The following is a 115,343-nucleotide window of genomic DNA, read 5'->3' on the forward strand; positions in this document are numbered from 1 at the left end:
TAACAAAACCGTTTAATCTTGAGTTATTAAAAGTTAAATTAAACAACACCATTGCCAGAAGAGATGTTCTTCGCAAAAGATTTAATAGAAATATTAAAATACAACCAAAAGAAATAACTGTTACCTCTGTAGATGAAAATTTCCTTAATCAAGCAATAGAAATTGTAGAGAAACACATGATGAATAGCGATTTTAATGTAGAGATGCTAGTTAAAGAAATGGGCTTAAGCAGAAGTAATTTATACTTAAAATTTAAAGAATTAACTGGATTATCGTCAAGTGAATTCATAAGAAACATTAGACTAAAAAGAGCTGTACAACTTTTTGAAAAAAGTGATTTATCCGTAAAAGAGATAATGTATATGACCGGATTTAATACTGCTTCCTATTTCTCTAAATGCTTCAAAAAACAGTTTGGAGTAATACCAAGTGAATATGTAAATAGTATCAAAAACAATAAAGCATCTAGCTCATAAAATATGAAAATATTGAACAAATTAAATCTATTTATAGTTTTTTTGATATTTACAGGAAGTTGTAAAGAATCTTCAAAAAAAGAACCAACACCCGAAAAGAGTCCAAACATTATTGTTATTGTAACCGATGACCAAGGTTATGGAGATATTGGTTGTCATGGAAACGCTGTAATAAAAACTCCTAATCTAGATAATTTTGCCTCTCAATCTTTAGAACTTACTAATTTTCATGTAGGTACTACCTGCGCTCCAACTAGAGCTGGGTTAATGACAGGAAGAAATGCTAATAGAAATAATGCATGGCATACTATTTCTGGTTGTTCCATTTTATTAGAAGACGAAGAAACTATTGCTGAAGTTTTTAAAAAAAATCAGTATGAAACTGCCATGTTTGGCAAATGGCATTTGGGGGATAATTACCCTTTTAGACCAGAAGACAGAGGTTTTAAAACTACTTTTAATTTAATGGGAGGTGGCATAAACCAAACTCCAGACTATTGGAACAACACTTATTTTGAAGACACATATTATAGAAATAGTAAACCCGAAAAAGTAAAAGGTTACTGTACCGATGTTTGGTTTAACGAAGCCATAGAATATATTGACAAGTCTAAAGAAAAACCATTCTTTATGTACTTAGCTTTAAATGCTGCCCATAGCCCTTTTAATGTTCCAGAAAAATACGCAGAAATGTATTCCGATGCTCCATTATCGGATATTCAAAAGCGTTTTTATGGCATGATAACGAACATTGACGAAAATTTTGGGAAATTAGTGGCGCACTTAAAAAAAGAAGGGGTTTACGATAATACAATATTAGTATTTACAACAGATAACGGAACCGCTGCAGGAATAACAAAAGGAAAGAACAAGGAACCAAATACTGGCTATAATGCCGGATTAAAAGGAACCAAAGCGAGTCATTACGATGGTGGACACAGAGTCCCATTTTTTATTAGCTGGCCTAATGGAAATATTTTACAGGGAGAAAAAATAAATGACTTAGCAGCACATGTTGATATGCTACCTACATTAACCGAAATGGCGGGAATTTCTTTTAATGAAAAGAAACCTTTAGACGGTACTAGTATTGCTGGGTTATTAACAGGTAAAGAAAAAGCTATAGATAGAATGCTGGTGGTGGATACGCAAAGAAATCAGTTACCCGAAAAAGGCAGAAACAGTTGTGTTATGTCCACAGAATGGAGGTTAGTAAACGGAAAAGAATTATACAACACCATAAAAGACCCTGGACAAAAGGAAGATATTTCTAACGCTCATCCCGAAAAAGTAAAAGAAATGCAAGCATTTTATGACAAATGGTGGAAAACTATAGTCCCAGATGTTCGCTATGCCGAAATACCTTTAGGAGATAAAGCTGCAAACCCTGTTTTAATTACAGTGCATGACATGCATACAAAAGACCCTATTCCTTGGAACCAAGTGCAAATTCGTGAAGCCAAATTCTTTCCAAAAGGATACTACAGCGTAAACATTAAAGCATCGGGCAAATACAGAATAAAAATGTTTCGATATCCACCTGAGTCCGGTTTAGCTCTAAATGCTACAACACCGGCTATTGATGGAGGAACCTATACAACCACTTTGCCTAAAGGAACCATTATAAATCCTATAAAAGCAAGAATTAGTATAGGAAAAACCACCTTAAATAAAGATGTGGACCCTACACAACCTTCTGTTGTTTTAGAAGGTAAATTCACCATAGGAAGCAATAAGCTAGAAAGCTATTTTATAGACGAAAAAGGAAAGGAAATTTCCGCATACTATACACTTATTGAAAAAATATAACCCAAGACTAAGAGCTCATTAATTATGAAAAAAGTACTATTATTCTTAACTATCGCCATTTTATTTAGTTGTAAAAAAGAGCAAAAAAAAATAGAGAAAACAAAACCAAACGTCGTTTTTATTTTTGCGGATGACATGACATATTCGGCCCTAAATTCTCTAGGGAATACCGAAATAAAAACTCCAAATTTAGATCGTTTAGTTACCCAAGGAACCACATTTACACATGCTTATAACATGGGTGCATGGAATGGTGCTGTATGTGCGGCATCCAGAGCTATGTTAATTTCTGGTCGTAGTGTATGGAACGTAAATGATTTTAGACAAGGCTGGCTAAAAAACAAAGATATAGACAAGACTTGGGGAAAACTTATGGAACGTAATGGATACGACACCTACATGACAGGGAAATGGCACGTAGACGCAAAAGCTGATAGTGTTTTTCAAAATGTAGTACACATAAGACCGGGAATGCCTGGAGACGCATGGGATCACGACAAAATGGTACAGAAGTTCAAAAACATAAAAGGGAAAAATATAAATCCAGATAGTTTTATGCCTACAGGTTACAACCGACCTTTAAGTAAAAAAGATTCTTCCTGGTCACCAACAGATAAAAAATATGGAGGCTTCTGGGAAGGTGGTAAACATTGGAGCGAGGTTTTAAAAGACGATGCAATCTCTTTTATTAATCAGGCAGAGAAAAAAGACAAGCCTTTTTTTATGTATTTAGCATTTAATGCGCCACATGACCCAAGACAGGCTCCTCAAGAATTTATAGACATGTATCCATTAGAGAATATAAGTCTACCTAAAAGCTGGGTGCCAGAATATCCTTTTAAGGATAGTATTGGTTGCGGAAGAAGCCTTAGAGATGAGGCACTAGCTCCTTTCCCAAGAACGGAATATGCTACGAAAAAACACATTCAAGAATATTATGCCCTTATTACACATTTAGATGTACAAATTGGCCAAATCTTAGACCGCCTAAAAGCTACAGAAAAAATGGATAATACCTATATTATTTTCACTGCAGATCACGGTTTGGCAGCTGGCAGACATGGTTTAATAGGAAAACAATCGCAGTTCGACCATAGTATTAGAGCACCTTTCATGATAGTTGGCCCGGATATCCCAGAAGGAAAGAAGGTAGATGCAGACATATACCTTCAAGATGCAATGGCTACTAGTCTAGAAATAGCTGGTGTTAAAAAACCGGAATACGTATATTTTAAAAGTATTATGGACTTAGCAACTGGCAAAGAAACCAAAAGCAACTATAAAGCTATTTACAATGGGTATGTAGATTTACAACGTATGATTCGTAAGGATGGCTATAAACTTCTTCTCTACCCGAAATTAAAAAAAGTGCTTCTTTTTGATTTAAACAAAGATCCTGAAGAAATGAATGACTTGGCCTCTAAAGAAGAATACCAACCAAAAATTGCCTCCCTATACAAAGACCTTGTAGCCATGCAAAAAGAACTTAATGATCCATTAGATTTAAGCGAATTCTACTCTATAGAATAAAATGATTCTCCTAATAAAAAGAGTTGCCTTATTTTTAAGTATTGCTGCTCTAAGTTGTAATTCCGAAATAAAACCTTCTAAGAAAAAAACTTTTGAGGAAGATTTAGCTTTTATTAATACGTACGCAACTCCTATAGTGCTAACCAAGGGCAATGCCAAAATAATGGTTATCCCTGAATATGAAGCCAGAGTATTAACTAGCACAACTAATGGAGATAAAGGATATAGCAATGGATACCTGAATTATAAAAAAATACAGGAAAACAAAATTGAACAAGGAGGAAATGCTTATGGAGGGGAAGACCGTTTATGGCTAGCCCCTTTAGGAAGTAAATACACACTATTTTATGGTCAAAAAAAAATGGAAGAGGAAAACTGGTATGTCCCTAAGGCTTTTGACTCGGAACTTTATACCCTTAAAACTAAAACAAAATCCAGTGTACATTTTTATAAAAAAACAACGGTAACAAACAATATAGGAAGTCAATTTAAAATTAATATTGACAGAAGTATTTTTATTTACTCCAAAAAAGAAATAGAATCCGAATTAAATTTAAAAATACACAAAGACCTTCATTATGTAGGTTTTGGTTCGATAAATAAAATCACAAATATTGGAGAAAACTGGAGCGAAAAAAATGGAATTATTACACCGTGGATTCTGGGGATGTTTAACGGATGTCAAGAATCTACAAGTATTTTTCCGTACAAAGAATCTAACACTACTCCTTTACAACTTTCCACATATTTAAACCCACTTAATAAAGACAGATTAATTAAGAAAAAGTACGCTCTATTATATAGAACAGACGGCGCTTATCGAAGTAAAATTGGCATTAAACCGGAAAATACCATTCCTATAATTGGCAATTATAATTCAAAAAGTAAAATTTTAACCGTTATCACTTTTTCTTTTAATAAAGATGGAAAATTTTTAAGTTCGGATGACCGAGATAAAAAAAATGAATTATGGAGAGGAGATGTTGTGAATTCATATAATAACGGTCTAAATACAGAAGGAGCACCTTCTTTTTTTGAATTAGAAAGCGCATCAGAAGCTAAGATTCTTAAAAAAAACGAATCTATAGTTCACCGCCATAAGACCTTTCATTTTTCAGGAGATGAAAAAGCGTTAAATAATCTTTGTATAAAACTATTTCATTACAATCTAAAAGAATGCTCATTTTAATTCATTCCCAATTGTTCATTTCTAAATTCCGTTGGAGTCCTATTTACATTTTTTTTAAAAATTCTTGAAAAATACGCGGCATTTTCAAATCCCACTTTTTGTCCAATTTCTCGTAAAGAATAATTGGTTGTTAATAAAAGTAATTGAGCTCTTTCTAATCGTTTTAACTCTATATACTTACTCGGTCGCATATTAAACTTCTCCATAAATCTTTTAGAAAAGTAATCCTTGCTTAAATTAGAGAAAGTAGCAAGACTTTTTACCGTAAGTTCTTTATGCAGATTTTTAGATATATAAATCACCACATTATTCATACCTTTTTCATTAACTAATAATTTATCCCCTAAAATAAATTTAGAAAACAAAATTTTAAGAAGCCCCTGAGTTTCTACGTAAAAATTTGAAATTAATGCCTCGTTTTTTTCATTATAGTATAACAAAGAAGACTCATTATCGTACGTCTCGGGATTATTATTTATTAATGTTCTATCCGGATTAATCTCTAACAACCGTCTAAAACAATAGCTATCTAACTTCGTTGTCTTAACGGCATACCTAAAGTTCATTAAATTGTAAATAGATAAACCAATACCTACTTCTTCTAAAAAACTAATATAATATTGCTCGTGTTTTAAGTTACAAGTATACCTACTATACGTATTACTGGGTATTAAATACATAAACCCAGGTTTTAAGGTAAATTTTTGATTATTATGGTACACGTAAGCACTTCCAGAGGTAATTAAATACATTCTTGCAAATGGGCTAATAACATTATCGTAATCCCAATCCGTATCTAATTTTGCGTGGCCTATATTTAACAAGCTAAATTTTAACGATTTTAAATATTCCTGCATGTCTACTATTTACTAAATGAGTTTTATTTACTTAACTGTTGCTTTCTAAAGTTAGCAGGAGTGTTACCCGTTATTTTTTTAAAAGTTCTAGAAAAATAAGACATATTACCAAGACCAACTTTTTCAGATATTTCCTTTAAAGAATCTTGCGTCGTTAGTAATAGAAACTGGGCTCTTTCTACCCTTCGTAATTGAATATAACTATTAGGTCTAACTCCAAATTTTTCCTTAAATATTCTTGAAAAATAATCTACATTAAGATTACAATATTTTGCCAATTCTGTAATACTAATTTTTTCTTGCAAATTATCCGCAATATAAGACAGTACTTTTTCTATAGAAACAGAGCCGGTATCTTCGGATAAAACCAAAGAACCGTGCTCCATAAACTTAGAAAAAAGAATTGTTAAAATACCCGTAGTTTCTAAAAGTAAATCCGCAGATAATTGGTTATTCTCTATATTAAAGCCCAGCATGGTAGCTTCATTGTGAATATAAGCATCTGGATCGCTATTTAAAACTTCCCTATTAGGATTAATTACCAATAAGCGTTTAAACAATTCTATATCTGCCTCCGAAGCCTTAATTTCATATTTAAAACGTTTTAAATTATAAACAGATAAACCATGTTGCACTTCTTCAAAAAAGCCAACATAGTACTGTTCATGATAGTTGTCGCATTTATATCTATTATAAACATAACTTGGTATAAGATATATATAACCTGGTTTCAAATAAAATTTTATGTTCGAATGATAAACATCCGCAGTCCCTTTTGTCACATAAAACATTCTAGTAAAAGGGCTAATAACCCGATCATAATCCCACTTATTATCCAATTTAGCATAGCCAGCATGTAATAAATTCAGCTTAAGTGTTTGTAATAATTCAATCATAAAAACCTTATTTTGAATACTTATAAACTATAATATAGCTTCAAAAATAACCATCTAAGTCGGAAATGTACATAATTAAGACTGATTTAAGCATGAATTATCATTTATTTAAAAATAATTTTGCTTTAATGTATGATAAATGTCATTTTATGGTAAATTTTAAAAGAGTCTTTTTTATAATCGCTGTAATTTTCGCATCGTGTGGTGGGCCCGAATTACCAGAATCTGTAGCTATTGCTTATGATTCTCTGCCTAAAGAAGTAGATTTTAATCAACATGTAAAACCTATATTATCTGATAAATGCTATTTATGCCATGGGCCAGATAAAGCAAATATAAAAGCAGGTTTACAATTACATTCTGCCGAAACTGCATATAAAGAGCTGCCAGAATCTCCTGGAAAATTTGCTATTACCCCTGGAAATTTAAACAAAAGTGAATTTTTTCATCGGATAATGACTGATGATCCTAAAATAATCATGCCCGAGCCTGGGTCCCATTTAACCCTTACAGATTATGAAAAAGCAGTATTAGTTAAATGGATTGAAGATGGGGCGGAATACAAAGATCACTGGGCCTTTTTAAAACCAAAAAAACATTCAGCTCCCATTGTTAAGGAAGACCAACACACAAACAATCCAATAGACAATTTTGTAGTAGCGCAACTAGAACAAAAGAATTTATCTCCTTCTAAAAAAGCAAATAAAGAAATTTTACTACGTCGTGCTTCTTTCGACTTAACAGGTTTACCTCCAACAATTGAGGAAATAGATGCCTTTTTAAAAGACAACTCTCCTAATGCTTTTGAAAAACAAATAGACCGTCTTTTAGCCTCTCCCCATTATGGAGAACAAATGACATTAGATTGGATGGATGTTTCCCGCTATGCAGATACACATGGGTATAGTAATGATAGGTACCGAGATACTTCTCCTTGGAGAGATTGGGTAATTAAAGCTTTTAATGAAAACATGTCTTACGACCAATTTATTACTTGGCAATTGGCTGGCGACATGTTTAAAAACCCAACCAAAGAACAAAAATTAGCAACTACATTCAATAGACTACATCCGCAAAATTTAGAAGGCGGAATTATCGACGAAGAATTTAGGTCTGAATACGTGGCAGACAGGACTGCTACTGTTAGCCAAGGAATGTTAGGTTTATCTTATGCCTGTGCTAAATGCCATGATCATAAATACGACCCTATCTCTCAAAAAAATTATTACGAAATGTATAGTTTTTTTAATAACGTGGATGAGACTGGTTTAATTCCTTGGGATCTAGCTACTCCCGTACCCGCAATGTTATTACCTACAGAGGAACAGGAAAAAGTTGTTGCTTATTTAGAGAAAATCGTAGAGGATACGGAAGAAAGGTTAAACACAACAACCAAGAGTGAAAGTAAGAAGGCACACCAATGGTTAGCAAATAACGCTCACCAAAAAATCGCTCTAAAAACAAAGCCAAAAGGCCTAATAGCTGCATTTAATTTTGACAACGAAAAACTTGTTAACGCCGTTGGAGGGAATGGAAAAAACAATATTAGAATGCGTCAGGAATTTGTCGATAATGAGAAAGCTATATACAAAAAGGGAGCTAACGGAAAAGGTCTTTTCATGAATGGCGATACTTGGTTAGAATTAGATAAAATAGGAATTTACAAGCGTAACGAACCATTTAGTATTTCTATAAAAGTTTTTATTCCGGAGGACTTAGAAGAAGGTGTTATTTTTCATAAAATGAATAGCCCAGAGTTACATAGTTTTAGAGGATACCACTTAAAAATAAAAAACAACAAATTAGAAGCTTTATTGGCCCATGTGTACCCCGATAATGCAATTGTAGTACAATCTTTAAATGAAATCCCTAAAGAAAAATGGGTACAAGTAACCATGACTTATAATGGTTCTAGTAAAGCAAAAGGCGTTTCCATATACGTAGATGACGAAAAACAAGAAACTAAAACAGTTTTTGATAATTTATATAAAGACATCATTTTTAATGGTCTTAGATTATATGGTCCTTCCAGTCCTCGTCTTGAACCAGGTTTACGAATAGGAGCCGTTTGGCGTGGCAAAGGGATTGGGAATTCTATCGTAGATGACTTGTTAGTATTCGATAAAGAAATAAGCGCTATTGAAGTAATGCAAATAAGTGATTCAGAAACACTTAAGAAAATTATTTCCACGCCTTTTAACACTTTAACAAAAAAAGAAAAACAACTTTTAACTGAATACTATTTAAGTAACAACTCTTCCTCCTATAAAACAGTACTGAAAGAATTAGAGGCTAAAAGAAAAGTGCTAGTAGACAGTATTGAGCCCATAAAGCAAATTATGGTTATGAAGGAGGCTAAAACCCCTAGACAAGCTTATATTTTAGATAGAGGAAATTACGATTCTCCTACTGATTCTGTATTCTCTAATGTACCTGAAAAAATATTTCCAATGCCTGACGGAGCTCCAAAAAACAGACTCGGCCTTGCTAAATGGATAACACACAAAGACAACCCACTAACGGCAAGAGTTACGGTAAATAGGTATTGGCAAAATTTATTTGGCCGAGGATTAGTAAAAACATCAGAAGATTTTGGCAACCAAGGAGAGTTACCTAGCCATCCCAAACTATTAGATTGGTTAGCTGTAACCTTTATAGAATCTGGATGGGATGTAAAGGCTCTACATAAAACAATAATGATGTCTAACACATACCAGCAAAGTTCTATAATTAGTGAAGAACTATTAGCCGTAGATGCTGAAAACAAATGGTTAGCAAGAGGGCCTTCTAACAGATTAACTGGAGAAATGCTAAGAGATAATGCTTTGTTTGCATCTGGTTTATTAAACAAAGAAATCGGAGGGGAAAGTGTAAAACCATACCAACCAGAAGGTTTATGGAAAGTAAATGGAGACACTTATGTACAAGACGGAGAAGAAGGTTTGTATAGGAGAAGCATATACACTATTTGGAAACGTACGGTACCTAATCCTACTATTTCTATTTTTGATACTCCCACACGAGATTTATGCTCTAGTCGTAGACAAAAAACCAACACTCCTTTACAAGCCTTAGTTATTTTAAATGACCCAACGTATATAGAGGCTTCTAGGGTACTGGGAAAACAAATTTCAGAAGCCGATAATTTAAAAAATGGTATCACTAGTGCTTTTAAAAAACTAACTGGTAGAAGTATTTCTGATCAAGAATTAAAAGTCTTAACAGAATTACAAAAGAAGGAATACGAAAAATTCAACAGTAATAAAGAGAAAGCCATAGGCTGGTTACAAACAGGAGCTTTTAAGTTATCTAAAACGGACAATAAAGCATTAATAGCGGCAAATGCTGTAGTAGCAAGTACAATCATGAATGCAGATGCTAGCATCACTAAAAGATAAATTGTAATCTTCTAAATTCAAAAAATTATGTGTAACGATCATCACCATAAAAAGTTAACATCTAACAATAGAGATTTACAAAATATTGAAAAACAACTCGATAGAAGGCATTTTTTAAAAAAGACATCTTTAGGCTTAGGAGCAATCGCTTTAAGTAGTCTATTAGGCTCTGAAAAATTACTTGCCAATATAGGACAGGAAAGTGCCCAAAAAGAAATATTAAAAAACTATAACAAAAATAGGTTAGGCTTACCTCATCACCTACCTAAAGCAAAAAGAATTATATATCTGTTCCAAAGTGGAGGACCATCCCAACTCGATTTGTTTGACTATAAACCTAAACTAACAGATATGTTTGGCAAAGAATTACCCGAATCTATTATTGGCGGTCAAAGACTTACAGGGATGAGTGGTAGCCAAAGCACCTTACCTGTTGCCCCTTCTTCTTTTACCTTTAAGCAATACGGAGAATCTAGAGCATGGGTTAGTGATGCCATGCCATATTTATCTGAAGTCGTAGATGATTTGTGTTTTGTAAAAGGAATGCAAACTGACCAAATAAACCATACACCTGCAATTACCTTTATGCAAACAGGGAACCAATTACCAGGAAGACCGTCTATAGGTTCTTGGTTAAGTTATGGCTTAGGTTCTGATAATGAAAACTTACCAACCTTTATTACTTTGGTTTCTAAAAACGGGAAAGGACAACCTTTAAAGGCAAGTTTGTGGGGTAATGGTTTTTTACCAACAGAACATCAAGGCGTACAATTTAGATCCGGTAAAGACCCTGTTTTATATTTAAGTGATCCTGAAAATTATGATGGCCAAGACAGAAGGCATATGCTAGATTATTTAAGTCATTTAAATGATTTACAAAAAGATGCATATGGCGACCCAGAGATTCAGGCTCGTATGCGTCAGTATGAAATGGCCTTTAAAATGCAAACGTCAGTTCCCGAGGTTACCGATTTATCAGATGAACCGGAACATATTTTTGAAATGTATGGAAAAGATAGTAAAGACCCTGGAACATATGCTGCCAATTGCTTAATGGCAAGAAAACTTCTAGAAAAAGGTGTAAAATTTGTGCAACTATATCACCAAGGTTGGGACCAACATAATTATTGTCCCGGAGGTGTAAAAAATCAATCTCAAAAAACGGATCAAGGAACCGCTGCTTTAATTAAAGATTTAAAACAGCGCGGCATGCTAGACGATACGTTAGTTATTTGGGGAGGAGAGTTTGGTCGTACAGTATATTCTCAAGGACAATTAACTAAGGCAAACTATGGTAGAGACCACCACCCGAAAGCATTTACTATGTGGATGGCAGGAGCTGGTGTTAAACCAGGTTTTTCTTATGGCGAAACAGATGATTTTAGTTATAATGTTGTAAAAGACCCTGTTCATGTACATGATTTTCATGCTACTTTATTACATTTAACAGGTATTGACCATGAACGCCTTACGTTTAAACACCAAGGAAGACGCTATAGACTAACCGATGTTCATGGTAACGTTGTAAAAGATTTATTAACCTAAGTATTAAACTAGATTAGAACTATGTCTACAAGAAGAAATTTTATTAAAAAAACAAGTTTAGCAAGTGCAGCTTTAGCCACATCTTCTTCAGCTTTTGGAGCCACCATTATTACAAAAAAAGATAGTGTAAACCATTTGCTAAATGAAACAAATACTATTCTTGGGCATGGTGATTATAAATATAAACTAACCAAAAATTGGGCACAAATAAGCTCCACAAGAATTCCATTGCTTAATTGCCATGAAATGGTGATGGATAGTAAAGGACGCTTAATCATGATTGGAGACCATCCACAAAATAATATCTTGATTTTTGATAAATCTGGTAAGCTATTAGACTATTGGGGAACTGCCTACCAAGGTGGGCACGGGTTAACAATTCATGATGAAGGAGGAGAAGATATGCTGTATATCGCAGATTCTGGCTGGGCATTAGGAAAAAATAACAAAATGGTGAAGCACAACGGTCGTATTGCTAAAACTACGGTTGACGGAAAAGTTATTTTTGATATTGGCCACCCACAAACCATTGGAGTGTACAAACCAGGAGAAGATTTTTGCCCAACCGAAACCGCTATTGGACCCAATGGAGATATTTATGTGGCCGACGGTTATGGGCAAAGCAGAATAATACAATACGATTTAAATGGGAGGTATATTCGTCATTGGGGAGGTAGCGATAATCCAGACCCAAATTATAGATTAATGAGTGCGCATGGTGTAGCAATAGATTATAGAGAAAAAGGTAACCCAATGGTAGTTTGCACATCACGTTCGGAGCAATGTTTCAAATATTTCACTTTAGATGGCAAGTATATTAAGACAATAAAAATGCCCAACATGCAAGTATGTAGAGCGGTGTTTGATGATAAAAACTTATATGCCGGAGTTTGTTGGTCGCAACCAAAAGTTGGAAAAACAAATTGGAGGGATCATACCGGTTTTGTAACCATTTTAGAAGGAGATAAAGTTGTATCTAATCCTGGAGGCACAGAACCTATTTATAAAGACGGAGAGCTTCAAAAGTCTTTTCAAATAGACGAAAAACCCATATTACATGGTCATGATGTATGCATTGATGAAGACAAAAATATATATGTATGTCAGTGGAATGCTAGTCATTCTGCTCCATACAAATTAGAGCGCGTTTAGAAATTATTTACAGTTTATTTTATGAATCAAGCACCAGATTTTGTTTTATTTCTAGGAAGGTTTCACCCATTAGTGGTTCACTTACCTATTGGCTTTCTATTTTTCGCTTTCCTTCTGGAGTTATTTAGCAAATGGAAGAAAAATAATGCTCTACTAGCCGGCATACCATTGGCTCTTTTAATGGGCACAATTACTGCTGCAATATCCTGTATTTTAGGTTATATGCTATCCCTAAGTGGAGATTATGAAGAAAGCGCTGTGGATAGTCACTTCTGGTTTGGAATAGCGACTACAATTGTAGCTAGTATAGCTTGGCTTATAAGAATCGATAAAATTAAACTTCCAAAAGCAAAAAGCTTTAGAGCTAACATTGCTACTCTTACACTGCTAGTAATATTACTAAGCGTTACTGGTCATTACGGTGGAAATTTAACACACGGAAGTGATTATCTTATTAAATACCTACCTTTTGGAAAATCAGAAAAAAAAGAACTTGTTCCTGTTTCTAAAGTAGAAGATGCCGTTGTTTACGATTATCTAGTAGAACCCATTCTAGAAAATAAGTGTACCAGTTGCCACAACTCTAGCAAGAAAAAAGGTGGATTATCCTTAACAGATAGCATATCTATTGTCAAAGGAGGAAAAAATGGGGATGCTTTAATACCTGGCAATTCAGTAAAATCAGAGATGATTAAAAGAGTACTTCTTGACCCTCACAATGAGGACTTTATGCCTCCAGAAGGCAAAACACCATTAACAGAAGAGGAAATAGCAATTTTAATCTATTGGATAGATAATGCTAATGCAGATTATTCATCTAAAATATCTTCCGTAGAAACACCTGAAAACATTTCTCACTTAGCATCTAATTTTCTAGGATTACCCATCGAAGGTCAAAAAGGGACAGTCCAATTACCAGAAGTAGGTGCCATTAAAGAAGAGGTAATCAACTTTATCCTCTCAGAAGGTTTTACAATAAGAGAATTAGTGTTCGAATCTAATTTATTTGAGGTTGTTCTTCCGTCTAAAACATTAAAAAACAATACTCCAGAAGAAATAAATAAGAAGCTAGCAGCTCTGGCCAAAATAAAAGATAATATTCTGTGGTTTTATGCTGAAGATAACGGAATAACAGACACTCATTTAAATACTATATCTGAATTTAAAAACTTGCAAAAGCTAAATTTAAACAACAACGATATCACGGACCAAGGTATTACTTCTTTAGAAAAACTTACTAGTTTAAACAGTCTTAATATTTATGGCACCAAAGTTTCCAAAAATTCTTTAAATTCTTTCTTAAAAATGCAAAATTTAGAAAAAGTTTATGCGTGGAAGACGGCCATAAAAACAGAAGATTTAGCAATGTACATGGGTAAAGAAAATGTTCCGCATGTTAGTTTAGGTAATTAATATGTAACACAAGTTTAGTTTTTACCAGGTTCAAAATAAAAGGATGGTTTTCTCTTTTAACCATATGTGGTATCTAAAAGAACAAAATCTTCGAATTTAAATTAAGATATTAAGTAATTTTACTTTACTTATTAATTTTATATAACACTAAAACTCTTCCTATGTTAGTTCTTTGTAAAAGACTGCTTGTATTAGCTATTTACGCCCTTCTTTTAGTATTATTTTCTTGTTCAGAAAGAGAAGAAAAAATTACCAAAAAACCAAATATCATTTACATAATGGCAGATGACCATACCACACAAGGTTTTGGCATTTACGGAAGTCGTTTAGCTAATTTAAACCCTACTCCTACTTTAGACAAAATTGCTAATGAAGGTATTATTTTTGAAAATTGTTATGTAAACAACGCTATATGTGTACCTAGTAGAGCTGCGATTCTTTCTGGCCAACGCGCTCAAACCAATGGCGTTTTAGATTTAGAAGGTATTCTCCCAATAGCAAAACAATATTTACCACAAGAAATGAAAAAGCTTGGTTACCAAACCGCTATTGTTGGTAAATGGCATTTACATGAAGAACCTGCTTCTTTTGACTACTATCAAGTATTACCTGTACAAGGCAAATACTTTAATCCAGAATTTAGAATTCAAGGAGACAAACCATGGCCAAATAATGTTATTAAAACAGAAGGACATTCTTCTGATATGGTTACAGACATAAGTTTAGATTGGCTAAAAAACAAAAGAGACCCTAACAAACCTTTCTTCTTAATGCATCATTTTAAAGCGCCGCATGATGATTTTGAATATGCTCCAAGATATGAAGATTACTTAGCAGATACTTTTATTCCAGAACCAGAAAGTTTGTATGATAATAAAAACAATGGCTCTATTGCTACAAGAGGAAAAAACGATTCTTTAACACGTATTATTGGATCTTCTGTTTCCCATAGAAATTTAATACGTAACCAAGCTCATAATATTTATTGGAATGATACTACTTTACATAGAAAGTACGGAAACGCAAGAGATATAAAGCCAGAACAGCATGTAAAATTTGAGCTCACCCCTGATGAAAAAACATATACTAGCAAAGTATACCAAGATTATCTTAAAAAATATCTTCGTTGTGTAAAAGGTGTAGATGATAATGTAAAAAGATTAATAGATTACCTAGAAAAAGAAAACCTTTTAGAGGAAACAATTATTGTTTATACTGGTGATCAAGGGTTTATGCTTGGTGAACATGATTATATTGATAAAAGATGGATGTATGATGAAGCCATGCGCATGCCATTCTTTGTTCGTTACCCAAAAACCATTGCTAGTGGAACAAGAACTGATGCTATTATAAATAATACAGACTTTGCCCCTACAATGATAGAACTAGCTGGCGGTAAGACTCCAGATTATATGCAAGGAAAAAGCTTTAAATCTATTTTAGAAACAGGAAAAGAACCTGCAGATTGGCAAAAATCTACATACTACAGGTATTGGATGCACTTAGCTCACAGACATCAAAACCCTGCGCATTTTGGTGTAAGAACTAAAGATTATAAACTTATTTTCTTTTATGGAAAATATTGGGTAGATACAGACAATCCAGATGCAGAATACAACAAAAAAAGTTGGGGTAATGATTATGCAAATCATACTCCTGCTGCATGGGAATTTTATGATTTAAAGAAAGATCCTAAAGAAATGAATAATGCATATAACGATCCTGCCAATAAAGAAATCATTGCAGAATTAAAAAAAGAACTACTAAAGCTACGTAAGGATTTAAATGAAACAGATGCTAACTACCCTCACATACAAAAAGTCATAGATGCGCATTGGAATGATTAAGTAATAATTTGATATCCTAAAAATGAAAAACAACCTATTTGCCCTAACTCTAATTTTTAGCACATTATGTAATTATGCGCAACAAAAAAATGATTGGGAAAACCCAACGGTTAATCAAATAAATAAATTACCTGCAAGAGCTACTTTTTATACGTACAACAATGCCGCTAACGCTATCGCAAATGTTCGTGAAAAATCTAGCAATTATAAGTCATTAAATGGGGATTGGAAATTTCATTGGGTGGCAAAACCTGCTGAAGCATCAACCTCTTTCCAAAAAAAGGATTTTAATTCTAGTGAATGGAAAACTATTACCGTTCCTTCTAATTGGGAAATGAAAGGATACGGAACTCCAATTTACACAAACTCTACTTATCCCTTTTTTAGTGATTTTCCCAATATTAACCATAATGACAATCCTGTAGGGCATTATATAAAATCATTTACCATACATGATGCTTGGAAAGAAAAAGATGTGATTCTCCATTTTGGAGGTGTTTCTTCTGCTTTTTATGTTTGGGTTAATGGTACTTTCATTGGTTATAGTGAAGATACTCGTTTACCTTCAGAATTTAATATTAGTAAGCATCTAATATCAGGAGAAAACAAAATTGCGGTCAAAGTATTTAGATGGTCAGACGGGAGTTATTTAGAAGCGCAAGACCATTGGAGAATGAGCGGAATTGAAAGAGAAGTATATTTAGAAGCTCTCCCAAAAGTAAGGCTATCAGACTTTACAGTTCGTACAGACCTAGATGAGGAATACAATAATGCCTTATTACAAATAAGACCAGAATTTATAGCAAACATAGAAGATAAGTATTTAAAAAAAGTAGGCCATTTTGGAACCGCTCCTTTAAAAACAAAAGTGGATAATTGGACATTAACAACGCAATTATTAGATGCTAATGAAAATGCTATTGGGGAAAGTAATACCATAAAACTTGGCGACTATTTTGGAGAAGTTTATCCGCAAAGAGATAATGTTTACTTTGGATTAATAGAAACCGAAATTAAGTCTCCAAGAAAATGGTCATCAGATGATCCATATTTATATATACTTTTATTTTCATTAAAAGATGAAGAGGGGAACAATGTACAATACACTAGTACCAAAGTAGGATTTAGAGAAACTGAATTTGACGAACGCGGAAGGTTTTTAGTAAACGGAAACCCTGTTAAAATGATTGGTGTTAATCGTCATGATCATAATCAAAAAAACGGGAAAGTAGTTTCTAGAGAAGATATGGAAACTGATGTTAAATTAATGAAGCAATTTAATTTCAATGCCGTAAGAACATCACACTACCCTAATGATCCATATTTCTACGATTTATGTGATACATATGGTCTATATGTTATGGATGAAGCTAACCTTGAAACCCATGGCGTTCGTGGGCAACTTTCTAATGTTCCAGAATGGGGAAGCGCTTACTTAGAAAGAGCTATTAGAATGGTAGAACGTGATAAAAACCACCCTAGTATCATAATGTGGTCCTTAGGAAATGAATCTGGAACAGGGCCTAACCATGCCGCAATGGCAGGATGGATTAAAGATTTTGACCCAACGCGTTACATACATTATGAAGGAGCACAAGGAGATCCAACGGATAGTAGATATAAGAAAAAATATTTTTCTCATTCTAAAGGAAACCCTACCGATCCAAAATGGGTAGACATGTTAAGTCGTATGTATCCGCAACCAAAAGAATTACAAACTTTAATTGATGATACTAGTTTTGATAACAGACCAGTAATTATGTGCGAGTATGCTCATGCAATGGGTAATTCTGTTGGAAACATGAAAGAATACTGGGATGTTATTTATAAAAATGACCGAGCATTAGGTGGCTATATTTGGGATTGGATAGATCAAGGAATTTTAAAGAAAGATGAAAATGGCAAAGAATATATTGCCTATGGCGGCGATTTTGGAGATACACCAAACGATGGCTCTTTTTGTTTAAACGGAATTATAGCATCAGATAGAACACCTAAACCTGGTATTTTTGAGTGCAAAAAAGTAAATCAACCAGTGGTAATCCAAACTTCTAATGCCATAAATGGGAAATTTACTATACGTAATAGACATCATGTTACAGACCTTTCCAAGTATAATATGTTTTGGAATATTACAGAAGATGGTACTGTTATTAAAAGTGGAAAAATCGAAGCTTTAAACACTAAACCCACAAAAACAGATGACTTTACTATTGATTTTAAGAAACCTAAACTTAAAGCAGGAAAAGAATATTTTATAAATATTACCGGTAAACTAAAAGAAAACGCCTTATGGGAAAACAAAGGCTATATTGTTTTTGAAGAACAATTTAAATTAGACTATCCAGTTGCTAAAGTTAAAGAAAAAGCTAATAAAGCTATTCTTCTGGTTAATGATAATACAAATGAAATTGTTGTTTCTAACAAATCCGTAAACATAACTTTAGATAAAAAGTCTGGGTATATTACTTCCTATATTTCTAAGGGTGTTACTATTCTTAACTCTCCTTTAAAATTAAATTTCTGGAGAGCAGAAACTGAAAATGATAAAGCTTATAGACGAGCTAAAAAACTTTCTAAAGAATTAGAATGGATGCAAGCAGGAGATAATTTTAAAGTTTCTAATGTTACTATTAACTCCAATGAGAAGAGCAAAGTAAATATTACTGTGAAAGGGAATATTACGAATCCAAAAACAGAAGCTACTTTAAACTATACAATTCTTGGTGATGGCACATTAAACGTAGAATATATGGTTGCAATTGACCAAAGCGCACCAAATTTACCTAGATTAGGGATGCAATTTGCCATTGCAAACCAATACAACAAATTAAGTTATTTTGGAAAAGGGCCACAACCAAATTATCAAGATAGAAACTATGGTGCTAAAATTGGTTTATTTTCTGGTAACGCTAAGACCATGAGCAATGCTTATGCTTTTCCAGAAGAATACGGTAACCACACAGAAACACGCTGGTTTACACTACAAAATAATAATAAAAAAGGAGTTACCATTAAAGGAGCTAAACCGTTAAGTTTTAGTGTACTTCCTAATAGTACTTCTGACCTTCAAAAAGCTAATCACACCAACGAACTTCCAAATAGAGAGGAATTAACTGTAAGTATAGATTTAAAGCAAATGGGAGTTGGTGGTGATGACACTTGGTCTCTAAGAGCAGAACCACATGAAGAATACCGTATAAAACCTGGAACCTATTTCTACTCATTTTACTTTATTCCATTTACATCTAATGCAAAATTCTGAAAAAAATTAGATGGTAAAATTTTAATCTTTGAATCGTCCTAAAACAAGTTTAATTTGTGTCAACTTATTTTAGGACAGGACAGTTTTACAAATATAAAGGCTAGCAAAATTTGCTAGCCTTTATTCCTATACCTTATGTATTCAAAAGAATTTTTCTACAACTGAAATACCTTTTCCATTTCAATCCATTTTTCGCCTTTTTTTGCCCACGGTAACTCTTGTTGGTAATTCCACATTAGTTGCTCCCATTCTTGCACCTTTGGATTATTAGCATCCATCTCTGCTTTTTTATTAGGATCAAAGGTTTCATCAACTTCCATAATCATAAACATACGATTACCTGTTAAGTAAATTTGCATATCTACTATACCAGCATCCTTTATACTTTTAGTAATTTCTGGCCAAGCGTTTCCTGCTGCATGGTATTCTTTATACTCTGCAATTAATTTAGGATCGTCTTTTAAATCACACGAAAGGCAAAATCTTTTTGTATTCATACTATATATTATAAAATATTAAGCTTTATCTTGTTTTGCAGCATATAATCCATATAAGCCTACTACTGCAATACATATCATAGGCATTATGAATGAAAATTTAACTTCTGGAACACCTAGAATTAAGGTGTCCGCTAAATTATCGCCTCCTATATCAATAATAGCGCCTTGCATTAAAGGAAAAATTGCTCCCCCAACAATTGCCATTACCAAAAATGCGGAACCAACTTTAGCCTCATCCCCCATATCTTTTAAAGCAATTCCATATATTGTTGGGAACATAATAGACATAAATAAAGAGATACAAACTAAAGAAATTAATCCAGGCATACCAGGTATTGTAATTGCACCTGCACAGCAAACGATTGCTAAAGCTGCAAATAATGATAGTAATTTTGGCGCTGAAAAAACACTTAATAATGCTGTTCCTAAAAATCTACCTCCTAAGAAAATACCCATTGCAATCATATTCATATACGTTGCATTAATATCACTATTAGTAGACTCATTTAAGTATTGTACATACTGAAAAATTGCTGTCCAGCACATAATCTGAGCGCCAACATAAAACATTTGTGCCAAAACACCGGGAAAGAAAGTTTTCTTAGCAAATATTTTCTTTACAGATTCCTTAAATGTTAAGCTTGTATGCTCCTGCACAGTTGGTATTTTGGTAAAGGCTATTAAAATTAAAATAACCAATACAACAACCCCTATTCCTAAATAAGGATAACTTATTATACTTAAATCTTCCGTTTTAATTGCAGCTTTTTCTGCCACATCTAAAGCTGCGTAGGTTTCATCATTATATGTTGCCGATTTAATTTGACTTAATACAACAAACTGGGCAATCATCATTCCAGAAATAGAACCTATAGGGTTAAACGATTGCGCTAAGTTTAATCGTTGCGTTGCTGTCTCTTTTGCTCCTAAGGACAAAATTAAAGGGTTAGATGTAGTTTCTAATAGTGCTAAGCCACAGGTAATAACGTATAAAGAGATTAAGAAAAATGAGTATTCTTCATAAGCTGCCGCTGGATAAAATAAAAATGCTCCTATTGCATACAATGATAATCCTAAAAGAATACCTTTTTTATAAGTATACTTTTTAATAAATAATGCAGCTGGTATTGCCATACAACCATAACCAAAATAAAAAGCAAATTGAACTAAATAGGCCTGTGTCCAACTTAATTCTGGCATTACCTTTTTAAATGCTGTAACCATAGGATTAGTAACATCATTTGCAAAACCCCACAAAGCGAAAAGAGAGGTAATGATTATAAATGGAATTAATAATTCTTTACTTACTATTGGAGTTTTCTTTGTACTCATATCCCTGATTATTTTGGTTGGTTTTTAAAAATATTGGCAATTAAATTACATACTAAAAAATTACTCGGTTAACAAAGACCTATCTAAATGCACATATCCACCATCTACGGTAATAAACTGTCCCGTGGTATGTGAAGATTTTTCGGATATGGTAAACAAACAAGTATCTGCAATTTCTTGCGGAGTTGTCATTCTGTTTTCTAAAGGAATTTTCTTAACTATAGATTTTAATTTTTCTTCGCCATTTTCTAAAGTCTTTATCCAACTGTCATAGGCTGGTGTCCAACTTTCCGATATTATAATTGCATTAGACCTAATGCCCTCTTTAATTAAATCTACGGCCCATTCTCTTGTTAAACCAAGCACGCCACCTTTAGACGCTGCATAACCAGAAGTTCCTCCTTGCCCGGTTAAACCTACTTTAGACCCTATATTTAAAATATTCCCTTTTGATTTTTTTAGGAAAGGCAATGCATGCTTCACTACTAAAAAATAACTCACCATATTTAGTTTTAGCGAATTCATGAATTCATCATAGGAAGCATCTAAACCCACTCCATCATTTACCCCTACATTATTAATTACTACGTCAATGCGATTATATTTTTCAGTAATAGTAGTTACCGCTCTTTTTATCTCATCTGGGTTAGTTACATCTGTCTGACAAAAAATTGCGTCTACTCCTTTTTCTTGAAGTTCTTTAACATATTCAAAACCTCTTGCATTTCTATCTATAACAGCAGGGATTGCTCCTTCTTTTGCAAGGTTTTGTAAAATAGTCTCTCCTATACTTCCTTTAGAGCCTGCAGCACCTGTAATAACAACTACTTTGTCTTTCAGATTTAAATCCATCTTATTTATATTTTAATGTTCATCTTGTTAGTCTTAAAAAAGAAAAAGAACGCACCGAGCAGGTGCGTTCGAAAACTAAAAAACTAACTCAAATCAACTACTATTATTTCATTGTAATTTCTAAAGTATGCGCAAATTCTCCAGATTTCTCCCCTAAATTCATAACAGATAACCCTTTTTCATTTTGCTCAAAACTTAATTTACTTTCACTTCCTAATAAGTTAACATTTTTTATTTGTAAATCCTTAGCATACTCACTTCCTTTTCCTAGAGATGCTATATTTACTTTTCCATTTTTTGGCCAGGCCATCATAATAGCATAAAGCTTATCTCCTTTTTGAGTAAATCGTATATCTTGTCCTGTAAATTCTTTATTTTGTCCTTCTGAGTGGTGTCCTTTCTTAACTTCAGTTGGCCCTTCTCCAAAAGTATTCCAATATTTTGTTCCGTAAATAGCGTCTCCATTTACTTTTAACCAATCTCCTATTTGCAATAAAATTTTTGTTTGATCCTCCGGAATAGTACCATCTGCTTTAGGCCCAACATTTAAAAGTAAGTTGCCATTTTTAGAAACGATATCTACTAAATCATCAATTAATTGGTTTGCTGTTTTAGATTCCCAATTGGTTACATGACTCCATGAGTTTTTTCCTATAGAAGTATCTGTTTGCCATGGCAATTTTCTTATCCCTGGTAATTTACCTCTTTCTAAATCATAAATAACAGTACCTTGAGGAAAAGCATCATGATCAAAATTCTTGTCTTGTAGAACTACTTCTTTCCCCCATTCTATCCCCTTATTATAGTAGTAAGCAGCAATTTTAGGTCTTACGGAAGCATAATCAGGAATATCCACATAAAAATCGAACCATAAAATATCTGGTTGGTAATTATCAATTAAATCTACTGTGCGATCCCACCATTTCTTTTTAAACTCTTCCGAAACTGGTTCGTTTAAATCTTTCCCCTTTGGAGAATATAAATCTGCATATTGAGGATCCGTAGTATCAAAATGATCCTTCTTATTATAAAAAGACCAGTTAAAGGCATAATGAGATGATGCTCCCATTATTAAGCCTTGTGCTCTACCCTCCTTAAATAGTTCTCCCAAAACATCTCTTTTAGGCCCCATATCCACAGAATTCCACCTAGTGGTATTGGACTTATACATTGCAAAACCATCATGATGGTCTGCTACTGGAACCACATATTTTGCCCCAGACTTTTTAAATAAATCTATCCAATTTTTAGCATTAAACTTCTCTGCTTTAAACATTGGAATAAAATCTTTATATCCAAAGTTTTTTTGATCACCCCATTTTTTCTTGTGGTGTAAATAAGTCTCATTTGGTCCTTTTTTTTGCAAATTTAATTGGGCAGTAAAAGTTGCGGTATCCATATACATCTGTCTTGGGTACCACTCAGAACCAAAAGCAGGAACAGAATAAGCTCCCCAATGAATAAAAATTCCAAATTTTTGCTCACTAAACCATGTAGGATCTTTGTAATTCTTTTTTATAGATTCCCAATTTGCCTCATATTTAGGAATAGTATCACTAACCGCCATAACATCCTTGTTAGTGTTTTTATTTTTTGATTTACATGCCCCCAAAAGAAGTACTAGGGTTAGTAAGATTAAAAATGACTCTTTTTTACTCATATGTATTACCTGATTTATTTAATGCTAAATTCATATAATAAAATAATAACGCAAACGACTTATGTTCCAATAACTATAACAAATGGTTTAAACTCCTATAAATGGCACTTTTGAAACATATACATAAACTCAACTAACAAAGGCTCTAGCATATTTTTGCTGATATACTAATGGAGTACATTTAATAAACTTATTAAATTGACGATAAAAAAAAGGCAAACTTTCATAGCCAGAAAGAAAGGCAATTTCCGCTACTTGTTTATTAGAATCAATTAACAACTTACACGCCAATTTAATTTTATACTCATTAAGAAACGTAAAAAAAGACTTGTTAAATGTTTTCTTAAAAAACCTGCAAAAAGATTCTTCGCTCATAGAAACCAAACCAGCAATTTCTGTAAGTGTTATTTGCCTATGATAGTTCTTATTTACAAAATCGTGAATTACATTAATACGAACATTTACTTTATCATTAAGCCTAGGAGAAAAATTATCCCCAGACAAAACCGTTTTATTTTTGGAATGTGCTAAAAGATTTAATATTTGTAATAAAGAAATTATGTTCTCAAAAGGGGAATGAGAAATCATACCACGTAAAAGAGGGTCTATTTTTTTTGTAACTGCTTTACCAAATTTAACTCCTCTGGAAGCCAAAATAAGCAATTTTTTAATATCCATAAATTCCGTTCTAGACAACCACCCCTCCCCTATAACATCCTCTTTCCATTGCAAAACAATAGATTCTGATGTAGTTTTATGCTCCGTTGTATTTTTCCAACAATGAGGTAAATTTGCTCCCAGCAGAATTAAATCTCCTTCTTCAAACTCTAACACGCTATCCCCTACATATCGCATTCCGCTACTTTTAGTAATATAGGTTAACTCAAATTCAGGATGAAAATGCCATGGAGCATCAAACTCTGTATTGGAATACAAAAACACCTTAAATGAACTTCTTGGAGAACTTACTATTTTTTCTAATTGTGCTTTCATTTTTTCATTTCAAAATAAAATAACCTAAATTATACCCTAAAAATATAAATTACCTCTAAAAAGCTAAAATAGGGTAATAATTTATTTTATTTAGTTAATTTTTATATTTCATAAATCTGTTAGATTTAGCGATTAAAACATTCTTTTAAAACTAAGTTAAATATGTCTCTAAAATGTAAAGCTGCCATTGCTAAAGGTGATGGTTCTTTTTCTATTGAAGAAATTAAAGTACAAAACCCAAAAGGTGATGAAGTTCTTGTACAAATTAAAGCTGCCGGACTCTGCCATACAGACCATGATTCTCTACAATGGGGTAAACCAATCGTAATGGGACATGAAGGTGCCGGAATTGTAACTGCAATTGGCAGTGCTGTTAAAAGTGTTAGCGTAGGAGATTCTGTTATTTTAAATTGGGCAACTCCATGCGGAACTTGTTTTCAATGTAAAAATGAAAACGAACATATTTGCGAGAATAATTCTCCTGTTGTCGCTGGAGGTAATGGATACACTGAAGGGCATGCTCATATAGAAGGAACCACTTGGAACAACGCCCCTATAGAGCGTTCTTTTAATATTGGAACCATTGCAGAATATACCTTAGTAAAAGAATCTGCTGTAGTAAAAAACACAACCCCCAACATGTCTTATAGTGCTGCCAGCATTGTAAGTTGTGGCGTAATGACTGGTTTTGGCTCCGCTGTAAACACTGCTAAAGTAAAGCCAAATTCATCAGCCGTTGTTCTAGGTACAGGAGGCGTAGGATTAAATGTAATTCAAGGTATAAAAGTTTGTAATGCCGATAAAATTATAGCGGTAGATATAAACCAAAACCGATTAGACATGGCTGTAGAATTTGGTGCAACGCATACTATTTTGGCCGATAAAAATGATAAAGGTCTTCTTAAAGCTGCTGAAAAAGTAAAAGAAATGACTGATGGTAGAGGCGCCGATTATGCATTTGAATGCACCGCAATACCAGAACTTGGAGCCGCTCCTCTTGCCATGGTAAGAAACGCAGGAACAGCAGTGCAAGTAAGTGGTATTGAACAAGAAGTATTAATAGATATGTCTTTGTTTGAATGGGATAAAAAATATATTAATCCATTATATGGAAAATGTAATCCACAAACCGATTTTCCGAAAATTTTAAATCATTATAAAAATAATGAGATTAAGTTAGATGAAATGATTACAAGAACATACCCTATTAACGATTTACAGCAAGCTTTTGATGATATGCTTTCTGGCAAAAATGCTAAAGGAGTAATTATCTTTTAATATTTGCTATAAAATGTTTAGAACTACTGAAATATCTAATCCGGAATTTGAGAGTAACAACCTTAGATTCATTACTGTAAAAACCAAAAATTTAAAAGGAAGAGGAGATATTTGCCTTTTTGTTCCTCCTATAAAAGATTTAAAAAATGTTCCTATTGTAATTTTATTACATGGTGTATATGGTAGTGCCTGGATATGGTCTCAAAAAACAGGAATACATATTACAGCATGGGAAATGATGCATAAAGAAGAGTTACAACCTATGATTATAGCAATGCCATCAGACGGATTATGGGGCGATGGCTCTGCGTACTTACCACACAACCAAAGAAATTTTGAAAAATGGATTGTAGATGATGTACCTAATGCTATAATTGAAAATATAGAAAGTGCAACTAAAAAATCTAACCTTTTTATTGGCGGTTTATCTATGGGTGGGTATGGAGCTTTAAACCTTGGCATAAAATACGCTTCAAAATTTAAAGGGGTTTCTGGGCACTCTTCTATTACCTCTTTTGAACAAATGGCACTTTTTGTAGAAGAACCTTTACAAGAATATGATACTTTAGAAAAAGAAATTCCATCTGTCTTTAAAACTATTATAGAATCTAAAAACAAACTTCCAAAATTTAGGTTCGATTGCGGAAAAGAAGATTTACTTATAGATCACAATAGAAAGCTACACCAACAATTAACCGAAGAAAAAATTCCTCATATTTATGAAGAATTTGAAGGAAAACATGAATGGCCTTATTGGCAAGAACATGTAATAGATACGTTGCTATTCTTTAATTCTAAAGAAAACTTAAAAAAATAAATACTACCTTTTACAAAAGGTAAACTTCATCCCTTTTTTCTTCTTTTTAAGCTTTAAACACAACAAATGTTTTTAATTATAGCTCCTTTGGTTTTATAGCTATCTACTTTCCTCTCTATCTTATATATTTATTAGGAACAATGATAAATACTCAAGATATGCTACTAAAAAAAAGTGTTCCCATAGTAAATAAAATAGTTTTTCCTCTAGCATTCTTGAGCACAACAGCACCTAATACATTTGCTCAACACAGTATTAATCCTTTTCCAAAAGGAGAAATAAATACAACATATACTACTTCAGAAAAACCAAACCCTGAGAACAACAAAATAGAAGTTTTATATACTTAGAAAAAAAGCTCTTTCGGGATAATTACTACTAAAGAATACAGTCATAATAATTTATAATTACAACCCTAAAAAATAAGAACATATATATTATGAAAAAAATACTCAGATTCATCCTTCCAATTATCCTATACAGCTTCTCTATTTTTACTATACAAGCACAAGATCGTCCAAATATTATCTTTATACTTACAGATGATCAACCATATGGGTATATGGGAGTAACCGGAAATACTATTGTAAAAACGCCTAACCTAGACAAATTAACTAATGAAGGTGTTCTTTTTACAAATGCACATATTACAAGCGCTATTTGCACACCCAGTAGAGTATCTATTTTACTAGGACAATATGAAAGAAAACATGGTGTTAATTTTAACTCTGGAACAAGTGTATCTAAGGAAGCATGGGAGCAAGCTTATCCTATTCAATTTAAAAAAGCAGGATATTATACAGGTTGGATAGGTAAAAACCATGCTCCAGTTGGTAAAGGTGGTTACCAAAGCGGATTAATGGAGAAAAGTTTTGATTTTTGGTATGCTGGTCACGGCCATCTAACATTTTACCCAAAAAAACACCATCCAATTTTTAAAAATGCAGAGTTTGATACGCAAGTAGAAATAATAGATGAAGGTGTTACTAATTTCTTAGATATAAATGAGCAAAAGTTTGAAGGAGCAGTACAATTTCTTGAAAAAAGACCAAGAGACAAGCCTTTTATGTTATCTATAAACTTTAATTTACCACATAGCGCAAGTACACGCACTATGCAACAAAAAGAGTCTGATGATGATATATACAAGTCTTTATATAGAGACTTAGACATACCACTCCCAGACAATTATATTGCTAAAGCTGATATTAAAACTCCTAAATTACCTGCTAGTATACACAGAGTAGAAGAAAGACAAGTTGGTTATAGTTTTGTTGATACACCTGAAGAAACAAAAGAAAGATATATAAGACAAATGCAAGCTATGACTGGCATAGATAGGCTAGTTGGCAACTTAAGAAAAAACTTAAAAGCTCTTAATATTGATAAGAATACTATTATTGTTTTTACTTCAGACCATGGACTTTATATGGGGCAACAAGGTTTAGGTGGTAAAGCATTGTGCTATGAAATTACAACTCATGTACCTTTTGTTGTTTATAACCCAAAACTTAAAAAGAAAAAAAGAGGGGTTAAAAATGATGCCTTAGTACAAAGTATTGACGTTGCACCAACCATCCTAAGTCTTGCAGGAGTACCTATACCGGAGGCTATGCAAGGTAAAGATGTATCAAAAATAATATCCGGAGAAAAAATAGCAGTTAGAGATTATGTATACACTGAGAATTTATGGTCTACACAATTTGGAAATCCAAGATGTGAAGCCGTGCAGAATAAAGAATGGAAATACATTAGGTACTATAAGAACAATACTTTCCCTGCATCAAAAAAAATAAAAACTGCAAAAGATTTAGGCATTAAAGAAAAGAACATGTTATATGCTGTTCACGATTCGGACATTGCTATTTATAGAAATTATATTGAATCTCCGTTACAAGGAGAAGAACCTGTTTACGAAGAACTTTATAATTTAAAAAATGACCCTTCAGAATTGCATAATGTAATAAGCAAAAAAGAACACAACGCCATCTTAGAACAGCTTAGAAAAGAATGGAAAAACCAAATAACAATTGCACGAGGTACCGAAAATCCAAAAGTATATAGATATACTATTGACAGCCAATTAGAAACATCTGATAAAGTACAATTAGAATAAATAACTAAACAACTAAATGAATTTTTTAAAACTAACTATTCTTTTGCTTTGCCTTTTAAAAATTAGCTATAGCAATGCACAAGAAGAAAACAAAAAGCCAAATATTATTGTAATACTTACAGATGACCAAGGCTGGGCCGATGTTGGTTTTAATGGATGTACAGACATACCCACACCAAACTTAGATAAATTAGCAGAAAGTGGGGTAATTTTCTCTAACGGGTATGTATCTCACCCCTACTGTAGTCCTTCCAGAGCAGGTTTACTTACCGGAAGATACCAAGCAAGATTTGGGCATGATTGTAACATGACGTACGACACAGATAATGATAACACTGTAGGCACACCACTATCTGAGGTAATGATATCTGAAGCATTAAAAGAAGTAGGATATAGAACTTGCGCAATAGGAAAATGGCATGTTGGAGACCATCCAGATTTACACCCCACCAATCAAGGTTTTGACAATTGGTTTGGATTTTCTGGTGGCGGCATGAATTATTGGGGAATTCCAGATGGCCCTTTAAAAACTATAGTTAGAAACGGTAAACCAGTTCCCGAAAAAGAATTAAGCTACATAACAGATGATTTTACTGAAGAAGCTATAAAGTACATTAATAAAAAAGATGACAAACCCTTTTTTATATACCTTGCGTATAATGCTCCACATTCCCCTGATCATGCTACAGAAAAATATTTAAAACAAACAAAACATATAGAATATAGTGACAGGAGTGTGTATGGTGCAATGGTAAATGCAGTGGACAATGGTATTGGGAGAATAGATGCGGCACTTACAGCTAATGGCATAAAAGACAACACTATAGTTGTTTTTCTTAGTGACAATGGCGGAAGAAAAGAACATGCAGATAATAGACCTAATAGAGGACATAAAGGAATGTTATTTGAAGGCGGTATTAAAGTACCTTTTGTTATATCGTGGCCTAAAGAAATAAAGGCAAAGCAAACCTATAATCAAAATGTTATTTCTTTAGACTTATACCCTACCTTTTTAGAAGCCGCAGGAGTTAATGTAGAAACTAAAAAACAATTAGATGGTAAAAGTTTATTACCTTACTTAAATGGAAACGTATCTACCGTACCTCACAAAACTCTTTTTTGGCGTTCTGTTGGCGGATTTGAGTATGCAGTAAGAAAAGGAGATTATAAACTTTACAAAAGCTCTTATAAAAACAAAACAATGCTTTTTAATTTAAAGAGTGATGCATATGAACGCAATGATATTGCCAAAAATTATCCAGCTATTATGGCCGAATTAGAACAAGATTATAAAACTTGGGATAGCAAAAACATTGCACCTGGTTGGTTAGACCCTCATCCTTAAAATGTAATAAAAGAAGAGAAAAAGCTTCAAGATGCTAGAAAAAAATCTACTAGAAAAATAAAATAATTAAAACCATCATAAATAATTATGAAAAACATATTTGCAAAAAGAATACTTCTTTTTTTTCTGAGTATAGCTACTTTTTTTTCCTGTAAAACGGTTGAAAAAACTCCAGAGAAACAACCAAATATTGTTTGGATTGTTTCTGAAGATAATTCTAAACACTATCTAAAGTTATTTGATGAAAATGGAATCGAAACTCCGAATATTGCTTCCTTATCAGAACAGGGTATTATGTTCACTAGAGCATTTTCTAATGCTCCAGTTTGTAGCGTTGCTAGATCCACAATAATTTCTGGTACTTATGCTCCAAGAACTGGGGTACAGTTTCATCGAAAAAGTGAATTAGCACCATTACCAGATGGTTTACATATGTTCCCTGCATATTTAAAACAAGCTGGATATTATACAACTAATAACAGTAAAGAAGATTATAATTTTGTAAAAAGTGATACCGTTTGGGATGATTCGTCAAAAAAGGCTAGTTATAGAAATAGGAATGAAAATCAACCATTTTTTCATGTATTTAATATAGGTACTAGTCACGAATCTAGAATTCATTTTACCAAGGAAGAAATGGATGCCGCTTTGGCAAAAGAAAAAAAAGAAAGCTTTATTCAACCAAATCATCCACAAACAGAATTGTTTCAATACACTAATGTCCATTACCGAAATAAAATTCAGGAAATGGATAAGGAAGTTGGAGCAGTAATTAAAGAACTAGAAGAAGACGGATTACTAGAAGATACCTTCATTTTCTATTATGGAGACCACGGAGGGGTCTTACCAGGAAGCAAAGGTTATTTATATGAGACCGGTCTTCATGTTCCTATGATTGTTCGCGTTCCCGAAAATTATAAACACTTAACATATTTAGAAGTTGGTAGCACCACGGAAAATTTCGTCAGCTTTATCGATTTAGCTCCTACGGTATTAAAATTAGCCAATGTCTCTATTCCCGAACAAATAGACGGAAAACCTTTTCTTACTCCAGAAAAAACAGAACAGGACAATACCACTTTTGGATATGCAGATAGGTTTGACGAAAAGTATGATTTAGTACGATCAGTACGCAAAGGTAAATACAAATACATACGTAATTTTCAACCTTTCAATTTCGATGGATTAATGAATAACTATCGTTACAAACAATTAGCTTATAAAGAATGGGGAACACTATATAACGAAGGTAAATTAAACGATATTCAATCCTCATTTTTTAAATCTAAAGCTCCTGAAATGCTTTTTGACGTAGAAAATGACCCGTACGAGACTATAAATTTGGCAAATGACCCAAAACAAAAAGAGAACTTAAAAAGTCTTAGAAACACTTTAAATGAGTGGATTAAAGGAATGCCGGATCTTTCTTTTTACCCTGAACATTATATTGTAAAAAATGCTCTAAAAAATCCCTTAAAGTGGGGGCAAGAGCATAAACAAGACATTAAAAAATATATTGCAACGGCAAACTTAATGCTGCAAGATTTTGGATCTGTTAAAGACAAAATAAAAAAAAGTTTAATCTCTAATGATCCTTGGGAACGTTACTGGGCTTTAATAGTATGTAGCAGTTTTGCCCAAAAAGCAAGTGTCTTTAATACAATAATAAACGATATTGCCAGAAAAGATTCTGAAGCACTGAATAAAGTGAGAGCTGCTGAATTTCTAGGGCTTACTAAACTAGATAATCCAGAGGAAGTATGCCTCGACGCTTTATACAATACCGAGTATCCCTTGGAAGCGTTATTAATACTTAACTCAATAACTCTTTTAAACTCAAAAGACATAGGATACTCTATAAATATAGATACGACTAAAGTAAAATCCTCAGTGATAAAAGACACACAAGTACTTAGGCGTATTAAATTTTTACTACCATAAACATCTACAATTTTCTAACTGAAGATTCTCTAATAGTTAACTCCCCATTTAAAACAATAGTTTGGGGTTCCATTAGAGAATCATTAATTTGTTTAAATAACAGTTCTGCTGCATTTTTACCTATATCAAAAGTTGGTTGTTTTACGCTACTTAACTTTGGTGTCATTAAATTTACCATTCTAGTTTCTGTGAATCCCATTAATGCAATATCTTGTGGTACCTTAATAGCATTACTTTTTAATTTAGAAATAACTCCCATTGCAACCCTATCGTTAAAGCAAAAAATAGCATCTGGCAAATCGTGATTATATATTAAATCTTCCATTATCTGCATTCCATCTTCAGCCAGCAAACCAGTTTCTAATATCTTATAATTCTCTTTAGGAATTTTATGTTTATTCATTGCCCTTTTAAACCCCTCTATTCTATCCACAGAAACATTCAAATTTTTAGACCCAGCCAAATAATATATTTTGGTATATCCTTGCCTTATTAAATGTTCCGTTGCAAAAAAAGCCCATTTTTTATTATTAAAAAGAACTTTCGATGCTTGTAAATTCTCTTTTACTCTACTCATAAATACAATAGGACAACCATTATTTAATTCTTTTAAATAATACTCCATATTTGTACTTTCCATTGTAGGAGCTATAATCAACCCATCTACCATGCTATGTATTAAAGTTTTTACATTTTTTAATTCTATTTCGGGGTTCTCATCAGATTGTGCAATTAACACCTGATATCCGTAAGCCATGAACACTTCTTGTATTCCAATTATAATTTCAGAATAATATTCATTTATAAATTCTGGAACAACAACACCAATATTAAAAGTTTTATTTTGACTTAGTTTTTTGGCAATAGGATTCGGAAAATAACCCATTTCTTCTGCAGTTTTAAGAATGAGTTCTTTTGTTTCCTTTTTAATATCATACTTATCATTAAAAGCCCTGGATACAGAGGAAATGGAAACATTCAATTGCTTGGCCACATCTTTTATAGTTACATGCTTCATAATTCTAAATAGTAAATTAAACTCTATACAATTTCCGAAAATCTCACTTTTAAGATATACAAGAATAGAATAATAGTGCTAAATGCTCTTTTCTTAATTAAAATATACCTAATTAATACGTGTATAATATTCCAACAATATACAATATAGGGCACATTATTAAGAATAATACAATTTAACCTAAATAGTTACTGTCCGGAAACGTTTCCGAATAATTAAACCGTTTCCGGTATCGTTTCCGGAAAAATAAACTCTACCCCTACACTTTTCTAACATCTTCTAACACTAAATTAACCCTCGAATTAACTTAAAATTAACTTAAAATCATTATTAATTAACAGACAAATTATGAAAAGAAAACATGTCTTTTTAATTTTCTTCTTTTGCTGTAGCGCTATGCTATGGTCACAAGAGAAAATAGTAACTGGATCTATTACAGATTCAGATGGAGTTCCATTACCTGGAGCCAGTGTTGTAGAAGTAGGAACAACAAATGGCACGCAATCCGATTTTGATGGAAATTATGAAATTACAGTAAACGAAGGTGCTTCAGTATCTTTTTCTTATGTAGGGATGGTAACACAAACAATCACTATTTCTGACCAAAACAAAATCAACATAACTTTACAAGAGGATGCCGCTCAATTAGATGAAGTAGTTGTTGTTGGTTATGGTGCTCAAAAGAAAATAAATCTAACTGGATCTGTAGAAGTTGTAAAAGCAGAAGAGATAACCAGACAGCCGGTTGCGCAAGCTTCACAAGCACTTGCTGGTTTAGTACCTGGATTAACAGCAACACAATCTAGCGGCCAACCTGGTTCGGATGATGCTACATTAAGAATAAGAGGTGTCGGAACTTTAGGAAATGGCAGAAAAAACAACCCTTTAGTTTTAGTAGATGGTATTCCAGATGATATTAATGGTGTAGATCCTAATGATATCCAATCCGTCTCTGTACTAAAAGATGCAGCAGCAGCAGCTATTTATGGGTCAAGGGGAGCAAATGGTGTTATATTAATAACTACTAAGAGAGGATTAGAAGGAGGTGTAAAAACAACTTACAACACTTATGTTGGTGTGCAAACTCCTGCTCAAAATCTTGACTTTGAAGATGCACTTGGATACATGGAAGCATTTAATGACGCCATACCAAATTCTTTTTCCGACGAAACTTTAGATCAATATAGAAGTGGTGTTGGTGTTGGAACTGAGGCTTTACCAGATACGGATTGGGTAGATTTACTTTTTTCACAATCGGGATTACAACATTATCATAACATAGGAATTAGAGGTGGTTCTGAAAAGGCAAAAATTGGTGGTTCTATCTCATACCTAAGTCAGGACGGAAATATACCTAATTATAAGTTTGAGAGGTATTCTGGAAGATTTAATACTGATCTTAAAATAAGCAATAAATTAGATTTAACTTTTGATTTAAACTTTAGAAGAGAAATTAGAAATCAACCAAGAGAATTATTACTAACAACTAGACAAGCTTATAGATTACAACCTTTATTTACTGCTATTAATGATGATGGTAGTTGGGGATCAGGTTTCAATGGAAGTAATGCTATAGCTCTAGTAAACACGACTTCGTTAGATGAAAATATTACAAATTATTTTAGAGGTGTTATAAAGGCGACCTACAAACCTATTGATGAATTAGCATTTACAGCATCATATTCTCCTCAGTATACAGATAGAGACAGAGATGCTTTTGTAGCTGGTTGGGTTTATAAAGAAAATTCTAATGCAGAACCTAATACCGATCTTGTTAAGAATAATAATTTAATAAAATCTACATCTGAAATTTTTACGGACAACTTTAACTTCTTAGTTAATTTTAATAAAGACTATGGAAAACATAGCCTTTCTGCTTTAGCTGGTTATGAATTTATAAAAACCCAATCAGAAAATTGGAATGCATTTAGAAGATCCTTCGTCGTTCCAGAATTTAGAACTTTAAATAACGGAGATGCAGAAACATCTACTAATGGTGGTAGTGCTACTCTCTTTGGATTAGAATCCGTTTTTGGAAGATTAAACTACTCCTATGACAGTAAATATTTACTTGAAGCCAATGTAAGAAGAGATGCCTCTTCAAGATTTGGGCCGGACACTAGATCACAAACCTTTCCTTCTTTTTCTGCCGGTTGGGTGGTTTCCAACGAAGATTTTTTCCCAGAAAGTAATTTCATAACATTTTTAAAACTTAGATCTTCATGGGGACAACTAGGGAATCAAGAAATTTATACCACAGATAATAATGGAAATCCTGTAGCTCAGAATTTTATATATGCATCTCAATTTGGACTTGGTAATGCGAATACAGTCTTAGGAGGTTCTTCTCAAGTAGGTGGGGCTCAAACCCAATTAGCCAACCCTCGTTTAATATGGGAAACAGGAGAAAACTTTAACGTAGCAGCAGACATTAACTTTTTTAACGACAAGTTAAAGTTAACCGGGGAATATTATGTTAGAAGTACAAAAGACATAATATTACAAATAGGTACACTGCAACCTAGTCAAGGTTTTGATGTTCCTTTTAGAAATGCAGGATCTGTTGAAAACAAAGGGATTGATATTTCTTTAGATTGGAGAGATAATATTGGAGATTTTAATTATGGAATAACTGCAAATATTTCTAAATTTAATAATGAAATTACGGATTTAGCTGACGGACTTCAAGAGTTGCCTCCTGGGCAAACCATAAATAGACTAGGAGAACAAATAGGTTCTATATATGGCTTAAAAACGGACGGCTTGTATCAAGAAAGTGATTTTACCTCAGGAGTCTTAAATACTAATTTACCAAGCCCGACCTTTGGAGCAGTTGCACCTGGTGATATTAAGTACATAGATTTTAATGAAGATGGTATCATAAATAATGATGATAGAACTATAATTGGTAGTACTATAGCAAATACCAATTGGGGTATTGATCTTTTTACATCTTACAAGAATTTTGATTTATCTATTTCTTTTATTGGTGAAAGTGGCAGAGATGTAGTATTACAAGAAGATGCAGGATGGTCTTTCTTTAATGCTGGGAAAATCCAAAAGTGGCAAACGGATTATTGGACTCCTCAAAATACAAATGCAGCCTATCCACGTGCTTTTGTAGCAAGTAGTTCTCCAAACTGGAGAGTTAATGAAACTTGGATGTTTGACGCTTCTTACGCAAGGTTAAGAAACTTATCCTTGGGATATAAATTTCCTTCGGAACTATTAGACAAATTAAACTTAAACAATTTAAGACTTTATGTATCTGGACAAAACTTATTAACTTTTGATAATATGCCAGATGGCATAGATGCTACAGTTCCTAATTTTACAACGGGTAATTTCTACCCTGTATTAAAAGTTTATACACTAGGATTAAGTGTAGGGTTTTAATAATTTAAAAAATGAAAAAGATGAAAAAAATAAAATATTTAGTAACATTTTGTCTTCTAATTACAGCCTTTAGTAGCTGTGAAGATGAGGTATTAAATTTAACAGATCCTGGAACTCCTAATAGTGCTTCTTTTTTCTCAACGGAAGCTGAATTAGAAGTCGCTTTAGTGGGTATATATGAACAATTAAACTATGTTAACGCAACACCCTTTCCTCAGATATTAGACCATACCACAGATTTTGGCTTTAGCAGAGGTAATGTCGCAGGTACAGCAACAGTTACTACGGGAGGTTTAACCTCTACCGATGGATTAGTTAACGGGTTTTGGAATGAGTTTTATCGCGGTATACAACGAGCTAATTCGTTGCTAGCAAATATGGAAAGGGCAAAAGATATTGCAAACCCAACTAGATACGAAGAAATAAAAGCAGAAGCGCTTTTTTTAAGATCATTGTTTTATAGCTATTTAATAGAGCTTTACGGAAATGTTCCTTACCATGATGAAAATACGGTAGACTCTCAAGATGCTTTACCAAGAACACCAAAGTCTGAAATTGTCTCAAATATTATTGCTGATCTAGAAGAGGCTGCTAGTATATTGCCATTAAATCCATCAGAAACAGGAAGAACCTCGGCAAATACTGCAAACGCTTTAATAGCTAGAATAGCGTTGTATAATGGAGATTACACCTTAGCTACTGAAAAAGCACAGCTTGTAATGGATAGTGGCATACAATTAGATAGTGATTATGAATCATTATTTAATGCAAACGGAATAAACTCTCAAGAAACTCTTTTAAGCTTACAATATGTAACGGGAGTTAAAACTCACAGTTTATCCGTAAGACAAGGTAGTAGATTTGGGGGCTGGTGTCAATTGGTACCATCGCAACAAACAGTAGACAGCTATGAAACCATTAACGGCCTTCCAATAGATGAAGACCCAGATTTTGATCCTGCTAACCCTTTTGAAAATAGAGACCCAAGATTAAAAGCTTCCATTGCTGTTCCTGGAGAAGAGTGGTCTGGTCATATTATTGAAACACATAGTGATAGTTTAGCTACTTGGAAAATAGAAAATGGTGCTAAATCCGAAAGAGTTTACAACCCTAATTCTACAAACCCTGCAGGAGTGAGTATTGTAGATCCAATTAGCGGAAATACCTTCTCTTCTGGTGGAGCCAACCGTTTTGTGTCTTTTACAGGTTATTTCTGGAAAAAATTCTCTGACGAGCCTACATTAAAACAAGAAACCGGTCTTTGGGCTGGAGCGGCAGAACACCCTGTTATTTTAATGCGTTATGCAGAAGTTTTACTAACTTATGCAGAAGCAAAAATTGAAGCTGGTGATATAGACAGCTCTGTCCTTGATGCTATAAACACGGTAAGAGAAAGAGCTTATAATGGCTCTGGAATTGCTTATCCGGCTATAACAACGACGGATCAAACGGAACTAAGAAGAATCATTCGTAGAGAGCGGAAAGTTGAATTAGCAGATGAAGGATTACGTTTATTTGATATCAGACGATGGGAAATAGCAGAAAAATTAATGAATACTGTTTTATTTGGAAGTCCAGCCAACGGATTTAGTAAAATTGGTGGAGACTTAGGGTTTATACCAAATATTGATGAGGATGGCTTTGTAACATACCCAGGAGCTCCTTCTCAACCTAGAATTGAAAAAGGTAACCTAGATTACAGAGAATTAGAGACCCGAATTTTTGACCCAGCGAAAGACTATTTATGGCCTATACCAGATGCTGAGATACAAGCTGCTGCAAGTAACGGTGTCACCTTAGATCAAAACCCTGGATACTAAAGTTCGCAAGTTTTAATTATACCTAGTTGAGTTAGTTTTTTATTATAGCAGGGGACAAAAGTTTGTTCCCTGCTTTTAAAGTTAATAGAATGAGAATACAAAATAACATAAAGCATTACTTAAGCCTTCTTCTTGTGCTTCAATTATTCTCCTGTTCTATATCTGATAAAGAAACGCGCACAGCTGCAAACAATAATGAAAATCAATTATTATTTGAAATAATCCCAGACTCCATTTCTAAAATAAATTTCTCTAACAACCCAAAAGAGAACGCTTTTATGAGCGCCTTAAACTATGATTATATGTATAACGGTGCAGGTGTTTCTGTTGGAGATTTTAATGGAGATTCTTTACCTGACATCTATTTTGTATCTAACCAAGAGGATAATAAATTATATCTAAATAAAGGAGATTTACAATTTGAAGATGTTAGTCATATTTCTAAAACAACTAGTAAAGGAGGTTTTAAAACTGGAAGTACTGTTATTGATATTAATAACGACGGGCTTCTAGATATATACATCTGTAAATCTGGATTATATCAAGATCCTGAAAAAAGAAAAAATGAGCTCTACATAAACCAAGGTAATAACAAGAATGGCATTCCCACTTTTATAGAAGAAGCCCATAAATACAAGTTAGATTTAGAACACTATTCTACACAAGCATCTTTTTTTGATTATGATAAAGATGGAGACTTAGATATGTTTTTAATTAATCATAATGTAGATTCTAATGTACATTATGATTTTGAATATTATAAAAAAATAACATCCAACCTTACTAGTGACCGACTATTTCAAAATAACAATAATATTTTTACCGATGTTTCCAAAGAAGCTGGCTTATTAAATGATGGTATAGGGTATGGCTTAGGTATTGCTATTGGAGATTTAAATAATGACACATGGCCAGATGTAATCGTGAGTCAGGATTTTGCTTCTAAAGACCGAATGTACCTCAATCAAAAAAATGGCACTTTTAAAGAAATCATCAATACCGCAACAGGACACATTTCTAACTTCTCCATGGGTAATGATATCGCCGATTTTAATAACGATGGTTGGTTAGATTTTATATCTCTGGATATGGTTTCCGAAGATAATTACGGAATAAAAGCAAGCATGAGTGGTATGAACCCAGAAAGATTTAACTCTTTTGTAGAACAAGGGTTTCATCATCAATATATGTACAATACACTTCAAATTAATAACGGTATTTCTACAAACCACAAAATCCCAGTTTTTTCAGATGTTGCTGCAATGGCCGGTGTTGCAAGTACAGATTGGAGTTGGGGACCTCTCTTTTTTGATATGGATAATGATGGAGATAAAGACTTATTTGTATCTAATGGTATAAAAAGGGACTTTAGAAATGTAGATTACATTCATTACAGAGAGCGTAAAGAAGTAGAATTTCAAGAAAAGACAAAAAATATAGCTAAAAATTTACTTCCTTTTTTTAAAGAACAACATAATGCGGACATAATTAAAAATATGCCTCCACGTAAAAAAGACAATTACTTTTACGAAAATCTAGGAAATGCCCAATTTATAAAAAAGAATAACGACTGGACTGTAGAAAAATTAACTGCAACCAATGGGGCATCTTATGCCGATTTAGACAATGACGGAGATTTAGATTTGGTTACTAATAACATGAATGACAAGGCTTTTATTTACAAAAATAATAGTCAAGAATTAGGATTAGGAAACTACTTAAAACTCAAATTAAAAGGAACTTCCAAAAACAAAAATGGTATTGGTGCTAGAGTAAGTATTGCTACAAATAAAGGAACTCAAGTTTTAGAGCAATATGCCTCCAGAGGTTTCCAGTCTTCTAAAGATTATTCATTACACTTTGGAGTAGGAAAAGAAACGACTATTGATACTCTTAAAGTGGATTGGCCTAACGGCAAATCGCAGCTATTACTAAATATTAAAAGTAACCAAACAATAGAATTAAATTATACGAATGCGACAGATATTACAGAAACCATTCCTAATAAAGCCTCCATATTTAAAGACATAACTAACCAAATAAGTCCTAAACATAATACACCCCAAAACATTTTCAACGATTTTAAACGCGAAAGCCTGTTACCCCATAAAATGTCAGAAGAAAATATTGCGCTTGCTATTGGCGATATTAATAATGATGGTTTAGATGATTTTTTTGTTGGAGGAGCTCTAGGCTTTTCTGGAGTATTATATATACAGAATAAGGAAGGTCAATTTAAAAAGGTTAAGACCAATATTTTTCATAATGACAAAGAATTCGAAGATGTTGATGCTTCTTTTTTCGATGCCGATAATGATGGTGATTTAGATTTGTATGTGGTTAGTGGAGGTAATGAGCATAAATCGGGGTCCAAATATTACAATGATCGTATATATGTTAACCGCAATGGTATGTTTTACAAAACGCAAAAACCATTTGATAACATCCCCCCTTCTAGCGGTTCCGTAGTAAAACCCTATGATTTTGATAAAGATGGAAAAATAGACCTTTTCATTGGCGGAAGACAAACTCCCAACAAATACCCATTTCCCGGCAGTAGTTTCCTTTTAAAAAATGTATCCAAAAAAGATACTATAAAATTTAAAGTGATTACGAATAAAGAACTTCATAAAATTGGCATGGTAACCGATGCTAATTGGGTTAATATAGATACTGATGAAGCAAAAGAATTGGTAATTGTAGGAGAATGGATGCCAATAACCATATTTAAACAAGTAAACGGAGAATTTATTAATTACACTAAAAAAGCAGGCTTAGATAAAAGTTCTGGTTGGTGGAATAGCATAAAACCTCTTGATATTGACAAGGATGGCCACATAGATTTTGTTGCTGGTAACTTGGGGTTGAATTCTAAATACAAAGCATCCGAAGCGGCACCATTTGAAATATACACCAATGATTTTGACGATTCTGGTTCCTTAGACATAGTCCTAAGTTATCATCAAAATGGAGAGAAATTTCCATTGAGAGGAAGAGAGTGTAGTTCCCAACAAATGCCTTTTATAAAAAAGAAATTCCCTAATTACCACACTTTTGCTTCCGCTAAACTAGAAGAAGTATATTCAACTAAAAAAATGAAAGAAGCACTAACATATAAGGCAAATACTTTTGCTACTAGTTATATAAAAAATAATGGAGACGGCACCTTTAAAGTCGAGAAAACGCCCTTTGCTACTCAGCGTACGTCTACAAAAAACATATGTCTCATAGGTAATGATACGCACAACACTACAGACCTTCTTTTCTTTGGAAACACTTATGGTTTTGAAGTAGAAACTCCAAGACAAGATGCCGGTTACGGCATTTATTTAAAACAAGAAAAAAATAATCTATTAAGAGCAAAAGAAGCGCACGAAAGCGGTTTATATATTTCAGGAGAAGTCGCTAATGCGCAAATTATTTCTTTAGCTAATAACAAAAAAGGAATGTTGATTGTAAAGAACAATGATTACCTACAATTAATTAAAATAAATGATTGAATACATAATTTACAAGAAACCTATAAACAGTAATTTCATGCCCTTCTATCGTGAATTCGGAAACGTTTCCGAAAATAACAAGGCTATTCGGGAAGGTTTTCGGTAATAAATTTTTTGTTTTAGTATAAAAAAAAGAAAAATAGCTTTTAATTGTATTAATTACACTTATAAAATTATGAATAATATAGACATTGGAGTAATAGTAATTTTTACTTTACTAGTTTTTGTTTGCGGAATGAGTTTCTCTAAATCTGGCAAAAACATGAAATCATTTTTTGCTGCTGGTGGTGCTCTTCCTTGGTGGATGAGTGGTCTATCTTTATTCATGAGTTTCTTTTCCGCAGGAACTTTTGTCGTTTGGGGATCCATTGCTTATTCTAGCGGATGGGTTGCAGTATCAGTGCAATGGACAATGTGTATAGCCGGAATCATTATAGGTTTTTTCTTAGCGCCTAAATGGCAAAAAACAAAAGCATTAACCGCTGCTGAATATATCACAGACCGTTTTGGAAAATCTACCCAAAAAACATATACATATCTATTTTTAATTATCTCATTATTTACCACAGGAGCTTTTTTATACCCTGTTGCTAAAATTGTAGAAGTTTCTACAGGTGTTCCAATTTCAACCAGTATTATTATATTGGGAATTCTAATTTTAATTTACACCGCTGTAGGTGGCTTATGGGCTGTAATAGTAACCGATGTGTTACAATTTATTGTATTAACAGCTGCTGTTTTAATAGTACTACCTCTTTCCCTTGATAAAGTTGGTGGTATAGACAACTTTATTACAAATGCCCCTGAGCAGTTTTTTGAATTTACCAATTCAGAATATTCGGGTTTATTTTTAGTAGCTTTTTGTTTCTACAATCTATTTTTTATCGCGGGTAATTGGGCATATGTACAACGCTATACGAGTGTTGCAACACCTAAAGACGCAAAAAAAGTTGGTTGGTTATTTGGTGGACTATACCTAATTAGCCCATTAATATGGATGTTACCTCCTATGATTTATCGTGTATTGAATCCTGAATTGGCAGAGCTTGCAGATGAAGGAGCATACTTACTAATGTGCAAAGAAGTATTACCAGTTGGCATGCTTGGGTTAATGTTAGGGGGAATGATATTTGCAACATCTAGCTCTGTAAATACTACTTTAAACATATCGGCAGGAGTATTAACGAATGATATTTATAAAAGTTTGTTTCCTAAAACAAGTAATACTAAGTTAATGAGAGTTGCTAAAATTGCAACTGTAGTTCTTGGAATATTAACTATAATTGTGGCTTTATTAGTTCCTTATATGGGAGGAATTGTAGAAGTAGTATTAAGCTTAGGTGCTCTAACAGGTGGTGCTATGTTTTTACCTCCCCTTTGGTCATTATTCTCAAAACATCAAACAGGGAAAACTATATTATTTGTAACTATACTATCCCTAATAGTAAACTTTTTCTTTAAATTTTTTGCTCCAGAAATTATTAATGTAACACTGAGTCGTTCTATGGAAATGGCAGTTGGTATGGGTTTACCTATTTTGTTAATGGGCTTAATTGAGGTTATACTTATTACTTCAAAAAGTGATACATCTGCCTACTACAATTATGAAAAATTAAGACAATTAAAAATCACCAATAGTAAAGAAGAGGAAGTAAATGACGATGATAAAGACAATAAAAGAGGAACTAAAGTAATTGGTATTGGAGTTGCTGCAACTGGCTTGCTAATACTACTACTCTCTTTTATAGCAGAAACTGGAGTGTTCTTAGTTGGAGGTATGGGTATTGCTGTTCTTTTACTTGGAGCATTTATCATCCGGAAATCAAGAATATAAATCATTATAAACAAATAAAATACACATAATACATTATTAAATGTTAATACAGAATTTTCAAGAAAAAATACGCGATAATAAAACGGCAATCCTAAATAGCGATTTCGTAATTGTTGGTGGAGGAACAGCTGGCGTATGTGCTGCTATTACAGCCGCCAGAAAAGGAACAAAAACAGTACTCATTCAAGACAGGCCAGTATTAGGCGGTAATGCTTCTTCGGAAGTGCGCCTATGGATTTTGGGTGCTACATCTCATATGGGAAATAACAATAGATGGGCTCGTGAAGGTGGTGTAATGGATGAGATACTAGTAGAAAACATGTACCGAAATAAAGAAGGAAATGCAGTTATTTTTGATACCATTCTTCTTGAAAAGGTAATGTTAGAAGAAAACATTACTCTTTTGTTAAATACCAATGTTTATGATATTACTAAGACTAGTGATACCAAAATAGAATCCGTTATAGCTTTTTGTTCTCAAAACTCAACAACCTATAAAGTTAAAGCTCCCCTATTTTGTGATGCTTCTGGAGATGGTATTGTTGCTTTTAAAGCAGGTGCTTCTTTTAGAATGGGTGCCGAAACAAAAGAAGAGTTTGGCGAATTATTTGCTCCAGATAAATCTTACGGAGAACTTTTGGGGCACTCTATGTATTTTTATAGTAAACGAGAAAATAATCCAGTAAAATATACCCCTCCCGCTTTTGCTCTTAAAGACATTACTGAAATTCCTAGATACAAAGCTATTGGAAAAGATGATAAAGGATGTAGATTTTGGTGGTTTGAATATGGAGGAAGAGGTGATACTATACATGATACCGAAGAAATAAAACACGAACTATGGAAGGTTATTTATGGTGTTTGGGATTATATTAAAAACTCTGGAGAATTTGAGGATGTAGAAAACCATACTTTAGAATGGGTTGGTACTATTCCGGGAAAAAGAGAAAGTCGTCGCTTTGAAGGTTTGTATATGATGAAACAGCAAGATGTATTAAACCAATGTCAGTTTGATGATGCCATTGCTCATGGAGGTTGGGCTATAGATTTACACCCTGCAGATGGTATTTATAGTGAACTTTCTGGATGTACACAATGGCACTCTAAAGGTATTTATCAAATACCATATCGTTCTTTTGTAAGCAAAGATATTGACAATTTACTATTAGCCGGAAGAATTATTAGTGCTACTCACGTAGCTTTTGGTTCTACTAGAGTTATGGCTACTACAGGCTTATGCGGACAAGCAGTTGGCATGGCTGCTGCTATATGTAATGAAAAAAATATTTTACCGGCACAAATTCTTGAAAACAATAGGATTAGCTATTTACAAAATGAGCTAAATAAAACAGGTCAAAGTATTCCGAATATACCTATTGAAAAAACAAGTAATTTAATTAGTAAAGCAATTATAAGCGCTTCATCAGAATTACAATTATCGCAAATACCTTTTAACGGAGATTGGCTGCCTCTTACTACCTCTTCTGCACAATTATTACCTTTAATAAGTAATGAAAAATACACTTTTAAAATCAAGGTAAAAGCAGAAGAAAAAACAACAATTACTGCGCAACTACGCACCTCTGAAAAAACGAACAACTATACTCCAGAAGTAATACTAGAGACAAAAGAAATTTCCTTAAATAAAGGAGAACAATATTGTACTATTTCTTTTGATGCCGTTCTTCCAAATGAACAATATGGATTTATAACATTTTTAGCTAATAACAATGTAAGCATACAAACCAGCGAAGAAAGATACTCTGGCATTTTATCGGTTTTTAACGGTGTTAACAAGGCCGTTTCTAATAACGGAAAACAAACACCACCAGACGGAATCGGTGTAGATACTTTTGAATTTTGGATACCTCATCGTAGACCAGAAGGAAAGAATATAGCTATGGAAATCTCTCCTGCTTTATCCTCTTTTAATGTGGCAAATTTGGGTAATGGATATGTTAGACCCAGTACGCAAACCAACGCATGGATTGCCGACACAAATGACGCTAAACCTTCTGTAAAAGTGGAATGGGACACAGAGCAAACTATTTCAGAGATTAAACTCTTTTTAGATACGGATTATGACCATCCAATGGAGTCTACATTATATGGACATCCAGAATCTGTTATTCCTTTTTGTATTCAGAATTATGTGATAAAAGATTTAAATGGTACTGTTTTAACATCTATAGAAGAAAATCATCAAACTATAAACACCATTAAATTTAAGGATAGTATAACAACAAAAGGCTTTACTATTGAAGTAGCTCATCCTTCTAAGGAAATTCCAGCTGCCATTTTTGAAATATTATGTAGTTAACAAGTTTTAAGGAACATGAAACTATCCAAAATGAATAACAAGAATTTTAAATTTACAACCAACATTTTTTCTGTTGTTTTTGTGTTCATTTTACTTGTTTCATGTTCCTCAAAAAAAGAGCAAATATCTATGATTAATGGCGCTCTTAAAGTTAATATTATTACCCTTGACAATAAACAACTGGCTTATACTATTTCAAAAGAAAAACAAATAGTACTAGACACTTCTTTACTTGGCATTGTAGTAAACAATCGCTCTTTAGGAAGTACTTCAGAAATAATTAAGCAAGAAACAACTACAGTCTCTACTAGTTTTCCATTATTAGGAATAAAGAACAAGGCTATTTATAATGCAAATCATACAAATTTCACCTTAAAAGAAAAAGATGGGTTTATATGGAATATTGAATTTCAGATATCTCCAGAGGGTATTGCATATCGGTATATCGTTCCTGGAGAAGGCAAACAAACTGTAAACGCAGAAATATCCTCTTTTAAACTTCCCAATAAAACAAAGGTGTGGTACTTTGAAAGGGATAGCGATTGGAAATTAAAATCGCACGCAGGGGAATGGTTGTCTGCAGATATTTCTGCAATGCCAACCGTATCTAAAATGGGTCCCATACAAGGACTTACTTTAACTTGCGAATTACCTAATGGAGGATATGCTCTTATAGCGGAATCTGCCCTTTTTAATTATAGTGGCTTACGTCTAAAAGGAATAGGAAATAATACTTTCAAGGCAAATTTCACAGAAGAAAAAGGCTTCAAAGTAGAAAACAAAGTAACATCCGCTTGGCGCTGTATTTTATTAGCCGATGATTTAAACGCTTTAGTTAACAATACTATGGTTGCAGCTTTAAACCCTACTCCAGACCCAAACATATTTACGAACACGGATTGGATAAAACCAGGAAAATCGGTTTGGCATTGGTGGTCTGGAAAAAATGTGAATTACAAGGAGGAAAAAGAAATGGTTATGGATGCCCATGCCCTTAATTTTGACTACTCCATAGTTGATGAAGGCTGGGAAAGATGGGATAACAAATGGCAAAATGTAAAAAAATTATGCGCCTTTGCAAAAACAAAAGACGTTGGTATTTTTCTTTGGAAACACTCTAAAGAAATAAACTTTCCGGATAATGATTATGCTGTTATGCGTCAATTTTTAGATAGTGTAAAGCTCACTGGTGCTGTTGGAATAAAAGTAGATTTTATGAATGGCCAGGATAAATCTTTAATTGCTTTTGACGAAGCTCTTTTAAAGAACGCCGCAAAACGTCAATTAATGGTAAATTTTCATGGGTGCCAACAAAGTTCAGGGGAATATAGAACCTACCCCAATGAAGTAACTCGTGAAGGTATTCGTGGTTTAGAAGTAAATCATATGAAAGAAGGTCCATTACCCGCATCCCATAATGCTGCCTTACCATTTACTAGATACGTAACTGGCCATGCCGACTATACCCCAATAGGTTTTACGGAACCTGGAGAAACCACATGGGCGCAGCAATTAGGAACTTTAGTTGCATTTTATTCCCCGTTTAATTGTATTGCTGAGAACACGCAGTTTTTATTAACTAACAAATCGGTACAACCAGCGTTAGATTTTATTAAAGAAGTGCCTTCCGTCTGGGACGAAACGTTAGTATTACCACAAAGTAAAATAGGAGAACTAGCTGCTATTGCAAGAAGAAACAAGGAAGATTGGTATGTTGGTGTATTACATGCAAGAGAGCAAGAGCAGTTGAGTATAGATTGTAATTTTCTAGAAGAAGGAGAATACACGGCTACCATTTTCACAGATGATATAAATGCTAAAAGAATTCACCTAGAAGGATTAAATAAAGAAGCAAACTTAAGACAATGGAATACTGCATTACCATTTAAAAAAGAAATACAAGTAGTTAATAAAAATTCTAAAATAGAGCTAACCTTAGCTTCTAAAGGAGGAGCTGCAATTCAGTTTAAAAGAAACTAGATAATGAAAAGATTATACATCGACATATTATCTACAAACTTAGTTTCCCTACAATCCTGTGAAGAAAAGTCAAAAAAAACATTTAATTCAGAAGAAACAAAAAGCAATAATACTAGTAAAATAATATAAAATGCAAATACTAAAAAAAATACTCCTTGGACTTAGTCTAGTATTCGCTTTTAGTTGCTCTGAAACTAAAAAAGAGGGTGAACCAAAAGAACGCCCAAATATTGTTTGGATAATGTTAGAAGACTGGAGTCCTGATTTAGGTTGTTATGGTACTAAAGGAATAGAAACTCCTGTAACCGACAAACTAGCTTCTGAAGGTATAAAATATACCAATGCATTTTGTACCGCGCCAGTATGCTCAGCTTCAAGATCTGCGATGATGACAGGGTTTCATCAAGATTATATTGGTTCTGAAGAACATCGCTTAAAACAGGAAGAAAAAGAACCTTTACCATATGGTATAAAACCTATGCCTTTATTATTAAAAGAAGCTGGGTATTACACTGCATTAATGGCTTCTAACAAAACCGATTGCAACTTTGAAGCAGATATAGGTTTTATGGGCAACGACTGGAAAAACAGAAAAAAAAACCAACCTTTCTTTGCTCAAATTACATTACAAGGAACACATAGAAAATGGGAAAGAGATTCCATTAACCCAATAGACCCGAGAAATATAGAATTACCTCCTTACTATGTAGATACTCCTTTTGCTAGACGCGATTGGGCTAATGGCCTAGAGCAAATGCAAATTTGCGATAGAGAAATTGGTGTTCTTTTAGACCGCTTAGATAAAGAAAAACTAACTGATAATACCCTTGTATTTTTAATAGGTGATAACGGAAGGTGTCATATAAGAGGGAAACAATTTTTGTATGACCCGGGATTACAAGTCCCATTGATTATAAAATGGCCTGGCAAAATAAAACCAAACCAGATAAACGAAAACTTAGTACAGACTATAGATATTACGGCAACTATATTAGAAGTTGCTGGGGTTACACCACCACAAGAATTACACGGAAAAAATTTATTTAAAGAAGAAGCTAATAACAGAGAATACATTTTTGCTGCTCGTAGTCGTATGGGTTCTACACATGATGCCATGCGAACAATTAGATCTAAAAAGTATAAGCTAATTCATAACCTAATGCCAGAAAGGGCGTGGCTACAATACAGTGGTTATAAAGAAGATATGTATCCTATGCTTGCTGAAATGAATATACTTAATATGGAAGGAAAACTAAATGATATACAAGCCAAATTCTTTGCTCCAACAAAACCAGAATTTGAATTGTTTGATATAATAAATGATCCATACGAGATAAACAATTTAGCAAATGATAAAAAATATGCTCCTATAAAAGAAAAAATGCTCGCCTCTTTAAATGAATGGAGAATAGAAATAAAAGATAAAGGAGTTACCCCAGAATTTAAAGCAGGGGGAGCTTCTTCTAAATACCCAACACGCACTTTAGAAGAATGGCAAAAAAGATATGAATTATGGAAATCTTGGGTTTTTAGGTCCCCTACAGAAAAGATGAATCATCCATTTGTAAAAAAACATTACTAAAGAATTATGTTCAAAAAAAGCAGAAAAAAAACGGCAATTAATTTCCTTAATAGCATTATAGGAATATTTTTACTTGGATGCATTTCTCCTGTCCTTTCGCAAAACAACCTTGCTACAACAGGCACTACACACTCTAATAATATTGAAAACAAGTTAGACTCAAAATATGTAAATGATGGTAACTTAGAAACTTCTTGGATTAGCAATTCTGGGGATAAAGAAAAATGGGTTAGTATAGAACTACCAGGAAATACCGAGGTGACAGAAATTAAAATTCAACTAGATTATACTTCCTCTAAAGCCCCTATTTCTTATGCACTACAAACTTATATGAATGGACGTTGGAGAGAATTTGTTAAACGTAAGTTTAATGATAATGAATTGGTTAGTGTTAAGCTAAAAAAACCAATGCTTACAGACCATATACGTTTCACTGTAAATTCTTCGGATAAAATTATGGTTAAAGAGTTTGAAATTTATGGCATTGTCTACAAAGCAGATTTAACCGAGCTCAAAGAAATATTAATAAACCAAAGTGGATATAATTTACAGCAACCCAAGCGGTTTACTGCTCCTAAACTAGAAGACAATACCTCTTTTGTTATAAAAAATAGAACAACAAAAGAAGTAGTGTATAAAGGAACAATTAAAAACCATATTGGTGATTTCACCTCCTTTAACCCTAGCTCTAAAGATGAATATGTTATCATTTCTAATGAATTTGAATCGTACCCTTTTAGAATTGGGCCCTATTGGTTAGAGCGTGTATCTTACCAAAATGCCACTGATTTTATGACTGGTGCAAGACATTATGTTGGTACTACTAAAAAAATTAGCAAACTATCTTGGGCTTGGAGAGATGGCGATTTTTTTAATTGGGCATTGCAAGGTTTAATTGCACAATATTTATCAAACCCAGAGGCATATAAAAGTTTAGAAAAGAGAATTAAATATGTAGATAATTCTTCTTACCCAAAGGAATACAAAGGATTTTGGGGAGCCTTAAAACCGTATAAAAAAGATGCTCCAGACATTGTAAAACTAATCCACTGGGATGTAGATGTAAAAATATCTCAAGCATTAGAACACGAACATCAAAAAGCAGAATTAGCACATTTCTTGTACGCTTATCCATATTTAAAAGAATGGCTACCTCAACAGAATTTTGATATAGTTTACAACTATCTTATTAATGTTTGGGACAAAGAAGAAGTTAGAGCAACCTCAACAACCAAATATGATAAAAGTGAAGGACACAACCTGTTAAGCCTAAAAACTAAAATGGGAACCAATAAAGGAGAATTACCTCCTGGTCATTCTATTATTCCTAATTTAATGATGTATGAGGTTGTAAAAAGAAAATCTCCAAAAGACGCTCAAAAATATTTTGATGCAGCCTTTACACAAATGCAATGGATGATTACCAATTTAGACTGGAAAGATCCAATTACCACAAAAGGGCAGCGCATGTCGGAACATATTACTATGCGTGCTTTTGCATATTTCTACAACCAATACCCAAATAAAGCTCCAAAAGGACTTCAAGAAAAAGTAACACAGTGGGCAAAAGTAATGCTTAGCCGCTCTAATAATATGTGGGACTTTAGAAAATATACCGATAACAAAGAGTGGGCACCTATTGGTTGGAACGAAACAGGAAATGTTTTAGGGTTTCCTGCTGCTGCTTTAGCCGCTAAAAGTGTTATTCTAGACTCTATTCTAAAAAAAGAACTAAATAAAATTGCATGGTCTCATATAGATAACTCTTTTGGTAGAAACCCTACAGGAAGGCACTTTTCTTATGATGGACCAAGAGAGATTGAAGGTGTAGATTTAGGATGGTACAATGGTCATGAAGGAGGAATAGGTCTCCTTGCTCCTGTTCCTTTTGTTTTTGACGGCTCTCCAAAGGCAGAACACTACCCTAACCATCCGGAACTTGGAAATATTGGTTGGACAGAAGGCTGGGTACAATTTAACACTGCCTTTAATACTAGTTTAGCCTATTTAGCAAATGATAATACTACTATAGAATTTATCAAAACGGCATCAAACAAAATAAAATTACAGCTTCAAGCGCCAATCAATTTTAACGAAGAAAAACAGGATAGTGTTCGCTTAAAATTACAAACATCCAAAGGGCAAACATTTTATATAAAATGTACGGAAGAAGGTCCTTTTTCCAAATATTTAACTGCGGATATTACTTTAAAAGGTAATAAGTTAATTTTTAAAAATCAGACTATAAAGTTAAAAAAAAGAGAAACTATTACGGCTAGTTATGGGCTGGGATACTTTAAAAAGGAAGCAAAATTTAGTAGAGAATAGTTATGAATACTAAACAGTTTTACACCGAAAAAACACTTTGCATAAACTTAATTTTTGTGCTTTTTATTGCAGTGAACTATACCTCTAAAAAACTAAAACAAACCAAAATGAAAGTGCTATTTCTTTAAATAATGAAAACGATATCTATTTCAATATAAAGAGGGTTTTTAATACTAAAAAAAGTAATCGTTCTTAAATTATAAGAGTTAACCAATGAATAAAATAAATATACATCTTGTTATCATGTTGTTTTCAGTGTTATCGTCATTGTATGCGCAGAATTCAGAAAAGAATCAGAAATCTATTTTAGAGAATTATGAGCAAGTAGATTTGAGTAATTGGAAACTAATATGGCAAGACGAATTTGATTATTCGGATAAAGAATTAGATAAAAAATGGATTTCGCAAAATGGCCCAACAGAACACGTTTTGGTAGCCTGCAGTCGTTGGAGAGAAAATGCTGTTGTACAAAATGGTATTCTGGAACTTGGTATAAAAAAAGAAACAAGAGGAGGACAGGATTGGACGGCAGGTAATGTTTGGACAAAGAAAACATTTGGTTATGGATATTTTGAGGCTAGGTATAAGTATGCAGTTGCACCCGCAACTAATAACTCCTTTTGGTTATGGCCCAAATTTAAACTAGCTAAAGGAGAAAAGGCTTGTGAAGTCGATATTAATGAAGGGCACTTTCCAAGTATCATAAATACAAATGTACATAACTGGACAGATTTTGATACAGCTCCTAGTGGAAGAAAAACACATTCGAGTAATCAGCTACATCATACACTCACCGCAGAGCCATTACATGAAATAGAGTTGAAAGAAGTAGTAAAAACCAAAAAAATTAGACTCATTTCATCAACACCCAAATCAATTCAAATAAGCGAATTACGCATTTTTGGAACATCAATTAAGAACTTTCCAAATAGCAATAAGCCATTACCAGAACATATCAAAAATTTAGTGGCTAGTAATGATGTTACCATTACAACAAACGGAAATAATTCCAATGCTTTAAAATCAGAACCAGGTTTTGTAGCAGATAATCGTTTAGATACCAGATGGGTATCGAGAAACTCTGGAGATAAGTGGATAGAATTTGAATGGGATGCAGATAAAGAAATAAAAAGCATTCAGTTTATAAATGGTTGGCTGCAAAATGATGGCATGTCAAGAAACCTTATAACAGATTATAAAATACAAGTGTTCGAAAATAACATTTGGAAAACAATTCATGAGTACAATTTATCTGAAACATCAAACTTCGGAGAAGAATATCATACCTATGGCTTAGAGTGGGATGAAGATTATTTTAAATTCTATTTTGATGGTAAGCTATATTATACAATGCGCAATGCGGTTTGTTTTAGCGAAACTAATATCTTGTTTAGTCTAGCAATTTTAAAAAACAATTATTCTGGCCCTATTACAGATGATTTAGATGGAAAAAGTATGAAAATAGACTACGTTAGATATTATAATCGAAAAAGTGGAACAACAAACTAAATACGAATGAAAATTATGCGTAAACTTTCGTTATCACTTCTTTTAGTAACTGTATTAATAGCTTGTTCTGATAAAAAGAACAAAAAAGAAGTGTTGAATACTATAAAAGAAGAAGTTATAGACTATCAGATTGAATTGGGTAAAGTAGCTCCTGAATCCGTTTTTGCAAATGATTCTTTAAGTATTTGGGGCGGTTCTCTAGTTAAAGGGGAAGATGATAAGTACCATATGTTTTATTCCGTTTGGCCCAAAAAACTGGGTTGGGAATGGGTTAATTATTCCATTATTTCACACGCTGTTTCAGATTCGCCATTTGGACCTTTTGAACATAAAAAAGATGTTTTACCAGACCGAGGTCCAGAATTTTGGGATGGTTCTACAACGCATAACCCAACAGTACACAAATTTAGCGATAAATATTACCTGTATTATATGGGAAATTTTGGTGATAAGAAAATTGTGAGTACACCAGGGAAAGCTAAAATAAACTGGGAGCATAGAAATAACCAGCGCATTGGTGTAGCTGTTGCAGATAGCCCCAATGGACCATGGAAACGTTTTGATAAACCTGTACTAGATATTACTGTAAATGATTCGCTTGCTCATGATGCATTAATGACCTCTAATCCATCTGTATGTCAAATGGCAGATGGTAAAATATTAATGGTTTATAAAGCCGTTGGAAAAAAGTTTAAACTACCTGCTGGTGGTCCCGTTGTGCATATGGTAGCCATAGCAGATTCGCCAACGGGTCCATTTAAAAAATATCCAGAGCCAATATTCACCTTTGAAGGTGAGGCGTTTCCTGCGGAAGATCCATACATCTGGTATCAAGATGGCAAATATAGAGCAATAGTAAAGCGAATGAATCACGAAGGGAAAACAAGGGTGTTTTCATTGGTGTATTATGATTCTGAAGATGGCATACATTGGGAACAAGGTAAATATTTTGATGTTTCTGATAGAACAGTAATGTTTACGGATGGTAGGAAAATTAAATTTGACCATCTAGAACGCCCGCAAGTATTTATGGAGGGTGGTGAGCCAGTAGCACTTTTGTGCGCAGCAGATTCTATAGATGTGAATAATATTCGTCATTCATTTAATATCCAAATACCATTGAAAATTACTAAATATAAAAAATAAGAACATGAAAAAAATAGTCTGTTTATTCATTTTTGTAGTGGCACTGTACAGCTGTAGTAAAGAGGTGCAACCACAAGAACTAAAACCAGTTTCATTGAATGGTAACTGGCAATTTTTAGCTTCAAATTCAATTAATGAAGAGGAGCTTTTTAAAGCATCGTATAACCAATGGGATACCTTGCAAGTGCCAGGGAATTGGGATACCCGTGAGCGTTATTCAGAATATGTAGGTAAAGGCTATTATCAAAAAACATTCAGCCTACCAAAAAACTGGAAAGCTAAACAAGTTAGATTAAAATTTGATGCTGTTTATGAAACTACTAAAGTTTGGTTAAATGGAGAATTATTGGGAGACCATATTGGGGGCTACACACCATTTGAGTTTAATATTACCGATAAAGTTGATTTTAATAAAGAAAACTCTGTTGTAGTTATGGCAGACAACACGTATAAACGTGGTGCTTGGTGGGCATGGGGAGGTATTAGTAGAGATGTAACTCTGATGGCTAATGATGATGTAAGATTAGTTTATCAACATATTACTTCGGTTCCAGATTTTGAAAAACAAACCGTAGATTTTACAATTAAATATAAAGTTGAAAATAATGGAAGTACATCTGCTTTTGGTAAAATATATGCTGAGATTGAAGGGATTCATAAAGATTCTCTCTCTTTAACCGTTGAAAAAGCATCAACGGCTGTCTCGTATTTAAAATTTAAAAAACCGCTTTCAGATGTAGAATTATGGCATTTTAATGCACCTAATCTTTATCAACTGAATAGTACAATTTCTATTCATACGAATGAAGTTGATACAGCTTCAGATAAATTCGGAATTAGAAAATTTGAAGTTCGCGGAGAGCAATTCTTTCTAAATAATGAGGCTGTAAGAATGAACGGAATAAATCGTGTGCACGACCATCCAGTTTATGGCAATACAGAACCAGATGAATTGGTGTTAAAAGACATGTTAGATATTAAATCTTTAGGCTGTAATTTTTCACGCTTAATGCATGCGCCACTCTCAAAAAACTTACTAAAAGTGTGTGATAGTATTGGTTTTTTATTAGTAGAAGAAATTCCCGTTTGGGGAGATGATGACCCACAAACGTTTCCTGATAACCCTCTAACTAAAAAATGGATGAAAGAAATGATAGAACGTGATTATAATCACCCATCTGTGGTTGCTTGGAGCGTGGGTAATGAGTTACGAGAGAATGATTCCATTGCAGCAACATGGCCAGAAAAAAAGATGACCAAAAATCAATACGATTATGCAAATTCCATGTTAGATTATGTTAAAGAATTAGACCCATCAAGATTAAAAACATACGTTACTATTACCACGTACAGAAAAGGCGAAATAGGTAGTGAACCCTATGAAAAAGTAGATTTTATATCAATGAATTCCTATGGTAGTGCAGTAGAACTTACTAAAATAACGCATGATAAATTTCCAGGGAAGCCAATTTTTATCTCTGAAATTGGTATTGGCCAAATTGGACCTGCACCCAAAGGAAAACTAAAAGATGAGCTTGTTGGATATTTAAAAAAGCTTAAAGATTTACCATATGTAACAGGCATATCGCTTTGGAGTTATAACGATTACAGAAGTAATTATCGTGGTACACCAGAATCTGGGTTTAGAGAATGGGGCATTGTAGATGAGAAACGTAATAAAAAAGAAGCATATGAGCAGCTAAAAGAAATATATGATTATTGGAGTATAAGAGAATTACCTGAAAATAGTAAATAATTAAAGGCGAAAAGCCGCAGTTTAACAAAATCAAAATAAACTAAGGTTGTTCTACAACCTTGGTAAATTATAATTAAATAAAATTTAAAATCTTTTGGAAAAAAAAGCAGAATTAACAGGAATTTTACCGGTGATACCTACACCTTTTAATGAAGACATGTCTATAGACAAAGCTTCTATAAAAAAAGTCACTTCATTTTGCATTGAGTCTGGTGCCAGTGCCTTAGTATTTCCCGGTGTTGCGAGTGAATACGATTTTCTGAGTTCAGCAGAACGATTAGAGTTGTTAGAAGCAATATATGAAGTCAATCAGGGTAAATTGCCTATAATTTGCGGAGGCGGAAAAGGTAGCGCTGAAGAAATAGGAGAAAACATCCTAAAATCAGAAAAGTTTGGAGTACATGCCGTTATGGTACTCATTCCAAAACAGTTTAAAGAAGATATTGAAGGAGCAACCAATTTTATGAAAACGGTATCTGAAATAGCACCAAATGTTGATGTAATTCTTCAAAATGCGCCATTTCCAATTGGAGCAGGTTTAGATCCTGAATCAATCTGTGAGATTGCAAAAGCTGTAAAGCAAATAAAATATGTTAAGGAAGAAACCCTTCCCTCTGGAAACAAAATAACAAATCTAATAAAGAACGCACCCTCACATTTAATAGGTGTTATTGGCGGCGGCGGCGCTAGGTATGTTATCGATGAGATGAATAGAGGAACAGTAGCAGCAATGCCGGCTGCGGAAATTACTGACCTTCATGTTGCCATGTGGAATGCTCACAAATCTGGAGATATAGCCTTGGCACGAACAATTTATAAAGATACTTTGCCCTTGCTAATAATTCAAGCCGTTTATAGAATGCGTTTAACCAAATACGTATTGACTTTGCGTGGAGTATTTAAAAATTCGGTGGTGAAAGCACCTCTTCCAGAACTAGACGCGCAAGATAAAGAAGAACTTAAGTATCAGTTAGAGAGTTTATCTAAATATTTAAAAACGACAACAACGGTATGAGCAAAGTAAAAAAGGTAGAAGCTTTTACATTAACGATACCAAGAGACAAGCCTTACTTGGGAGATGCTAAAAAAGGAGAAGAAGCAAATGAAAAAGGCTATTTTGTTCGTAGTGGTAATAAAACAGTATACGCTACTGTAGATAGAACGGTTATAGTAAGAATAGAAACGGACTCTGGAATAGTTGGTTGGGGAGAAACGTATGGTCTTATTGCTCCAGAAGCTACCATGGCGTTGATCAACGATTTTATGGCAGATTTTGTTGAGGGTAGAGACCCTTTTGACGTGTCTGTTATATATGAAGACATCTATAATATGATGCGCTTTCGAAAATATAGTGGCGGTTATTATCATGATGCGTTAGCAGCAATAGATATTGCGCTTTGGGATATTTCAGGAAAAATGGCAGGACTACCAGTCGCTAAGCTATTAGGAGGTCAAAGAAGAAAAGAAATTCCGGCTTATGTTTCGGGTTTACCAGAATCAACATTAGAAAAAAGAGTAGAATTAGCAGTTTCATGGAAAGATAAAGGCTTTAACAGTTTTAAGTTTGCTACGCCACAAGCAGGTGAGGATTTAAGCAAAGAGATGGAAACTTTAAGAAACGCATTGGGAGTTTCTACTAAAATTGCTTGTGATATGCATTGGAATCAAACTTCAGCAGAAGCAATAGCAAAAATCATTCAGATGGAACCTTATAATCTATGGTTTGCAGAAGCTCCTACAGCTACCGAAGATATAAAAGGACTTTCCCACATAGCCCGCACCGTTAAAACTCCTATTGCTGTCGGGGAAGAATGGCGAACAGTATATGATGCAGAAGCTCGAATTAATGCAGAGGCTGTCCATATTGTTCAACCAGAAATGGGACATGTTGGTATTACACAATTTATGAGAATAGGGCTAGCAGCTCAATTTCAAAATTTGAGTATAATACCTCACGCAACCATAGGTTCCGGTATATTTTTGGCTGCAAGTTTACAAGCTAGTTCTGCTTTAGAAGGTATAAAATCTCATGAGTATCAACATACTATATTTGATAGAAACCAACATTTAATAACTGAAGGCATAGAAGTAAAAAAAGGGATGTATAATATTACCGACAAACCTGGTTTGGGTATAGAACCTACTCCATATACAATTTCGCAATTAAAAAAATAACATGGAAAAAGTAGACTACATTGTAATTATATTATATGCTATTGGAATTGTTGCTGCAGGAATGATATTTTCTGGTAAAATGAAGAATTCTAAAGACATGTTTGCAGCTGGGGGTCAATCTCCTTGGTGGGTTTCGGGATTATCAGCTTTTATGACATGTTTTTCAGCAGGAACTTTTGTTATTTGGGGAGGAATTGCATATAAATACGGTATAGTTGCTGTAGTTATAAATATTTGTTATGGTGTAGCTGCTATGTTTGTAGGTAAATGGGTGGCAGGAAAGTGGCGAAAAGCAGGAGTTAATTCTGCTTCGGAATACTTACAAATTAGATATGGTTCATCTATAGTGCAATTTTACACTTGGTTAAAAGGGATAATGGTAATGTTTGTTACCGGTGGGTCTATTTACGCCTTATCTGTAATCGTATCAGCATTAATGCCTCTACCAGAAGGACACTTATTGGTTGACCCAGCAACTGGATTTTTATCCATACCTATAACCTCTATTATTATATGTATTATCGTAATAATAATTGCTTTTTCTGGTGGCTTATGGGCTGTCTTAATGACCGATGTGTTACAATTTGTTATTTTAACGGTTTCCGTTGTATTTGTAATTCCTTTAATAATAACTAAAGCAGGTGGTATTGATAACTTTATAAATAATGCACCTTCTGGATTCTTTTCTCCTGTTACTAGTGAATATAGTTGGTGGTTTATGATAGGATGGGCAACAATTAACTTTGTATCCTTAGGGGGCGAATGGGCCTTCGTTCAAAGATATGTATGCGTGCCAAAATCCAAAGATGCCAAAAAAGTAGCATATTTAATTGGAGTATTATATTTAGTTAGTCCGCTTTTTTGGATGATTCCTCCATTAATTTATAGAACAATTGAGGCTAATGTTAATCCGGAACAAGCATATATTTTAGCCTGTAAAGAGGTTCTTCCATTAGGAATGATAGGATTAATGATTGCTGCAATGTCATCTGCAACTGCTAGTATGGCTACTACAAGATTAAATGTATTTGCAGGAGCGTTTACAGAATTTTACAAAAGAGTAGTACGTACTGTAAACGAAACCCAATTAGTATTTGTAGGAAGACTCATAACAATAGTATTAGGTCTAATAATTATAGCTGGAGCACTATTAATTCCTCAATATGGCTATACTTCCTTTATAATTGATATTAATACTCTTTTATACATTCCATTAGTCCTACCTACTATTTGGGGCTTGTTTTCCAAAAAAATTAAACTTTGGGGCGTATGGTTTACTACTGTATTTGGATTTGTGTCTGCTTACGTACTTAAATTTATGTTAGCCAATGAAGGCTATTTAACCAATATTGATTTATTTAACCCATTAGTCGTATGGATTTCTGAAAATAGTCGTATTGCGGATATGGTTTCAGGAGTTATTGGTCCATTTACAATATTGTTACTATTCGAATTTTTTAGTAAAAAAGAAGACCCTAAATGGAAAGAAGTTATGGAGTTAAGACAAACGTTTGAAAAAGAAAAACCCCTTTCAGCATCGTTGATGCCTTTAAAGATGCTATATATAACCATATCTATTATTGCTATTGCTATAGCTTTATTAGCTTTAATAAATGTTGAGCATATGCAAATTATGTTTTCTTTTTCAATTGCCTTAGCAATAATTGCGTACTTAGCTTATAGATATTTAAAAAATGCTAAGAAAAAAATAAGAGTACAATAAAAAATATTAAAAATGAAATTAACACAAGAAATTCAAAGAATTACGATGCTGTCTTTACTATTTATTCTAGTTATTTCCTGTTCAGAAAGTAAGCAGAAAACAGAACAAATAGCAGAAAAAAAAATGGAAGGTGTTTTTCCTTTTAAAATGCCAACAGAAAAGCCAAACATACCATTAAGTTCTTCATCAGACCGTATGTTCGATTATCCTACGCCTAGAGTACAGGATAATGAGCTTTTTTCTCAATTTAAATATACTCGTTTAAAAGGTTTCGATTATAGTAATGGCGATGGTACAGTTTCGCGTAGAGACCCATCACGACCAATTTTTGTAAACGGTAAATACTACGTATGGTATACAAAGCGCCATACTAAAGTACCACCTATAGGATGGAATCGTGCTGCTGAAGCTACAGATGAAATACCATCAACTGATTGGGATTTAGCAGATGTTTGGTATGCAACAAGCGAAGATGGAATCACTTGGGAGGAACAAGCTGTAGCCATTTCTAGACCAGAAAAACCAAATTCTGGTTGGCGTTCAGTCGCTACGCCAGACATATTAGTTTGGAAGGGAAAATACTATTTGTATTATCAAGCATTTGATGAACCTAGTGGTTTAAAAGGAGATTTATGTCCGGTATCTGTTTCTTACGCAGATTCTCCGGATGGTCCTTGGACACATGGTGGAGATAAAGTAATTCCTTTTGGAAAAGAAAACGAATGGGACCATAAAGCCACACATGACCCACAGCCTATAGTACGTAATGGAAAAATTCATGTTTACTACAAAGCAGCCTATAATAAGTGGCCAGATAATAGAAAAAACTATGCTGTAGGTCATGGTTTAGCTATTGCAGATGATCCTTTAGGTCCTTATGAAAAACACCCGCTAAACCCAGTAATGCAATCTGGTCATGAAACTACTTATTGGCCTTATAAAGGAGGAATAGCAACTTTAGCAATTAAAGATGGTAACGAGCGTGAAACCATACAGTATGCCGAAGACGGTGCTAATTTTAAAATCGCATCAAGTGTTTCTTTGACACCTACGGCAGCGGCACCATTTGTAGCAGATGCATTTACGGATACAAAAGACGGTAGAGGATTTACTTGGGGCTTATCTCATTTTATAAATGCAGGAACTTCTAAAAAAAGTTACTCTATTATTGCTCGTTTTGACTGCGACTTAAGTTTAGATTATGACGAACCTGCTTATAAAAACACAGGTGTTTGGCATAAACCAGAAGTGTATTTTGCACAAGGAGTAGGTAGCATTAATAAACATCCAGAAGGAAGGACTATTAAGAAACAGTAAGAAAATTAATTATTTATACCCATTTATCAAAAGCAAATAGTACCCCTAAAACTACGCTGTATTAGGCAATATTAAAAATAAGGGTGCTATATGCTTAGGTGTAGTATGAATATACTTCGTTATAATTATGAAAATAAAAACATTGTTTTTGCTGTTGATATTTATTTCTTGTAATCAAAAGATAGTAATACAACAGAGTACTGCACTTAAAGAAGAAAATACATATGGAGAATTAATTTTTTACGATGATTTTGATAGAAATGAAACTCAAGAAATAAAAGATGAAGTAGGTAATGGCTGGACAACCAGTAGCGATAAGACTGCTAAAGGACATAAAGAGGTAGATTTAAAAGATGGTAAAATGCATGTTTATATCCATAAAGAGGCTAACCATGCTGTTTCGGTTAGGCATAAAATGGGTTTTAAAGACGGGGCTATAGGGCTTGATTTTAAATTAGACCATCCTGATGATGTTTTAGTTATGAATATCGCAGATATGACCTGTACTAGTGTTCATGCAGGGCATATAATAGATGTAAAGGTAAAAGCCAAGATGCTAGAAATGTACGATTTAAAAACAGGAATTTTTTTGTTGGAACACCGTAATGCGATTTTAAATAAGACACTAACAAATGAAAAGGAAGAATTATTAAAATTAAAGTCTAAAAAAGTACCTAATAACGTTTCTCTTGGTAAGTGGCATTCGCTAATGATAGAAATAGTAAACGATAAATTAATTGTTTTTATTGATAAAAAAGAGGTAGGAAGCTTCTCCTCCAATGGTATAGCACACGATAAAAAAGGTCTTTTACGCATTTTAGTACCAAGAAAAGTGACTGTAGACAATCTTAGGGTTTGGAAGAAAATGTAATAAACTGCCTCTAGACTAGTGAATAAGGCATTTATTATCTAGCTTTTATATTGAGTTAAACCTTAATGTGGATGATCCTAACAATACCTACTCCGATGCTTACCATAACGATTTGGTAATTGAAACTATGAAAACTATGGCCACAGAACAAAACAATATCGTCTTATTGTTTGGAAAGACAAAAGCAATCCTGCAAGACCTCTTGTTTTCGTTCAACTATACGATTATAATACTAACACAATAGAAAACATAGCTTAAAAAACCCTGAAATACTAGCAAAATTTCTTGTTCAATTTTATAGGGAATGGTTAGAAAAATGTTCTAAAAAGGAAATACAACTCCTTCTGAATACTGATTTTAATCTAGCTTAAACCATATATTCTATAGACAAGACCATTTGTTTAGCTATTAATAGTTGTTAAACTATAGATTTGGCTTTAGATATTTATTACTCTTCAATAATTTCTAAAAAAGCATTTATAATTCAATAACACAAATAGTAAAATGAAAGTAATCCCTTTAAAATTATTATTTTTTTGCACTCTTTTATTCCTATCTAATATAGGTAATTCGCAAAAAAAGCCTTCTGAAAAATTTGAACAAAATTGGGAATCTTTAAGTAAAATAAATGAAACTCCAGATTGGTTTTTAGATGCCAAATTTGGAATTTATGCACATTGGGGACCAGTATCCTCTGCTTTTGTTGGTGCGGACCCAGACAAACATTACGCAGGATGGCATGGCATGAAAATGTATGATAATGGTAAGTTAGATAAAACAAAAAAAGGAAAACCAACAAATAATTACATACACCACAGAAAAAAATATGGCAATCCGTCTAAATACGGATACAAGCATATCATAGAACAATTTGATCCTTCTGGATTTAATGCAAAAGAATGGGCTACATTATTTGCATTATCTGGAGCTAAATTTGCTGGCCCTGTTGCCATGCACCATGACAATTTTGCTATGTGGGATTCTAAAGCAACGCGATGGAATTCTATGAACTATGGAGGTATAGACCCATCTGCAGAACTTAAAAAAGAAATTGAAGCTACTGGCTTAAAATATATGGGTTCTTTTCATCATGCATTTACATGGAAATATTTTTCTACAGCACATGCCTATGGAGGAGTTAAAGCGGAAGATTACGATTTATATACTAACCCACATAGCTTAGATTCTGATACTCCAGATGAACAATTCTATAACGATTGGTGGGCTAAATTAAAGGAGTTTATAGACGTTTACCAACCAGATTTAATTTGGTTTGATTGGTGGTTAGAAAATATGACCGATGAGTCTAGACAAAAATTCTTAGCATACTACTACAATAAAGGAATAGAATGGAATAAAGAAGTTGCAGTATGCTATAAAGAAAGTACTTTTCCTGAAGATACTGCCATAAAAGATTATGAGCGTGGACGCCCTAACCAACCAAAAGAACAAGCTTGGTTAACTGATACTTCACCAGGAGCATGGTTTTACAGACCAAATGCTAAATTTAAAACTCCAAATGAATTAGTAGACATTCTTATAGATATTGTTTCTAAAAACGGGAATATGCTACTAAATGTACCACCAAACCCAGATGGATCTATACCGCCTGTAATGGTTAACTTATTAACCGAAATGGGGGAATGGCTTAAAATAAATGGGGATGCTATATATGGTACTCGTCCGTGGACTGTATTTGGAGAAGGCCCTACTCGTTTACCAGAAGGCGGCCATAAAGTAGAGAAAATAAAAATTGAATATACCAATAAAGATATACGTTTTACCAAAAAATCGGATAAGGAATTTTATGCGATTGTAATGGATAAACCAAGTAACGAAACCGTGATAAAAACCTTAAGCACAGATATTGGTGTGCTTAATTCTAAGATTACAGAAATTACTCTTCTTGGTAGCACTGAAAAAATAGAATGGGAAAGAAATAGTAAAGGGCTAGTAATTAAAGCGCCTAAAAAAGTTCCATCTAATTATGCACACGCCTATAAAATAGTACTTGAAGGCTACACAGAGAATAATATTGGAGGAGAGGAAAATGCACATACAGAATAAGAAAAAAATGAAAAAAACACTATTATTTTGCTATTTACTACTTAGCACTTGTGGCCTAATCAATGCTCAAGATATAAACTTTAATGCCGATTGGAAATTTTATAACCAAGAAGCAGAAGGTGCAGAAAAACCAAACTATAAGGACTCTTCATGGAGAAAACTAAGCCTGCCTCATGACTGGGCAATAGAAGGTCCTTTTGATGTAAAATATAATGCAAGAGCTGGCGGATTACCTTTTCATGGAACAGGATGGTATCGTAAACACTTTACCATGGATTCTAAAAACAAAGGAAAAGTAGTTACCCTAGAATTTGAAGGAGCAATGTATGATGCCTATGTATGGGTAAATGGTACATTGGTAGGGAATAGACCTTATGGCTATATTGGTTTTGAATTTGATATTAGCGAACATTTAAAATATGATGGTTCAGACAATACAATAGCTGTTCGTTTAAGACCGCAGGATTTATCTTCTAGATGGTATCCTGGTGCAGGCTTATACCGATCTGTTTGGTTAAAAATTGACAATCCTATTCATGTTGGTCAATGGGGAACTTATATAACTACGCCTACAGTTACTAAAGAAATAGCCGTGGTACAAAACGAAACTACTGTTGTTAACAAAAACAACAAAAAGGTAGTTGTAAATGTAAAGCAAGAATATGAATCTCCAGAAGGTAAAATTGTTGCTACTGTAGATGAAAATATAACTGTAAAACCAAATGCAACAGCGGTTTCTCAATTATATACAAAAATTGAAAATCCAAAACGTTGGGATACCGAAAACCCTCATTTATACAAAACAATAACTACTATTACAGAAAATGGTGAAGTTGTAGATGTCTTTTATAGTAAAATAGGTTTACGAACAATTTCTTATACCACTGAAGGTTTCTTTTTAAATGGCAAAAAAATACGTTTTAATGGAGTTTGCTTACACCACGATAATGGTTCTTTAGGCTCTGCAGTATACAAAAGAGCAGATGAGAGAAAATTACAAATCATGAAAAGCATGGGGGTAAATGCCATACGTACAAGTCATAATCCACCATCTAGAGAGTTTTTAGAAGCTTGTGATGAACTAGGGCTTCTTGTACAAGATGAAGCTTTTGATGTTTGGAAAATGGAAAAAGTTCCAAATGGATATAATGTGTTTTTTGAGGAATGGGCAGAAACAGATTTAAAAGACATGATTCGTAGAGATAGAAACCACCCTTCTATTGTTATGTGGAGTATTGGTAATGAAATTATTGAGCAAAAAGATGCCAAAAACGGTTGGAAAGTTGCAAAACAACTAAACACCTATTGCAAAGAAATAGACCCTACTAGACCAACCTCCGCAGGATTTAACAATTACCCTGGCCCATACAAAAATAATATGGCCCAACAGGTAGATATTGCGGGAGTAAATTATAAGCCTTCTAGTTATAAAACTTTAATAGATACTTACTCAAATTTACCACTTTATGGCTCTGAAACTTCTAGCTGTACAAGTAGTCGCGGAGTATACCACTTACCTATTAAAAAATATAAAACACATGAATCTCTTCATGTTACTAGTTATGATTTAATTGGCCCACCATGGGCATATCCTCCAGATATTGAATTTCATTTTCAAGAACAAAACCCTAATATTATGGGTGAGTTTATTTGGACAGGTTTTGATTATTTAGGAGAGCCAACACCGTATGGTGGAAAAGATAATTCTACCAATGGATATTGGAATGCAGATTGGCCATCTCATAGCTCCTATTTTGGCGCAGTTGATTTGGCAGGTTTCCCTAAAGATAGGTTCTTTTTATACCAAAGTCATTGGACCGCAAAACCAATGATTCATTTATTACCACATTGGAATTGGAAAGGGATGGAAGGTAAAGAAATTCCGGTTTACTGCTATACAAATTGTGATGAAGCTGAGCTTTTTGTAAACGGAAAATCTATGGGTAGAAAAGTAAAAGGCAAAGACATAACCGAACTCAAGGTTAATTTCTTAAGATACGAGCCTAAAACTTTTGCGTCTAAATACAGGTTATCTTGGAATGTCCCTTATCAAACCGGAAACATAAAAGTAATTGGTTACAAAAATGGAAAGCAAGTACTAGAAAAACAGATTAATACCGCCGGAAAACCAGCTAAAATTAGTTTAAAAGTAGATAGAAAAGAAATTAATGCTAATGGGGAAGATTTAGCCTACGTAACAGTTCGTATTGAAGATAAAAACGGTAACCTATGCCCTAACGCAGATAATTTAGTACACTTTACTGTAAAAGGAGCTGGAGAATTATTAGCTGTGGATAACGGAAATCAAATAAGTTTAGAATCTTTTCAAGCAAACCATAGAAAAGCGTTTAGTGGTATGTGCTTAGCTATAATTAAGTCTTCCAAAAAACCTGGAAAAATAACACTAACTGCAAAATCGAAGGGATTAAAAAGTGCGCAAATATTTACGATTTCAAAATAATAATACAAATTAAACTAGGGTAGTTAAAAACCAATCCCATTATGAATAGAGAGCTAAAATATCAAATTTGGATATTATCAATCATGATGGGATTTGTATTACCCCTCCAAGCTCAAATTGTTCTACTTGGAGATAATACTCCATATGCAAATGTTAACGATGGTAATTTTGAAGCTGTACACGGATACTGGCGTCAATCTAAACAATCGCCATTTTGGACAACCAAAAATGTAAAAGGATTGGGAGAATATGGAATGGGAATACATTATGGCACCTTGTTTAGTAATAATGATTTAGGTATTGCTGAGTCTAAGTTATTAAATACAAATCCTAAGTATCAGAATCCCAAAAAAGGGGATATTTTACAATGGAGTTTTGGTGCAGATTTAGAATACATTAGTCAAGGAAGTATTACATTAAGTCTTGTTTTTGGGAAACATGAACGTATAGTTGCAGATAAAGTAAAACTAATAGGCTCTGATAAAGTAGTTGAACATTTTAATGGACAGTATGTAATTAATGAAGAAGATGCTAATGCAGGTTTGCCATTTGTTAGAGTTACTTTTTATTCTGAAGATGAGATTAAAGTATTTCTGCATTATGTAAATATTAATGTTATTGATGAAAAAAATAGTGGCCCAAAATTAAATGCCTTAGTAAAAAAAAATGGAATTAAACTAAGTTGGAAAGATAAACTCGCGGATAAAAAAAGTCTCTTTAATGTTTACCGACAGTATGCTAAAAAAGGAGCTTACAAAAAGATTGGAGAATCCTATAGCAGTTCTTTTCTTGACACTACTATGATTAATGGTGTAGCCTACACTTACGTAGTTACACGTTTTAATGAAAAAGAATCTGGAGCATCAAACAAAATAGTAATTAGCAAAAAAGATACTATTGCCCCTAAACCACCTACCGATTTAACAGCCGAAATATACGATTCTGAAATACAAGTTTCTTGGAAAAAAAGTGTTTCTAAAGATGTGAAAAATTATTCAGTTTATAGAGGAGATGAAAATGGAAATAATCTTCAAGAAATTGCACATAATATTACCAAGAATTTCTTTTTAGATTTTACTCCAGCTAAAGACATTAAAAATACGTATATAGTTTTAGCAGAAGATTTCAGTGGAAACAAAAGCATAGTATCAAAACCATTAAAAGCTAAAGTAAAAATGGTTTCTGGAGCGTCGTTTAGCGATTTAATTTTGCCTATGCCTATACACCACAAACTAACTTCAAAAGCTTGGGGAGCCAATGGAGTTTTACCACGAGATATTAGTAATGGTATAGAAGACCCGGAATGGAGTTATTGGGGAGGACGTCCTGTAAAAGATAAAGACGGCAAATACCATATGAATGTTACCCGTTGGCCGGCTAATGCAACAAAAGGCCATTGGGAGTGGCCCAGGTCTACCGTTGCTCATACCATTTCCAAAAAACCAACAGGTCCGTACAAAGTTGTAAAAGAAACAGCCTATGACTACAATAATGGTTTAGGACATAACCCAGATATCATTTTACTAAATGATGGTACTTATTTAATGTATTCCTTGATTAATTGGGAAGCTACTTTGTTTTCTGCCACGTCCATGAATGGTCCTTGGAAGCGATTGGGAATTATGGAAGTTAATAAAAATACTCCTTTAGAAAAACCGCAACTCCAATATCGTTTTGAAAGGAACCTATCTGGAGTGCATTTAGAAGACGGTCGTTTTTTATTTGTTACTAAAGGTGGTGCTATGATGCTTAGTGAAGGAACCAACCCATTAGGACCTTACACTATTAAAACAGGCCCATTACAAGGAAATACAATAATCCCAGAAAAATATAGAAATTCTAATTTTGAAGACCCAGTTCTCTGGAAAGATGAAGTACAATACCATATGATGATTAATGCTTTTATTGATTATCGTGCCATCTATTTGCGTTCTCCAGATGGCATACATTGGAAGTTTAATCCCGGAACCGCTTATACCCCTAATAATACATTTTATGAAGATGGCACCCAAACACACTGGTACAAATTAGAAAGACCACATGTTTTAACAGACGAATATGGGCGCGCAACACATCTTTCTTTAGCTGTTATAGACGTACCTAAAGCAGATGATTTAGCAAAGGACAAACACAGCTCTAAAAACCTTATTCTTCCATTAATAGTGCCTAAAAGAATTAAACTTTTAAATAAGAATAAAATTTCTAAAACAACCAAAAAAATAAAAATCCTAATCCAATCCGAAGTTGGTTTTAATGCTCAAGAAGATATAGATATAAGCTCCTTGCGCTATGGAGCTTGCGAAGAAGTAGATTATGGTCGTGGCGCAAAACTTTTAAAGACTAACAAGAAAGGAAAAAATCTAATCCTAATTTTTAATGGCGAGGGAAACGGAATTACTGAAAGGAATTTTGCTGGTAAACTTTTAGGAAAAACAAAAGAAGGTAAATTGCTAATTGGGTTCTCTAAAATAAAGTAGAACAAAACAAAAAATGATTAATTTGAAAAAAATAACAATTCTTATATTCACGCTTCTAATATCAATTAGTTGCAGTAAAAAAACGCACTGGAATATTACCGAATTTGGTGCCAAAGCAGATGGTAAAACGGTAAATACAGAGGCTATACAACAAGCAATTGACGCTTGTAGCAAAGCTGGTGGAGGAACAGTAACTATAGAAGGTGGAATTTATATTTCTGGAACTATTCTACTAAAAGATAATGTTAACCTTCATGTTGCAGAAAACTCGACATTAATGGCAAGTATTAACCCTAACGATTTTTACAGTATAGATCCATTCATAGATGCTACAGGACAATACAGAGGACAATGTCTAGTTGGCGCGGCAGATGTGAAAAACATTTCTATCACTGGTAAAGGAATCATAGATGGGCAAGGCAAAATGTTTACTCCACAAAACGCAAAAAAGACATTAAAAAAATTAGGTCTTAAAGAAAAAAAAGAAGATTTCTCCGGCTTAATTGCCAAAGACAATAATTATGTAAATAAAAATATTCGGTATTCTAACAGACCTTTTTTAGTACGCTTAGTAAGAGTAACGAATAGTAAACTAAAAGACATTACTCTAAGACAACCAGCCGCTTGGACACTTCACTTTTTTCAATGTAATACTTTTGAAGTAGACGGCATAGAAATTTACAGCAAAGCAAATAGGAACAATGACGGAATTGATATAGATTCTAGTACTAATGGTATGATTAAAAACTCCTTAGTAAATTCAGACGATGACGCTATTTGCTTTAAGGCGACAAGCCCTTTAGCTACAAAAAATGTTACCGTACAAGATTGTAAATTAAGTAGTGGTTGGGGCGCCATTAAGTTTGGCACAGAATCTATGGGTAATTTTGAAGATATTACGGTAAAGAATTGCCATATTTTTGATACTCGAGGTGGTGGAATTAAAATTCTAAGTGCAGATGGAGCGAATGCTAAAAACATCCTTATTGATAATATAAATATGGTAGACGTTGAAATGCCAATATTTATTCGCCTATGCGAAAGAAGATTAACCTACAGAGGTGCAGAGCAATTACAAACAGGCAGTATTACTAACGTAACCATCTCTAATATTAAAGCCGTTTCTAGAAAAAAAGAAGACTTACGCATGTTCCCTACAGTAGGTTTTTACTTTTCAGGCACACCTAACCATAAACTAGGTACTATAAATTTAGAAAACATAGATATTACCTTACCTGGAGGAGGAACAGAAGAAGATAGTAAAGTAGTAGTTCCAGAAAATGTAACACAATACCCAGAATTCACTATGTTAGGGATAACTCCTGCCTACGGTATGTATGCGCGTCATATCTCTAATTTAACAACTAAAAATATTTCTTTTAAAGTAACATCTAAGGACGCAAGAGAAGAAATTATTACAGATAATGTAAATGGTAAATAAGATGAAGGACAAATTATTAAAAAGAACTATATTCTATAACAAACCTCACGCAGCCATAAAGAAGTAACCTACTACCCCTATAAAACATATGTGTTAGGGATTTACCTATTTGTAAACAAATTAAAGAACGAACCCTTGTATCTTTACAAGGCTCTCTTTTTTAACACTATATATTAAAAATGAAAACACATTTTAAAAAGCAAAACATATATACCATTATTCTTATATTATGTATCCACGTTACGGTCTTTGCAACAGATTTTAATGTTATAGATTATGGAGCTAAAGCAGATGGTGTAACTATAGATACCAAAGCAGTGCAAGATGCTATTGATGCTTGCACCAAAGATGGAGGTGGAAAAGTAATTATTCCATCTGGTAAAACTGTAGTTATTGGCACTATTTACCTTAAAGATTTTGTTACCCTGCATATAGAAAATGGTGGCACATTATTAGGCAGTCCTAACTATAGTGATTATACCACAGACACGCATAAAAACATGTACAAGAATGAGCCGCACATGAACCGCTGTCTCATTTTTGCTAAAGACGCTAAAAACTTTGCCATTGAAGGATATGGCGTTATTAATGGAAACGGTCATCCAAAAAGCTTCAATAAAAAAAATGGAGGAAGACCAATGCTTTTGCGGTTTTTAAATTGCAACAACATTCAGATAAATAATATTACTCTTAAAAACCCTGCAGCATGGACTTCTGCTTGGTTATATTGTAATGAAATAGTTGTAGATGGTATTAAAATTTTAAGTAGAGTTAATCATAATGGAGACGGTTTAGACTTTGATGGTTGTACTAATGTAAGAGTCTCTAACAGCTCTTTTGACACTAGTGATGATTCTATTTGCTTACAGGCTTCTATGCCAAATAAACCATGTAAAAATGTTGCGATTACTAACTGCACATTTACAAGTAAATGGGCAGGAATGCGTATTGGTCTACTTTCTAGAGGAAATATAGAATCGGTAACCATAACCAATTGTACTTTTAATGATATTCAAGATTCTGGACTAAAAATTCAGTTAAATGAGGGAGGAATTATGCAAAACATGGTGTTTTCTAATCTTGTTATGAAAAATGTACCAAGACCAGTCTTTATGACTTTTACACAACAAAAGGCCTGTGTAGATGCTCCAGAAGAAATGTACCCAATGCAATCTATGAAGAACTTTATTTTCCAGAATATTATAGCCGACAACACCGCATTAGATAAAAACTCGGCCTTCTTTATTACAGGAATGCCTAAACACTATATAGAAAATATTAGTTTTAAGGATATTCAGTTTTTAGTATCTGGAGGTGGTTCTAAAGAAGATGCCAAAAAAACGGAATTTAAGGAATACACTTTAGAAGTACTAAAAGGCTGGTGGCCAGAATTTAGTTTAGTGGGTACTTTACCGGCATCTGGCTTTTTTGCAAGACATGTAGACGGTTTGTTTGTTGACAATTTTAATTTAATTATTACAAACAAAGACCTTAGAAACCCTATAGAACTACATGATGTTAAGAATGATTATTTAAAAAACATTTTTCTAAACAAAAAACCAATATCACAAACCCAAATTAATAAAAAACAATAATGAAGGCGTTTACAAAAAGAATAATCCTCCTGGTATTAATAGCTTACAGTATTAGCTCCATTGCGCAAAAAAACAAACCAAATATTGTAGTTATTTATACAGATGATCATCGTTTTTCTGGAGTACATGCACTTGGAGGTATGGCGGTACGAACACCTAATATAGACTCTTTAATTGCAAATGGTGTGTCTTTTTCTAATGGGTATTTAATGGGTTCTTTTTCTGGAGCTACATGTGTGCCTAGCAGAGCTATGCTAATGACCGGAAGAAATGTTTTTGAATTACAAGGACAAGGAAATACCATTCCTTCGGAACATAAAACCATGGGCGAAATTTTTAAAGAGAATGGATATCACTCCCAAATTGTTGGAAAATGGCATCAAGATAATGCCTCTTTACATCGTTCTTTTAATGATGGTGAAAAAATAATGGGACTAGGAGTCTATTTAACAGATCACTTTAGAATGCCATTATGGGATTGGGACAAAAAAGGTAAGTTTGCAAAGGAAGATGCCTATCTCTTAACCTATAATGAAGAAGGAAAAACGGTTAAAAGACCTTTAAATAAAAATGATAAAAGAGGGCCAACGGGAACAGAAGAAGATGGCCCGCACACTTCTGAAATTTTTGCAGAAGACGCATCTAAATTCATCAAAAAATATAAAAAGAAAAGACCATTTTTTATGTACTTGGCTTTCCATGCACCGCATGATCCAAGACAAGCCCCACAGGAGTATAGAGATCTGTATCCACCAGAAAAAATAGAACTTCCTCCCTCCTATTTAGCGCAACATCCTTTTGATAATGGTCATATGGTTTTACGTGATGAGGAACTTGCGGCATGGCCAAGAACACCAAAAATTGCACAACAACAACTTGCGGATTACTATGCAATTATCACACATCTAGACGCGCAAATAGGAAAAGTAATTGCCGCTCTAAAAGAAAGTGGTGCTTATGAAAATACCTTAATTGTTTTTGCCGGCGATAGTGGTTTAGCAGTAGGTAATCATGGGTTAATGGGTAAACAAAATATATATGACGAAGATGGGATACACATTCCTCTAATTTTTTCAGGAAATTTAATAACAGATAAAGGTTCTAAAAGAGATGCTCTAGTATATAATTTTGACATTTTACCTACTTTATGTGAGTTTACCAATACTCTAAAACCAGCATCGATTACCGGAAAAAGTTTATTACCAGTAATTAACAAAGAAACCAAATCTGTTAGGGACTATACCTTCCATGCTTATAAACAATTCCAAAGAGCATATAGAAAAGGAAACTATAAACTTATTGAGTATGTAAGAGCTAAAGATTTTCATAAAAAAAACGGAGAATCTATAAGAGGTTCTAGGGTAACACAACTCTTTAATATTACAAAAGATCCTTGGGAAGTATATGACCTTTCTTTCTTTCCTGAATATGCAGAAACGGTTAAAGTTATGCGCAAAGAAATGAAAGAAAAAGCACAAGAGCTAGGGGACAAAAAAGCAAATATAGAAGGTGAAAAATATGGCTTTTGGGAATTTTATTAATCCTTATTAGCACCAATTATACTTTTAAAATAAAAATAATAATAAAAGACATATCTTGAAGAAAATTTATGAAGACCACTGAAACAGTAGGAGCCGGGATAACAATTCTTCCTAATCTATTAAATGCTTCGCCAAATAGCACTATTAATGTAGCAGTTATTGGTGTTGGCAGGAGAGGAACAAATAATTGAACACAAATTCAAGGTTTATACCCAATTTCTAAAGAGGATAAAACAAAGCTAAGGAAACCACATAAACATGTAAATATTGCTACTATTAGAGGTAAAGGACCAAAACCAAGTTCTAATTTTGCTTATGGAGCAGACCTAACAGAAATGTCACTCCTTGGTGTTTTCTCCCAAAAATTTAATACAAAAATAGAATACGACGCGGCTATCATGAGAATTACTAACCAACCTGGATTACAACCCTATGTAAAAGAAGATGTACGTGAAGGTTGGGCATACGGAGAAGATTTAAGGAGATAAAAACTACCTCACGACAAATCCAAAACATGATAATTGACACCACTTTTTATTACAAGTCCAACCTAAACATATTTAAATATCAATTACCAAATAAAGGTATTCTTTACAAAGCAAAAATCGTAAGCTCCCTGCAATAACCTCATATATTAAAAATAGTTATAACTGTACTTAACTATCTCTAAATCCTCTTCTTACTATCAAAAAAGAATAATTCCAAATTAAATTCTTCAAAATATAAATTTCATAAAAAACCCATATGTAACTAGAAAAACACACGTTACCAAATTATTTAATACTACTCCAAACTCCCCATTTACGGGCATTCTACATGAATTAACCTCTCCAAAAAGCGTGTTTAGTTAAAAAACATTCGTTTTAATAAAAATTCAACGCAAACCATTTGTTATCCGTTTTTAAATATTTGTTTCCCTATATACGTATGTCTGAAAATATATTTGTCATACAACGTACAAATTGTTGTTAAACTAACTTAAAAACTCTAATGCTTATGAAATTATCAAATTTTATGAAACAAAAATGTCGATCGCGCAATTTACTCCTTGCGCTATTTTGGGCGGCCAGCACATCCTTAGGCTTTTCTCAAGACTTCACTATTAGCGGTACAGTTAATGACAATACAGGACAACCATTACCTGGTGCCAATGTTGTCGTTAAAGGAACCACAAATGGAACACAAACAGATTTTGATGGTAATTTTACCCTTAACGCTCCTAGTAACGGAACAATATCAGTAAGTTACATAGGTTTTGTAACCCAAGAAGTTGCAATTAACAACCAATCTAGTGTTACAGTAACTCTCGCAGAAGATGCCAGCCAATTAGATGAGGTTGTTGTTATTGGTTATGGTTCTCAAAAGAAATCAGATTTAACTGGTGCAGTGGCTACTGTAGGTTCTAAGGATATTGAAAAATATACTTATAATGATGCTTCACAAGCATTACAGGGTAGAATGGCCGGTGTAAATGTACAAGCACAAGGCGGTGCTCCAGGAGCTGGTTCTGTAATTACTATTAGGGGTACTGGAACATTTAGTAACAATGGCCCGTTATATGTAATTGATGGGATGATTACTGGTAGCATGAATACTGTTAACCCTGGTGATATTGCTAGTGTTTCTGTATTAAAAGATGCTTCGGCAACTGCAATATATGGTTCTAGAGCAGCTAATGGTGTAGTAATAATAACTACCAAAAAAGGAAAAAAAGGAAAAGTTAGTATTGATTTAGATACTAGTTACGGATACCAAAAAGCTATTAACCAAATAGATTGGGCAGATGCTACACAATACGCTGCAATAGTTAATAGAGCAAATGATGCAGATGGTGTTCCAAGATACCCAGCAAATGATACAGAATTTGATCCAAACTATAGCAGTAATTTATACGATGATTCATTTAGAACTGCATCTATAAGTAATACAAACCTTAGAGTTTCTGGAGGTGGTAAAAATAGTGTTTATAGTCTTTCTTTAAATCAATTTGACCAAGATGGTGTTATTAAGTATTCAGATTTTAAAAGAACTACCGTAAGAGCTAATTTTGGATTAGATAAAGGAAAATTTAATTTACAAAGTACAATTGGGTTAACAAGAACAGTAGATAACCCAAACCCATACTTTAATAAAGAAAGAAATTTATTACCAACTATTAGACTAAGAAATGATGCCGGAGAATGGAGTTCAGACGATAGAGCAGATAGAGGTATTACAACTGCCTATGGTGCTTTTTACGGCCCTGGCACAATCGCAAATGAATTAGCTATAGCTGCTTTAGAGGATAGAACTAATACGTTAAATACTGTTATTAGTAATGTATCTGGTTCTTATGAATTATTTGATGGATTAACATATAAGTTAAACTTAGGCATGGAATCTTCTGCTAGAAATAACTATACTTTTAGTCCGGATGAACAAGTAATTTACAATGGCTCTAATAAAGCAACATCAGAATTAAGAGAAACAAATACAAACCGTTTAAATACTTTAGTAGAACACACTCTTAACTACAAGAAATCCTTTAATAAACATAATGTAGACGTATTAGCTGGTTTTACAGATCAAAAAAATAATTCTAGATCTTTAGGTATAGTTGCCCTTAATGCAATTAATAATATTAGTGTAGCTGGTGCATTTAGTTCTGAAAATTTACAAAGTGCCCCTTCACAAGATATTACTTCTACTATCCAATCTTATTTTGGTAGATTAAATTATACATTTGATGATAGGTATTTATTAACGGCAAGTTTACGTCGTGATGGTTCTTCTTTGTTTAAAGAAGATTTAAGATGGGGTACTTTCCCTTCAATGGCAATAGGTTGGAATGTTAGTAACGAACCATTTTTAGAAGATTTTGATGCTGTATCTAATATTAAACTAAGAGCAGGTTATGGAGAAATAGGATCTAATAATGTAGATCCTTATGCTATAGACCCTTCTATAAACCTTTTTAGTACATATATTTTAGGAGACACACAAACCAGACAATCTGGTTATGCTGTAACAAGAGGTGTAAATAGGAATATTTTTTGGGAAACTACTAAAACTACTAATGTTGGTTTAGAATTTACTACTCTAAATAATAAGTTAAATGTAACTATGGATTATTTTATAAAAAAATCCGAAGACATTTTAGTAAACATTCAATTACCACTTTATTCTGGATTTAAGAATACAATCCCTTTTAATAGAGGTAATATAGAAAATAAAGGTTTTGAATTCTTAGCCACCTATGCGGATCAAATAGGAGATTTAAACTTTAACGTAACAGCTAATTTTTCTACCTTAGATAATGTAGTAACTTCTTTAGGAGGACAAGCTCCTATAGTTGGTGGTGGTTTTACTTCTAATGGTTTACGAGGTACAAGAACTGATATTGGACAACCCATTGGTTCTTTTTATGGTTACGTAACAGACGGAATTTACCAAACAGATGCAGAAGCTACCGCTGCTAATGATCAAGAAGGTAACCCTAGAGCTGGTGACCTTAAGTTTAAAGATTTTAATGGAGATGGTGTAGACCCAGAAGATAGAAGATACCTTGGCTCATCTATTCCTAATTTTGAGTACGGATTTAACCTAACGGCAGATTATAGAGGTTTAGATTTAAGTTTATTTTTTAATGGTGTAGCGGGTAATAAAATTCTTAACTCTACAAAATATAGAGGGTATTTTGATTTTAATGGCAACTATTTAGCAGATGCTGCAAATGCATGGACACCAACTAATACGAACACTAATGTTCCTAGAAACACACAAGTTGACCCTGGGTTTAACCGTAGAATGTCTGACTTTTATTTAGAAAGTGGAGCATATTTTCGTTTAAGAAATGCACAAATAGGGTATACACTTCCTGATGATGTATTAGAAAAAATAAGAATCCCTAAAGTAAGATTATACGTTTCAGCAACAAACTTATTTACTATTAGCGATTATTCTGGTTACTATCCAGAAGTTGGTAGAAACAGTAGAGGTGGTACAAGCCAATTTAACAATGGAGTTGATGAAGGAAACTATCCTACTCCAATAACCTATCAATTAGGTTTACAAGTTTCTTTTTAATAAAAAAATGAAAAAAATGAAAAAAAATAAAATCACAATAAAGGGAATACTTGCAATGTTTGCATTATTAGCCCTTAACCTAAATTGTTCCGATGATGCATTAAATCAGGACAATCCAAACATTCTTGTACCTACATCATTTTGGGGTACAGCAGAAGATGCAAATAAAGGTATTCTAGGAGCATACAGCCCTTTTATAGCCATAACCTATTATTCTAGATTTGAAATCTTCTTATCCGATTATAGAGATGATGTTGTGAATGGTTTTAATTCTTCTGACAGAACAGCTGCAGGAGCATTTAACGCTACCGCAGATCGGAATGCACCAAAATGGATGTGGGAAGCACAATTTAGAGGTGTTTCTAGAGCTAATGATGTTCTTTTTAACGTTCCAAATATAGAAATGGATGCAACTGAAAAAGAGAATATTCTTGGTGAAGCATATTTTATTAGAGCATTTAATTATTTTAATCTTTTAAATAATTTTTTAAATGTACCTCTAATTACAGTTCCTTTTGATCAAATGGAGGCTCCAGATTTAATACCACAAGCAGCTCCAGCAGATGTTTGGACCTTAATAGAAGAAGATTTAAAGAAAGCACAAACAATGCTTCCAGACTCGTGGTCAGCAAGCCAAACAGGTAGAGCAAGAGCTAAGGCTGCTACTGGTTTATTAGGAAAAGTTTACTTATACCAAGGTAAATACGGCCCTGCTAAAACGGAGTTCGCAAAAATTATGGACGGTAGCTTTGAGTTAATGGATGATTATGCTGCTAACTTTTCTGAAGAATTTGAAAATAACAAAGAATCTCTTTTTGAAATTCAAATGATTTCTGATGGTCAGCAAGGTTGGGGAGCAGATAATGCAAATAGCGGCTCTGGTTCTGCTTTTCAAGCAGATTTAGCCCCTGTAGGTTATACAGATCAAAATACAATGAGAGTTAACCAGTGGGCATTAGATATATTTTTAGATGAGCAAACTATTAATGGAGAAATTGACCCAAGAACTTACACAACTTTTTTCTGGAATACAAATGAAACTACAGAGTACCAAGGAAAAACATTAGCTTCTAGAACTTACCTTAACACTTCTTATGAAGATGCTTTTGGTGCTACAGGAACTAATATATTTGGAAATAAATATGCAGATTGGGCTTTTAATGGTAAAGAACAATCATTAGATGGCGGATGGCATAGTGCTGGAAACAACTTAAGAATATTAAGATATGCAGATGTATTATTAATGTTTGCTGAAGCTGACGTAATGGCTAATGGTGGCAACTCTACACAAGCAGCCGTAGATGCCGTAAATGAAGTAAGAAGAAGAGCAGACATGTCAGAATTTACAACAATTACAATGCAAGATATTGAAGATGAACGTGTAAAAGAATTAACTTTTGAAAGAACACGTTACTTTGATCTTTTAAGATGGGATAGAGTAAAATCTAGAATTGTTGATAATCCAGATTTAAAATCTGAAAGCGGCGGAACTAGTTCTTACAAACCAGGAAGAGAATATTTAGCAATTCCTCTTTCAGAATTAGATGGTAACAATAATGACGAAGGGTTTAAGCAAAATCCAGGTTACTAATAGTTGAGAGTTGGTAATTTTAAAAGGAACCGTTTTAAAACGGTTCCTTTTTATATTTTATATATTTATTCTCCCATGAAAAAAACAATATTACTTCTCATTTTAATAGCTCTTATTTACGCCTGTAAAAAAGAAATTAAACCTCCCCTATTTTTAGAATTAGCAACAAATACTTCGGGAATTAATTTTAATAATAAGATTATAGAGAATGACACCTTAAACTATTTTACATTTCCGTATCTATATTTAGGTTCGGGGGTTTCTGTAGGGGACATTAATAATGATGGATTACCTGACCTATATTTCACAGGAAACCTTGCGCAAAATAAACTATACCTTAATAAAGGTAATTTACAATTTGAAGATATTACAAAAAAAGCAGGTGTAGAAGGTGACCAAAGGTGGTATTCCGGTACTACAATGGCAGATGTTAATAACGACGGTTTTTTAGACATTTACCTAAGTGTTTCTGGCAAATTTTCCACCACAGCCAACCAGCTATTCCTAAATAATGGAAACAACACATTTACAGAATCTGCTGAAAGTTATGGCATTGCCGATACAAGCTCTAGTATACAATCCACTTTTTTAGATTATGATAAAGATGGTTATTTAGACCTTTTTGTAGCTAATTACCCAAATGTGTTGGTAAGTATGGGAAACCAATACTATAAAGAAAAAATGGATCAAAACAATCTTCAAGATTCTGGTCATTTATATAAAAACAATGGAAATGGAACATTTACAGATGTAACCTTTGATGCTGGAGTCCAAAAATTTGGATTAACACTTGGCATAGTATGTTCAGATTTTAACAATGATGGATATACTGACTTATACTTAAGCAATGATTTTAATGTTCCGGATTACCTATATCGAAATAACGGAGATGGAACATTTACAGAAGTTTCCAAAGATGCTACCAAACACACATCAATGTTTGGTATGGGTGTAGATGCTAGTGATTTTAATAATGATGGTCTTATAGACTTTATGCAGGTAGATATGACCGCAGAAGACTACAAACGTTCCAAAACAAATATGGCAAGCATGAGTCCAAGCACCTTTTATGAAAGTGTTGCTTTAGGTTTTAATTACCAATACATGCAAAACTCTCTTCAGCTTAATAATGGGATAAAACAAAAAAATGTACCCTCTTTTAGCGAAATTTCTCGTCTTTCTAATATGTCTACTACAGATTGGAGCTGGGGAGCTCAATTTGCAGATTTTAATAATGACGGATGGAAAGATGTATTTATCTCTAACGGCGTAAAAAGAGATGTAAATAACAATGATATAAATGCTAAATACGAATCTGAAACATTTTTTGGTAGAAAAGAAAACCAAGACTTTTCTCTAATGCCTAGTACCCCTATAGCTAATTATGCCTTTGTAAATAACAGAGATTTATCTTTTAAAAACTCTACCAAAGAATGGGGCTTGAGCAAAAAAGGATTCTCTAACGGTTTTGTTTATGCGGATTTGGATAACGATGGGGATTTAGATTTGGTGGTAAACAACATGAACGAAGCTGCTTCTGTGTACGTTAATCAAAGCACATACAACTACTTACGTATTAAATTAACAGGATATCCTAATAATTCGTTTGCCATAGGTGCCAAAATTATTATTAACAAAAAAACGAACAAGCAAGTACAAGAAATTACATTAAGTAGAGGTTATCAATCTAGTGTAGAGCCAATTCAACATTTTGGTTTAGGAAATTCTAGTGCAACAAATGACATAGAAGTTATATGGCCAAACGGTAGCGTGCAAAAACTAAACAATATTGCTTCCAACCAAATACTAGAAATAAAATATGATTCTACAAGTAAAGAAAATCTTGTTACTGAGAACGACAGACGCAGTTTTTTTCAAAATATATCTAAAAAAATAGACCCACCTTTTATTCATAAAGAAGATAGTTATGATGATTATTTGTTAGAACCACTGTTACCCCATAAAAATTCGCAACTCGGAACCAAACTAACTGTAGGAGATATCAATGGAGATGGACTAGAAGATTTCTTTGTAGGAAATGCAAAAAATAGCCCGGCTGCTATGTACATCCAAAACGACCAAGGAAAATTCAATATTTTAAAAGGGCCTTGGGAAAATGACATGCTATACGAAGACACTGGTGCTTTACTATTTGATGCGGACAACGATTCTGATTTAGACCTATATGTTGTAAACGGAGGCAATAATCCAAATACTGTTAAAAAATATTATCAAGACAGACTGTATATAAACACCCCTAAAGGTTTTGTAAAAACTACAAATTCACTCCCAAAAATTTTGGCTAGCGGACAAGAAGTAAAAGCAGCAGATTATGATAATGATGGAGATTTAGATTTGTTCGTTGGCGGAAGAATAACTCCAGGTAAATATCCTTTCCCCGCCGAAAGTTATATTTTAAGAAATGATGGCGGAAAAGATACCAATATTAAATACAGCAATGTAACTAGTAAAGTTGCTCCTGAACTATCTAAAGCTGGATTGGTTACCTCTGCCATTTGGGACGATTTTAACAAGGATAATAAAATAGACCTTATACTTACAGGAGAATGGATGCCAATCCGCTTTTTCCAAAATAATGGGGACAACTTCAAGGAAGTCACCTCTGAATTAGGCTTTAATAATACTGTAGGTTGGTGGTATAGTTTGCAAAAAGTAGATATCGATGCTGATGGCGACATGGATTATTTTGCAGGGAATTTGGGATTAAATTACAAATACAAAGCCAGTGAAAAAGCTCCTTTTTCGGTTTATGCCAATGATTTTGATGAAAATGGAAACATGGATATTGTTCTTAGTTATGAAAAATATGGTACAAAACTACCACTAAGAGGTAGGGAATGTTCCTCCCAACAGGTACCAGCTATTGCCAAAAGGTTTGAAACTTTTGAATCCTTTGCGGATGCCGATTTAACCGATATTTATGGTCAGAAAATGCTAGAAAATTCCTTGCAATACAATGTCACAACTTTTGCACATAAATGGGTGGAAAATCTCGGTAATGGAAAATTTAAACTTCATGATTTAGATAAATATACGCAACTCTCATCTATCAATAAATTCGAAATATTCAATTACAATAATGATGAATTTCCAGATGTTTTGATAGCTGGAAATATGTATCAATCCGAAGTAGAAACCCCACGAAATGATGCCAGTGTTGGATTAGTTCTTATTGGCAACTCTACGGGATACTCCTTAGTAAAACCATCAGAAAGCGGCTTATTTTTGGACGGAGATATTAAAGATATATCTACTATTAAAAATAGAAATAATTCCCTTAATTTTATAATCGCAAAAAACAACGATAAAATAGTACTTCTTAATAAAAAATAGTTTAGTTACTACAATAACAAAACACTTATTTGTATGATGTATTATAAATTAGTACTTTAATAAAAAAAATGTTTACGCCAATTGGTAATTCTAAATCTCTTTCTCAGCAAATTGAAGAAAAGTTAACAAATGCTATACGTAATGGAGAGTACAATCCTGGAGAAAAAATACCTACGGAAAAAGAATTGTGCGAAATATTTCAAGTAAGTAGAACTGCTGTTAGAGAGGCTATTAAAACGATGGTAGCCAAAGGAATTATTATAGTAAAAAAAGGGAGTGGTGCTTATGTCTCTGAGGTAAGTATTAAAAATGCTTCTGAAATTTTAAACATGTTTTTTGAACTTTCTTCCAATGACGATTTAATTCTACAAACTATAAAGGCGCGGCAATTTGTAGAACCATTGTTAGCCTCACAAGCGGCAAAAAATAGGACAGAAAAGCATATAGAACTTCTAACAATAAACATGAAAAGCATTCAAGATTGCCCGTTAAAAGATTATAAAAAAGAAGCTGAATTAGATAATGCTTTTCATCAAATACTACTTTCCATAACAGAAAACCAAATTTTAAAATTGTTATTAGGTCCTATTTTTAATTTAATGCCCAAGTTTAAAGCTAGTGTGTTTGCTAAACCAACCAAAGGCAACCTACAGGAAGAGAAAACTATTATGCTAAACCATCATGAAAGAATAATAAATGCTATTATAGCTCAAGACGAAGAAGAGGCAGCAAAAGCAATGAACGATCATCTAAAAATTACATATTCAAACTACATCAAATCGCATCAAAATATTTGATTTAAACTTCTTCTAACAATGCAAAACAGCAACATTCAGTAGCTACTATATAAGTACTCCCAACTTAATAACACGTAAAAATGACCGAACTAATTATTGAAAAAATAGATATCTTTAAAGTCCCTCCAAGATGGTTATTTTTAAAAATTACTACCAAATCTGGTATTATAGGTTGGGGAGAACCAGTAATTGAAGGTAAAGCAGATACACTTGCAGCTTGTATAAAAGAATTAGAACAATACTTAATTGGCAAAAATGCTAACAATATTGAAGATATTTGGCAAGTATTATATAGAGGCGGATTCTATCGCGGCGGCCCCATTCTAATGAGCGCTATTTCTGGTATAGATCAAGCTTTATGGGACATTAAAGGAAAGCATCTTAATGTTCCCGTTTATGAATTATTAGGTGGTGCCGTAAGAAATAAAATGAAAATGTACTGCTGGATTGGCGGAGACAACCCTGATGTCATCTTAGAACAAGCACAAGAAAAAGTAAATGCAGGATATAAAGCTGTTAAAATGAATGCCACTGGTGGCATGGAATGGGTATCCTCATTAAAAGACATAAAAATAGTCGCCAATAACATTAAGTTGTTAAGAGAAGAATTTGGCTATGATTTAGATATAGGTTTAGATTTTCATGGTAGAGTGCATAAGCCGATGGTAAAAAAACTAATTTCTGAGTTAGAACCATACGAACCTATGTTTATTGAAGAGCCCGTTTTAAGCGAAAATAATGACGCCTTAAAACATATATATTCTTATACTAATATCCCTATTGCTACAGGAGAACGCATGTTTTCCAGATGGGATTTTAAAGAAATTTTATACCAAGGTGTTGTAGATATAATTCAGCCAGACTTAAGCCATGCTGGTGGTATTTCTGAGGTAAGGCGTATTGCTGCAATGGCAGAAGCTTATGATATTACTCTTGCTCCACACTGCCCATTAGGACCTATTTCTTTAGCATCTGCATTACAAGTAGATTTTGTATCTGCCAACGCTATTATTCAAGAAAGTAGTCTAGGTATACATTATAACCAAGGGTTTGATTTGCTATATTATATGAAAAATCCTGAAGTTTTTAATATAAATGACGGATACATTGAACTAACCCGAAAACCTGGCCTAGGAATAGACTTAGACGAGGAAAAACTATTGGAAGGTAAAAAAATTGGACACAATTGGTCCAACCCGATTTGGCGCAAAGAAGATGGTAATTTTTGTGAATGGTAATAAAAAACAATCAAATTAAAATATATTCAAAAACAAAAAAAATGTCTAATACATTTCATTCCTATTTCACCAGTTCTATTGTAATTTTTTGTTTACTATTTAATTTTAAACCAAAAATTCTTGCTCAAGAATCTAATACAAAACCTAACATCATTAAGATAAGATTAGGCGATATGGTGCGTCAAGATATTGGGTATTATGAAAGCGCATCTTACAGTACACCAAATTCCGATAAAAATTCTGCTACAGGATTAATAAAAACGAAAAAACGCTTTAAAACTGTACCAGACTCGCTAAAAAAATATCCTTCATTTGGTTTTATTGAAAGACTTTCCCCCGAACTAGATAAAATCATTTTTAAAAATGCAAGAATAGACTTAGTTGCTAAAGGTTTTAATTGGTCAGAAGGCCCAGTTTGGCTACCTAAGGAACAGAAATTATTATTTTCTGATGTTCCTGAAAATAAAATATACCAATGGAGTGATAGTGATGGATTAAGTGTTTATATGAATCCATCTGGATACACAGGACCTGATAAAAGCATAAACAAAGGATCTAATGGATTAACGCTTGATGCTAATGGCAATTTAATAATATGCCAAGTTGGCGATAGGAGAATTAGCAAACTAATCAGCCTCAAAGACTCGTTAAATCCTGTTTTTAAACCCATTATCACTAATTATAAAGGAAATGTTTTTAATTCACCAAACGACTTGGTTTATGATGCTAAGGGTAATTTATATTTTACCGATCCATCCTTTGGGTTAGGAAAAAAGAAAAGTGCTATTGGGTTTAATGGGGTATATTTTTTAAGCAATACAGGAAGGTTAATTCTTCTTGATAAAACAGTACAAGCACCAAATGGCATAGCTGTTTCTCATAACAACAAAATACTTTATGTTGCTGACTCTCACAAAACTAACCCATCTATATGGGCTTATGACATTATAAAAAAGGGTAAAGTAAAAAACAAAAGGGAATTTTTCAATGCCACTAAGTTAAGAGAAAAAAGTATTGATAAACAATCTCCCGATGGCATAAAACTAGACAAAAATGGCAACCTATTTTTGGCAGGACCCGGAGGCGTATTAATTATTTCTCCACAAGGAAAACATTTAGGTACTATACGAACAGATAAAAGCACCGGAAATTGTGAGTTTACCGACGACGGCAAATATTTATTTATTACTTGTGATGATTACTTATTAAGAGTAAATCTAAGGCCGAAAGTCAAATAATGTTTTTCACTATCTCATAAACTACATAAGTGGTTAAAAAATAACTCATTTATTAGGAATAGCTATAGAATCTTTAAAAAAAAGTACCTATAACATCTTGAATAACCCAATTAGATATAAAATCTAAATACTAGCAATAAAATCAGCCAAATTATCACCCCTACCTAACCCCAATTTTTTTCTTAAACGATACCTTGATGTATGTACACTTTCTATAGTAATTCCAAGCAAGGATGACATCTCTTTACTAGAAAAATCTAATTTAATTAATGCGCATAATTTTAAATCCGTTTGCCTTAATTCTGGATAATTATTTCTAATATTCTCGTAAAAACTTTGATTTATAGATGTAAACCTAGCTTCAAACTCTTTCCAATTACTTCCAGGAGAACTCTGTATACTTCTCAACATTCTATTAATAGTTTTTACATCAATAGTTTCACTTTTAGATAAATTCTCTTTTAACTTTATAATAAACTCTTCCTTTTCTATTAATTGCAAAGCAGATGAAGTAAGTTCTCTATTTTTAAGCTCCATTATTTCATTTGTCTTCAACTGTTCTAACTTTCTTTTTTCCTCTAAAACCCTTTTTTCTAACTTATGCTTTCTTCGTAGATTTCTAAATAAGAGATAGCCATATAAAAGTATAAATACGACCACTACGGCCATTAAAATATATTTCAAAAACCATATTCTCTCTTCATTTTCCAATTTTGCGATACGTTGTTCCTTTATTAAAACTTTTTCTTTTTCTTTCTGTATCCTATATTTATCATTAATTCCAAACAGGTGTTTATTGTTTTTACTTGTTCTTCCGAATATCCGTTCGCTTAGTTCTTGAGCTTTATTTGAATAATAAAAAGCTTGTTTATAATTTTGCCTCTTTAAATACATCTTAGAGAGAGCATTATAATTCAGTAATTTATAATCCAAATGACTATTGTAATCATCCGATAATTTTAATGATTTCTTATAATGTTCAATACTTTTTTCAAGATTTCCCTGAAGTCTATATGTTTCCCCAAACAAGAAATTGACAATGGTTAAATAAGACGGTTTATTAATTTCAAAAAATGTATTAGCTTTTTGTAACTTACTTAAAGCAGATTCGTATTTTCCGTTAACAGCTTCAAAATAGCCCAATTCGGCGACGACGTAAAAGTTATTTTCTTTTGGCGTAATTTTACTCATAGTTAATCGGCAACTATCTAAGTATACCTCTGCCATTTTTTGATTCTTATTAATTCTATATAAATTAACAAAAGCGAAATAATCACTTAATAAATATTGGAGCACTATCTTTCCTTCTTGTTGTAATTTCTTTTTTAATTTTAAGGACATATTAAAATGTCGCAAAGCCTCATCCTCTCTTCTATAAAAATTATACAACCAGCCCAACTCTTGATAAATCTTTGCTTTGGAAATAGCATCGTTCGATAAATCTGCCAAAATCAAAGCCTCCCAATAACCGTCATATGCATTCCCATAATCTAAAATATGCTCATATAAAGTAGACAATCCGCACAAACTATTAATAAGATTTAAAGTATCTTTCTCTTTAGTGTATTGCTCAATTCCTTTCTTTAAATAATAAATTGCACTATTCGGATTTTGCGTTGCCAAAGCTTCTGCCTTATCTATAAAAGCATTGGTATTATATGGCCTTTGCGCAACTAGATTACTATAAGTAAAAATCACTAACCCGACTAGAGTAGACTTAATAACAAGGTGCTTTACAAAGGAAAAATTATAAACAATCATTTTTTTAAATTTTAAAACCAACCCCATACCTAAAATTCATAAAAAAATTAATATAAAAAAAACTAAACTGCTATCTTCAGTAATATTGTTCAATAATATAAGTTTTGTTCAGTTAATAATTTACAAAAAAGACAAATTTTACATATTGTCAAGTTTTAATCTAGTCTGTTAAAACTGTAATATTCATGATATATAACCATATTTGTAAAGAGCATAAAAATAAGCTATACACCATCTAGACTTATATAAATTACAAGTTTTCAGCAGAGAAATTTTTAGACAGCACTATATGTCTAATATTAAAAAACATGAATACCCTTAAAATGAAATCTTTTAATCATGTTCAGTCTTTAAAAAGAATCATAACTAAAAACACCAGAACACATTACCAAACTATTTAATTAAAAATGATATCAACATTCAAAAAACAACTTAGTCTTTTACTTCTTGTCGTTGTCGCCAGTTGCTCTACCCAAGAAAATAAAATCGCACCTTCTAATTCCAAAGATTTTAATTTTGGATGGGAGTTCAAATTAGAAAATTTCAATGATTCAAAGTGGAAATCAGTTAAAGTACCACATGATTGGAGTGTAGAACATTCTTTTGATTCTATAAATGGAGAAGGAGCAACAGGTTACCTGCCAGGTGGAATTGGTTTATACAGAAAAAGATTTTCTCTTGACCTTAAGGAAAATCAGGTTGCTTATGTATTGTTTGATGGAGTATACAACAACTCAGATGTAGTTTTAAACGGAAACAAACTAGGCTTTCACCCATATGGTTATTCACCATTTTTTTATGACATAACCTCTAGTTTAAAAGACGGAAAAGAAAATCTAATAGAAGTAAAGGTAGACAGAAGCAGGTTCGTAGATAGCCGATGGTATACAGGCTCTGGAATTTATAGAGATGTTAAATTAATTACCAAAAATAAATTACATATTCCAATATGGGGAACTTTTGTAACCACACCTAAGGTATCAGAAAATGAGGCCACAATTAATATTGATGTTACAGTTAACAACAAGTACAAAGAAGACAATGCTTTTAAATTAGTAACGCAACTGTACAATAACAAAAACGAAAAAGTTGGAGAGAAATCTGATGCATTATCTTTAATAAAGAATTCTCAAGACGTATTTAAGCAGGAAATTATTATTAAATCTCCAAGTTTATGGGGTGTAGATAACCCTGTTCTATATAAAGCAATTACCACAGTTACAAAAGAAGGAGAAATTGTTGATGTAAATGAAACAACGTTTGGTATCAGAAGTATTGTTTTTGATACCGATAAAGGATTCTTTTTAAATGGGGAGAATATGAAAATTAAAGGAGTTTGCTTACATCATGATGGTGGATTAGTAGGTTCTGCAGTTCCAAAAGGTGTTTGGAGAAGACGTTTCGAAAAACTAAAAGAAGGAGGCTGCAATGCCATTAGAGTATCTCACAACCCTGCTTCTGAAGAATTTTTAGAACTATGTGATGAAATGGGCATCTTGGTACAAGATGAGTTTTTTGACGAATGGGATAACCCAAAAGACAAAAGACTTAATAAATGGGAAACAAAAGTTGATTCCGTAACTCAAGGCTATGGGCAACACTTTCAGAAATGGGCTAAAAAAGATTTAACCAATACGATGCTTGCACATCGCAATCACCCCTCTATTATACAATGGAGCATTGGTAACGAAATAGAATGGACATACCCTAACAGCTCCAAAGCCACTGGTTTTTTCGGAAATATGGAATGGACAGGAAATTATTTTTGGGAAAAATCACCTTACTCTATTGAGCAAGTAAAAGAAAAAGTAAGAACCTTACCTAAAGGAAAATATGACATAGGAGAAACTGCAAAAAAATTAGCAAAATGGACCAAAGAATTAGATACTACCAGATACGTAATAGCTAATTGTATACTCCCTACCGCCAGTTATGAAACGGGCTATGCAGACGCCCTAGATATAATAGGTTTTAGCTACCGTAGAGTACTTTATGATTATGGTCATGAAAATTACCCAGAACTACCATTAATGGGTACCGAGAATTTAGGACAATGGCACGAATGGAAAGCAATAGAAGAGCGTCCGCATGTTTCCGGAACCTTCTTATGGACAGGAATAGATTATATGGGAGAATCTCATGGAAGGTGGCCTCGAAAAACACTAAACTCAGGTCTTTTAGATCAAGCAGGTTTTGAAAAACCATCCTTTTACATGTATAAAACATTATGGTCTAATGAACCTTCTATATATATAGCAACGCAACAGATAGATAAATCAATTAATAAAATAGACAAAAAGACAGGTAAAATAGTTGCCAAGGATCCTGAAGCATGGAAAACAGCATTATGGATTTGGCACAATGTTAACAACCACTGGAATTACGCCAAAGATGAAATGGTATCAGTAGAAGTATACTCTAATTCTAAAGAGGTAGAATTATTTCTAAACGACACTAGCTTAGGCGTAAAGAAGTTAGCTGATTTTGATGATCATATTTACAAATGGGCCGTACCATTTAACGCAGGTAAATTAACCGCTAAAGGAAAACTCAATGGAAAAGAATTTAGCACAACACTAACAACGTCAGAATCTCCATCAGAAATAAAGTTAACAGTAGATAAAAAGGAGTTAAATGCAGATGGGTACGATGTTGCTCATATCGTAGCACAGTTGGTTGACAAAAATGGAAATCCCGTAAAAACAGAAAATGCTAAAATTACTTTTAGTTCTGAGGGAGATGTTGCATTTTTAGGAGTGGATAATGGATCAGCTACCAATGTACAAGACTATCAATCTAATAGTATAATTACAGACAAAGGTAGATGTATGCTTATTGTACAAGCAACAACAAAAGCATCTGAAATTACAGTCTCAGCGGTATCAGAAAATTTAAAAAGCAACACAATTAATATTATATCAAACAATCAATAGAATACAAATGAAAAAAAACAGAAAAATACCTATTTTTTTAGCAGCATTAGCACTAATGATGTCATGTGATACTAAGGTAAAAGAAGAAAGTGGTGATGCCACATCTCAGAACAATCAAGAAACTATTGAAATATCTGAAGAACAAATAGATAAGTTAGGAATATCAGATGTTAATCATTTAAGTGCAGCAACCAAAAGAGCTTTAAAATGGCCTACAGATTTAGGCAATGAATGGTTTATTCAATTTAATAATTTAAAACCTTTAAAAGGGGATTTAGCTTATGAGGAAGGCGTAGTACGTAGAGACCCTAGTGCTATGATAAAAGAAAACGGAAAATACTATGTATGGTATTCCAGAAGTACAGGCCCTTCTCAAGGTTTTGGAGGTGATGTAGAAAATGAAAAAGTTTTCCCTTGGGATCGATGTGATATTTGGTATGCCACTTCTGAAGATGGAGAAACTTGGAAAGAAGAAGGACTTGCCGTAGCAAGAGGAAAAAAAGGAGAATACGATGACAGGTCTGTTTTCACAGTAGAAATAATGAAACATGAAAACAAATATTATTTAAGCTACCAAACCGTTAAATCACCTTATAGTGTAAGAGTTAAAAACCAGATTGGTTTAGCATGGTCAGACTCTCCAAATGGTCCTTGGACAAAAAGCAAAGAACCTATTTTAAGTCCTGCAGACAATGGTATTTGGAAAGGCGAAGAGCAAAATAGATTTTTAGTTGAAAAAAGAGGAGATTTTGATAGCCATAAAGTCCATGATCCATGTATTATTCCTTTTAAGGGAAAATTCTATTTATATTACAAAGGAGAACAAATGGGTGAAGAAATCACTTTTGGAGGAAGACAAATTCGTCATGGTGTTGCCATAGCCGATAAACCAGAAGGTCCTTACATAAAGTCCCCGTATAACCCTATTAGTAATAGTGGACACGAAATATGTGTTTGGCCTTATAACGGTGGTATAGCAGCATTAATTACAACAGATGGCCCAGAGAAAAATACAATACAATGGTCTCCAGATGGTATTAATTTTGAAATTATGTCTGTAATACCTGGAGTTGATGCACATGCTATTGGCTTGGACAGAACAGTTGATAATGAAAAAGAGCCTACAGAAATTTTACGATGGGGATTATCTCATGTGTATAATAGTTGGAACTATCAAAGTATCATGAGCTTTACTTCTAAAAGAAAAAAACAACACGTAGCAAAAGGAGCTAAAGGCACAAAAAAATAGTCTAAGACTTATTTAGAGAATATTTTATTTGAGGGGCAATAAATATTGCCTCTCTTTTTTTTTGAGTTATTTACACTTAAATAAATAATATTATTTTTGAGAAATACAGAGTTTTATTATGAGTAAAGACAAAATAGTTTTAAAGTCCAACTACAATGTACCAAATTTAGAAAGAGGTTTATTAGTAATAGAACTTTTAGCTACCCAAAAAAACGGTCTTACTTTAGCTGAAATAACAGAGATTTTATCTTTAACCAAAACAACAGCTTTTAGAGTAGTTAGTACTTTAATATTTAAAAACTACCTACAAAAAAACGAAACCACTAAAAAAATTAGTCTCTCAAGAAAAATGCTCACATTAGGTATTTCTTCCATGAATGAGCAAAGCATTGTAGAAACATCTATAGATGTCATGAGAGCTCTAAGAGACGAACTTAAAGAATCCGTTATGCTTGGTGTCCTTTTAGGCCCTAAAGGAGCCATTTTAGAACAAGTATCAAGTTCCTACCCAGTAAAACTTTTTGTAGAACCAGGAACCCAATTTAGCATCCATAGTTCTGTTGGTGGCAAAAGTATTATGGCGTATTTACCAAAAGAAGAATCGAGTGAAATTCTAAAAAAAATAACCCTTACAAAATATACCAAAAACACTATTGTATCTAAAAAAGAGTTTAGGTCTCAATTAAATGATATAAAACAATTAGGATACGCCATCGATAATGGCGAAGACATACAAGGTATACATTGCATAGGAGCCCCAATTTTCAATGAATACGGATACCCAGTAGCTGCATTATGGATTACAGCTCCGCATGGTAGACTCCCCCATAGCGAATTTAACAGCAAAGGAACAATTGTAGCTAATTACGCTTTAGAAATTTCAGCAAAACTTGGATATATAGCACAATAATCTTTTTTTAAACTACACCAAATTTCCACCAAAAAGAAACACCTTAAAAACATCTTCAAAACCCCTTCAATTAACTGATTAGATAACACTTAAGTCAATAAATGTTAATATTTAACCTATTACCATTTATCCCATTATTTATTTCCAAAAAATCGTATATTTGTTTCAAATATGAAACTAGTTTATTATTTGAAACTTAAATAAATGAAAGCGACAAGATACGAAGGGAACAAAACCTTCAGTGTAGTAGAAACCGAAAAAGAAGCTCCAAAAGAAGGAGAAGTACGTATAAAAGTAGCCTATTCTGGTGTTTGCGGAACAGATGTCCATATTTACCATGGCATGATGGACAAGAGAGTTGCTATGCCTCAGACCATTGGTCATGAAATGTCAGGCACTATAGATGCCATTGGAGCAGGTGTTTCCGGATATGCTGTAGGAGATAAAGTGGTAGTACGCCCATTAGATGATACTAAAGTAAAACCATCAGACAAAGGATTTAATCATATCTGCGAAGAATTAAATTTTATAGGAATAGACAGTCCAGGATCTATGCAACAATATTGGAATGTTCCTGCTTTTACATTACACAAATTAAAGGAAAATACAGATTTAAAATTAGCAGCATTAATAGAGCCTTTATCCGTAGCAACACATGATGTTCGCTTAAGTGGTTTAGTTGCAGGAGAAACTGCTGTTGTTTTAGGCGGTGGCCCAATTGGTTTATTAGTAGCAATGGTTGCTAAAGAAGTTGGCGCGCAAGTAATTATATCTGAAGTAAACCCAATACGTATTGCAAAAGCCAAAGAATTAGGCTTTGATGCAGTTAGCCCTATAGATGTAGATTTAGTGGAATATGTGCACGGAAAAACAGAAGGTAGAAAAGCTGATGTTGTTTTTGAAGTTGCAGGTGTACAACCAGCACTTGACGTAATGACAGAAGTTGCAGGTATAAGAGGTCGTATTTTAATGGTAGCTATTCACGGAGAAAAGAAGCCAATAGATCTTTTTAAATTCTTTTGGAAAGAATTAAAACTAATAGGTGCTCGTGTATATGAGAAAGAAGACTATGAAAAATCTATTGCATTAATTACAGCAAATGAGTTGCCATTTGAAGAAATGATTACAGATGTACAACCATTATCTAACATTCAACAAGTTTTTGAAAATATAGATAAAAACCCTGACGGATTAAAAGTCTTAATGGATTGTCAATTATAAAATAACAAACAAGCCAATTGCCAAAAGCAAAAGGCAAATAGCATAATAAGAAATGAGTATATTAAATAGTTTTAGTTTAGAAGGAAAAGTAGCCATTGTAACAGGTTGCAAAAGAGGAATAGGTAAAGGAATGGCTATTGCTCTAGCCGAAGCAGGAGCTGACATTATAGGTGTTTCGGCATCCTTAGAATTATCTGGTAGTGCTATTGAAAAAGAAGTTACTGCTTTAGGCAAAAAATTTACAGCTTACCAATGTGATTTTTCGGATAGAAAATCATTGTATGCATTTATTAAAGAAGTAAAAGCAAATCATTCTCAGATAGATATTTTAATAAACAATGCAGGCACTATTTTAAGAACACCAGCTGCTGAGCACCCAGATGAGATGTGGGATAAGGTAATAGAGGTAAATCAAAACGCGCAGTTTATTTTAACACGTGAAATAGGTAAAGATATGATTGCCCGTGGTTCTGGTAAAATTGTATTTACTGCGTCATTATTAACATACCAAGGAGGCATCACTGTTCCTGGTTATGCAGCAAGTAAAGGAGCTATAGGCCAAATGATTATGGCTTTTGCTAACGAATGGGCTGGTAAAGGAGTAAATGTAAATGGTATAGCTCCTGGCTATATTGCTACAGATAATACCGAAGCATTACGAAATAACCCAGAAAGAGCAGACTCTATTTTAGCTCGTATTCCAGCGGGACGTTGGGGTGAGCCATCTGATTTTGCGGGGCCAGTAGTTTTCTTGTCTTCAAAAGCTTCTGATTATATGCATGGTTCTATTACACTTGTAGATGGTGGTTGGATGGGCCGATAAAACAAATTCAAACTAAAAAAACGATTAGCAATGGCAGATATTAAAGAATACAAATTATTTATCAATGGGGAATGGGTAAAGTCTACTTCAGGAGAAACTATTGATATTATTAGCCCTTCTACAGAAGAAGTAGTGGCAAGAGTTCAAAACGGTACAGCAGAAGAAGCACTACAAACTTTAGAAGCAGCCGACAAGGCTCAAAAAGAGTGGAAAAAGTTACCAGCAAGAACTCGCGCAGATTTATTATATAAATTAGCAGATGAAATTGATGCTAATACAGAAGAATTAGCACAGTTATTGGTAAAGGAGCAAGGAAAACTTTTAAAAGTAGCTCGTTTTGAAGTAGCCGTAGGTGCTTCATTTATTAGATACGCCTGTGAAGGAGCAAGAAGAATAGAAGGAGATATTATTCCTTCTGATAATGCTAATGAGCAAATTTGGATTCAAAAAGTACCTAGAGGTGTTGTTGTTGCAATTACTGCATGGAACTTTCCTTTTGCTTTAGCTGGTCGTAAATTAGGGCCTGCTTTAGTTGCTGGTAACACTATCGTTATTAAGCCTACATCAGAAACTCCATTAGCAACTTTAGAGCTAGGTAATTTAGCTCAGAAAGTAGGAATCCCTGCTGGAGTAATCAACATTTTAACAGGCCCTGGTAGAGCTATGGGTAATGCACTAGTAGAAAGCCCAATTTGCAAAATGGTAACCATGACTGGTTCCACACCTGTAGGTCAATCTATTGCTCGTGCAGCAGCGCAAAATTTAACCCATGTTCAATTAGAATTAGGTGGCAAAGCTCCATTTATTGTTTTTGAAGATGCTGATATTGATGCAGCTGTAGACGCAGCATTACATTCTCGTTTTGATAACTGTGGACAAGTTTGTACTTGTAACGAGCGTATGTATATACATGAAGGTATATATGATACTTTCATGGAAAAATTCCTTGCCAAAGTAGCCGAAATAAAAGTTGGAGACCCAATGTTAGAAGAAACAGATATGGGGCCTAAAGTAAATGGATCAGAGCTAAAACATATGGAGCACTTAGTAGAAGTTTCTGTAAAAGAAGGAGCTACAATTGCAGCAGGTGGTAAACGCCCCGAAGGAGCTGAGTTCCAGAAAGGATTCTGGTTTGAACCAACCGTTTTGACTGGTGTTACACAAGATATGACAATCGTTCACGAAGAATCTTTTGGACCAATTTTACCAGTATTGAAGTTTAAAACTTTTGAAGAAGTTATTGGCTATGCTAACGATTGTGAATATGGTTTAGCAGCAATGGTATTCACCAATGACATGAATACCATTATGAAATGTAATGATGAATTAGAATACGGTGAAATCTACGTGAATAGAGGACACGGTGAGCAACATCAAGGATTCCATAACGGATATAAATTATCTGGTTCCGGAGGAGAAGACGGTAAATATGGTTTTGAACAGTACATGGAAAAGAAAACTTTCTACGTAAGACATAAAGCATAATAAATATTTAAAGCAGTCTCAAATTTTCATATTTTGGACTGCTTTTTTTTATAACTTATATATTATTTGATGAGTACAAAAATTTCAAAAGTAGAAGCTAAATTATTTAAAGTTCCTTTACCAGAAGTTTTAAATGATGCAAAGCATGGCGATCACACACATTTTGAATTAGTTACGACTACCATTACTTTAGAAGATGGCAGTGAAGGAACTGGATATACATATACCGGAGGCAAAGGAGGTCATTCCATAAAGGCAATGATAGAGCATGATTTTGCTCCTGCCTTAATAGGCCAAGAAGGCACAGATATTGACGGTCTTTACGATTTCATGGAATGGCATATTCATTATGTTGGTCGTGGAGGAATAGCTTCTTTTGCTATTTCCACTATAGATATTGCTTTATGGGATATCAAAAGTAAAAAAGCCGAATTACCATTATGGAAAATGGTCGGAGGAGCAGGAAATACATGTAAAGCATATTGTGGTGGTATAGATTTACAATTTCCAATTCCAAAATTATTAAAGAATATGGAAGGTTATTTAGCAGCAGGTTTTAATGCTGTAAAAATTAAAATCGGCCGTGAAAATCTAGAAGAAGATTTAGAAAGAATAAGAGCCGTAAGAGAATTTATTGGTCCCGACATTACTTTTATGGTAGATGCTAATTACTCTATGAGTAAAGAAAAGGCAATAAAAGCGATAGAAGGTTTCAAAGACCAAAATATAACTTGGTTCGAAGAACCTATTATTCCGGATGACTATAAAGGTTTTGGAGAAATAGTAGATAAAACTGGATTCCCTTTGGCTATGGGCGAAAACCTACATACCATTCATGAATTTGAATATGCCTTTGATCAAGCCAAACTATCTTTTATACAGCCTGATGCATCTAATTGCGGTGGAATCACTGGATGGTTGGCAGCTGCAAGGTTAGCCAATAAACACGGAATACCTGTATGCTCTCACGGTATGCAAGAACTTCATGTAAGTTTGGTGTCCTCTCAACCCAACTCCGGTTGGTTAGAAGTACATAGCTTTCCTATCGATCAATATACTACTAGACCATTAGTTGTTGAAAATCATAGAGCAGTAGCTCCTGATTATCCTGGTACTGGAGTAATTTTTAATTGGGAAAAACTAAGTCCTTTCGAAGAAAAATAAATTACTTTGGTGCAAGCCTGTGAAGCATTAAAAGATATAACATATACGATTATTAACCCAACTATCTTAGCATCAAATCTATTGATAGAAACAAAGCGTAATTAAACATACAATCATATGAGTACGAACATATCTGAATTTGGAGTTTTCAATACTGAAAAAATAAAACTATATACTTTAAAGAATTCTAGTGGCGTAGAGGTTAAAATAACTAATTACGGAGCTACTATTACCACATTAAAGGTCCCAAATAGCCAAGGGAAAATTGAAAATATAGCTTGTGGTTTCGATACTTTAGAAGGTTATTTTTCTAAAGAATACGTTGGTAATTCTCCCTATTTTGGAAGTACTGTTGGTCGTTACTGCTCTCAGATTAAAGATGCTAAATTCACTCTAAATGGAAAAAGCTATTCGTTAGAAGCTAATTGCGGAGACAATAACCTCCATGGTGGCGTAGTTGGGTTTGACAAAAGAGTGTGGAATGCAGAATTCATTTCTCCTAACGCTTTAAAAATGTCTCTTAATAGCACAGATTTAGAAGAAGGTTATCCTGGAAATGTAGAAGTATATGTATTGTTTACATTAACTGACGATAATGAACTAAAAATAGCTTACAGCGCTACACCAGACCAAGACACTCCTTTATCCCTAACAAACCATACCTATTTTAATTTAGATGCTTTTTCTAATACCATTGAAAATCATGTAGCGCAAGTAAACACCAACAAAAAACAAATAATGGATGATACTGGCGCAGGTACTGGTGAAATTGAAGATGTTTCTAATAAAGCTGATGACTTAACAAAAGGCAAAAAAATTGGAGATGTTCACGAAGCTATGAACGATGGTTTTGAGCATTTTTATGTTTTTGATAATCCAAATTTTGATTTACAAGAAGTTGCCACTATTAAATCTGAAACTTCAGGAAGGTCATTAACTGTATTAAGTTCCGAACCATGTATGTTACTTTATACTGGAAAATATACATCCGATGAAATAAAGAGAGAAAACGGAGAACAATATGGTAAATATAAAGGCTTTTGTTGCGAAACGCATCGTTACCAAAATGGCCCGAATATAGAAAACTCACCTGGAACGATCACCAAAGCTGGAGAAGAATTTAAAAGTACTACCATTTTCAAATTTGGATGGTAATAAACCAATTAATAACTAAAACTAAATAATTATGATAATAGGTGTTTTATTAGCAATACTTGCAGGCTTACTACTAGGGCTTTATGCCTTACCAGAAAAATTTACTAAAGATTTTGAATTTGAAAATACGTGGAGCATGTTCTTTGCGATTAATACGTTTGTAGTACCCAATGTTGCTGCATTTTTATTAATTGACGGTTTTTCGGATGTCTTAGCTGCAATTCCTAGTAGCGCTTTAATAACCATGATTATTTGCAGTATACTTTGGGGAATTGGCGCTATGATGTGGGGAAAAGCTATTAACCATATTGGCCTGTCCCTTGGATTTTCCATTTTTATTGGAACTATAATCTTAGTAGGATCACTTTTACCTTTTATACAAGTTGGTTTGCCAAAAACTAACGTTTTATTAACTATTTTGGCAGGATTAGGAGTTGTTTTAATTGGTGTAATGGCCAATGGTAGAGCTGGTATTATTCGTCAAAAAGATGAAGAAGGTACGGAAACAGAAGACAAAAAAAGTGGCTCTATGATCACTGGTATTGCTATTGCCATTATAGGTGGGTTATTAGCTACAGGTTTTAGTTATGCTTATGCAGCTGGAGGAAGCATTATAGATGAAGCATCGCAAGCTCAAGGTAATGAACCATGGAAAAGCGCAATTGCGGTAATGTATGTTATTTACATGGCTGGAGGTGTAGCTATTGCATTATACTTTGCGCAACAACTATCTGCTAAAAAACTATGGGGTAAGTTTAAAACACCACATTTAGGAAAAAACATAATGCTTACCAGTATTATGGGGGTATTTAATTTTGCAGCATCTGTAGTATTTGCTTATGCTGGTTTTAAGTTAGGAAAAGAGCTTGGTGGTACTGTAGGTTATGCTATATTTAACACCGCTTGTGTTGTTACAGCAATTATTAGTGGATTAGTTACTAAAGAATGGGTAAAGGCATCTTCCAAAGCTAAAAACTTTTTATATCTAGGATTAACCTGTATGGTCATAGGCATTATTATTATTGCCTTTGGAAATGGAATTGGGTAAACCAATACAACATTTTATTAAAAAGGCTTCTTTTAAAATTTAAAAGAAGCCTTTTTTGTATAACGACTCAGCTAAGCATATTGAGGGGGCAAGGAAACTTCGTATTTCCGTTTGCTCAAGAAGCTAAAGTCTATTATTTAGCATTGTTTTTTCTTGTCCAAAGCTACCCCGACGCTTCGGGGCATAAGATTTATTGACATTATAAATATATGCACACCTTTTGATTAAGCCCTAAACACCACATTACGTTTGTCATTGTTGTAAAACGTTTTTTATTAGATGTTGTGAATTCGTCCTTTTAGTTTTTTTCGATTAAATGCGCTAACTCTTACTTGGTCTTATATTTTAATAATTCTGTATTCTATAACTGGTACAAGTAAAAATCCACCAACAATGAAAATTATATAATGACTTAGAGTAAACATTGAGCTCATAAAAAAGAACATAAGCGGTGTGCCGATTAAGAAAATAAGTCCGCCACCAATTTTTTGCAGAATTAGATTCTTTTGCAACTAGCTTATCTATGCGAAAATCCGTTGTCCGTCCACAATTTACACAAGTCGATAGTTAGTTTTCTCCCTATTGCATAGCAAATTCCACTCTAGTATTCGCATTTGTTGAATATTCAAGTTCATTATTACATTGAGGATATTTAACCTAAATTTTTATTTGTTTAAAGAATTCTTATTTAAATTTTAATATAACCTAAAAGATATGTTAATGTCAAAATAAAGATTAAGCAAAAGAATATAATCACTAAAGTTGATACAGAATCCCAGAGTATATAATCACTTACCTTTTTACGTTTTTTAGGCATCGCATTATAAAACTTTAACATAAAGTAAAAATCCAATAAAGAATAGTATTATAAGCGCTGAAATTAATATACCGAATCTAGTATTTCCTTTAAGATACTCTATAATCAAATTAATTAGTTCTTCAATCATCGCTTAATTGAATTTTGTCAGCTGCATAAATGTTTTACTCCAAAGGTATATATATACACAAGAAAACAAATTATCTAAGCAACATACTTCCAGACCATTTTTTATTGTCAATCTTTATCTTATAAAAGTACATTCCAGAAGTCAATTTTACACCTCGACTATTCTCTCCTTTCCAATGCAATGTCCAATCTAGATTAGGTGTTATTTCTTGTTCTAATTGAAATACTTTAACTCCAATAATAGAATAAATATCCATTCGCAGCAATCCAGAAGTTATTTTTTCATCAAATAGAAATTCCACAGAATCTTTAAAAGGGTTAGGATAAATTCTGAGATCAAAAGGTAGCTCTTCTACAGTTGATTCTATTTCTGTTTCCTGTTCTTCCTCTTTAGCAACAAAAATTTCTCCTTCCAACATTCCTTGTTGTTCTACTAGTTTTATTTTTTGATTAACCGCTATTTCTTTAATTACCTCATTTTTAGAGTTGGGCCATTGCACTATTAAACTATCTACTTTTTGAACTTTACCCAAACCCAAATGAACCGGCTTAACACTTTGACTTAATATAGATGTCCCATATACTAATCTATGGATAGCTCTATCTTGTACATAAGCAATTACGACAGCTCCAAAAGCATTTCGATTAGACACTGTTCCTTCTAAATTAACTTGAAGCCAAGCATTAGGAGATGCCGTATTATTTTTATACAAATACGGAGAAGCATTCGTATTGCTTACCAAAATATCTTGATCCCCATCTAAATCCATATCAAACACCTCAGCTCCCATCCCATTAGATATGCCATTTGCACTAGACAACTGAGACCAATCTTGAAAACCGTTTTCTCCTTCTTCTCTTACATTTTTAAAAAGAACATTATTATAATGCAAATCATTATCCCCATTAACTACATACAAATCTTGATCACCATCATTATCTACATCTAAAAACCTTGTACCCCACCCGTAATGTCCATTTGCAACACCTTCTTCAACCGTTGTATTAATAAAAGCACCTTCCTCTGTTCCCATAAATAAGGGGTTATCCTTACTTTCCGCTATATTGGTTACATAAATATCAAAAAAACCATCATTGTTATAATCCCCTATCGTAGACCCCATGCCACAACCTGTATTAATAAGATTATACTCTTGAGTTGCCTCTTCAAAAGAATTTCCCTCTATACTAAGATAAAATCGACTCAATCCAAAATCATTAACTACGTACAGATCCATCCAACCATCCCTGTTTACATCTATTGGCAAACAAGACCACGTTCTATTAGAATCATTTAAGTTTAAAGCATTTTCTATTTCCAAAAATGTTGAATTTCCTTGGTTCTGTAATAATCTATTAGGTCTATCTAAATAATATAAATACAGGTCCAAATCTCCATCTTTATCATAATCCCACCACATATTCCCCGAATTAATACAGTTATCCGTACAAGGGTTTATATTTGCTATTGAAGAAACATCTCTAAACCTTTTCCCTTCTTGATTTTCAAAAAGTTGTGTCCCGTTTTGATGAGCTAAAATAAGGTCGGGGTAACCATCATTATTATAATCACCCCAAGAAACCCCAAGCTTAAAATCTTGGCTATTATTTATAGAATGTTGCTTCCTCAAACCAACCTTATCTGTAACATCTTCAAAAAAACCACGTTTATTCTCTAGCAAACGACTTATAGTAGTACCATCATTAGCATCATAAGAATTGTATGCTACAATAAAAATATCTAAATCACCATCCTGGTCATAATCCGCTACTGCATTGCCGTAATTTGCATTCATTCCAGAAAACACGAAGGACTCGACTTCAGAAAACACCTGAGAATACCCTTCTAAATTAAACCCTAATAGCGTTAAAAAACAACAAAAACGAATTAGCATATTTAGTTGTTTTGCAATCATAAAAAAAATATTATTTCAGAAGAATTTTTAATATTAACTCACACTTAAGGCTTCAGCCTTAAGTGTGAGTTAATATATACATAATACACTTTTTAAACAAAGAACAATTGTTCAATAGCAAGTTTTTCTTAGTCAAATAAACATAGAAATAGAATAATATACTCTGAGCAGAAGAAATTGAAATTAATATTTAAAAATTTGCAAATAGTAATTATTGTTAGCCACTATAACAGCATTATTTTCGCCGATTTTTATTTTCCTCATGTCTTTAGCATCATGCGGGGTAAAAAAACCACTCTCATTTACTTCGGCAACATTAAAATTACCTACTCCATCTCCTTTTAACAACAAACCAATACCAGCGTCGTTTCTTGGTGTTTCAATCTCAGAACTGAATAGATTTCCAGTAATTAAAACATCCTTATTTCCATCTTTATTATAATCTTCTATAAGTATAGAATTTATACTAGAAACTTGTGCTAGTTTTGGAAGTTCTTTAATTTTAAAAGACTTTCCGTCTATATTTTCTATATAAATGGATGCAAAGTTTTTAGCTTTTAAATGCAGTGCTTTATCCAAATCTGTTCCATAAATTTCTTTTAAACTAGAATTTCCAAAAGACTCAAAGGTTGGAAATTTTCCTCGTAACTTAGGAACTTGTTCAATCGAGCAAGATCTACCTCTAATTGGGTATACATTATTTTCTTCATGATAACTTAAAACAATATCATTGCTTCCATTAGCATCAAAATCATAACTATGAACTTGAAAAGGTTTTTCTGCAGAAGCTTTGTATTTGTAATTTAAACCTAGATTTCCTAAAATTAAATCGTTATCCCCATCATTATCCATATCTGCGGCATTTACACTAAAATACCAACCTTCTAAATCTTTAAATTCCTTAAAATTTTTCCTTTCAAAAATTCCTTTTTTATTTTGAATTAGAGCAACCAATGGCATCCACTCTCCAACAATAACAAGATCTAATAAATCATCGGAATTTAAATCCACCCACACACTCGCAGTAACCATTCCTAAGTTCTTTAAATCTTTAGCCTTATTTCCGGTGACATTTCTAAAGTATCCGTCTACATTTTCTAATAAAATGCTACTGGCTGGTAATGGGTACTTACCTGGAACTTGCCTTCCTCCGATGAACAAATCTAAATCTCCATCTTTATCAAAATCTGCTTTAGTAACTATAGAACCACTACTAGAGTAACTTGGCACTCTTGTTTTGTCTTTTGTAAAATTCCCTTTTCCATCATTAAGATAAAGTCTATCCTGTAATTCTTTACTATCTTCTTTAAATTCGTAACCACCACTAACTACAAATAAATCTAAATCATTATCCTTATCTATATCTACGAAAATACACCCCATATCTTCCGAATTTTTATCTAAAGTCCAAGCACCTTCTTTTACTTCTATAAAAGTAGTACTCTTTTGTTGTAGATATAAGGACCCAGAATTTCCTGCTGAACCACCAACAAAAAAATCTTCTAAATTATCTCCGTTTACATCACCAACCGCTATAGACGGTCCAAATTGAGACATCTTATGAGGAAGAAGTACTTGTTCCTTATAATCGTTAAAAACATTTTCTTTGTACAAATGTTTTAAATTAATTTTGGAGGTAATGTTTTTGAAAATTGAATCCACATTTGAATCCTGTTTTAAACCATTTTTTGTATTCCCCTGAACAACAATTAGGTGTTGATTTGCCTCTATTTCTTCTTTTACAGATTGTTGTCCATTAGGCCATATAATTGTCACTTTCTCCACCAAACTAAGTTCTCCTAAACCGAAATGAGCGACGTCTTCGCTTTTAGACATATACCCTCTAGCATTTACCAACTCTATCGTCTGCCATGCTTTTTTATCTTTATGCAATATAATTTTTGTTCCATAAAGACTTTGACTATTAACAGGTTTTAAAGAAAAACGTAGGAAATTTGAATTATCACCTTTCTCTATAGTTGTATTTCTGTAGATAAAGGCCTCTTCATCAATATTACTAACTACCAAGTCTAAATCACCATCATTATCTAAATCTGCATAAGATGCTCCATTAGATAAACTTAGCTCAGTTACCCCCCAATCCTCAACTTTTTTAGAAAAAGTATAATCCCCATTATTTTTAAAAATAAAATTGGATAATTTATCTTCCGGCGCCATTTGGGCTAATGCCAAAACATCTACTACATCCTGAAATTTTTTATTCATCTTTTTAGCAACAATAGAGATACTATCCAAAATACTTTCATATTTAATATTTAGATCACTATTACGCATATTACGCTTAACACCATTAGTTATAAAAATATCTTTCTTTCCATCATTATCAAAATCAGCAAACAAAGGGCCCCAGCTCCAATCTGTATTAGAAACACCTCCGATTTGGGCTAAATCGCTAAAAACTCCATTCCCATTATTCCGTTGTAGAGTATTAAACATATACTGGTAGTGCCCCCCATTTTCCACTATTTTATGAAAATTTTCTGGCCGCATCCCTCCCATGTTGGTCTTTATCCTTTTATGGTCTTCAGCTACCATATCCAATACTAGTATATCCAAAAATCCATCATTATCATAGTCTGCAATATCAGAACCCATACTAAAATTAGATATATGCTTAAAAGATTTTTTTAATACTTCTTTGAACGTCCCATCCGTCATATTTATATACATATAATCTGGTTCGTCATAATCGTTTGCAACATAAATATCTTGCCAACCGTCATTATTTACATCGCCTATAGCTGCGGAAAGACCATGCGCAGCATTAGCAATTTTAGCTTTTATAGAAACATCCAAAAATCCATTATTTTCCCCTAAATTTTCATATAATTTATCGCTATATTTTATGTTTTTGAATTTTCTCTTATCCTTACCACCTTTTCTATTACCAAATCCTGGAGGCTGATTTACAAGGTATAAATCTACTTTTCCATCTTTATTATAGTCAAAAAAATGCGCTTGTTTTGCAAAACCAGCATCATTAAGGTTATATTTTTGCCCCTCTTCAGTAAAATTTTTACCCTTATTATTTATATAAAGTAAGTTTTTACTCAATTCAGGATTCCCCTGCACATTTTTACACACATAAATATCCAAATAGCCGTCGGAATTTATATCGACAAATGTCACGCCTGTAGACCAAGAATTACTCTCTAAAATTCCAAATTTCTCGGTTATATCTTCAAAGATAAAATTACCTTTATTTAAATATAACTTATCATTAACTTGGTTTCCTCCAAAATAAATATCTAATAATCCGTCATTGTTTACATCCCCAATAGCCACACCAGAACCGGTAACAAAATCTTCATTTACCAGGTGGTTTTCCTCTTGGGTCTCAACCAAATTATTCTCAAAATGCACCCCTGTATAGGAAGACTTCAATGCAACAAAGAGTTTATCTGATTCTTTAACCAATGGCAACTCTCTTTTCATACAGGAACATGAACAAATAAACAAATACAATCCTAAACCAAATCTTATATAATTCCTTGAAATAAACATAATTTACCGAACTAAACATTTGGAATTAAATTAAGCTATTCCAATATATCTTAAATGGTAAAAACAGGTCAAAAGAGAATAAAAATTAATCACCACAAATGATACTATATAATTAAAATTTCAGTTTTTTTTCACATATAACTAATAAAAACCTGTATACGACCAGATATTACCCCAAAAACAGCATTAAAATATATCTCTTGCGTTTTTAAATAGTTCCCAACATTAACAACATATACAGAACCTTATTTTAAAAGAAAAAAATAACTTAACCAGCTGAAAAACAATTTATTACCAAAAAAAATACTATTTCAAAATATATAAGTAAAGCCATAAAATAATCTACATAAAATCATCCCTAACAAATAGAGCAAAAAATAAACGAATCAGTTTCTTTTAGAAAATATTAATTTTCAGTATATTACATATACGAAACAACAGAATACCTATTCATCTATATTTTTTTTTAGAAAAAATTGAATGCAAAACAAAATAACATACACAATACTTTTCAAAACAAAAAAATGGAATAGCACCGCTTCTATTATAGCAGCAGGTTTATTACTCCTATTATTTTGCACCCCGGTTTTAGCTAACGAAGTAAAAAATAACCTGCGCGCGTCAAAAGTTTTTCCTTGGGAAATAAATCACGAAACGGATATAGAATCTTTCAGCTTTATTAAAGAAATTAAAAATAATAATCCCCAACCTTTACTTAACACTTCTCTGTATTCAATTTCCACAAAGAAAGCTTTAAAAAAAGACACCCCTATTAAAGCGCAATTAAGCGAACAAGACAACACTATTTGGTTCGCCATGCCCAAAACATTAGCAAGCAAAACACACTCACCGTATGGCACAAAAGGATGGCCTTTTATATTTATGGGAACTTTTCTTCTTAGTCTACTTTTAATATCCAAATACAATCATCAACTACGAATTAATGAAAGGAATTTATTTAAAGTTCATGAGGCTAACAATGAAATTAATCGCCTAAAATTACATTTTTACACTACTTTAACTCATGATTTTAAATCTCCTTTAACAAACATACTAGACCCTATTCAGGACCTATTATCTTCAAAAAATAATGATGTTTTTGTACAAACTAAATTAAAATATATTGAACACAATGTAAAACAACTACTTGGGGTTGTTAATCAGTTAACAGATTATCGAAAGATTGAAATTGAAGAATCTAAATTAGTATTAGCCAAAACAAATATTATAGATTTTTTACGAGATACAATTAACACTAATCAAATATTAGCTAGCACTAAAAAAATACAAATCACTTTCAAAAGTAAACTGTTATCTAGAGAAATATGGTTTGATGTTGCTAAAATGGAGTCCGCAATGAATACAATATTAACAAATGCCATTAATACAGCAGCAAATAATAGTGAAATAGTTATTTCTACTATAATTCCGGAAGATTCATTAACTGTTGTAAAAGAAGGAAAAGAATTCAATTGCAAACATATTCTCATAAAAATAGCATTACCAAATATCAATAAAAATTTAGGTTCTAGCACTCATACATCCTTAGCAACAAAAAGAAATAACAATAATCAATTACAAGAAAATATTGAATCTGTAGAAGAGATTCTAAAAATGCATTTTGGTAATATATCTATAACACAATATGGATATGACATACAGCTCCCTATAGATAACATACATTTCTATTCCACAAATTCATCTCAAATTATCCCCAAAGGAGCAAATACTAACCAAATTTCTATTACTGACGAAGAAGAGAAACAAACAATAAGTATTACTCCTTCTGTTCTAGTATCTGACAACGATACGGATATCAGAAACCAAATAAAAAATGAGTTAAGTTCTGACTATAGAATTTTGGAAGCCGAAAACAATAAAGACGCCTTAAACATCGCCCTAAAAGAAATTCCCAATTTAATAATTGGAGACGTTTCTACAGAAGAAACTAGCGGTATTGAGTTATGCTCCCAACTAAAGAATAATGTGCGCACAAGTCACATACCCATAATTTTACTTTCTTCCTTAAACTCTGTAGAAAATAGAATCGAAGGATTTGAATCTGGCGCGGATGCATATATACCCAAACCATTTAAAATGAAACTTTTGAGATTAAGGGTAGATAAATTGGTAGAATCCAGAACAAAAATACACAGGCACTTTACAACTCAAGAACATATAACGTTAGACCAAATAACTTTAAATTCTAACGATCAAAAATTCCTTAACAACATTAAAGACATATTAGAAAAGCATTTAGAAAACGAAGCTTATAGTGTAGACCAACTTGCAATAGACATGAATATTAGCCGCTCTACTCTTTTTAGAAAGCTTAAACATTTAACTGGTCATGCCCCAAACGAATTCATAAGAACTATTAGACTTAAACGTGCTGCTAACCTACTCGCTCAAAATCAATTGAGTGTTTCAGAAATAAGCTATCTAGTTGGTTTTAATGACCCTAACTATTTTGGAAAATGCTTTAGAAAAATGTTTGGTGATTCCCCTTCTACATTTGCTTCTAAGTATAAAAATTTAAAGGAGTCTGGCATCAAAGATTTTTTTCTACCTAATTAATATCTTTTTAAGGCTTTTTAAAATTTTACAGACACTTACTTTTCCATTAAACTTCAGCAATACTTATTCTAATTTTTGTATTTTAAATTTTAATTCAACTCAACTATTAAAAAGCTTAAAAGTAAAATGAATTCTAAAGAGCAAGCACCAATTTTTAGAAAGAGATTTAATATACTAACTCTTGTTTTTATTTCTGTGGTTATTAATTATTTAGACAGAAGTAATATATCAGTTGCAGCATACCAGTTAAGCGAAGACTTAAGTTTAAATTCTGTACAAATGGGGTATATATTTTCCGCTTTTGCTTGGTCCTACGCTCTCCTACAAATCCCTGGAGGAATTCTCGTTGATAATATAAAGGCCAGATTTTTATATACGTTTATGATTATTTTGTGGTCCATAGCAACCCTATTCCATGGCTTGGTTAGTTCTTTTTATGCATTAATTGGGTTAAGAGCAAGTATTGGCGTTTTTCAAGCTCCCTCTTTCCCTACAAATAATGCTATAATAACCAAATGGTTTCCCGAAAGAGAAAGAGCATCTGCTATCGCCATATATACCTCAGGGCAGTATGTAGGCCTAGCCTTTCTGACTCCAGTACTAGTGTCAATTCAACATTATATGGGCTGGCGAGGGCTATTTATTGTTTCCGGTATTTCAGGACTTGTTTTAGGGCTTATTTGGTATAAATATTATCGTGATCCAAAAAATCATAAGACAATTAGTAAATCTGAATTAGATTACATAACTCAAGACGATAATAATAACATTTCGAAAAAAAAATCTTCTAGCTTTAAATGGAATGACATAAAATACGCCTTTATAAACTCCAAACTTTGGGGATTATACATAGGTCAATTCTGTATTGGCTCTCTAATAATTTTCTTCCTTACGTGGTTTCCAACTTACTTAGTCCGATACAGAGGAATAGATTTTTTAGAATCTGGATTTTTAGCCTCTATTCCATTCCTAGCAGCCTTTGTAGGCGTACTTCTCTCTGGTTTTACATCCGATTTATTAGTAAGGAAAGGATACTCTAAAGAAATAGCCCGTAAGTTTCCCATAATCTGCGGAATGCTATTATCAACTTGTATTATTGGAGTAAATTACACAAACAACACTAGTTACATAATATTTTTTCTTGCGCTTGCCTTTTTTGGCAATGGCTTCGCAAGTACAACTTGGATATTTATATCCTTAATGTCCCCAAAAAAACTAATAGGCATAGTTGGAGGTACTTTTAATTTTATTGGTGCGTTTTCCGCTATAATTACCCCAATAATAATTGGATATTTAGTACAACATGGAGATTTTAGACCAGCAATATTTTTTATTGTAGGCCTTACTATAACGGGTCTACTTGCCTTCATATTCATGGTTGGAAAGATTAAAAGAGTAGATTTAGAATAAATCACATTTCCGTTAGTAATATTTCCTATATGACTTCCCTAATATATTCTTTCTGTTATATAGAAATGAATGAATAAATCAATCAAACCGCATTATTCTCATCATTAGAACAAGTATTTTTGTTTTAATTTATATATTAAAACCATCATTTAATAATGTTTTCGGGAATTTAAAAAAGTAAATTCCGGTCAAATACCAATATTTATAGTTCAAAATAAGTGCAAATGAACTAATATACAGCAAAATAAAACTTCAGAAGACCTACAAATTTCATTGTTAAAAAATCCTTAAATATGACCACTAAATACCCCAAAAAACCTACCAAAATGTCAATTTTTGTGATGGATATTTGCTGAATTGTCAAAATTTTAAGAATAAATTATTTTATTATTAAAACAAACATGAGGCAACCTTCCATAAACTAACACAATTAACTCTTTAAATTAATTCTATGAAAAACAGATTAATTACACGATTAAGACCATTTAGGTATCTATATGGTTTTTTAATTATGCTTTTAAGTATTACAACTGTACAAGCCCAATCTAATCAGATATCGGGAACAGTTACAGACAACCTCAATGAGGTTCTAATTGGCGCCAATGTTGTCGTAAAAGGCACAACAACAGGTGTTGTTTCCGATTTTGACGGAAATTTTACAATTACGGCTAGTAAAGGAGATGTCCTTTTAATTAGTTACACTGGTTTTACGACCAAAGAAGTTATTGTTGGAGATAACACAACCATCTCTGTACAGTTATCTGAAAATGCCGAAGCTTTAGAAGAAGTAGTTCTAATTGGTTATGGTTCTAGAAAAAAGACCGACGTTGTAACAGCTGTAAGTACGGTAGACAATGATTTTTTAGATCAGCAACCATCAGCAGATGCAACAAGAGCATTACAGGGTAGTGCTTCAGGTGTAACTGTAGTAGCATCCGCAAGACCAGGACAACAAGCGCAAGTAAGGATTCGTGGTTTAGGTAGTATCAACGGTAACAACCCTTTATATATTATTGACGGGTCTATTGGTGGTTCCATACCTCCACCAGATCAAATTAAAAATATTCAGGTTCTTAAAGATGCATCTTCTACAGCAATTTATGGTTCTAGAGGGGCAAACGGTGTAATCTTAGTTACAACAAAGTCTGGTAGAAAAAACCAAAAAGCTAAACTTCAAATAAATGTTAAAACGGGTATTGGAAAAAGTAATGCTAAAATGGACTTAGTTACCGATCCTAATTTAATTGGACAAATGATTTGGTTAGAGCAAACAAATGATGGTATTACACCGAACCATGCGCATTTTCAGTTTGACCCTAATGATATAACAGCTACCAGAGTAAATGATTATTTATTTCCAAATGGAGCATCAAATGGCGACCCATCTACAGACCCTTCTTTATACGAAGAAAGAAACTACCCTATAACTCGTACAAATCAAAATGGTACTGATTGGTTAGAAGAAATGTATGACAATACTGCAATGTTACAAGAATACGGACTTTCTGTTAGCGGTGGATCAGAAAAAACCACATACGCATTAAATGCCAGCTTCTTTGACGAAGAAGGTGTATTTAAATATAATTCTTTTAATAGATACGCCTTTAGATCTAACATTGATTCTGAAATTACAGATTGGTTAACTATTGGTCAAAGACTAGGTGCTACGTTCACAGAAAGTAAAGGTAACACAATAGGTTTTAACGCTATAGCAGAGACAAGTCCTTTAATTCCGATTTTAGATGAAGGCGGTAATTATGCAGGAGGTATTGTTGGAGGTAATCTAAACGATGGTCCTAACCCAGTAGGTAGTAACTTCAGAAATAGAAGAGATTTAAGAAAAACTTTAAACCTTACAGGTAATTTTTATATGCAAATAGAGCCTTTAAAAGATTTAAAATTTAAGTCTTTATTTGGATATAACATGAACTGGTTTAGCAATCATGACCCAAGATTTGGAGATCCAGAAAATACTAATGGTTCTTTTACTAATACTTTATCAGAAACAAGAAGTAATAGACTAACATGGAACTTTTCTAACACGCTAACTTACTCTAAAACTTTTTCGGAGGTTCATAATCTAGATGTGTTACTTGGGATGGAATCTTATAAAAACACTTTTGATGAAATAGAAGCAGGTCGTGCAGGTTATATTTCTACGAATCCCGATTTTTATTACATAACAGCTGGAGCAGATGCCATAACAAATGATTCTAACGCTAATGCTGGGTCTTTATTCTCTTTATTCTCAAGACTATACTACTCTTATGATAACAAGTATATGATAGAAGGTACTGTAAGGAGAGATGCCTCATCTATCTTTACATCGGATAAAAGAGTTGGCTATTTCCCTGCTGTATCCGCAGGTTGGGTTGTTTCTAGAGAAAACTTTATGGAAGGAACCAGTGGTTGGTTAAACCAATTAAAATTTAGATTCGGTTGGGGTCAATCTGGTAATGACCAAATTGGAAGTAATAGCAACATTTTTAGTACGTTCGGTTCTGGTTTAGGAAATTCTTATTACGGGATTGGCGGTAGTGACAACACAATTGCTTTAGGATACCAATCTATAGCATTTGGAAATCCAGATGCTGTATGGGAAACTACAGAGTCTACAAACTTTGGTATTGATGCCACTATTGTTGGCGGATTAAATTTAAGTGTAGACATTTGGAGAAAGAAAACAAGTGATATGTTATTTCCTATTGCATTACCCGCTGTTGTAGGTCAAGGAGCCTTCCCTGCCGTTAACATAGGAACTATGGACAACAAAGGTTTAGATATAGAATTAAATTATAATGGTTCTATAGGGGAAGACTTTACATATAGCTTAGGAGCAAATGTTTCTACCTATAAAAATGAAGTGACCCAGTTATCTGGCGGAGATTCTGATTTTATTACAGGAAGAAGCGAAAGAGGACAAACCTACACTAGAGCTCAAAATGGATATTCATTCCCTGAGTTTTTTGGTTATGAGGTAGAAGGTATTTTCCAAACACAAGCAGAAGCAGATGCTCATGCAACTAATGGAACTTATAACCAACCAGGTAATTTAAAGTTTAAAGATATAAATGGCGATGGAGAAATTACTCCAGATGACAGAACCTCTATAGGTAACCCACACCCTGATTTTACAGCTGGTTTAAATATAGGTATGCAGTATAAAAACTTTGACCTTACCGCTTTATGGTATGCTAGTGTTGGTAATGATTTAATTAATTATTACAATAGATTTACTAGATATGGTTTATTCCAAGGTCCAAAAGCATCCGATCGCTTATATAAATCCTGGGGAAGTCCTTATTTAGAAAATAATGAAGATGCTGTTTTACCAAAAGCATCTAGTACAACAAGTTTTGAGCAAAATACACACTCAGATCTAGTTGAAGATGGGTCATTCTTACGACTAAAATCACTACAAATAGGATATAACATACCCACTAGTGCTTTAGAAAAAATAGGTGTATCTAACATGCGTATTTATTTAATGGGGACTAATTTAATTACTCTTTTTGATGATTACTCAGGTTTAGATGTAGAAGTATTTCCTGCTTTTGACGTAAATAATCAAAACAGTGCGATAAATAAAGGTTTCGACTTTGGAACTTGGCCACAACCAAAACAGTTTGTTCTTGGATTAAATGTTAGTTTATAATAAAAAAAACAAAATGAAAAGATTATATAGCAAAATAAGTCTTTTAATAATTCTAGGAATTATTATTAGCTCATGTAAAGACGAATTTTTAGAAGAGTTTCCAAGAGGAGTAGTAACAATAGATACGCTTTCGGATGAGTCTGGTGCTAATCTATTACTCATAGGGGCATACTCTGTTATAGATGGCTTCTCCGCTGGAGGACCTGGTGGTGCTGGTGAAGCTTCCGCAACTAATTGGGTTTGGGGAGATGTACCTTCTGATGATATGCATCGTGGAGATCAAACTGGTGGATGGAGTGCCATTAACTTAATTGAAAGATATGAAGTGGACCCTACCAATCCATGGGTTGAAGGTCTGTGGAACGCAAATTACGATGGCATAGCAAGAGCAAATGATGTTATAAATGTGCTTAGAACTGCTGGAGATAAGATTCCTTCAGAATCAGCAAAACAAATTGAAGCCGAGGCAAGATGGTTAAGAGCATGGTTTCATTTTCAATTAAGAACAAAAATTGAAAAAATACCATATATAACGGAAGATGTAGTTCCTGAAGAGGTATCTAACGCAACTGAAGTTTGGGACAATATTGAAGCTGATATTCAATGGGGTATTGACAACAGTATGGCTGAGGCTCCTGCGGAAGTAGGCCGCGCTTCACGTTGGGCTGCTAAAGCTTTAAAAGCTCGTGTTCATATGTTTCAAAATGAATTTGACTTGGCTAAACCTTTATTAGATGACATCATAAATAATGGCCCTTTTCAATTAATGGATCACTTTTATGATAACCATGATGAAGAAAAGCAAAATAATGCTGAAAGTATTTTTGAAGTACAATACACTGTAAATGACGGTGCTGCTGGAGGAGAAAATGCTGGATCCGACCATAGAACCTTATTTCCCAGAGGAGCAGATATAGGTTTATGCTGTGCTTATAGTGCTCCTAGTTTCGATTTATTTAATGCCTTTAAAGTTGATGCACAAGGATTACCTTTATTAGATACATTCCAAGATGATTTATTATTAGAAGATTATGGTTTATTAGATACGGATCCTTTTACACCAACAGCTGAACTTCTTGACCCTAGAGTAGACTGGACTATAGCAAGAAGAGGTATTCCTTTCTTTGATTGGGGGCCAATGTCCGGTGGAGATTGGATGTTAGACCAAGCAGGAATGGGGCCTTTCCTAAACAAAAAGATAATGTTCTACAAAA

At 33.3% G+C, this 115,343-nt stretch carries 70 protein-coding genes (2 of these 70 running past the window's edge); 59 read left to right on the top strand and 11 right to left on the bottom strand.

What is annotated here, in order from left to right; all coding sequences use genetic code 11:
- The 4 genes in view from Q0856_RS03190 to Q0856_RS03205 are tightly spaced (at most 24 nt apart) and all read left to right on the top strand, a layout consistent with a single transcriptional unit that may run on beyond the window.
- Positions 1–476, top strand: partial view of a two-component regulator propeller domain-containing protein gene (locus Q0856_RS03190; protein WP_298502495.1) — the final stretch only. The gene continues 3,745 nt to the left of window position 1, outside the view; the window shows 476 of its 4,221 coding nt (coding positions 3,746–4,221); the start codon falls outside the window, past its left edge; the stop codon is at positions 474–476.
- 3 nt (positions 477–479) lie between these two features.
- Positions 480–2,285 (top strand): arylsulfatase, encoded by a 1,806-nt coding sequence (locus tag Q0856_RS03195; RefSeq protein WP_298502498.1) that lies wholly within the window; start codon positions 480–482, stop codon positions 2,283–2,285.
- Positions 2,286–2,309: 24 nt separating this feature from the next.
- On the top strand, positions 2,310–3,815 hold the full coding sequence (locus Q0856_RS03200) for a sulfatase-like hydrolase/transferase (protein WP_298502499.1): 1,506 nt from the start codon (positions 2,310–2,312) through the stop codon (positions 3,813–3,815).
- A 1-nt stretch (position 3,816) separates the two neighbouring features.
- The gene (locus Q0856_RS03205) at positions 3,817–5,004 is read left to right on the top strand and encodes a DUF6786 family protein (RefSeq protein WP_298502500.1); all 1,188 of its coding nucleotides are present in this window, start codon (positions 3,817–3,819) and stop codon (positions 5,002–5,004) included.
- Here Q0856_RS03205 and Q0856_RS03210 read toward each other — a convergent pair.
- Both Q0856_RS03210 and Q0856_RS03215 read right to left on the bottom strand, forming a co-directional pair.
- Positions 5,001–5,861 carry an AraC family transcriptional regulator gene (locus Q0856_RS03210; protein ID WP_298474168.1) on the bottom strand — a complete coding sequence of 287 codons (861 nt, stop codon included), beginning with the start codon at positions 5,859–5,861 and terminating at the stop codon, positions 5,001–5,003. The two genes, Q0856_RS03205 and Q0856_RS03210, sit on opposite strands and share 4 nt — an antisense overlap.
- 23 nt (positions 5,862–5,884) lie before the next feature.
- Positions 5,885–6,757 carry an AraC family transcriptional regulator gene (locus Q0856_RS03215; protein WP_298502503.1) on the bottom strand — a complete coding sequence of 291 codons (873 nt, stop codon included), beginning with the start codon at positions 6,755–6,757 and terminating at the stop codon, positions 5,885–5,887.
- Positions 6,758–6,849: 92 nt separating this feature from the next.
- On the opposite strand from Q0856_RS03215, the gene Q0856_RS03220 reads away from it, so the two are divergent.
- From Q0856_RS03220 to Q0856_RS03245, 6 genes are all read left to right on the top strand, one after another.
- Positions 6,850–10,155, top strand: a complete 3,306-nt coding sequence (locus tag Q0856_RS03220) for a DUF1553 domain-containing protein (RefSeq protein ID WP_298502506.1) — start codon at positions 6,850–6,852, stop codon at positions 10,153–10,155.
- A 27-nt stretch (positions 10,156–10,182) separates the two neighbouring features.
- Positions 10,183–11,700, top strand: a complete 1,518-nt coding sequence (locus Q0856_RS03225) for a DUF1501 domain-containing protein (RefSeq protein ID WP_298502508.1) — start codon at positions 10,183–10,185, stop codon at positions 11,698–11,700.
- 21 nt (positions 11,701–11,721) lie between these two features.
- A complete protein-coding gene (locus Q0856_RS03230) occupies positions 11,722–12,852 on the top strand; it encodes a twin-arginine translocation signal domain-containing protein (protein ID WP_298502511.1) in 1,131 nt (376 codons plus the stop codon).
- Between the two features lie 21 nt (positions 12,853–12,873).
- Positions 12,874–14,265 carry a c-type cytochrome domain-containing protein gene (locus Q0856_RS03235; protein ID WP_298502514.1) on the top strand — a complete coding sequence of 464 codons (1,392 nt, stop codon included), beginning with the start codon at positions 12,874–12,876 and terminating at the stop codon, positions 14,263–14,265.
- Between the two features lie 161 nt (positions 14,266–14,426).
- Complete coding sequence (locus Q0856_RS03240; RefSeq protein ID WP_298502517.1) at positions 14,427–16,112, top strand: sulfatase; 1,686 nt, start codon at positions 14,427–14,429, stop codon at positions 16,110–16,112.
- Positions 16,113–16,134: 22 nt separating this feature from the next.
- Positions 16,135–19,377, top strand: a complete 3,243-nt coding sequence (locus Q0856_RS03245) for a glycoside hydrolase family 2 TIM barrel-domain containing protein (protein ID WP_298502520.1) — start codon at positions 16,135–16,137, stop codon at positions 19,375–19,377.
- A 155-nt stretch (positions 19,378–19,532) separates the two neighbouring features.
- Here Q0856_RS03245 and Q0856_RS03250 read toward each other — a convergent pair whose 3' ends face one another.
- The 5 genes from Q0856_RS03250 to Q0856_RS03270 all read right to left on the bottom strand — a co-directional run bounded on the left by Q0856_RS03250 (position 19,533) and on the right by Q0856_RS03270 (position 24,714).
- Positions 19,533–19,874, bottom strand: a complete 342-nt coding sequence (locus Q0856_RS03250; protein ID WP_298502523.1) for an L-rhamnose mutarotase — start codon at positions 19,872–19,874, stop codon at positions 19,533–19,535.
- An 18-nt stretch (positions 19,875–19,892) separates the two neighbouring features.
- Positions 19,893–21,209 (bottom strand): L-fucose:H+ symporter permease, encoded by a 1,317-nt coding sequence (gene fucP, locus Q0856_RS03255; RefSeq protein ID WP_298474188.1) that lies wholly within the window; start codon positions 21,207–21,209, stop codon positions 19,893–19,895.
- Between the two features lie 60 nt (positions 21,210–21,269).
- Complete coding sequence (locus Q0856_RS03260; RefSeq protein WP_298474191.1) at positions 21,270–22,061, bottom strand: SDR family oxidoreductase; 792 nt, start codon at positions 22,059–22,061, stop codon at positions 21,270–21,272.
- A gap of 103 nt (positions 22,062–22,164) precedes the next feature.
- A complete protein-coding gene (locus Q0856_RS03265; protein WP_298502527.1) occupies positions 22,165–23,721 on the bottom strand; it encodes an alpha-L-fucosidase in 1,557 nt (518 codons plus the stop codon).
- 129 nt (positions 23,722–23,850) lie between these two features.
- Positions 23,851–24,714 carry an AraC family transcriptional regulator gene (locus Q0856_RS03270; protein ID WP_298474197.1) on the bottom strand — a complete coding sequence of 288 codons (864 nt, stop codon included), beginning with the start codon at positions 24,712–24,714 and terminating at the stop codon, positions 23,851–23,853.
- 162 nt (positions 24,715–24,876) lie between these two features.
- Here Q0856_RS03270 and Q0856_RS03275 point away from each other — a divergent pair, with 162 nt between their 5' ends.
- From Q0856_RS03275 to Q0856_RS03300, 6 genes are all read left to right on the top strand, one after another.
- The gene (locus Q0856_RS03275) at positions 24,877–25,992 is read left to right on the top strand and encodes a Zn-dependent alcohol dehydrogenase (protein WP_298474199.1); all 1,116 of its coding nucleotides are present in this window, start codon (positions 24,877–24,879) and stop codon (positions 25,990–25,992) included.
- A 13-nt stretch (positions 25,993–26,005) separates the two neighbouring features.
- A complete protein-coding gene (locus Q0856_RS03280; protein ID WP_298502530.1) occupies positions 26,006–26,809 on the top strand; it encodes an alpha/beta hydrolase-fold protein in 804 nt (267 codons plus the stop codon).
- Positions 26,810–26,967: 158 nt separating this feature from the next.
- On the top strand, positions 26,968–27,159 hold the full coding sequence (locus Q0856_RS03285; protein ID WP_298502533.1) for a hypothetical protein: 192 nt from the start codon (positions 26,968–26,970) through the stop codon (positions 27,157–27,159).
- Positions 27,160–27,248: 89 nt separating this feature from the next.
- Positions 27,249–28,925, top strand: a complete 1,677-nt coding sequence (locus Q0856_RS03290; protein ID WP_298502535.1) for a sulfatase-like hydrolase/transferase — start codon at positions 27,249–27,251, stop codon at positions 28,923–28,925.
- 16 nt (positions 28,926–28,941) lie between these two features.
- Positions 28,942–30,270, top strand: a complete 1,329-nt coding sequence (locus Q0856_RS03295) for a sulfatase-like hydrolase/transferase (RefSeq protein WP_298502537.1) — start codon at positions 28,942–28,944, stop codon at positions 30,268–30,270.
- 87 nt (positions 30,271–30,357) lie between these two features.
- Positions 30,358–32,211: a sulfatase gene (locus tag Q0856_RS03300; protein WP_298502539.1), complete on the top strand. Its 1,854-nt coding sequence runs from the start codon at positions 30,358–30,360 to the stop codon at positions 32,209–32,211.
- A gap of 4 nt (positions 32,212–32,215) precedes the next feature.
- Here the strand turns inward: Q0856_RS03300 and Q0856_RS03305 are convergent, their stop codons facing one another.
- Positions 32,216–33,229: a LacI family DNA-binding transcriptional regulator gene (locus Q0856_RS03305; protein ID WP_298502541.1), complete on the bottom strand. Its 1,014-nt coding sequence runs from the start codon at positions 33,227–33,229 to the stop codon at positions 32,216–32,218.
- Positions 33,230–33,577: 348 nt separating this feature from the next.
- Here Q0856_RS03305 and Q0856_RS03310 point away from each other — a divergent pair, with 348 nt between their 5' ends.
- The 30 genes from Q0856_RS03310 to Q0856_RS03455 all read left to right on the top strand — a co-directional run bounded on the left by Q0856_RS03310 (position 33,578) and on the right by Q0856_RS03455 (position 86,351).
- Complete coding sequence (locus Q0856_RS03310; RefSeq protein WP_298502544.1) at positions 33,578–36,625, top strand: TonB-dependent receptor; 3,048 nt, start codon at positions 33,578–33,580, stop codon at positions 36,623–36,625.
- Between the two features lie 20 nt (positions 36,626–36,645).
- Positions 36,646–38,445 (top strand): RagB/SusD family nutrient uptake outer membrane protein, encoded by a 1,800-nt coding sequence (locus Q0856_RS03315; protein ID WP_298502547.1) that lies wholly within the window; start codon positions 36,646–36,648, stop codon positions 38,443–38,445.
- Between the two features lie 89 nt (positions 38,446–38,534).
- Positions 38,535–41,945 (top strand): VCBS repeat-containing protein, encoded by a 3,411-nt coding sequence (locus Q0856_RS03320; protein WP_298502551.1) that lies wholly within the window; start codon positions 38,535–38,537, stop codon positions 41,943–41,945.
- A 175-nt stretch (positions 41,946–42,120) separates the two neighbouring features.
- A complete protein-coding gene (locus Q0856_RS03325) occupies positions 42,121–43,779 on the top strand; it encodes a sodium:solute symporter family protein (RefSeq protein WP_298502554.1) in 1,659 nt (552 codons plus the stop codon).
- Between the two features lie 40 nt (positions 43,780–43,819).
- Positions 43,820–46,099, top strand: a complete 2,280-nt coding sequence (locus Q0856_RS03330) for an FAD-dependent oxidoreductase (RefSeq protein WP_298502556.1) — start codon at positions 43,820–43,822, stop codon at positions 46,097–46,099.
- A 30-nt stretch (positions 46,100–46,129) separates the two neighbouring features.
- A complete protein-coding gene (locus Q0856_RS03335; protein ID WP_298502559.1) occupies positions 46,130–48,079 on the top strand; it encodes a glycoside hydrolase family 97 protein in 1,950 nt (649 codons plus the stop codon).
- A 130-nt stretch (positions 48,080–48,209) separates the two neighbouring features.
- Positions 48,210–49,661: a sulfatase gene (locus Q0856_RS03340; protein WP_298502561.1), complete on the top strand. Its 1,452-nt coding sequence runs from the start codon at positions 48,210–48,212 to the stop codon at positions 49,659–49,661.
- A gap of 6 nt (positions 49,662–49,667) precedes the next feature.
- A complete protein-coding gene (locus tag Q0856_RS03345) occupies positions 49,668–51,989 on the top strand; it encodes a discoidin domain-containing protein (RefSeq protein ID WP_298502564.1) in 2,322 nt (773 codons plus the stop codon).
- A 213-nt stretch (positions 51,990–52,202) separates the two neighbouring features.
- Positions 52,203–53,498, top strand: coding sequence for a family 16 glycosylhydrolase (locus Q0856_RS03350; RefSeq protein ID WP_298502567.1), 1,296 nt, complete (start codon positions 52,203–52,205; stop codon positions 53,496–53,498).
- 15 nt (positions 53,499–53,513) lie between these two features.
- Positions 53,514–54,644, top strand: coding sequence for a glycoside hydrolase family protein (locus tag Q0856_RS03355; protein ID WP_298502570.1), 1,131 nt, complete (start codon positions 53,514–53,516; stop codon positions 54,642–54,644).
- A 4-nt stretch (positions 54,645–54,648) separates the two neighbouring features.
- Positions 54,649–56,400: a glycoside hydrolase family 2 TIM barrel-domain containing protein gene (locus Q0856_RS03360; RefSeq protein ID WP_298502573.1), complete on the top strand. Its 1,752-nt coding sequence runs from the start codon at positions 54,649–54,651 to the stop codon at positions 56,398–56,400.
- Between the two features lie 94 nt (positions 56,401–56,494).
- Positions 56,495–57,415, top strand: coding sequence for a dihydrodipicolinate synthase family protein (locus Q0856_RS03365; RefSeq protein WP_298502576.1), 921 nt, complete (start codon positions 56,495–56,497; stop codon positions 57,413–57,415).
- The gene (locus tag Q0856_RS03370) at positions 57,412–58,575 is read left to right on the top strand and encodes a mandelate racemase/muconate lactonizing enzyme family protein (protein WP_298502579.1); all 1,164 of its coding nucleotides are present in this window, start codon (positions 57,412–57,414) and stop codon (positions 58,573–58,575) included. Before Q0856_RS03365 ends, Q0856_RS03370 begins: the two co-directional genes overlap by 4 nt.
- A 1-nt stretch (position 58,576) precedes the next feature.
- Positions 58,577–60,298, top strand: coding sequence for a hypothetical protein (locus tag Q0856_RS03375; RefSeq protein ID WP_298502582.1), 1,722 nt, complete (start codon positions 58,577–58,579; stop codon positions 60,296–60,298).
- Positions 60,299–60,310: 12 nt separating this feature from the next.
- Positions 60,311–61,615: a glycoside hydrolase gene (locus Q0856_RS03380; protein ID WP_298502585.1), complete on the top strand. Its 1,305-nt coding sequence runs from the start codon at positions 60,311–60,313 to the stop codon at positions 61,613–61,615.
- Positions 61,616–61,742: 127 nt separating this feature from the next.
- Complete coding sequence (locus Q0856_RS03385) at positions 61,743–62,486, top strand: hypothetical protein (RefSeq protein ID WP_298502633.1); 744 nt, start codon at positions 61,743–61,745, stop codon at positions 62,484–62,486.
- Between the two features lie 504 nt (positions 62,487–62,990).
- Positions 62,991–64,553, top strand: a complete 1,563-nt coding sequence (locus Q0856_RS03390; protein WP_298502634.1) for an alpha-L-fucosidase — start codon at positions 62,991–62,993, stop codon at positions 64,551–64,553.
- 7 nt (positions 64,554–64,560) lie between these two features.
- Complete coding sequence (locus Q0856_RS03395; RefSeq protein WP_298502637.1) at positions 64,561–67,014, top strand: glycoside hydrolase family 2 TIM barrel-domain containing protein; 2,454 nt, start codon at positions 64,561–64,563, stop codon at positions 67,012–67,014.
- 41 nt (positions 67,015–67,055) lie between these two features.
- Entirely contained in the window at positions 67,056–69,491 is a 2,436-nt protein-coding gene (locus Q0856_RS03400; protein WP_298502639.1) for a hypothetical protein, read from the top strand.
- Positions 69,492–69,513: 22 nt separating this feature from the next.
- Complete coding sequence (locus Q0856_RS03405) at positions 69,514–70,932, top strand: glycosyl hydrolase family 28 protein (RefSeq protein ID WP_298502642.1); 1,419 nt, start codon at positions 69,514–69,516, stop codon at positions 70,930–70,932.
- 179 nt (positions 70,933–71,111) lie between these two features.
- Positions 71,112–72,527, top strand: a complete 1,416-nt coding sequence (locus Q0856_RS03410; protein WP_298502644.1) for a glycosyl hydrolase family 28 protein — start codon at positions 71,112–71,114, stop codon at positions 72,525–72,527.
- Positions 72,527–74,068 carry a sulfatase-like hydrolase/transferase gene (locus Q0856_RS03415; protein ID WP_298502647.1) on the top strand — a complete coding sequence of 514 codons (1,542 nt, stop codon included), beginning with the start codon at positions 72,527–72,529 and terminating at the stop codon, positions 74,066–74,068. Before Q0856_RS03410 ends, Q0856_RS03415 begins: the two co-directional genes overlap by 1 nt.
- Positions 74,069–74,136: 68 nt before the next feature.
- On the top strand, positions 74,137–74,259 hold the full coding sequence (locus Q0856_RS03420) for a hypothetical protein (protein ID WP_298502649.1): 123 nt from the start codon (positions 74,137–74,139) through the stop codon (positions 74,257–74,259).
- Between the two features lie 144 nt (positions 74,260–74,403).
- Complete coding sequence (locus Q0856_RS03425) at positions 74,404–74,556, top strand: hypothetical protein (RefSeq protein ID WP_298502651.1); 153 nt, start codon at positions 74,404–74,406, stop codon at positions 74,554–74,556.
- Between the two features lie 526 nt (positions 74,557–75,082).
- Positions 75,083–78,133, top strand: a complete 3,051-nt coding sequence (locus Q0856_RS03430; protein WP_298502654.1) for a TonB-dependent receptor — start codon at positions 75,083–75,085, stop codon at positions 78,131–78,133.
- Positions 78,134–78,149: 16 nt separating this feature from the next.
- Positions 78,150–79,724: a RagB/SusD family nutrient uptake outer membrane protein gene (locus tag Q0856_RS03435; RefSeq protein ID WP_298502657.1), complete on the top strand. Its 1,575-nt coding sequence runs from the start codon at positions 78,150–78,152 to the stop codon at positions 79,722–79,724.
- Between the two features lie 75 nt (positions 79,725–79,799).
- Complete coding sequence (locus Q0856_RS03440) at positions 79,800–83,078, top strand: VCBS repeat-containing protein (RefSeq protein ID WP_298502660.1); 3,279 nt, start codon at positions 79,800–79,802, stop codon at positions 83,076–83,078.
- A 68-nt stretch (positions 83,079–83,146) separates the two neighbouring features.
- On the top strand, positions 83,147–83,875 hold the full coding sequence (locus Q0856_RS03445) for a FadR/GntR family transcriptional regulator (protein WP_298474297.1): 729 nt from the start codon (positions 83,147–83,149) through the stop codon (positions 83,873–83,875).
- An 80-nt stretch (positions 83,876–83,955) separates the two neighbouring features.
- Entirely contained in the window at positions 83,956–85,113 is a 1,158-nt protein-coding gene (gene dgoD / locus Q0856_RS03450) for a galactonate dehydratase (protein WP_298502663.1), read from the top strand.
- Positions 85,114–85,154: 41 nt separating this feature from the next.
- A complete protein-coding gene (locus Q0856_RS03455; protein WP_298502665.1) occupies positions 85,155–86,351 on the top strand; it encodes an SMP-30/gluconolactonase/LRE family protein in 1,197 nt (398 codons plus the stop codon).
- Positions 86,352–86,474: 123 nt separating this feature from the next.
- Here the strand turns inward: Q0856_RS03455 and Q0856_RS03460 are convergent, their stop codons facing one another.
- Complete coding sequence (locus tag Q0856_RS03460; protein WP_298474305.1) at positions 86,475–88,112, bottom strand: tetratricopeptide repeat protein; 1,638 nt, start codon at positions 88,110–88,112, stop codon at positions 86,475–86,477.
- A gap of 407 nt (positions 88,113–88,519) precedes the next feature.
- Between Q0856_RS03460 and Q0856_RS03465 the strand changes: the two genes are divergently transcribed.
- The 9 genes from Q0856_RS03465 (at position 88,520) to Q0856_RS03505 (ending at position 100,100) form a co-directional block, all read left to right on the top strand.
- Entirely contained in the window at positions 88,520–91,045 is a 2,526-nt protein-coding gene (locus Q0856_RS03465; protein ID WP_298502668.1) for a glycoside hydrolase family 2 TIM barrel-domain containing protein, read from the top strand.
- Positions 91,046–91,100: 55 nt separating this feature from the next.
- Positions 91,101–92,294: a family 43 glycosylhydrolase gene (locus tag Q0856_RS03470; protein ID WP_298503042.1), complete on the top strand. Its 1,194-nt coding sequence runs from the start codon at positions 91,101–91,103 to the stop codon at positions 92,292–92,294.
- Between the two features lie 118 nt (positions 92,295–92,412).
- A complete protein-coding gene (locus tag Q0856_RS03475) occupies positions 92,413–93,204 on the top strand; it encodes an IclR family transcriptional regulator (RefSeq protein ID WP_298502671.1) in 792 nt (263 codons plus the stop codon).
- A gap of 204 nt (positions 93,205–93,408) precedes the next feature.
- Positions 93,409–94,425 carry an alcohol dehydrogenase catalytic domain-containing protein gene (locus tag Q0856_RS03480; RefSeq protein WP_298474311.1) on the top strand — a complete coding sequence of 339 codons (1,017 nt, stop codon included), beginning with the start codon at positions 93,409–93,411 and terminating at the stop codon, positions 94,423–94,425.
- 58 nt (positions 94,426–94,483) lie between these two features.
- Positions 94,484–95,248 carry an SDR family NAD(P)-dependent oxidoreductase gene (locus Q0856_RS03485; RefSeq protein ID WP_298503045.1) on the top strand — a complete coding sequence of 255 codons (765 nt, stop codon included), beginning with the start codon at positions 94,484–94,486 and terminating at the stop codon, positions 95,246–95,248.
- A 30-nt stretch (positions 95,249–95,278) separates the two neighbouring features.
- Positions 95,279–96,733 (top strand): aldehyde dehydrogenase, encoded by a 1,455-nt coding sequence (gene aldA, locus Q0856_RS03490; protein WP_298474312.1) that lies wholly within the window; start codon positions 95,279–95,281, stop codon positions 96,731–96,733.
- Between the two features lie 69 nt (positions 96,734–96,802).
- Positions 96,803–97,897 carry a mandelate racemase/muconate lactonizing enzyme family protein gene (locus Q0856_RS03495; RefSeq protein WP_298474313.1) on the top strand — a complete coding sequence of 365 codons (1,095 nt, stop codon included), beginning with the start codon at positions 96,803–96,805 and terminating at the stop codon, positions 97,895–97,897.
- Between the two features lie 117 nt (positions 97,898–98,014).
- The gene (locus tag Q0856_RS03500) at positions 98,015–99,052 is read left to right on the top strand and encodes an aldose epimerase family protein (RefSeq protein ID WP_298502674.1); all 1,038 of its coding nucleotides are present in this window, start codon (positions 98,015–98,017) and stop codon (positions 99,050–99,052) included.
- Between the two features lie 31 nt (positions 99,053–99,083).
- Positions 99,084–100,100 carry an L-rhamnose/proton symporter RhaT gene (locus Q0856_RS03505; RefSeq protein ID WP_298474317.1) on the top strand — a complete coding sequence of 339 codons (1,017 nt, stop codon included), beginning with the start codon at positions 99,084–99,086 and terminating at the stop codon, positions 100,098–100,100.
- A gap of 1,017 nt (positions 100,101–101,117) precedes the next feature.
- On the opposite strand, the gene Q0856_RS03510 is transcribed toward Q0856_RS03505, so the two are convergent.
- Entirely contained in the window at positions 101,118–102,962 is a 1,845-nt protein-coding gene (locus Q0856_RS03510) for an FG-GAP-like repeat-containing protein (RefSeq protein WP_298502676.1), read from the bottom strand.
- Between the two features lie 183 nt (positions 102,963–103,145).
- Complete coding sequence (locus Q0856_RS03515) at positions 103,146–106,418, bottom strand: VCBS repeat-containing protein (protein WP_298502678.1); 3,273 nt, start codon at positions 106,416–106,418, stop codon at positions 103,146–103,148.
- A gap of 549 nt (positions 106,419–106,967) precedes the next feature.
- On the opposite strand from Q0856_RS03515, the gene Q0856_RS03520 reads away from it, so the two are divergent.
- From Q0856_RS03520 to Q0856_RS03535, 4 genes are all read left to right on the top strand, one after another.
- Positions 106,968–109,064, top strand: coding sequence for a helix-turn-helix domain-containing protein (locus Q0856_RS03520; RefSeq protein ID WP_298502681.1), 2,097 nt, complete (start codon positions 106,968–106,970; stop codon positions 109,062–109,064).
- Between the two features lie 126 nt (positions 109,065–109,190).
- Entirely contained in the window at positions 109,191–110,474 is a 1,284-nt protein-coding gene (locus Q0856_RS03525) for an MFS transporter (RefSeq protein ID WP_298502684.1), read from the top strand.
- A 451-nt stretch (positions 110,475–110,925) separates the two neighbouring features.
- Positions 110,926–114,129 (top strand): TonB-dependent receptor, encoded by a 3,204-nt coding sequence (locus Q0856_RS03530; RefSeq protein WP_298474326.1) that lies wholly within the window; start codon positions 110,926–110,928, stop codon positions 114,127–114,129.
- A 13-nt stretch (positions 114,130–114,142) separates the two neighbouring features.
- Positions 114,143–115,343, top strand: partial view of a RagB/SusD family nutrient uptake outer membrane protein gene (locus tag Q0856_RS03535; protein ID WP_298502687.1) — the 5' portion only. 554 nt of this gene lie beyond the right edge of the window; only the first 1,201 of its 1,755 coding nucleotides appear in the window; it begins with the start codon at positions 114,143–114,145; its stop codon lies beyond the right edge, outside the window.

The organism is uncultured Maribacter sp. (assembly GCF_947496775.1).
In the GTDB taxonomy this organism is placed as follows: Bacteria; Bacteroidota; Bacteroidia; order Flavobacteriales; family Flavobacteriaceae; genus Maribacter_B.

Excerpts from the sequence above, each read along its gene's own strand:
- Q0856_RS03200 (WP_298502499.1), top strand. The coding sequence starts at position 2,310 with ATGAAAAAAGTACTATTATTCTTAACTATCGCCATTTTATTTAGTTGT.
- Q0856_RS03520 (WP_298502681.1), top strand. The coding sequence starts at position 106,968 with ATGCAAAACAAAATAACATACACAATACTTTTCAAAACAAAAAAATGG.
- Q0856_RS03515 (WP_298502678.1), bottom strand. The coding sequence starts at position 106,418 with ATGAAAAGAGAGTTGCCATTGGTTAAAGAATCAGATAAACTCTTTGTT.
- Q0856_RS03260 (WP_298474191.1), bottom strand. The coding sequence starts at position 22,061 with ATGGATTTAAATCTGAAAGACAAAGTAGTTGTTATTACAGGTGCTGCA.
- Q0856_RS03495 (WP_298474313.1), top strand. The coding sequence starts at position 96,803 with ATGAGTACAAAAATTTCAAAAGTAGAAGCTAAATTATTTAAAGTTCCT.
- dgoD (WP_298502663.1), top strand. The coding sequence starts at position 83,956 with ATGACCGAACTAATTATTGAAAAAATAGATATCTTTAAAGTCCCTCCA.
- Q0856_RS03470 (WP_298503042.1), top strand. The coding sequence starts at position 91,101 with ATGATGTCATGTGATACTAAGGTAAAAGAAGAAAGTGGTGATGCCACA.
- Q0856_RS03225 (WP_298502508.1), top strand. The coding sequence starts at position 10,183 with ATGTGTAACGATCATCACCATAAAAAGTTAACATCTAACAATAGAGAT.
- Q0856_RS03425 (WP_298502651.1), top strand. The coding sequence starts at position 74,404 with ATGTCACTCCTTGGTGTTTTCTCCCAAAAATTTAATACAAAAATAGAA.
- Q0856_RS03300 (WP_298502539.1), top strand. The coding sequence starts at position 30,358 with ATGAAAAACATATTTGCAAAAAGAATACTTCTTTTTTTTCTGAGTATA.
- Q0856_RS03275 (WP_298474199.1), top strand. The coding sequence starts at position 24,877 with ATGTCTCTAAAATGTAAAGCTGCCATTGCTAAAGGTGATGGTTCTTTT.
- Q0856_RS03340 (WP_298502561.1), top strand. The coding sequence starts at position 48,210 with ATGCAAATACTAAAAAAAATACTCCTTGGACTTAGTCTAGTATTCGCT.
- Q0856_RS03440 (WP_298502660.1), top strand. The coding sequence starts at position 79,800 with ATGAAAAAAACAATATTACTTCTCATTTTAATAGCTCTTATTTACGCC.
- Q0856_RS03210 (WP_298474168.1), bottom strand. The coding sequence starts at position 5,861 with ATGCAGGAATATTTAAAATCGTTAAAATTTAGCTTGTTAAATATAGGC.
- Q0856_RS03530 (WP_298474326.1), top strand. The coding sequence starts at position 110,926 with ATGAAAAACAGATTAATTACACGATTAAGACCATTTAGGTATCTATAT.
- Q0856_RS03510 (WP_298502676.1), bottom strand. The coding sequence starts at position 102,962 with ATGATTGCAAAACAACTAAATATGCTAATTCGTTTTTGTTGTTTTTTA.
- Q0856_RS03370 (WP_298502579.1), top strand. The coding sequence starts at position 57,412 with ATGAGCAAAGTAAAAAAGGTAGAAGCTTTTACATTAACGATACCAAGA.
- Q0856_RS03235 (WP_298502514.1), top strand. The coding sequence starts at position 12,874 with ATGAATCAAGCACCAGATTTTGTTTTATTTCTAGGAAGGTTTCACCCA.
- Q0856_RS03355 (WP_298502570.1), top strand. The coding sequence starts at position 53,514 with ATGCGTAAACTTTCGTTATCACTTCTTTTAGTAACTGTATTAATAGCT.
- Q0856_RS03330 (WP_298502556.1), top strand. The coding sequence starts at position 43,820 with ATGTTAATACAGAATTTTCAAGAAAAAATACGCGATAATAAAACGGCA.
- Q0856_RS03380 (WP_298502585.1), top strand. The coding sequence starts at position 60,311 with ATGAAATTAACACAAGAAATTCAAAGAATTACGATGCTGTCTTTACTA.
- Q0856_RS03285 (WP_298502533.1), top strand. The coding sequence starts at position 26,968 with ATGCTACTAAAAAAAAGTGTTCCCATAGTAAATAAAATAGTTTTTCCT.
- Q0856_RS03350 (WP_298502567.1), top strand. The coding sequence starts at position 52,203 with ATGAATAAAATAAATATACATCTTGTTATCATGTTGTTTTCAGTGTTA.
- Q0856_RS03480 (WP_298474311.1), top strand. The coding sequence starts at position 93,409 with ATGAAAGCGACAAGATACGAAGGGAACAAAACCTTCAGTGTAGTAGAA.
- Q0856_RS03460 (WP_298474305.1), bottom strand. The coding sequence starts at position 88,112 with ATGATTGTTTATAATTTTTCCTTTGTAAAGCACCTTGTTATTAAGTCT.
- aldA (WP_298474312.1), top strand. The coding sequence starts at position 95,279 with ATGGCAGATATTAAAGAATACAAATTATTTATCAATGGGGAATGGGTA.
- Q0856_RS03220 (WP_298502506.1), top strand. The coding sequence starts at position 6,850 with ATGAATTATCATTTATTTAAAAATAATTTTGCTTTAATGTATGATAAA.
- Q0856_RS03420 (WP_298502649.1), top strand. The coding sequence starts at position 74,137 with ATGAAGACCACTGAAACAGTAGGAGCCGGGATAACAATTCTTCCTAAT.
- Q0856_RS03250 (WP_298502523.1), bottom strand. The coding sequence starts at position 19,874 with ATGAATACAAAAAGATTTTGCCTTTCGTGTGATTTAAAAGACGATCCT.
- Q0856_RS03240 (WP_298502517.1), top strand. The coding sequence starts at position 14,427 with ATGTTAGTTCTTTGTAAAAGACTGCTTGTATTAGCTATTTACGCCCTT.
- Q0856_RS03265 (WP_298502527.1), bottom strand. The coding sequence starts at position 23,721 with ATGAGTAAAAAAGAGTCATTTTTAATCTTACTAACCCTAGTACTTCTT.
- Q0856_RS03315 (WP_298502547.1), top strand. The coding sequence starts at position 36,646 with ATGAAAAAAATAAAATATTTAGTAACATTTTGTCTTCTAATTACAGCC.
- Q0856_RS03390 (WP_298502634.1), top strand. The coding sequence starts at position 62,991 with ATGAAAGTAATCCCTTTAAAATTATTATTTTTTTGCACTCTTTTATTC.
- Q0856_RS03345 (WP_298502564.1), top strand. The coding sequence starts at position 49,668 with ATGTTCAAAAAAAGCAGAAAAAAAACGGCAATTAATTTCCTTAATAGC.
- Q0856_RS03400 (WP_298502639.1), top strand. The coding sequence starts at position 67,056 with ATGAATAGAGAGCTAAAATATCAAATTTGGATATTATCAATCATGATG.
- Q0856_RS03430 (WP_298502654.1), top strand. The coding sequence starts at position 75,083 with ATGAAACAAAAATGTCGATCGCGCAATTTACTCCTTGCGCTATTTTGG.
- Q0856_RS03385 (WP_298502633.1), top strand. The coding sequence starts at position 61,743 with ATGAAAATAAAAACATTGTTTTTGCTGTTGATATTTATTTCTTGTAAT.
- Q0856_RS03290 (WP_298502535.1), top strand. The coding sequence starts at position 27,249 with ATGAAAAAAATACTCAGATTCATCCTTCCAATTATCCTATACAGCTTC.
- Q0856_RS03475 (WP_298502671.1), top strand. The coding sequence starts at position 92,413 with ATGAGTAAAGACAAAATAGTTTTAAAGTCCAACTACAATGTACCAAAT.
- Q0856_RS03205 (WP_298502500.1), top strand. The coding sequence starts at position 3,817 with ATGATTCTCCTAATAAAAAGAGTTGCCTTATTTTTAAGTATTGCTGCT.
- Q0856_RS03335 (WP_298502559.1), top strand. The coding sequence starts at position 46,130 with ATGAATAACAAGAATTTTAAATTTACAACCAACATTTTTTCTGTTGTT.
- Q0856_RS03435 (WP_298502657.1), top strand. The coding sequence starts at position 78,150 with ATGAAAAAAAATAAAATCACAATAAAGGGAATACTTGCAATGTTTGCA.
- Q0856_RS03295 (WP_298502537.1), top strand. The coding sequence starts at position 28,942 with ATGAATTTTTTAAAACTAACTATTCTTTTGCTTTGCCTTTTAAAAATT.
- Q0856_RS03455 (WP_298502665.1), top strand. The coding sequence starts at position 85,155 with ATGTCTAATACATTTCATTCCTATTTCACCAGTTCTATTGTAATTTTT.
- Q0856_RS03500 (WP_298502674.1), top strand. The coding sequence starts at position 98,015 with ATGAGTACGAACATATCTGAATTTGGAGTTTTCAATACTGAAAAAATA.
- Q0856_RS03415 (WP_298502647.1), top strand. The coding sequence starts at position 72,527 with ATGAAGGCGTTTACAAAAAGAATAATCCTCCTGGTATTAATAGCTTAC.
- Q0856_RS03360 (WP_298502573.1), top strand. The coding sequence starts at position 54,649 with ATGAAAAAAATAGTCTGTTTATTCATTTTTGTAGTGGCACTGTACAGC.
- Q0856_RS03195 (WP_298502498.1), top strand. The coding sequence starts at position 480 with ATGAAAATATTGAACAAATTAAATCTATTTATAGTTTTTTTGATATTT.
- Q0856_RS03445 (WP_298474297.1), top strand. The coding sequence starts at position 83,147 with ATGTTTACGCCAATTGGTAATTCTAAATCTCTTTCTCAGCAAATTGAA.
- Q0856_RS03320 (WP_298502551.1), top strand. The coding sequence starts at position 38,535 with ATGAGAATACAAAATAACATAAAGCATTACTTAAGCCTTCTTCTTGTG.
- Q0856_RS03465 (WP_298502668.1), top strand. The coding sequence starts at position 88,520 with ATGATATCAACATTCAAAAAACAACTTAGTCTTTTACTTCTTGTCGTT.
- Q0856_RS03305 (WP_298502541.1), bottom strand. The coding sequence starts at position 33,229 with ATGAAGCATGTAACTATAAAAGATGTGGCCAAGCAATTGAATGTTTCC.
- Q0856_RS03375 (WP_298502582.1), top strand. The coding sequence starts at position 58,577 with ATGGAAAAAGTAGACTACATTGTAATTATATTATATGCTATTGGAATT.
- Q0856_RS03325 (WP_298502554.1), top strand. The coding sequence starts at position 42,121 with ATGAATAATATAGACATTGGAGTAATAGTAATTTTTACTTTACTAGTT.
- Q0856_RS03395 (WP_298502637.1), top strand. The coding sequence starts at position 64,561 with ATGAAAAAAACACTATTATTTTGCTATTTACTACTTAGCACTTGTGGC.
- Q0856_RS03280 (WP_298502530.1), top strand. The coding sequence starts at position 26,006 with ATGTTTAGAACTACTGAAATATCTAATCCGGAATTTGAGAGTAACAAC.
- Q0856_RS03505 (WP_298474317.1), top strand. The coding sequence starts at position 99,084 with ATGATAATAGGTGTTTTATTAGCAATACTTGCAGGCTTACTACTAGGG.
- Q0856_RS03245 (WP_298502520.1), top strand. The coding sequence starts at position 16,135 with ATGAAAAACAACCTATTTGCCCTAACTCTAATTTTTAGCACATTATGT.
- Q0856_RS03310 (WP_298502544.1), top strand. The coding sequence starts at position 33,578 with ATGAAAAGAAAACATGTCTTTTTAATTTTCTTCTTTTGCTGTAGCGCT.
- Q0856_RS03215 (WP_298502503.1), bottom strand. The coding sequence starts at position 6,757 with ATGATTGAATTATTACAAACACTTAAGCTGAATTTATTACATGCTGGC.
- Q0856_RS03270 (WP_298474197.1), bottom strand. The coding sequence starts at position 24,714 with ATGAAAGCACAATTAGAAAAAATAGTAAGTTCTCCAAGAAGTTCATTT.
- Q0856_RS03525 (WP_298502684.1), top strand. The coding sequence starts at position 109,191 with ATGAATTCTAAAGAGCAAGCACCAATTTTTAGAAAGAGATTTAATATA.
- fucP (WP_298474188.1), bottom strand. The coding sequence starts at position 21,209 with ATGAGTACAAAGAAAACTCCAATAGTAAGTAAAGAATTATTAATTCCA.
- Q0856_RS03230 (WP_298502511.1), top strand. The coding sequence starts at position 11,722 with ATGTCTACAAGAAGAAATTTTATTAAAAAAACAAGTTTAGCAAGTGCA.
- Q0856_RS03410 (WP_298502644.1), top strand. The coding sequence starts at position 71,112 with ATGAAAACACATTTTAAAAAGCAAAACATATATACCATTATTCTTATA.